Origin of the sequence: Burkholderia sp. WP42 (assembly GCF_000745665.1) — a bacterium.
In the GTDB taxonomy this organism is placed as follows: Bacteria; Pseudomonadota; Gammaproteobacteria; order Burkholderiales; family Burkholderiaceae; genus Burkholderia; species Burkholderia vietnamiensis.
On record NZ_JQJT01000020.1, the window covers coordinates 1 to 114,774 of the forward strand.

97 protein-coding genes and 8 pseudogenes (1 of these 105 only partly in view) are annotated in these 114,774 nt (G+C 67.3%); 57 read left to right on the top strand and 48 right to left on the bottom strand.

Annotated features, from left to right (window positions below; translation table 11 throughout):
• Both EX20_RS31915 and EX20_RS12865 read left to right on the top strand, forming a co-directional pair.
• Positions 1 to 159, top strand: a pseudogene (locus tag EX20_RS31915) (electron transfer flavoprotein subunit alpha/FixB family protein); the annotation flags it as partial.
• Positions 160 to 218: 59 nt separating this feature from the next.
• Complete coding sequence (locus EX20_RS12865; RefSeq protein WP_034193787.1) at positions 219 to 1,361, top strand: AraC family transcriptional regulator; 1,143 nt, start codon at positions 219 to 221, stop codon at positions 1,359 to 1,361.
• Positions 1,362 to 1,377: 16 nt separating this feature from the next.
• Here EX20_RS12865 and EX20_RS12870 read toward each other — a convergent pair whose 3' ends face one another.
• From EX20_RS12870 to EX20_RS12885, 4 genes are all read right to left on the bottom strand, one after another.
• Positions 1,378 to 2,316: a LysR family transcriptional regulator gene (locus EX20_RS12870; RefSeq protein WP_014725163.1), complete on the bottom strand. Its 939-nt coding sequence runs from the start codon at positions 2,314 to 2,316 to the stop codon at positions 1,378 to 1,380.
• A 162-nt stretch (positions 2,317 to 2,478) separates the two neighbouring features.
• Entirely contained in the window at positions 2,479 to 3,378 is a 900-nt protein-coding gene (locus tag EX20_RS12875) for a LysR family transcriptional regulator (RefSeq protein WP_014725162.1), read from the bottom strand.
• 137 nt (positions 3,379 to 3,515) lie between these two features.
• Positions 3,516 to 4,310, bottom strand: coding sequence for an acetoacetate decarboxylase (locus EX20_RS12880; RefSeq protein ID WP_011881878.1), 795 nt, complete (start codon positions 4,308 to 4,310; stop codon positions 3,516 to 3,518).
• A 333-nt stretch (positions 4,311 to 4,643) separates the two neighbouring features.
• Positions 4,644 to 5,528, bottom strand: a complete 885-nt coding sequence (locus tag EX20_RS12885) for a LysR substrate-binding domain-containing protein (protein ID WP_034193788.1) — start codon at positions 5,526 to 5,528, stop codon at positions 4,644 to 4,646.
• Between the two features lie 243 nt (positions 5,529 to 5,771).
• Between EX20_RS12885 and EX20_RS12890 the strand changes: the two genes are divergently transcribed.
• The 8 genes from EX20_RS12890 to EX20_RS12925 all read left to right on the top strand — a co-directional run bounded on the left by EX20_RS12890 (position 5,772) and on the right by EX20_RS12925 (position 15,505).
• Entirely contained in the window at positions 5,772 to 6,716 is a 945-nt protein-coding gene (locus tag EX20_RS12890; RefSeq protein WP_011881880.1) for a 3-hydroxyacyl-CoA dehydrogenase NAD-binding domain-containing protein, read from the top strand.
• A gap of 395 nt (positions 6,717 to 7,111) precedes the next feature.
• Positions 7,112 to 8,125, top strand: coding sequence for an MBL fold metallo-hydrolase (locus EX20_RS12895; protein ID WP_051974436.1), 1,014 nt, complete (start codon positions 7,112 to 7,114; stop codon positions 8,123 to 8,125).
• A 51-nt stretch (positions 8,126 to 8,176) separates the two neighbouring features.
• Entirely contained in the window at positions 8,177 to 9,058 is an 882-nt protein-coding gene (locus EX20_RS12900) for an alpha/beta fold hydrolase (RefSeq protein ID WP_011881882.1), read from the top strand.
• 103 nt (positions 9,059 to 9,161) lie between these two features.
• Entirely contained in the window at positions 9,162 to 9,983 is an 822-nt protein-coding gene (locus tag EX20_RS12905; RefSeq protein WP_011881883.1) for an alpha/beta fold hydrolase, read from the top strand.
• A 601-nt stretch (positions 9,984 to 10,584) separates the two neighbouring features.
• Positions 10,585 to 11,349, top strand: coding sequence for a Crp/Fnr family transcriptional regulator (locus EX20_RS12910; protein ID WP_011881884.1), 765 nt, complete (start codon positions 10,585 to 10,587; stop codon positions 11,347 to 11,349).
• Between the two features lie 166 nt (positions 11,350 to 11,515).
• Complete coding sequence (locus tag EX20_RS12915; protein WP_034193789.1) at positions 11,516 to 13,915, top strand: putative bifunctional diguanylate cyclase/phosphodiesterase; 2,400 nt, start codon at positions 11,516 to 11,518, stop codon at positions 13,913 to 13,915.
• A gap of 17 nt (positions 13,916 to 13,932) precedes the next feature.
• Positions 13,933 to 14,670, top strand: a complete 738-nt coding sequence (locus tag EX20_RS12920; RefSeq protein ID WP_034193790.1) for a TenA family transcriptional regulator — start codon at positions 13,933 to 13,935, stop codon at positions 14,668 to 14,670.
• 97 nt (positions 14,671 to 14,767) lie between these two features.
• Positions 14,768 to 15,505 (top strand): winged helix-turn-helix domain-containing protein, encoded by a 738-nt coding sequence (locus EX20_RS12925; RefSeq protein ID WP_034193791.1) that lies wholly within the window; start codon positions 14,768 to 14,770, stop codon positions 15,503 to 15,505.
• A gap of 67 nt (positions 15,506 to 15,572) precedes the next feature.
• Here the strand turns inward: EX20_RS12925 and EX20_RS12930 are convergent, their stop codons facing one another.
• The 3 genes from EX20_RS12930 to EX20_RS12935 form a co-directional block, all read right to left on the bottom strand.
• The gene (locus tag EX20_RS12930; protein ID WP_034193792.1) at positions 15,573 to 17,522 is read right to left on the bottom strand and encodes a hypothetical protein; all 1,950 of its coding nucleotides are present in this window, start codon (positions 17,520 to 17,522) and stop codon (positions 15,573 to 15,575) included.
• 571 nt (positions 17,523 to 18,093) lie between these two features.
• Positions 18,094 to 18,255: a hypothetical protein gene (locus EX20_RS31920; RefSeq protein ID WP_011881889.1), complete on the bottom strand. Its 162-nt coding sequence runs from the start codon at positions 18,253 to 18,255 to the stop codon at positions 18,094 to 18,096.
• A 59-nt stretch (positions 18,256 to 18,314) separates the two neighbouring features.
• Positions 18,315 to 19,481 (bottom strand): DUF4382 domain-containing protein, encoded by a 1,167-nt coding sequence (locus EX20_RS12935; protein WP_011881890.1) that lies wholly within the window; start codon positions 19,479 to 19,481, stop codon positions 18,315 to 18,317.
• Between the two features lie 361 nt (positions 19,482 to 19,842).
• Here EX20_RS12935 and EX20_RS12940 point away from each other — a divergent pair, with 361 nt between their 5' ends.
• Entirely contained in the window at positions 19,843 to 20,055 is a 213-nt protein-coding gene (locus tag EX20_RS12940) for a hypothetical protein (protein ID WP_014725152.1), read from the top strand.
• A gap of 10 nt (positions 20,056 to 20,065) precedes the next feature.
• On the opposite strand, the gene EX20_RS12945 is transcribed toward EX20_RS12940, so the two are convergent.
• From EX20_RS12945 to EX20_RS12960, 4 genes are all read right to left on the bottom strand, one after another.
• On the bottom strand, positions 20,066 to 20,368 hold the full coding sequence (locus EX20_RS12945; protein ID WP_011881892.1) for a hypothetical protein: 303 nt from the start codon (positions 20,366 to 20,368) through the stop codon (positions 20,066 to 20,068).
• An 86-nt stretch (positions 20,369 to 20,454) separates the two neighbouring features.
• On the bottom strand, positions 20,455 to 20,874 hold the full coding sequence (locus EX20_RS12950) for an NUDIX hydrolase (protein ID WP_011881893.1): 420 nt from the start codon (positions 20,872 to 20,874) through the stop codon (positions 20,455 to 20,457).
• 97 nt (positions 20,875 to 20,971) lie between these two features.
• Positions 20,972 to 22,360: a nucleobase:cation symporter-2 family protein gene (locus EX20_RS12955; RefSeq protein ID WP_014725150.1), complete on the bottom strand. Its 1,389-nt coding sequence runs from the start codon at positions 22,358 to 22,360 to the stop codon at positions 20,972 to 20,974.
• A 155-nt stretch (positions 22,361 to 22,515) separates the two neighbouring features.
• On the bottom strand, positions 22,516 to 23,466 hold the full coding sequence (locus EX20_RS12960; RefSeq protein ID WP_034193793.1) for a LysR family transcriptional regulator: 951 nt from the start codon (positions 23,464 to 23,466) through the stop codon (positions 22,516 to 22,518).
• A gap of 132 nt (positions 23,467 to 23,598) precedes the next feature.
• Here EX20_RS12960 and EX20_RS12965 point away from each other — a divergent pair, with 132 nt between their 5' ends.
• From EX20_RS12965 to EX20_RS12980, 4 genes are all read left to right on the top strand, one after another.
• Positions 23,599 to 24,315 (top strand): SDR family oxidoreductase, encoded by a 717-nt coding sequence (locus tag EX20_RS12965; RefSeq protein ID WP_011881896.1) that lies wholly within the window; start codon positions 23,599 to 23,601, stop codon positions 24,313 to 24,315.
• Between the two features lie 108 nt (positions 24,316 to 24,423).
• Positions 24,424 to 24,759 carry a putative quinol monooxygenase gene (locus tag EX20_RS12970; RefSeq protein ID WP_011881897.1) on the top strand — a complete coding sequence of 112 codons (336 nt, stop codon included), beginning with the start codon at positions 24,424 to 24,426 and terminating at the stop codon, positions 24,757 to 24,759.
• A complete protein-coding gene (locus EX20_RS12975) occupies positions 24,756 to 25,913 on the top strand; it encodes an iron-containing alcohol dehydrogenase (protein WP_034193794.1) in 1,158 nt (385 codons plus the stop codon). The genes EX20_RS12970 and EX20_RS12975 overlap by 4 nt, the downstream gene beginning before the upstream one ends.
• Positions 25,914 to 25,948: 35 nt before the next feature.
• Positions 25,949 to 26,536 (top strand): putative glycolipid-binding domain-containing protein, encoded by a 588-nt coding sequence (locus EX20_RS12980; protein WP_034193872.1) that lies wholly within the window; start codon positions 25,949 to 25,951, stop codon positions 26,534 to 26,536.
• Between the two features lie 18 nt (positions 26,537 to 26,554).
• Here the strand turns inward: EX20_RS12980 and EX20_RS12985 are convergent, their stop codons facing one another.
• Together EX20_RS12985 and EX20_RS12990 are read right to left on the bottom strand one after the other, a co-directional pair.
• Positions 26,555 to 27,556, bottom strand: a complete 1,002-nt coding sequence (locus EX20_RS12985) for a sulfonate ABC transporter substrate-binding protein (RefSeq protein WP_034193795.1) — start codon at positions 27,554 to 27,556, stop codon at positions 26,555 to 26,557.
• Between the two features lie 194 nt (positions 27,557 to 27,750).
• Positions 27,751 to 28,158 (bottom strand): DUF427 domain-containing protein, encoded by a 408-nt coding sequence (locus EX20_RS12990; protein WP_034193796.1) that lies wholly within the window; start codon positions 28,156 to 28,158, stop codon positions 27,751 to 27,753.
• Positions 28,159 to 28,639: 481 nt separating this feature from the next.
• On the opposite strand from EX20_RS12990, the gene EX20_RS12995 reads away from it, so the two are divergent.
• Entirely contained in the window at positions 28,640 to 28,819 is a 180-nt protein-coding gene (locus EX20_RS12995; protein ID WP_034193797.1) for a Flp family type IVb pilin, read from the top strand.
• A gap of 203 nt (positions 28,820 to 29,022) precedes the next feature.
• On the opposite strand, the gene EX20_RS32855 is transcribed toward EX20_RS12995, so the two are convergent.
• The 3 genes and pseudogenes from EX20_RS32855 to EX20_RS13005 form a co-directional block, all read right to left on the bottom strand.
• Complete coding sequence (locus tag EX20_RS32855; protein WP_231572257.1) at positions 29,023 to 29,403, bottom strand: glycosyltransferase 87 family protein; 381 nt, start codon at positions 29,401 to 29,403, stop codon at positions 29,023 to 29,025.
• A 247-nt stretch (positions 29,404 to 29,650) separates the two neighbouring features.
• A pseudogene (locus tag EX20_RS33250) lies at positions 29,651 to 30,010 on the bottom strand (hypothetical protein); the annotation flags it as partial.
• Between the two features lie 37 nt (positions 30,011 to 30,047).
• Positions 30,048 to 31,126: pseudogene (locus EX20_RS13005) on the bottom strand (glycosyltransferase family 2 protein).
• A gap of 261 nt (positions 31,127 to 31,387) precedes the next feature.
• Here EX20_RS13005 and EX20_RS13010 point away from each other — a divergent pair.
• Complete coding sequence (locus tag EX20_RS13010) at positions 31,388 to 31,762, top strand: phage protein NinX family protein (RefSeq protein ID WP_034193798.1); 375 nt, start codon at positions 31,388 to 31,390, stop codon at positions 31,760 to 31,762.
• Positions 31,763 to 31,778: 16 nt separating this feature from the next.
• Here the strand turns inward: EX20_RS13010 and EX20_RS13015 are convergent, their stop codons facing one another.
• Positions 31,779 to 32,768, bottom strand: a complete 990-nt coding sequence (locus EX20_RS13015) for an ABC transporter substrate-binding protein (protein ID WP_034193799.1) — start codon at positions 32,766 to 32,768, stop codon at positions 31,779 to 31,781.
• A 151-nt stretch (positions 32,769 to 32,919) separates the two neighbouring features.
• Positions 32,920 to 33,798: a LysR family transcriptional regulator gene (locus tag EX20_RS13020; protein ID WP_034193800.1), complete on the bottom strand. Its 879-nt coding sequence runs from the start codon at positions 33,796 to 33,798 to the stop codon at positions 32,920 to 32,922.
• 100 nt (positions 33,799 to 33,898) lie between these two features.
• Here EX20_RS13020 and EX20_RS13025 point away from each other — a divergent pair, with 100 nt between their 5' ends.
• Entirely contained in the window at positions 33,899 to 35,473 is a 1,575-nt protein-coding gene (locus EX20_RS13025; protein WP_011881906.1) for an MFS transporter, read from the top strand.
• A gap of 389 nt (positions 35,474 to 35,862) precedes the next feature.
• On the opposite strand, the pseudogene EX20_RS13030 reads toward EX20_RS13025, so the two are convergent.
• Positions 35,863 to 37,028 (bottom strand): annotated as a pseudogene (locus EX20_RS13030) (LysR family transcriptional regulator).
• Here EX20_RS13030 and EX20_RS32865 point away from each other — a divergent pair.
• The 3 genes from EX20_RS32865 (at position 37,027) to EX20_RS13040 (ending at position 38,687) form a co-directional block, all read left to right on the top strand.
• Positions 37,027 to 37,524 (top strand): hypothetical protein, encoded by a 498-nt coding sequence (locus EX20_RS32865; protein WP_226111601.1) that lies wholly within the window; start codon positions 37,027 to 37,029, stop codon positions 37,522 to 37,524. The pseudogene EX20_RS13030 and the gene EX20_RS32865 overlap by 2 nt on opposite strands.
• Before the next feature lie 60 nt (positions 37,525 to 37,584).
• On the top strand, positions 37,585 to 37,875 hold the full coding sequence (locus EX20_RS32510) for a hypothetical protein (protein WP_050781904.1): 291 nt from the start codon (positions 37,585 to 37,587) through the stop codon (positions 37,873 to 37,875).
• A gap of 251 nt (positions 37,876 to 38,126) precedes the next feature.
• Positions 38,127 to 38,687, top strand: coding sequence for a DUF3005 domain-containing protein (locus EX20_RS13040; protein ID WP_034193801.1), 561 nt, complete (start codon positions 38,127 to 38,129; stop codon positions 38,685 to 38,687).
• A gap of 51 nt (positions 38,688 to 38,738) precedes the next feature.
• On the opposite strand, the gene EX20_RS13045 is transcribed toward EX20_RS13040, so the two are convergent.
• Complete coding sequence (locus EX20_RS13045) at positions 38,739 to 39,503, bottom strand: DUF4397 domain-containing protein (protein ID WP_011881909.1); 765 nt, start codon at positions 39,501 to 39,503, stop codon at positions 38,739 to 38,741.
• A gap of 862 nt (positions 39,504 to 40,365) precedes the next feature.
• Between EX20_RS13045 and EX20_RS13050 the strand changes: the two genes are divergently transcribed.
• Complete coding sequence (locus EX20_RS13050) at positions 40,366 to 40,698, top strand: hypothetical protein (protein ID WP_034193802.1); 333 nt, start codon at positions 40,366 to 40,368, stop codon at positions 40,696 to 40,698.
• Positions 40,699 to 40,804: 106 nt separating this feature from the next.
• Here EX20_RS13050 and mmsB read toward each other — a convergent pair whose 3' ends face one another.
• From mmsB to EX20_RS13065, 3 genes are all read right to left on the bottom strand, one after another.
• A complete protein-coding gene (gene mmsB / locus EX20_RS13055) occupies positions 40,805 to 41,695 on the bottom strand; it encodes a 3-hydroxyisobutyrate dehydrogenase (RefSeq protein WP_034193803.1) in 891 nt (296 codons plus the stop codon).
• Between the two features lie 14 nt (positions 41,696 to 41,709).
• Entirely contained in the window at positions 41,710 to 43,236 is a 1,527-nt protein-coding gene (locus EX20_RS13060; protein ID WP_011881914.1) for a CoA-acylating methylmalonate-semialdehyde dehydrogenase, read from the bottom strand.
• A 127-nt stretch (positions 43,237 to 43,363) separates the two neighbouring features.
• Positions 43,364 to 44,683: an MFS transporter gene (locus EX20_RS13065; protein ID WP_034193804.1), complete on the bottom strand. Its 1,320-nt coding sequence runs from the start codon at positions 44,681 to 44,683 to the stop codon at positions 43,364 to 43,366.
• Between the two features lie 164 nt (positions 44,684 to 44,847).
• Between EX20_RS13065 and EX20_RS13070 the strand changes: the two genes are divergently transcribed.
• Both EX20_RS13070 and EX20_RS13075 read left to right on the top strand, forming a co-directional pair.
• On the top strand, positions 44,848 to 45,807 hold the full coding sequence (locus tag EX20_RS13070; RefSeq protein ID WP_034193805.1) for a LysR family transcriptional regulator: 960 nt from the start codon (positions 44,848 to 44,850) through the stop codon (positions 45,805 to 45,807).
• 334 nt (positions 45,808 to 46,141) lie between these two features.
• Positions 46,142 to 48,391, top strand: coding sequence for a putative bifunctional diguanylate cyclase/phosphodiesterase (locus EX20_RS13075; RefSeq protein ID WP_011881917.1), 2,250 nt, complete (start codon positions 46,142 to 46,144; stop codon positions 48,389 to 48,391).
• Here the strand turns inward: EX20_RS13075 and EX20_RS13080 are convergent.
• Together EX20_RS13080 and EX20_RS13085 are read right to left on the bottom strand one after the other, a co-directional pair.
• On the bottom strand, positions 48,381 to 49,496 hold the full coding sequence (locus tag EX20_RS13080) for a diguanylate cyclase domain-containing protein (protein ID WP_034193806.1): 1,116 nt from the start codon (positions 49,494 to 49,496) through the stop codon (positions 48,381 to 48,383). The two genes, EX20_RS13075 and EX20_RS13080, sit on opposite strands and share 11 nt — an antisense overlap.
• A gap of 262 nt (positions 49,497 to 49,758) precedes the next feature.
• Positions 49,759 to 49,983 (bottom strand): hypothetical protein, encoded by a 225-nt coding sequence (locus EX20_RS13085; RefSeq protein ID WP_006399758.1) that lies wholly within the window; start codon positions 49,981 to 49,983, stop codon positions 49,759 to 49,761.
• Positions 49,984 to 50,471: 488 nt separating this feature from the next.
• Between EX20_RS13085 and EX20_RS13090 the strand changes: the two genes are divergently transcribed.
• The 3 genes from EX20_RS13090 to EX20_RS13100 are packed head-to-tail and all read left to right on the top strand — an operon-like array spanning position 50,472 to position 53,140.
• Positions 50,472 to 51,161 carry a DUF969 domain-containing protein gene (locus EX20_RS13090; RefSeq protein ID WP_011881919.1) on the top strand — a complete coding sequence of 230 codons (690 nt, stop codon included), beginning with the start codon at positions 50,472 to 50,474 and terminating at the stop codon, positions 51,159 to 51,161.
• Complete coding sequence (locus EX20_RS13095; protein ID WP_011881920.1) at positions 51,158 to 52,108, top strand: DUF979 domain-containing protein; 951 nt, start codon at positions 51,158 to 51,160, stop codon at positions 52,106 to 52,108. Before EX20_RS13090 ends, EX20_RS13095 begins: the two co-directional genes overlap by 4 nt.
• A gap of 9 nt (positions 52,109 to 52,117) precedes the next feature.
• Complete coding sequence (locus tag EX20_RS13100; RefSeq protein ID WP_034193807.1) at positions 52,118 to 53,140, top strand: DUF2891 domain-containing protein; 1,023 nt, start codon at positions 52,118 to 52,120, stop codon at positions 53,138 to 53,140.
• Between the two features lie 81 nt (positions 53,141 to 53,221).
• On the opposite strand, the gene EX20_RS13105 is transcribed toward EX20_RS13100, so the two are convergent.
• Positions 53,222 to 55,474, bottom strand: a complete 2,253-nt coding sequence (locus tag EX20_RS13105) for a TonB-dependent receptor (protein ID WP_034193808.1) — start codon at positions 55,472 to 55,474, stop codon at positions 53,222 to 53,224.
• A gap of 326 nt (positions 55,475 to 55,800) precedes the next feature.
• Here EX20_RS13105 and EX20_RS13110 point away from each other — a divergent pair, with 326 nt between their 5' ends.
• A complete protein-coding gene (locus EX20_RS13110; RefSeq protein ID WP_034193809.1) occupies positions 55,801 to 56,865 on the top strand; it encodes an asparaginase in 1,065 nt (354 codons plus the stop codon).
• Between the two features lie 159 nt (positions 56,866 to 57,024).
• Here EX20_RS13110 and EX20_RS13115 read toward each other — a convergent pair whose 3' ends face one another.
• Positions 57,025 to 57,999: a LysR family transcriptional regulator gene (locus EX20_RS13115; protein ID WP_011881924.1), complete on the bottom strand. Its 975-nt coding sequence runs from the start codon at positions 57,997 to 57,999 to the stop codon at positions 57,025 to 57,027.
• 151 nt (positions 58,000 to 58,150) lie between these two features.
• On the opposite strand from EX20_RS13115, the gene aspA reads away from it, so the two are divergent.
• Both aspA and EX20_RS13125 read left to right on the top strand, forming a co-directional pair.
• Positions 58,151 to 59,557, top strand: a complete 1,407-nt coding sequence (gene aspA / locus EX20_RS13120; RefSeq protein WP_011881925.1) for an aspartate ammonia-lyase — start codon at positions 58,151 to 58,153, stop codon at positions 59,555 to 59,557.
• A 99-nt stretch (positions 59,558 to 59,656) separates the two neighbouring features.
• Positions 59,657 to 61,168 carry an amino acid permease gene (locus EX20_RS13125; protein ID WP_034193810.1) on the top strand — a complete coding sequence of 504 codons (1,512 nt, stop codon included), beginning with the start codon at positions 59,657 to 59,659 and terminating at the stop codon, positions 61,166 to 61,168.
• Between the two features lie 43 nt (positions 61,169 to 61,211).
• Here the strand turns inward: EX20_RS13125 and EX20_RS13130 are convergent, their stop codons facing one another.
• Complete coding sequence (locus tag EX20_RS13130; protein ID WP_011881927.1) at positions 61,212 to 61,901, bottom strand: alpha/beta hydrolase; 690 nt, start codon at positions 61,899 to 61,901, stop codon at positions 61,212 to 61,214.
• A 33-nt stretch (positions 61,902 to 61,934) separates the two neighbouring features.
• On the bottom strand, positions 61,935 to 62,132 hold the full coding sequence (locus tag EX20_RS13135; protein WP_034193811.1) for a hypothetical protein: 198 nt from the start codon (positions 62,130 to 62,132) through the stop codon (positions 61,935 to 61,937).
• Between the two features lie 274 nt (positions 62,133 to 62,406).
• Between EX20_RS13135 and EX20_RS13145 the strand changes: the two genes are divergently transcribed.
• The 6 genes from EX20_RS13145 to EX20_RS13170 all read left to right on the top strand — a co-directional run bounded on the left by EX20_RS13145 (position 62,407) and on the right by EX20_RS13170 (position 68,376).
• Positions 62,407 to 64,797, top strand: coding sequence for an MCP four helix bundle domain-containing protein (locus EX20_RS13145; RefSeq protein WP_034193813.1), 2,391 nt, complete (start codon positions 62,407 to 62,409; stop codon positions 64,795 to 64,797).
• Positions 64,798 to 64,799: 2 nt separating this feature from the next.
• Positions 64,800 to 65,540 (top strand): methyl-accepting chemotaxis protein, encoded by a 741-nt coding sequence (locus tag EX20_RS13150; RefSeq protein WP_081350623.1) that lies wholly within the window; start codon positions 64,800 to 64,802, stop codon positions 65,538 to 65,540.
• The gene (locus EX20_RS13155; protein ID WP_034193814.1) at positions 65,537 to 66,121 is read left to right on the top strand and encodes a hypothetical protein; all 585 of its coding nucleotides are present in this window, start codon (positions 65,537 to 65,539) and stop codon (positions 66,119 to 66,121) included. The genes EX20_RS13150 and EX20_RS13155 overlap by 4 nt, the downstream gene beginning before the upstream one ends.
• A gap of 22 nt (positions 66,122 to 66,143) precedes the next feature.
• Positions 66,144 to 67,103, top strand: coding sequence for a chemotaxis protein CheX (locus tag EX20_RS13160; RefSeq protein ID WP_034193815.1), 960 nt, complete (start codon positions 66,144 to 66,146; stop codon positions 67,101 to 67,103).
• A 38-nt stretch (positions 67,104 to 67,141) separates the two neighbouring features.
• Positions 67,142 to 67,507 carry a response regulator gene (locus EX20_RS13165; protein WP_006765703.1) on the top strand — a complete coding sequence of 122 codons (366 nt, stop codon included), beginning with the start codon at positions 67,142 to 67,144 and terminating at the stop codon, positions 67,505 to 67,507.
• Positions 67,508 to 67,581: 74 nt separating this feature from the next.
• Entirely contained in the window at positions 67,582 to 68,376 is a 795-nt protein-coding gene (locus EX20_RS13170; protein ID WP_131929021.1) for an enoyl-CoA hydratase, read from the top strand.
• 153 nt (positions 68,377 to 68,529) lie between these two features.
• Here EX20_RS13170 and alr read toward each other — a convergent pair whose 3' ends face one another.
• A complete protein-coding gene (gene alr, locus EX20_RS13175) occupies positions 68,530 to 69,651 on the bottom strand; it encodes an alanine racemase (protein ID WP_034193817.1) in 1,122 nt (373 codons plus the stop codon).
• A 304-nt stretch (positions 69,652 to 69,955) separates the two neighbouring features.
• On the opposite strand from alr, the gene EX20_RS13180 reads away from it, so the two are divergent.
• The 11 genes and pseudogenes from EX20_RS13180 to EX20_RS30665 all read left to right on the top strand — a co-directional run bounded on the left by EX20_RS13180 (position 69,956) and on the right by EX20_RS30665 (position 79,414).
• Positions 69,956 to 70,327: an MAPEG family protein gene (locus EX20_RS13180; protein WP_011881935.1), complete on the top strand. Its 372-nt coding sequence runs from the start codon at positions 69,956 to 69,958 to the stop codon at positions 70,325 to 70,327.
• Positions 70,328 to 70,939: 612 nt separating this feature from the next.
• A pseudogene (glnH, locus tag EX20_RS13185) lies at positions 70,940 to 71,676 on the top strand (glutamine ABC transporter substrate-binding protein GlnH).
• 9 nt (positions 71,677 to 71,685) lie between these two features.
• Positions 71,686 to 72,183 (top strand): ABC transporter permease subunit, encoded by a 498-nt coding sequence (locus tag EX20_RS13190; RefSeq protein WP_175464241.1) that lies wholly within the window; start codon positions 71,686 to 71,688, stop codon positions 72,181 to 72,183.
• Positions 72,180 to 72,722 (top strand): annotated as a pseudogene (locus tag EX20_RS13195) (ATP-binding cassette domain-containing protein); the annotation flags it as partial. The gene EX20_RS13190 and the pseudogene EX20_RS13195, both read left to right, overlap by 4 nt.
• Positions 72,715 to 72,993 (top strand): annotated as a pseudogene (locus EX20_RS13200) (peptidase C45); the annotation flags it as partial. The pseudogenes EX20_RS13195 and EX20_RS13200, both read left to right, overlap by 8 nt.
• 15 nt (positions 72,994 to 73,008) lie before the next feature.
• A complete protein-coding gene (locus tag EX20_RS13205) occupies positions 73,009 to 74,343 on the top strand; it encodes an aspartate aminotransferase family protein (RefSeq protein ID WP_034193821.1) in 1,335 nt (444 codons plus the stop codon).
• Positions 74,344 to 74,368: 25 nt separating this feature from the next.
• Entirely contained in the window at positions 74,369 to 74,923 is a 555-nt protein-coding gene (locus tag EX20_RS13210) for a carboxymuconolactone decarboxylase family protein (RefSeq protein ID WP_011881940.1), read from the top strand.
• Positions 74,924 to 75,132: 209 nt separating this feature from the next.
• Positions 75,133 to 76,032: a lipid A hydroxylase LpxO gene (gene lpxO / locus EX20_RS13215; protein WP_034193822.1), complete on the top strand. Its 900-nt coding sequence runs from the start codon at positions 75,133 to 75,135 to the stop codon at positions 76,030 to 76,032.
• Between the two features lie 167 nt (positions 76,033 to 76,199).
• Positions 76,200 to 76,973 (top strand): extensin, encoded by a 774-nt coding sequence (locus EX20_RS30650; RefSeq protein ID WP_072465335.1) that lies wholly within the window; start codon positions 76,200 to 76,202, stop codon positions 76,971 to 76,973.
• Positions 76,974 to 77,630: 657 nt separating this feature from the next.
• Positions 77,631 to 78,818, top strand: a complete 1,188-nt coding sequence (locus EX20_RS30660; RefSeq protein WP_072465337.1) for an AAA family ATPase — start codon at positions 77,631 to 77,633, stop codon at positions 78,816 to 78,818.
• A gap of 35 nt (positions 78,819 to 78,853) precedes the next feature.
• The gene (locus EX20_RS30665; RefSeq protein ID WP_196480891.1) at positions 78,854 to 79,414 is read left to right on the top strand and encodes a DUF4276 family protein; all 561 of its coding nucleotides are present in this window, start codon (positions 78,854 to 78,856) and stop codon (positions 79,412 to 79,414) included.
• Positions 79,415 to 79,512: 98 nt separating this feature from the next.
• Here the strand turns inward: EX20_RS30665 and ahpF are convergent, their stop codons facing one another.
• The 4 genes from ahpF to EX20_RS13245 form a co-directional block, all read right to left on the bottom strand.
• On the bottom strand, positions 79,513 to 81,111 hold the full coding sequence (ahpF, locus tag EX20_RS13230; protein ID WP_034193825.1) for an alkyl hydroperoxide reductase subunit F: 1,599 nt from the start codon (positions 81,109 to 81,111) through the stop codon (positions 79,513 to 79,515).
• 119 nt (positions 81,112 to 81,230) lie between these two features.
• A complete protein-coding gene (ahpC, locus tag EX20_RS13235) occupies positions 81,231 to 81,794 on the bottom strand; it encodes an alkyl hydroperoxide reductase subunit C (protein ID WP_011881944.1) in 564 nt (187 codons plus the stop codon).
• Between the two features lie 564 nt (positions 81,795 to 82,358).
• The gene (locus EX20_RS13240) at positions 82,359 to 82,724 is read right to left on the bottom strand and encodes a type II toxin-antitoxin system VapC family toxin (RefSeq protein ID WP_014725103.1); all 366 of its coding nucleotides are present in this window, start codon (positions 82,722 to 82,724) and stop codon (positions 82,359 to 82,361) included.
• Between the two features lie 163 nt (positions 82,725 to 82,887).
• Positions 82,888 to 83,106 (bottom strand): hypothetical protein, encoded by a 219-nt coding sequence (locus EX20_RS13245; protein ID WP_011881946.1) that lies wholly within the window; start codon positions 83,104 to 83,106, stop codon positions 82,888 to 82,890.
• Positions 83,107 to 83,217: 111 nt separating this feature from the next.
• Here EX20_RS13245 and EX20_RS32870 point away from each other — a divergent pair.
• Positions 83,218 to 83,440, top strand: a pseudogene (locus EX20_RS32870) (Zn-dependent hydrolase); the annotation flags it as partial.
• Positions 83,441 to 83,449: 9 nt separating this feature from the next.
• On the opposite strand, the gene EX20_RS13255 reads toward EX20_RS32870, so the two are convergent.
• Complete coding sequence (locus EX20_RS13255) at positions 83,450 to 84,286, bottom strand: c-type cytochrome (protein ID WP_034193827.1); 837 nt, start codon at positions 84,284 to 84,286, stop codon at positions 83,450 to 83,452.
• A gap of 325 nt (positions 84,287 to 84,611) precedes the next feature.
• Between EX20_RS13255 and EX20_RS31935 the strand changes: the two genes are divergently transcribed.
• Entirely contained in the window at positions 84,612 to 84,725 is a 114-nt protein-coding gene (locus tag EX20_RS31935; protein ID WP_131929019.1) for a DUF3626 domain-containing protein, read from the top strand.
• A gap of 46 nt (positions 84,726 to 84,771) precedes the next feature.
• Here EX20_RS31935 and EX20_RS13260 read toward each other — a convergent pair whose 3' ends face one another.
• The 9 genes from EX20_RS13260 to EX20_RS13300 all read right to left on the bottom strand — a co-directional run bounded on the left by EX20_RS13260 (position 84,772) and on the right by EX20_RS13300 (position 97,630).
• Complete coding sequence (locus EX20_RS13260) at positions 84,772 to 86,052, bottom strand: hypothetical protein (protein ID WP_374702167.1); 1,281 nt, start codon at positions 86,050 to 86,052, stop codon at positions 84,772 to 84,774.
• Positions 86,052 to 87,875, bottom strand: a complete 1,824-nt coding sequence (glmS, locus tag EX20_RS13265; protein WP_034193828.1) for a glutamine--fructose-6-phosphate transaminase (isomerizing) — start codon at positions 87,873 to 87,875, stop codon at positions 86,052 to 86,054. Before glmS ends, EX20_RS13260 begins: the two co-directional genes overlap by 1 nt.
• A gap of 91 nt (positions 87,876 to 87,966) precedes the next feature.
• Positions 87,967 to 88,455 (bottom strand): hypothetical protein, encoded by a 489-nt coding sequence (locus EX20_RS13270; protein WP_011881950.1) that lies wholly within the window; start codon positions 88,453 to 88,455, stop codon positions 87,967 to 87,969.
• The gene (gene pgaC / locus EX20_RS13275; RefSeq protein WP_011881951.1) at positions 88,433 to 89,704 is read right to left on the bottom strand and encodes a poly-beta-1,6-N-acetyl-D-glucosamine synthase; all 1,272 of its coding nucleotides are present in this window, start codon (positions 89,702 to 89,704) and stop codon (positions 88,433 to 88,435) included. The genes EX20_RS13270 and pgaC overlap by 23 nt, the downstream gene beginning before the upstream one ends.
• On the bottom strand, positions 89,701 to 91,794 hold the full coding sequence (gene pgaB / locus EX20_RS13280; protein ID WP_034193829.1) for a poly-beta-1,6-N-acetyl-D-glucosamine N-deacetylase PgaB: 2,094 nt from the start codon (positions 91,792 to 91,794) through the stop codon (positions 89,701 to 89,703). The genes pgaC and pgaB overlap by 4 nt, the downstream gene beginning before the upstream one ends.
• Before the next feature lie 15 nt (positions 91,795 to 91,809).
• A complete protein-coding gene (gene pgaA, locus EX20_RS13285; RefSeq protein ID WP_034193830.1) occupies positions 91,810 to 94,611 on the bottom strand; it encodes a poly-beta-1,6 N-acetyl-D-glucosamine export porin PgaA in 2,802 nt (933 codons plus the stop codon).
• A gap of 102 nt (positions 94,612 to 94,713) precedes the next feature.
• Positions 94,714 to 95,478 carry a hypothetical protein gene (locus EX20_RS13290; protein WP_034193831.1) on the bottom strand — a complete coding sequence of 255 codons (765 nt, stop codon included), beginning with the start codon at positions 95,476 to 95,478 and terminating at the stop codon, positions 94,714 to 94,716.
• A 62-nt stretch (positions 95,479 to 95,540) separates the two neighbouring features.
• Positions 95,541 to 95,972 (bottom strand): hypothetical protein, encoded by a 432-nt coding sequence (locus EX20_RS13295; protein ID WP_034193832.1) that lies wholly within the window; start codon positions 95,970 to 95,972, stop codon positions 95,541 to 95,543.
• A 665-nt stretch (positions 95,973 to 96,637) separates the two neighbouring features.
• Positions 96,638 to 97,630 (bottom strand): LysR substrate-binding domain-containing protein, encoded by a 993-nt coding sequence (locus tag EX20_RS13300; RefSeq protein WP_034193833.1) that lies wholly within the window; start codon positions 97,628 to 97,630, stop codon positions 96,638 to 96,640.
• A 574-nt stretch (positions 97,631 to 98,204) separates the two neighbouring features.
• Between EX20_RS13300 and EX20_RS13305 the strand changes: the two genes are divergently transcribed.
• From EX20_RS13305 to EX20_RS13335, 7 genes are all read left to right on the top strand, one after another.
• The gene (locus tag EX20_RS13305) at positions 98,205 to 99,620 is read left to right on the top strand and encodes a circularly permuted type 2 ATP-grasp protein (RefSeq protein ID WP_011881958.1); all 1,416 of its coding nucleotides are present in this window, start codon (positions 98,205 to 98,207) and stop codon (positions 99,618 to 99,620) included.
• 68 nt (positions 99,621 to 99,688) lie between these two features.
• Positions 99,689 to 100,630 (top strand): alpha-E domain-containing protein, encoded by a 942-nt coding sequence (locus EX20_RS13310; RefSeq protein ID WP_011881959.1) that lies wholly within the window; start codon positions 99,689 to 99,691, stop codon positions 100,628 to 100,630.
• An 8-nt stretch (positions 100,631 to 100,638) separates the two neighbouring features.
• Entirely contained in the window at positions 100,639 to 101,613 is a 975-nt protein-coding gene (locus tag EX20_RS13315; RefSeq protein WP_034193834.1) for a transglutaminase family protein, read from the top strand.
• A gap of 93 nt (positions 101,614 to 101,706) precedes the next feature.
• A complete protein-coding gene (locus EX20_RS13320; protein WP_034193835.1) occupies positions 101,707 to 105,144 on the top strand; it encodes a transglutaminase family protein in 3,438 nt (1,145 codons plus the stop codon).
• Between the two features lie 210 nt (positions 105,145 to 105,354).
• Positions 105,355 to 107,958: a circularly permuted type 2 ATP-grasp protein gene (locus tag EX20_RS13325; protein WP_051974438.1), complete on the top strand. Its 2,604-nt coding sequence runs from the start codon at positions 105,355 to 105,357 to the stop codon at positions 107,956 to 107,958.
• Complete coding sequence (locus tag EX20_RS13330) at positions 107,952 to 109,043, top strand: transglutaminase family protein (RefSeq protein ID WP_011881963.1); 1,092 nt, start codon at positions 107,952 to 107,954, stop codon at positions 109,041 to 109,043. Before EX20_RS13325 ends, EX20_RS13330 begins: the two co-directional genes overlap by 7 nt.
• Positions 109,044 to 109,228: 185 nt before the next feature.
• Positions 109,229 to 109,501 carry a hypothetical protein gene (locus EX20_RS13335; protein ID WP_011881964.1) on the top strand — a complete coding sequence of 91 codons (273 nt, stop codon included), beginning with the start codon at positions 109,229 to 109,231 and terminating at the stop codon, positions 109,499 to 109,501.
• Between the two features lie 40 nt (positions 109,502 to 109,541).
• Here the strand turns inward: EX20_RS13335 and pip are convergent, their stop codons facing one another.
• Positions 109,542 to 110,474, bottom strand: coding sequence for a prolyl aminopeptidase (gene pip / locus EX20_RS13340; protein WP_011881965.1), 933 nt, complete (start codon positions 110,472 to 110,474; stop codon positions 109,542 to 109,544).
• Positions 110,475 to 110,995: 521 nt separating this feature from the next.
• A complete protein-coding gene (locus tag EX20_RS13345; protein ID WP_011881966.1) occupies positions 110,996 to 111,571 on the bottom strand; it encodes a TetR/AcrR family transcriptional regulator in 576 nt (191 codons plus the stop codon).
• A 135-nt stretch (positions 111,572 to 111,706) separates the two neighbouring features.
• Between EX20_RS13345 and EX20_RS13350 the strand changes: the two genes are divergently transcribed.
• A complete protein-coding gene (locus EX20_RS13350; protein WP_014725086.1) occupies positions 111,707 to 112,390 on the top strand; it encodes a glutathione S-transferase in 684 nt (227 codons plus the stop codon).
• Positions 112,391 to 112,726: 336 nt separating this feature from the next.
• Here the strand turns inward: EX20_RS13350 and arsA are convergent, their stop codons facing one another.
• The gene (gene arsA / locus EX20_RS13355; RefSeq protein WP_014725085.1) at positions 112,727 to 114,490 is read right to left on the bottom strand and encodes an arsenical pump-driving ATPase; all 1,764 of its coding nucleotides are present in this window, start codon (positions 114,488 to 114,490) and stop codon (positions 112,727 to 112,729) included.
• 9 nt (positions 114,491 to 114,499) lie between these two features.
• A protein-coding gene (gene arsD / locus EX20_RS33255) for an arsenite efflux transporter metallochaperone ArsD (RefSeq protein WP_034193837.1) crosses the window boundary here: on the bottom strand, positions 114,500 to 114,774 show its final stretch. It continues 571 nt past the right edge of the window; only the last 275 of its 846 coding nucleotides appear in the window; its start codon lies beyond the right edge, outside the window — the gene reads right to left on this strand; its stop codon occupies positions 114,500 to 114,502.

The following is a 114,774-nucleotide window of genomic DNA, read 5'->3' on the forward strand; positions in this document are numbered from 1 at the left end:
ATCTCGGGTGCGATCCAGCACTTGGCCGGCATGAAGGATTCGAAGGTGATCGTCGCGATCAACAAGGATCCGGAAGCGCCGATCTTCAGCGTGGCCGACTACGGTCTCGTCGGCGATCTGTTCACGCTCGTGCCGGAGCTCGTGAGCGCGCTGGGCTGACGACGGCATTGCGTAGCCAGTGAGCGCAAGCTCCCCGGCTCCTCTGTCGCGGTAGCGCGATGGAGGAGCCGGCCGTCGACACGCCATCCGTCGGCTGTCGACCATGCCGCAGCACCTTGCACGCCATCGCCTTCGAACGTAGTGGCAAGAAAACATTCGATACCGTGCTAGACAGCTTTTCGACCTATCCGCTGGCCACAGTCCCGATCTCGGTGGTCAACGGCTTTCTGGCCGGGGCCGAACGCGAAGTCGTCGTGCGCCTTGCCGAACGCTCCGGCATCCCGGCCCACCTATTGGAGAAGCCGGCCGCGCGCGTGACGCAGCAGCAGTTCGCGACGCTGTATCGCCTGCTGGCGACGGAGCTGGACGATGAAATGCCCGGCATGTTCAGTCGTCCGTTGAGAAGCGGGCTGTTGAAATATCTTTGCCTCAGTCTGATCGATGCACCCCGGCTCGATGTCGCGTTGAACCGTATCGGTCAGTTCTTTCGCCTGATACTCGACGATTTTCGCCTCGCGTCGTGGCGAGAGGGCGCGCTCGCCTGCGTCGAATTCATTCCTGATCCGGATGGTCGGCCGGTCAGCGCGCTGGGCAGCGAGCTGATGCTGAAGCTCGTCCATGGCGTCGCGTCATGGCTGATCGGGCAGAAGATCGCGCTGCGCGAAGTTTCATTCAGATTCCTTCGGCCGACGCAGTCGGGGGACTTGCTGTACCTGTTTCCCGGACCGGTGCGGTTCGGCAGGGACAAGACCTGCCTCTTCTTCGATGCCGGTTACCTCGATCGTCCGATTTCCCGACGAAAGCCGGATCTGGAGGAGTTCCTGCGCCGCGCGCCGGAAGACTGGATCTTCACTTCATTTGCCGAGCAGATGGCTTGTCATCGCGTTCGCCGGTTGATCGAGAATGCGTTGCCGAGCATGCCGACGATCGAGACGGTCGCGCGGGAATTGCACGTGTCGGTGCGTACGCTGGCACGACGCCTGGCGGACGACGGCACGAGTTTTCAAGCGATCAAGGACGACGTGCGGCGGGACGTTGCGATCTATCGGCTGACGCGCTCGGACGATTCGATCGAGGCCGTTTCCAATAGTGTCGGCTTCGACGATCCGACGGCGTTCTATCGCGCCTTCCGGCACTGGACAGGCAGCACGCCGGCGACATACCGCCAGCAGCCGTGGAAGGCCCGTCGGCAGGCCGGCTGATTGCCGGCGCCTCTCGTTAGCGATTCGCCGCGACGAGCGTGTCGAGGGGTTCGAACGCGGGCAAGGCGATGCCGTGCAGATGCTGAACGAAGGTGCTGACCTTCGCATCCAGATAGCGCTTCGACGTATAGAGCGCATACACCGTCAGCGCATTGACGCGATATTCCGGCAGGACCCGAACCAGCGTGCCGCGGCGAAGATCGTCGATCGCCGAATGCAGCGTCAGCGGGCCGATGCCGGCGCCCGCGAGCAGCGCGAAGCGCATGGCATCCGGCATGTTGACCTGAAACGGCGAGGCCTGAACCAGATGGGCATGCTCGCCGTCCGGGCCGTGCAGACGCCATTTTTCGGGAGCCGAGTTCGGCGCGTTCAAGGTGAGGCAGCTATGTGCCGCGAGGTCCGTGACCGTCGACGGCATGCCGCTTCTCTGCACGTAGTCCGGCGACGCGACGAGTACGCTGTAGTTGCCGCCGAGCGCCTTCGAGACATAGCTCGAAGTCGGCAAGTCGGCCGTTGCCATCAGCGAGACGTCGATGCCGTCCTCGATCAGGTTCGGGAATCGTTCCGACAGCGTCAGTTCGATTTTGACGTCGGGATTCGACACCTGGTACTGAACCATCGCGGACGTCAGGTAACGTAACCCGAGACTCGGCATCGCGTGTACCCGCAGCTTTCCGTACGGCTTTGCGAGCCGGTTGCGCGCTTCGGCCGACGCATGCTCGATGTCCGCAAGAATCGATTTCGCGCGCTTGAAGTAGCGTTCGCCGCTTTCCGTCATGCCGATGTGACGCGTCGTGCGGTTGAGCAAGCGGACCCCGAGCTGTCTTTCAAGAAATGCGACGGCGCGCGAGATCTGGGCGGTCGAGCCGTTCACTTGCCGGGCGGCGGCGGTAAAGCTGCCCGACTCCACGACGCGTACGAATATGCCAATTGCAGCGAAAAAATCCATCTTCATGTGACTCTGGAAGGAAAGCGCGCGAGATATCGGTGACCATGATCGGCGCAGCGATTCGTGGACGCTGACGCAGCGGGCCGCAATGCCGGATGCGGGCGAGGGCGTGGCCCGGCAGGTGGGTCGTCGGCCGACGTGGCGCGCCGCGATTGTCGGCTTGCGTCGCTAGTCGAGGGGAACTCCGGCATCGTCCGGCTTGATGAGGTCGAGCCACGCACGTGCGGCCCAGGATAGCGTCGTGCCCTTGCGCCATACGATCGCGACACGCCATTCCAGTCCGGGTGCATCGAGGTCGATCAGGCGTACGCCGGCATTGCCATGTCGGCGCGCGACCAGCCGCGGCAGACACGTCACGCCCAAACCCGCCGCGACGAGCGCAAGTGCGAAATTCGGCTGGGCGCTATGCGCGACTTCGTTGATCGTGAAACCTTGGGCAATGCACGCTTCGCGCAGCCTGCGCGTCAATGCGAATCCTTCATTCAGCGCAATGAACGGCACGCCATTCAGCTCATGCAGGTGGACACGGACGTGCGTTTCGAGCGCATGGCCGCGAGGTACCGCGAGCACCATCGGCTCGCGCCGGATGAACATCGCTTGCAGATCGGTTCGCACCGGCAGCATCGTTGCCGCGAGCTCGAGTTCGCCGTCTCGCACGGCTTGCTCCAGTTCGGCGCTGCCATGTTCGTGCAGATGAATCGACACGCCTGGATATCGCTCGCGGAATTCCGCCAAAGGAGCGGCAAACAACTCTGCGCTACCGACCGGTGGCAGTCCCAGACGGAGTTCGCCGCGATCGAGGTCGCGCAGCGCGTCGAGATCGAATTGCATCCGCTCGCGCTCTGCCAGGATGGCTCTCGCATGTTGCAGAACGACTTCGCCGGCAGACGTGAGCTTGACGGCGACGCCGCGTCTGCCGCGTTCGAGCAGCGTGACACCCAGTTCGTCTTCCAGCAGTCGAATCGCTTTGCTCAGTGCCGGTTGAGACAGCGGAAGGCGCTTGGCTGCCTTGCCGAAATTCCCTTGCCTGACGATCTCGTCGAAATAGCGAAATGCCTTCAAGTCCATTGCACTTCTTGGCGATGATTGGACCGACGGATTATCGCCCGAAGTGCAAATGCGCGTCGGATTGCAGCGGTGCGCGATGGTTACGATGTCGCCGGCAGTGAGGCGCACGCCCGGGAGTGTGCGCCTCGCTCGCTCATTCACGCCAGGGCGTCGGCGGCCTCCTTGTGCGCGTGGTGCGCGGACGGATGGGCGAGGTAATCGTGAACGACGTGGCCGAGGCCGAGGGTAAGGTCGGCCAGGATGTGCGTGCCGGAGAGAATCTCGAGCACGGGCAGGTCTTTCAGCGGTGCGAGCGCGTGCGAAAACAGCTCGAGGCCGACCGGGCCGGTCCAGGCGCCCTTGATCGTGACGTCCTGGCAGCGGTATTCGACCAGCTCGAGGATGCGCGGCGAACCGTCGACGTGCGGGATGATCTTCAGCAGATAGCCGGGCGCCTCGATGGTCGCCTTGGCGGCTTGAGCGTCGAGCTCCTGAAATTTGTAGCCCATCGTCGCGCTCGCCACCAGCACCTTGCCGTAGCGCAGTTCGCCGACGATCGTGTCGGTGTCGACTTCGAGCGACGGCTTCGCCATTTTCTTCGGGAAACCCCACAGCTCGCGGCCGGCGGCAGTCGGTGCGTGGTCGTCGAGGAACATCGCGTGCGTGTAGGTGCCGCGGCGGCCCTTGTACGTCACGGGAATGACCTGCCCCGATTCCGTGTAGTCGCCGAATCCGCCGCTGGAATCCGGCATGCGAATGAACTCGAACTTGACGAGCGGATTGTCCATGTCGATTTCGAGCGGTTCGGGAACCAGCTCCCGAAGTTTCTTCGCATCGGTACGGTACGTCACGATCAGGAATTCGCGATTGACGAATTTGTACGGGCCTTGCGGATAGGTCGGGCTGGTGAGGGGAATCGAAACTGCGCGTTGCTTGACGTCGCTGATGTTCACAATGGGTCCTTGGTCGGCAAAACTTTCGAGAGGCGAGGGTGGTGCGCCGGATCTGCGGGCGCTGAGCCCGCGTCGCTCGCACCGGAAACAGGCATCAGGTAACCCCGGCTGTGAACAGTCTAGATTTCGATTTTTCTTAAATAAATTGAATTCTTTTTATGAATTGCATGCCTGGAGGAAATTGAATTCCGCGTTGCTCAACCCGACATGCAAATTCGGTCATCGCATGGCGCTGCGGCTGCGTGCGATGCAACGAGTGATCGGGGATGGGGCGCCGCGCGATCTTTCGCCGGCATGATGCGGGACGTTGCGTCCGGTCGGGGCAGGCTCGATTCAGTTGACCGTTGCGCCCATCTGCGCGGCGAGACGCGACACGATCGGCGAGGCGCGATTGCCCGCATAGGCCAGCACGAGATTGAGCCGGCTGCTATCAAATGCGGTCAGGCGTCGCGTAGCCATCCCCTTGGGCAGCATGCGCGCGAAATGGCTCGGCACGAGGCTGCAGAGTCCGGTCGCGGCGACCAGCGAGAAAATGCTCAACATTCCGTCGGCCTCGAGAGGCGGCTTTGCGGGCGCGGTGCCGTCCTGATGGAGGAATGCGTCGATGGTTGCGCGTAGCGCGGGCGCGGCGGCCGCGGCCACCGCGATGATGCGTTCTTTGGACAGATCGGCCGGCGACAGGCGGCGTTTGTTCAGCAACGCGTGCCCGCGAGGCAGGATGGCGATCAGGTCTTCGGCCTGGACCGTCCGGCTCGTCCATTCCGGACCGATATCGCCCTGGCGGACGAATGCCGCGTCGATGCGGCCGTTTTCCAGCGCGCGAATCAGATCGAGATGCAGCTTGCTGTGAACGTCGATCGCGATGTCCTGCAACTCGGGACCGAGGGCGGCCGAGATGCGCCCCATCAGTTCGTCTTCCGTGCCGGGAATCATGCCGAGAGCGAGTTTCCGCGGATGTTGTTTGCCTTCCCGCGTGCGCTTGAGCGCCAGGTCGAACTGGGCGACGGCGAGCCGGGCTTCCCTGAGCAGGATTTCGCCGCTATCCGTCAGTTGCACGCCATGCCAGGACCGCACGAACAACGGGCAACCAAGCTGGTCCTCCAACGCCCGAATTTGCCGCGTCAGCGACGGCTGGGCAATGCACAGTCGCTTGGCCCCTTCCGCAAAACTCCCCGCCTCGGCGATCGCCAGAAAATATCGAAAGTGTCGGATTTCCATCGCGAAAGTATAGCGCCGAGGCATAGGGTCGGTGCCACAAAGTATTGGAGCGTCGCGGTTCTGCTCGACTAGACTTTGAGGCGCGACGCAATCGACTCGTTTCGATGCAGGCTGCCGTCCGGCTCGCTGACCCACCCCGAATGCAGCATGCTGCGCGGTCCACGGTCCACGAGAGTAGGTGAGACCACGCCGGCGGTCTGCGGCGTCGCGCCAATTTCTCTATCAGTCATTGCGAGTCGCCATATGAGCAAGAATATTCGGAAGATCGGGGTAGTCGGTACCGGGGTCATCGGAGCCAGCTGGAGTGCGTTGTTTCTGGCTCAGGGGTTCGACGTCGTGGCGACCGATCCCGCGCCGGGCGCGGAAAAATCCTTGCGCGAGTACATCGCAAAGGCGTGGCCTGCGATGGAAACGCTGGGCGCCGTCGTGCCGGGCGGCTCGCAGGCGCGCCTGACGTTTACGACCGATATGAACGACCTTGCCGATGTCGACTTCGTCCAGGAAAACGGTCCGGAGCGTCTGCCGTTCAAGCACGAACTGTATCGTCAGCTCGATGCGATGCTGCGTCCGGACGTCATTATCGCGACCAGCTCGTCGGGTTTGACCATGACGGACATCCAGGAGGGTTGCGAACGGCATCCCGAGCGCTGCATCGTCGGCCACCCGTTCAACCCGCCGCATCTGATTCCGCTGGTCGAGCTCGTCGCGGGCAAGCGGACCGCTGCCGAGGCGATCGATCGCGCGGACGCGTTCTACACCGCGCTCGGCAAGAAGACGATCCGGCTCAACAAGGAAGTGCCGGGCCACGTCGCCAACCGACTGCAGGGTGTGCTGGTTCGCGAAATCATGTCGCTCGTCAGCGAAGGCGTGGTCAGCGTGGCCGATGCGGATGCGGCTTGCTCGTGGGGGCCGGGCTTGCGCTGGGGTGTCATGGGGCCGGTGATGCTGAATCATCTCGGCGGCGGCGCAGGCGGCATCGAACATTTCTACAATCAGTTTGCCGGCCCGCTCGTCACCTGGTGGACGCCGCTCGGCGACTTCGAATTCACCCAGGAAGTGCGCGAAAAGATGATCGCGGGCTTGCGTGAGGAAGTGGGTGGCCGTGACTTCCAGACGCTCGCTTCCGAGCGGGATCAGCTGCTGTTGACGCTGCTGAAGGCGCGTCTTGCTGGACAGTCGAAGCAGTAAGCCGTACGCCGCCCGGCGCCATCATTTGGCACCTGCCTGACCGAGCCGGTCGGGCAGGCGCCGGGCGGTTTCGTTGTACCGATCCCGGCGGGATCTTGGCAGTTCAGGCAGCCAGTGAACGTTTCGGCGGCTGTTTTGGATTTCAGCGGCCGATGATTGCGGTTCGCTGCCTTTCGCCACACACGCTTTCCCCACCTTTCGCGATCTCTCCCCGACGTCCCGTCGCGTGCCAGCAGCGCCTGCGCCGTTGAAGCGGCCACGGCGTCGTCCAGCGGTGTCGATCGACCCGCCCCCCGCGTCAAGCCCGACCGCACAGAACGATTCAGGAACTTTAGGGACGCCAGTGCCGCGCGGTCGCTATGCTCGTCCTATCTGAGCATGCACCGAGGACGGTAATGACGACTGATCGTGGGAACCGATCGAGAAGGATACGCAAGCACGTCGCGTCAGTATTGGCCGTCGTCGCGACAGCCTGGAGCGTCGCGGCGTTCGCCGCCGCCCCGTTTGCCGGCAAGCAGGCGCCGGGCTTCTACCGAACGATGGTGGGCCAGTTCGAAGTCACGGCGCTTTCCGACGGAACGCATGCGTTCCCGATCGACACGGTGGTCAAGGGCGTGTCGAACGCGACCATCGACGGCGATCTGCATCGCGCATTCCTCGAGCAGCCGGTGCAGGGCTCCATCAATGCCTTCCTCGTGAACACCGGCAAGAAGCTGATCCTCATCGATGCCGGAGCCGGGAGCCTGTACGGCGATTGCTGCGGGCGGCTCGTCGACAATCTTCGCGCGTCCGGCTATCGCCCCGAGCAGGTCGACGAAGTGCTGTTGACGCATATGCACGAAGACCATATCGGCGGAATCGCGTCGAAGGGCGCGGCCGTGTTTCCCAATGCGATCGTCAAGGCGAATCGCACCGAAGCCGACTATTGGCTCGATCCGGCCAACAAGCCGGGCGCATCGCCGCTTCTCGCGCCGTTCTTCGACGCAGCGGCCGCGGTGGTCGAGCCGTACCGCGCCACGGGGCGCTTCCAGACGTTCGATGGAGCGGGCGTGATCGAACCGGGCATTCGCGCCATCTCGCTGCCCGGCCATACGCCCGGTCAAATCGCCTATCTCGTCGAAAGCGGCACGGCGCATCTGCTCGTGTGGGGCGACGTCGTGCACGTCGCCGCGATTCAGCTTCGGCATCCGCAAGCCACCGTCGCGTACGACAGCGATCCGCCGCAGGCGCGCGAATCGCGTCGCGAGATCCTGCGCGAGGTGGCCGAGCGACGCTACCTCGTCGGCGCCGCGCATGTCTCCTTTCCGGGCCTCGGGCACGTCAGAGCGGATGGCGACGGCTTCGACTGGGTGCCCGTCAACTACGACGCATCGCCGGTGCCGGATGCCGGCGCTGCACCGGGCCGCTGACGCGGCAGCGCAGCGGCGCTCCTCCATGCGCCTTTTTCGAAGGAACGACCGATGGAAACGTCGAACGATGTCGAAGTCACGCATCACACGCTCACCGCGAACGGTATCCGCCAACACTATCTCGACGCCGGCAGCGGGCCGGTAGTCGTGTTGCTGCACGGCTTTCCCGAGACCAGTTTCGCGTGGCGTCATCAGATACCGGTGCTGGCCCGCACGTATCGCGTGATCGCACCGGACCTGCGCGGCTACGGTGAAACCGACAAACCCGCATCCGGATACGACAAGCGCAACATGGCGCGCGATATCGTCGGTCTGCTGGATCGGCTCGGCATCGACAAGGTTGCGCTGGTCGGCCACGATCGAGGCGCGCGTGTGGCGACGCGCCTGGTGAAGGATCACCCGGAGCGGGTGGACCGGCTGGTCGTGATGGACAACGTGCCGACGCGCATCGTGGCGGAGAACATGCGCCCCGAAACGGCGCGGGCGTACTGGTTCTTTCTGTTCCATCTGGTCGCGGACCTGCCCGAGACGCTGATCGCGGGCAACGAGGAGCCGTGGCTTCGCCACTTCTTTTCCGACTGGTGCTACAACCCGCACACGATCGAAGGCGCAGACTTCGACACCTACGTGAAGGCGTACAAGCGGCCGGGCGCCGTGCGCGGCGCGATGTCCGACTATCGGGCGAACGCCGAGGATGTCGCGCAGGACAAGGCGGACGCCGACGTCCGCATCGCATGTCCGACGATGGCGATCTGGGGCGAGGACTTCTACGCGGTCGGCGGCATGTTCGATATGAAGGCCGTGTGGGAGTCGATGGCGACCAATCTGCGCGCCGAGCCGATCGCGCGCTGCGGCCATCTCCCGCAGGAGGAGCAACCGGAGCGCGTCAATGCGCTGTTGCTCGAGTTCCTGAGCGGTTGGACCGGCGGTTGAGTGCGCTGCACCGCCATCGTCACGCCGCGAGCCTCACCGGGCAGCTGCCCGAATCCGTGGCGGCCAGTGGTAGCCACCAACTTTCGACCACCGAGGAATCGGCATGAGCACGTTCACGACACGCGACGGCGTTTCGCTTCACTACAAGGACTGGGGCGCCGGCCGTCCCGTCGTATTCATTCACGGCTGGCCATTGAATGCGGACATGTGGGACGTCCAGATGCATCATCTCGCGTCGAACGGCTTTCGCTGCATCGCGTATGACCGGCGCGGGTTCGGCCGCTCCGATCAGCCGTGGACGGGATACGACTACGACACGCTGTCCGACGACCTCGCGACGTTGATCGAGACGCTCGATCTGCGCGACGTGATACTCGTCGGCTTTTCGATGGGCGGCGGCGAAGTGGCTCGCTACATTGGCCGCCACGGCACGGGCCGCGTCGCGAAGGCCGTGCTGGTCGGTTCGGTGACGCCGCTGGTGGCGCGACGCGACGATCACCCCGACGGCGCGGATATCGCCATATTCGACGGCATTCGTGCCGGCATCCTGGCCGACCGCGCCGCATTCTTCGAGAGCTTCTGGCCGTTGTTTACCGGTTCGAACCGGCCCGACTCGACGATCTCGCGCGCCGCGCTCGACTGGACGTCGTTCATGGCGCTGCAGGGCGGGCTGAAGGGCACGCTCGATTGCGTCGCGGCCTTTTCCGAGACCGACTTCAGGCCCGACCTCGACAAGTTCGACGTTCCGACGCTCGTGATTCACGGCGACGACGACCAGACCGCCCCGCTGAGCCTGACCGGCGCGGTCACGGCGCAGCGCGTGCGTCACGCGACGCTGAGCGTGTACGAACGCGGGCCGCACGCGCTGTATCTGACGCATGCGCAGCGCTTGAACGACGAACTGCTTGCCTACGCGCGCGCTTGATGCCGCGGCCGGCCACATTGCGTTGACTTGAATCGCGCACGGTGTACCGCTCCGGGCGCCGTGCCCAATCGTTCCCATTCACCGGTTTCCCGTCCCGCTGTGGGCGTGCGGAAACCGGCTTGTCTCATGGCGCAGTTCGATGGGCGCCCCGACGGGCGCCGTGCGCCGTCACATTCATTCCGAGTACATCGCGTGCGCCGGCGTGCGGCTTGCCTTCCACAGATGCGACCGGCAAACCGCTCGATAACGCACACTTCCCGCATTAACTTCGGACCATGAAACGATATTTATTTCCGAGGCAAACGCATCGCGATGCATTTTCATTAATGAATTGACGTAAATCAATACTTCGCATTCCGTTTTTGATGCCTCGGCGAATCAGATTGGCCAATCTTCATTCGAATGAGAAGGCATTAGCCGTACGAACTGTCAAATTACTTCATGTAGTGGGGCGGCGCGTCCCCATTGGCCGGGCTGCGTGATACCTTTTTGCTCAACGTCGCCGCGACATAAAGCGTTGAATAAACCGTTAAGCCCGGCACGCTGAAACACCGAAAGGTGCGGTTGCCGTGGGGCAGGAATCCAACGTACGAGGCGTGCCGTGACACATCGGGAAAACAATGTCGTCGAGTTGCCGGATGCACTCGTCGCCAATCATTTCTTGGCCTCGCTCGACGGAAATAGCCGTTCGAAACTGGCGCCGCATCTGCGGCTGACGACGCTGCGGACCGGCGAGCTTTTATGTGATGCCGGCGAGAACCTGGACGCCGTCTATTTTCCGGTGACGGCCGGTGTGTCGCTGCAATTCACGGGGTCGGGCAGGGGCACGCTCGGCGTGACGGAAATCGGCCGAGAAGGCGTCGTCTGCGACGACATCGTCGGCAGTGCGATGCAGCGCCGGGTCGTCGTCTATGGCGGCGGCTTCGCGTATCGGCTGGGTACGCACCGTTTCGCCGACGCGTGTGCCGCCTCGGCGGCGATCCGCCGGCAGGTGTTCGTGCGGATGAGTCTGGTGCTGTCCCAGGCGTCGCAGGTGATGTTCTGCAGCCGCCATCACACGATCCGGCATCAACTGATGCGCTGGCTGCTGATCGGCTACGAGCGCTCGCGCAGCATCGAAATCCCGGTCACGCACGGCATGCTTGGTCAGATGCTCGGCGTGCGCCGCGAGACCGTCACCGAAACCACGCGACAGATCCACGCGCTCGACCTGATTCATCAGCGTCGCGGCGTCATCGTGCTGACGGATCTCGCGCGCCTCGAACGAGCGAGTTGCGGCTGTCATCGGGCGATCCGCGACGAAACGCGGCGCCTCCTCGCACTCGACGCCGGTGCGTTACCGGCGCTCGGCGCGCGAATGGTCTAGCCGTCGGTTGCAGGTGATGCTGCGCAGCCGATACCTGTGCGTCGCGCAGCAGCGGCATGAACGGCGGTGCGCAGTACACGGGGAAGCATGGATGCGTGAACGCGGGATTTCCGGCGACGCGCCGGGCAGGTTGGATCGAGAAGAACCAGAAAGCGGTCGTGAAGGTATGGAAAACAGTACGAAGTTTCAGAGTCAGCGCAGCTCGTTTCACGTGTGGCCGTGGAGCCCGGCGCTCGGCATCCTGCCGGTCGTCGTCGTGATCGTGACGCTGGCCGGGTTCGTGGCCGTCAGTCTGGTCGTGATCATGTCGCTGCGCGTATACGTCGGCGGCGAAAGCAGCTGGTCGAAGGCGCAGAAGGACGAGGTCATCCTGTTGAGCCGCTACGCCGACACCGGCGACGAAAAGCTGTTCGACGATTACCGGCTCGCGGACGCGACACTTGTGTCGTTCAGCGTTGCGCACCGCGCGATGATCGGCGTGCCGGCCGACTACGACGTGGCCCGCTACGCGATGATCGCGGCCGGCATCAACCCGGTCGATGCGACCGCGGTCGTGTGGTTCTATCCGGTCCTGAACTCCTTCGCGCACGTGAACACCGCGCTGCAGTACTGGGCCGAGGCGGACCGGCATCTGCTCGACCTGCGCCGGCTCGCCGGTGCGCTGCGCGAGTCGGTCCACGCGGGCGACGTCGCGCGCACGAGCCGCCTGAACCGCGACCTCTGGGACATCAACTCGCGCATCGAGCCGTTGCCGAAACGCTTCTCCGACGAACTCAGCGCCGAATTCCGTTCAGCGGTGATCCAGTTGCTCCTGTCGTACGTGGTGGCGTCGCTGTTGATCATCCTGCTGTCGGTGCGCTGGGCGAGCCGCGCGCAACGCCAGCAGTCGTCGATGCAGACCGAGCTCGACCGCAGCCTCGCATTTGCCGACGCCGCGCTTCGTTCGGTCGTCGATGCGATCGTCACGATCGGTCTCACGCGCAGCATCGAGACCGTGAACCCGGCCGCCGAGCAACTGCTCGGCAGGACGGCGCAGCGGTGCGTCGGCGAGCCGATCAACGACGTGCTCGACCTGATCGACACGTCGACCGGCATGTCGATCAAGCTGCTCGCAACGCTTTGCAACGGCGGCGACCACACGTTCACGCGCGATCTCAACCTGATCCGCGTATGCGGTACGGCGGTGCCCGTGCGCGCGTCGCTGTCGAAGATGACCAACGCCGCGGGCCGTTGCGTCGGCCACGTGCTGACCCTGCGCGACATGACGCGCGAGCACCAGCTGATCGAGCGGCTCACGTGGCAGGCGTCGCACGACGCGCTGACCGGCCTGATCAACCGCACCGGGTTCGAGCGGCGCCTCGGCGAGATGCTGGCCGACGGCGCGGGCGGCGCGCTGATGGTGCTCGACCTCGACGGCTTCAAGGAAGTGAACGACGTATGCGGCCACGCGGCCGGCGATGTGCTGCTGCGCGACGCGACGGCGGTGTTCAGCGGCTGTCTCGACGAAGGCGACGTGTTTGGCCGCCTCGGCGGCGACGAGTTCGGCATCCTGCTGCCGGCCTGCCGCAACGTCGCGCCCGACGACGGCAAGGCCGAGCGCATGCGCGCGCAGCTCGAGGCCTTCACGTTCACGTGGGACGGCGAACCGTTCAAGATCAGCGTCAGCATCGGGCTGCTGGATCTCGCGTGCCGTCCCGCGAGCATCGAGAAGGCGATGCAGATGGCCGACCTCGCGTGCTATGTCGCGAAGGACGGCGGCCGCAATCGCGTGCACGTCGCGCATCCGCGCGACCTGCATGCCGGCCGCCCGGCGTATCACACGCAATGGAGCCGCCGCGTGAAGACGGCGCTCGAAACGAATGCGTTCCAGTTGCACGCGCAACCGATCGTGCCGATCCAGTCGGGCGACGGCGCGCCGCAGCGCGTGGAGATCCTGCTGCGCGTCCCGGACGCCGACGGCAAGCTGATCGCACCGGTGTTCCTGCCGGCCGCCGAGCGCTACGGCCACATGACGATGATCGACCGCTGGGTGGTCAGCAACGTGATCCGGCGTCTCGCGCGGCTCGAACGGCGCGAGTACGTTGAATACAACGTGAACCTGTCGGCGCGCTCGATCACCGACGAGCGCTTCGTCGAGTTCGTGATGGCCGAGCTGTCGGCGTCGGGGCTCGAGCCGTCGCTGCTGTGCTTCGAGATCACCGAGACGAGCGCGGTCCGCAACCTGGAAGTCGCATCGCGCTTCATGTGTGAGCTGCGCGATCTCGGCTGCCGGTTCGCGCTCGACGATTTCGGCGCCGGCATGTCGTCGTTCTCGTATCTGCACCAGTTGCCGATCGACTACCTGAAGATCGACGGCGGGCTGGTCGCGACCATGACGTCCGACCACGTCAAGCGTGGCATCGCGTGCGCGATCAACGACATCGCGCACGTGATGCAGTACCGGACCGTCGCCGAGCACGTCGAGGACCCGGAGACGGCCGAGATGCTGCGCACGCTGGGCGTCGACTACTGCCAGGGCTATTACTTCGGCCGCCCCGTGCCCTGGCAGGAAGGGGGATTCCATTGAACCACGGAGGACAACAGATGAATGCTCCATTCGAGCTGAGCGGCGACATCATGGACCTGGCCAGCTATCCAGCGTGGCTGCGCGACGTGGTAGGCGCGACCGACGAGCTGAAGGCCCGCATCCGCGCGCATCCCGTGTTCGCGGCGATGATCGACGGGACGCTGACGGCGGCGCAACTGCGCACGTTCTTCGTGACCGGCTGGGCGGTGGTCAGTCAGTTTCCCGAGTACATGGCGATGAACCTCGTGAAGACCGCCGCGTACCGGTCGCCCGGCGACGAGAAGGCGCGGCGCTATCTGATCCGCAATATCCGCGTCGAGCAGAATCACGTCGATCACTGGGCCAACTGGGCCGCCGAGTCCGGCGTGACGCGCGACATGCTGCTCGGCGCCGACGCGCCGCTCGCCGGCTTCGCGCTGAGCCACTGGTGCTGGAAGAGCGGCAGCGCGGACGCGCTGGCGCCGAGCATCGCCGCGACGAACTACGCGATCGAAGGCGTCACGGGCGAGTGGAGCGCGCTGCTGTGCGCGTCGCCGTACGAGGAGAAGTTCGATGCGTCGGTGCGGCATCGCGCGATGCGCTGGCTGAGGCTGCATGCCGAGTACGACGACCGCCATCCGTGGGAGGCGCTCGATATCGTCGCGACGCTGCTCGGCCGCGCGCCGGACGCGCGCGACGTGCGCGAAGTCGAGACGTCGATCCGCAAGAGCTTCGAATACTTCCTGATGAGCCTCGATTGCTGTCTGCATGTTTAGGCGGTCGCGCCGTGCCGAAGCCGGTGCGCGCGTCGTCGTCGGCACGTCGACGTGATGGCGACGACGCGCACGCCGCAGTCCTGCCGGACGATTTCCGATGCTGACAAAAGTACTCGTCGCAGAGCCGGACCGGCGCATGCGCGGCATGATTCGTGCGTTGCTGCGCGGCTGTGACATCGGCATGTCGGTGCTCGACGACGTGTCGATGCTGCGCGCGCGCGTCGCCGCGGTGGCGCCCGCGTTGATCGTGCTGCGCGTCGAGCCGCCGGGCACGGCAGTCTGCGCGGCGCTCGACGCGCTGCGGTGCGCGGGTTGCGACCTGCCGGTGATCGTGCTCGGCAGCAGCGCGCAGCTGGCCGACAAGCTCGTCGCGTTCGAGGCCGGCGCCGACGACTATCTCGTCTTGCCGTTCGAGCCGATGGAGTTCGCGGTGCGCGTGCGCTGCGCCATCCGCAGGCATGCGGCGCGCACGCCGCGCCACGTCGATCGCTATGCGTTCGGCGACATCGACGTGGATTTCGTGACGCGCCGCGCGACGCGCGCGGGCGAAGATCTCGGGCTGCGCGCGAGCGAATTCGCATTGCTCGAAGTGTTCATCGCGCAGCCGATGCGGGTGCTGTCGCGCGCGGAGATCCTCGCGCGGCTCGGGCCGGCCGTCGCCGGGCGCGCGGAGCGCGGGCTCGACGTGCTGATCTTCAGGCTGCGCAATGGGGTCGAGGGCGCGCTCGGCGACTATCGCTATATCCGCACCGTACGCGGCCGCGGCTACATCTTCGTGCCGCTCGGCGTGCTGCCGGACGACGACCTGCAGGCGCCGCCGCCAGCGCGCGTTTAGGTCGTCGCCGTTGGCGACGGAGCCGACGAAGCCGACGAAGCCGACACGGTCGGCATCCGTCGTGCCGTCATTGCGCGGGGGTGTCGGCCGGCGTGCGGTAACACGTCGGCACGCCCTTCGCGCCGGACAGTTGATAGACGAGCTTGTGCGCATTCGTCGCCGCGCGCCCCGCGGGCGAACTCAGCACCACGTAGCGGCTGAACTGCCCCTGGCCCGTCGCTTCCTTCGTGATGATGAGCGGCGCGAGCACGGGGTCGGCGCTGGCCGATTCCGGGTCGATCACGCGGCGCACGTGCGACAGGCTCGTCACGTACCAGTCGGCGTTCAGCTTCGGCGTCTTCAGGATGAACGGACGGTACGCCGGCCCCGCATAGTGGCTGTCGATGATCATCCACGGGTCCATGTCGGTCGTGCCGATCTCGGACGGCTGCACCTTGGTCGTCCCGCCGTCCGCACGCGAGAAGAAGCCGCCGAAATCGCCGCCCAGACGCGAGCCGCTCGCGCCGGCCACCGCCGGATCGTAGCGTTGGCCTTCGGGGCCGTTGCGCAGGTCGCTGAAGCGCTTGCCCGTCCACGTGACCACGTGCGACACGACGAAGCCCGACATCATGCTCTGCGGCGCCGCTTGCGGATGCGCGGTTTCGGTGATGTACAGCAGATCGCCGGGGCGCAGATGATCGACGAATTGCGCGACGTTGTCCTGATTGATGTCGAGCAGCACGCCGGCCTGATCGGTCACGGCCGCGAGCGGGTCCGAACCGGTCGAGCATGCCTGCGTGCCGATGCCCGTCTGCAGGTTGCCGCTTGCGTGCGTGATGCCGGCAAAATCGTAGGCCCACGACGTGAAGTCCGAACAGTCGACGCCTTGCCACTTGATGTCGGCGTTCGCGAGCGTCGCGGTGGTCTGCACGCCGTTGCTGCGCCGATGCGGCGCGCAGGTCATCGACTTCGACGACGTATCCGAGTTGAAGAACGACGGGCGCGAAGCCGGCGGCAGCCAGCCCGGAATATGGTGATGGCAGTAGTTCAGCTCCTGGTCGACCCAGTAGTTCTCGGTCGCGAGCAACAGCTCGCGCTGGAACGTCGCGACGTCGCCGGCGCACGACGCCGTCGTGATCGCGCCGTAGACGGCCGCGCGCGGGCCCCACGAGCCGCCGTCGGCGAAGCTCGACCAGTTGTCGACGGTCACGTCGTGTCCGAGCCGCGCCTGCACGTCGTTCTTGCGGCTCGTGAAGAGCGGCAACTGCTCGTTGTAGAGCGCGACGCGATCGCGGCATGCGCCGTCGCTGACCGTGATCGTCGCCGGCTTGCCGGGGACCACCGGCTTGAGCATCGCCACCGACGCGATGCCCGAACGATTGCGCGGATTCACCGCGTAGCCGGCCGCGCCGGTCGTCACCGCGCAATTTCCGCCGGGCGGCGCAGCGAGCGTCCCGTCGGCCGCGGGATTGCCGGCGCCGGTATTGCACTCGGCCAGCGTGTCGCCGTTGGCCGATTGCGCGACGATGTTCTGCGTGCTGTCCTGAACCGATGCGCCGGTGTCGGTGCGGCTCTGCGATTCGGCGCCGAGCGCCAGCGCCATTTTTGCGCCGTCGGACAGAGCGGCGGCAGCGAGCGCCGTACCGGGCGCGACGAACGCCGGTGGGGTCTGCTGCACGTCGAAGCCGCCGGCGAACGCGTTGACCTGCGCCATCGCGGCCGCGAGGTTCGCGCCGGTCAAGCCGCCTGCGGCGCGTGCGGCCTGAACGATCGCGTTCGAATAGACCGACACGATCATCCGCGCCGGCGCAGCCGTGAAGACAGCTTCGAGGTCGCCTTGCAGCGTCGTGCGCGTACCGGTCGCTTCCTCGTCATACACGCCGCCGGTGGCGCGCACGAGCACGGGATAGTGCACGGCGCCGCCGAGCACGAACGTGCCGTCGTCGCGCGTCACCGCTTGCGCGATCGGCTGGTCCGACGCGGAGCCGTCGGCCGCGACCGCATAGACGCTGACCGACGCGTTGCGCAGCGGCCCCATATAAACGGCGCCGGTGGTCGATGACGATGCACCGCCTCCGCATGCAGAAAGAGAAAGTAGGAGTGCGGCGCCGAGCGCGGCATTGCGAAGATTGGGGTTCACGATCACCTGCCGTCAGGATGTGCGGGTATTTCCGGATGCGACGTCGCGTCGAACGCACGCAGGTCGCGGAAGCGATGCACGGAATGGGCAGAGTAGGGACGATCGGCGCCGGTTGATATGAGGATAAGCATGGCATGTCACGGCCATTTCATCGAATCGACGGCCTGCAAATCCGCATTTCGCGCTCAGAGGCCCGCTGGAAAAGGCGCATCGGACCGTTGAAATTATGGAATGCTGCGCAGGCTGCGTACGATGTGCGACGTTCGGTCGCGGCGTTGGGGCAGGGTGTCTGCGCGTGAGAAAGTCGGAACGTTGAATTGTTCCGGACTCCGTTTCGAAATGATGGCGCCGTGTGCGTGCCGAGCATCGGGATGTGGCCCGATTGCGCCACGTCCCGATGCCGCGCTGCCATCGTGCCGGCCTGGCTGCGGACGAAAAAAAGCCCGCTTGGGAAGCGGGCTTCGTTCCATCAGCAATTGCCTTTCTTCGCCTGGCCGGGCGGACAGAATCCGTTGCCCGGTCCGCCCTGCGGCGCGACGACGACCGGCGCGCCCGGCACGTAGGCGACACATCCGCTGAGTGCGCCCACCACGCTCGCTGCCGCGAGCAGCGCAATAACCCCTTTCTTCACATCGTTCTCCCGTTATCGAGGAAAGGGCCGTGCGGCCCTTTCGTGGTTGCTGCCGAGCGTCAGAACGTGAAATTGACGTTCGACTGGCTGGTGGTTGCGTTGACGTTCGTCGCTTGCGTCGCGCCCGACGCTGCGTCCGCCTCGATCGTGTATTGACCGGCGGCGCCCGGCGACGCGGCGAGCGCGACCGGCAACGTGCCCGAGTAGGTGCCGACGATCGGCGCGGCCACGGGCAGGTTCAGCGCATACGCGCCGGTGTCCATGTTCGCGTTGATCGACGCGATCTCGTACGGGTTCGCGTCGACGGTCTGCAATGCGCGCACCAGCGCGTCGGCGCTCGGCGTCACCGTGCCGCTGACCGTGCTCATCGTCGATGCCGGCAGCGCGATCGGCGCGCTCTGCGCCGATACGGAAGTGGTGGTGTTCACCACGACCGGTACGGACCGCACGATGCCCGACGCGAAGCTGTTCTGCACGATCACGACGTCGTAGTTGCCCTGCGTCGAGCTCTGGATCAGCGGCGACAGCACGAACTTGCCGGTGCTGTCGGCCACCGTGCCGCGCACGACCTTGCCGCCTTGCTCCGCATAGACGGTCGCGCCGGCTTCCGCCGCGGCGACGTAGCCCGCGATCGCGCCGCTCACCACGGTCGGCGTGGCGGTGACGACAGGCTTCAGCGCATAGGTACCGTTGCCGCGCTGGACGATCGACTTGCACGCGTTGAAGTCGAGCACGAGGTCGACGAGCGTGTTCGGCTGCACCGTAAACGGCTGGATGATCTTGTAGCCGCTTTGCGTCGCGCTCGGCGTGGCGAGCGCCTGCTCGGTGCCGCCGGTCGGGACGACCGAATTCGCGAGACTGTTGCCCTGGTTTTGCGCGAGCACGAGCCGCACTTGCTGATATTGGCCGGCGGGCAGCGCGGTCTGGCCGAGATCGGCGAGGACGCCGTTGGTCAGCGACAGCAGGTCGATTTTCTGCGGCGTCGTCAGCGCGACGGTGGACCACCCTGCATCGTTATCGGCAGCATTCGCATTCGCATTGACGCGGACCTGCGACACCGTCACATAGACATGATCGAAGCCGCATGACGGCGCATCGGTCATCGCGACGTGCAGCGTGCCGGTTTGCGTGCTGCCGCCGTCGCCGCCGCCGCCGCCGCCGCACGCAGCCAGCGCGAACGGCACCATCGCTGCGCACAACGCGGCCTTCCAGAATTGATTGTTCATTGTTTTGTCCCCTTCCATCATGATTGTGGATGGACCGAAGCATAGCCGCGCGCGGCGCCCACAGTGTGGACAGGTTTGCAACGAACGGTAAATTCTGCGTCCACGCGTAAAGGGGCTGGCTTGGCGGCGCACGTTCCGCCTCAGCGTCGCCGCAGTGCGGCGCGCCGCGAACGAACGAGCGCGCTCGGCCGAACGTGATAGCAGCGGACGGCGCGGCTTAGATCGGCCGCGCGAGGCAAAAACTTGATGGGGAAAAGCACCGAACCCGCGGTATTTTTTTCCTCGTTATAGTGCGGACGTGAGCGGTGAACGCGGCGCAATGCGCGCACACCGCCTGGCAACGACTGTAGACGGGTGCTGTATGAAAAACACGAAAGAAACGACCATCGGACCGGCATGGGGTGTCGCGGCAGGCGTGCTGCTGGCCGCGGCGGGATTGAGCCTCGACCTCTTTCCGAAATCGCTGAACGGCACGGGCGCCGCCCACGACTTCCTGGCATCCGGCATCGCGATGCTCGGCATCTTTCTCGCCGTCTACTCGACGCACGAATTCCGCAGGAAGCGGATGCACTGACGCCGGCGCGTTACGAGCGGGCGCGCCCGTTCGCGCAACCGGCGTCGGCCAGCAAATCGTCGACGATGATCTCGGCAGCGGCCTGGCCCGCGCACAGCGCGGTGCGCGTCGTGTCGAACAGGCGGCCGCCGTCGTCGGCGAGCCGGATCGGCGCGAGCAGCCGCGTGGCGCGCTCGCCCGCGCGCACCTGCACGATGGCGACGAACCCGAACCGGGGCGGATCGGCCAGCGACGCGCGCGCGTGCGGCAGGTCGAGCCGGAATTCGCAGCGGACATCGATCGTGTATCCGCGGTAGGTGTACGCACTGTTCATCTGCAGCTCGCTCGAGAGGGAACGCGACGACGGACCGTGGGCGCATGATATCGGCTCGTGCGAGCCGGCGGGGCTGGGGCGTCTACCTAGGCGAGGATCTCGTGCCGGTAGACCAGTTCGACGATGCGCTTGGTCGGGATGCTGGCGCGCAGCGCCGCGACGCGATCGATCGCGAACCACTTGCACTTGTCGATCTCGTTGCTGGCGGTCGGCTTGTGTTCGGGGCCGACTTCCGCGAAGAACACGTGGTGCACCTTCGCGAGCCCGCTGAACTGCATCGAATAGACGAGGCTTTGCCCGACGATGCCGGTTTCCTCGAGCAATTCGCGATGCGCGGCTTCGAGCGGCGTTTCGCCGCGTTTGATCGTGCCGCCCGGCAGCGCCCAGCGCGACGACATGCGGGCGACCAGCAGCACCTGCTCGGCGCGATAGCACACGATGGTTGCCCGTTCCTTGATCGGGACGGTGGCGATTTCGGGCGGGGCGATGGAGGTGGCTGGCGACATGGTGCGATTCTAGCGGCTGCCGGGCGGCGGGCCAAGCAGCGGCGGCCGGCGTCGCCGAGCGCGACGATCAGATCGCGCCGTGCCGGCGTCGGTGGCGTTACTGCCGTTCCGGCAGAAACCAGTTCATCACCAGCGCGCAGATGCCGCCCGTCGCGACACCCGAGGCCAGCACGTTCTTCAGCGCATGCGGCAGGCTGTTCAGGATGTCGGGCACCTGCGACACGCCGAGGCCGAGCGCGAGCGACACCGCGATGATCAGCAGCGCGCGGCGGTCGAGGTGGACGCCGGACAGGATGTTGATGCCCGATGCGGCCACCGCGCCGAACATCACCATCGCCGCGCCGCCGAGCACCGGCTCGGGCACCGCCTGCAGCGCGCCGGCCACCACCGGGAACAGCCCGAGCACGACCAGCATCGCCGCGATCCAGATGCCGACGTAGCGGCTCGCGACGCCCGTGATCTGGATCACGCCGTTGTTCTGCGCGAACACCGAGCTCGGAAACGTGTTGAACACGCCGGCCAGCAGCGAGTTCGCCCCGTTCACGAGCACGCCGCCCTTGATCCGGCGCATCCATACCGGCCCTTCGACCGGCTCGTTCGAGATCTTGCTCGTGGCGGTGACGTCGCCGATCGCTTCGAGCGACGTGACGAGATAGATGATCAGCATCGGCACGAACAGCGACCACGAGAAGCCGATGCCGAAGTGCAGCGGCGTCGGCACCTGAAACAGCGCGGCCTGGTGCATGCCGGTGAAGTCGAGGCGCCCGAGCGCCGCCGCGACTGCATAGCCGATCGCGAGCGCGATCACCAGCGCCGTGCTGCGCACCCAGACGATCGGCACGCGGTTCAGCACGATGATGGTGCCGAGCACGACGCACGACAGCGTCAGGTTCTGCGCGCTCGCGAACGTGCCGTTGGCCATCGCGCCGTAGCCGCCGCCCATGCTGACGAGGCCGACCTTGATCAGCGTGAGCCCGATCAGCAGCACGACGATGCCGGTCACGAGCGGCGTGATCAGCCGCTTCACGAACGGCAGGATGCGCGACACGGCCATCTCGACGAACGAGCCGGCGATCACGACGCCGAAGATCGCGGCCATCACCGTTTCGACCGGCGTGCCTTGCTTGACCATCACGCTGCCGCCCGCGATCAGCGGGCCGACGAAGTTGAAGCTCGTGCCCTGCACGATCAGCAGCCCCGCGCCGAGCGGGCCGAAGCGCTTGCACTGCACGAACGTGGCGATGCCTGAGATCACCAGCGACATCGACACGATCAGCGTCGTGTCGCGGCTCGAGACGCCGAGCGCCTGGCAGATCAGCAGCCCCGGCGTGACGATCGGCACGATGATCGCCAGCAGGTGCTGCAGGGCGGCGACGAACGCGATCGTCGGCGCCGGGCGGTCGTTGGGGCCGTAGACGAGGTCGCGCGCGGAAGATGCGTCGTCGGCGCCGTGAGCGGCGGATCGGGCAGAGGAGGCGGGTTGCATGGACGAGCGGGCCGGACAGGAGGGAAAGTGCGGCATTTTAGCCGAACGGTCGGGGGCGCCGCCCCTTGGTGTGGCGCGACGGCCGGCGCCTGGCGGCCACGGAACGGCGGCCGCGAACGGAGTCGAGAACGACGGTGCGGCAGTCCCGTGTACGGTCAGCGCGGGCGGCGCGGCGCGCGACGCTGCGGATACGCACGCTTGCAGACGTCGGTGACGACGTCGCGCAGCCGCCGATGCACCGGGTCGCCGTGCATGCGCGGGTGCCACAGCGCCGAGATCAGGATCTCGGGCAACTTGACCGGGATCGCGAAGCTGCGCAGCCCTAGCGCATCCGCGAGCCCCGGCGTGAGCGCGTTGCCGAGGCTCGAGCGCGGCACCAGCGCGATCAGGTCGGTGCCGGCCGCGACGCGCATCGCGTCCGGATAGCCGGGCACGACCACGTGGACGTTGTGCGCGGCCACCGCCGTGCGCTCGCCGTCGTCGGCCGGGCCGCCGAAGTCGCCGAGCTGCGCCGCGATCACGTGGCGGCAGGCCGCGTAGCGCGCCGGCGTGATTCTGGCCGCGGCGAACAGCGGGTGGCCGCTGCGCGCCACCGCGACGTGCGCGTCGAGAAACAGCTCGCGCGTGTGCAACTCCGGCGCGTCGTCGCCGCGCTTGCCGATGTCGAGATCGACCGAGCCGTCGCGCAGCGGCCCGGGGTCGCGCGCGAGCCGCGGCACGAAGCGCACGCGCACGCCGGGCGCGACGTCGCCGATCGCGGCGACGACCGGGCCGCCCAGCATCTCCATGAACGACGCCGCCGCGCGCAGCGTGAAGGTGGCCGACAGCGTCGCGAGGTCGAGGTCGGCCGCTGCCGGCCGCAGCACGGCCTGCGCTTCGCGTGCGACCGCGTGCACGCGCTCGCGCAACGCCGTCGCGTGCGGCGTCGGCACGAGCCGGCGTCCGGCGCGCACGAGCAGCTGGTCGCCGGTGGCCGCGCGCAAGCGCGCGAGCGTGCGGCTCATCGCGGACGCGCTCAAGCCCAGCCGGCGCGCGGCGCCGGTCACGCTGGCTTCGCCGAGCAGCGCGTCGAGCGCGGTGACGAGGTTCAGATCGAGGTCTTCCATCCCGACAGCATAAGGCATGGCGCGGCGTGACATGGCGTCCGGTGCAATCGTGGATTGCGTTCGGTGCGTCTGGTGCATCCGATGGCGAGCGCCTACAGTAGCCGGAGACGAACGATCTCCAAGGTGAATACGATGCAACCGACTCTCTCGCACGCCGGCACACCCTCGATCCTGCTGGTCGCCGCATCGCGCGGCCTCGGGCTCGCGATGGCCGAGCAGTTCCTGAATCACGGTTGGCATGTGACCGGCACGGTCCGCGCGGGCTCGGGCCGCTCGAAGCTGCACGACCTCGCCGAGCGCGTCGGCGCGCGGCTCGACATCGAGACGCTGGACATCTGCGAGCCCGCGCAGCTTGGCGCTCTGCGCGCGCGCCTGTCGGGGCGGCGCTTCGACATGCTGTTCGTCAACGCGGGCACGAGCAACGATCCGGCCGAGACGATCGGCGAAGTCACGACCGACGAGTTCGTGCGCGTGATGATCACGAATGCGCTCGCGCCGATGCGCACGATCGAGACGCTGCAGGATCTCGTGACGGCGGACGGCCTGATCGGCGCGATGTCGTCGGGGCAGGGCAGCGTGTCGAACAACGTCAACGGGATGCGCGAGGTGTACCGCGGCAGCAAGGCCGCGCTGAACCAGTTCATGCGCAGCTTCGCCGCGCGTCAGGCCGGTACGGCGCGCGCGATGGTGCTGATGGCGCCCGGCTGGGTCCGCACCGAACTCGGCGGCCCCGATGCGCGGCTGACGATCGACGAAAGCGTGCCGGGCCTCGTGAACGTCCTGCTCGACAAGCGCCGCCGCCCGGGGCTCGAATACCTCGATTACCAGGGCCGCACGGTGCCCTGGTAGCGCGCGACGGTCGCGCTCTGCGCGCGTCGCGCCGATTCAATACAATGCGACGTCGAGGTGCGCGCGCCGTGTCGGCGTGCCGACCAGCCGACGACTCCGGAGCGCAGCATGAACGAACCCTACCTGCAGGTCATCGCGCATTACTTCGCGAAACCCGGCAACGGCGAGCGCGTGATCGAGCTGCTCGCGCAGCTCGCGCCGCCCACGCGAGCGGAACCGGGCAACCTCGACTACGCGTACTTCCGGTCGCCGGTCGATCCCGACCACATCGTGATCCTCGAGCGCTACCGCGACGCCGGCGGCCTCGACGCACATCGGGAAACGCCGCATTTCCAGCGCATCGGCATCGGCGAGATCATTCCGCTGCTCGATCGCCGCGACGTGACGCGCTACATGGTGCAGCCGGACACCGGCACGGCGACGCAACCGGGAGCCGCTCGATGAACCCGTTTCAATTCCGTACCGTCGCGACGCAGATCGTCGAATTCGGCGCAGCACGCCGGCTCGGCCCGCTGTTGCGCGAACGCTTTCCGTCGCTCGTGCGGCTGTGCGTCGTCACCGACGCGTTCCTGCATCGCAGCGGCGTGCTCGCGCCCGCGCTCGAGAGCCTCGCCGCGCACGGCTGGCAGGTGAGCGTGATCGACGACGTCGTCGCCGATCCGCCCGAGCACGTGGTGCTCGAAGCGACCGCGCGCGCGGTGGCCGCCGACGCCGAGATCGTGCTCGGCCTCGGCGGCGGCTCGTCGATGGACGTCGCGAAGCTGATCGCCGTGCTCGCGCCGGGCCGCCAGGCGCTGGCCGACATGTACGGCGTCGACAAGGTCGCGACGCCGCGGCTGCCGCTCGTGCAGATGCCGACCACGGCCGGCACTGGTTCGGAAGTGACGGCCGTATCGATCGTCACGGTCGGCGAAGCGCGCAAGATGGGCGTGGTGTCGCCGCAGCTGTTCGCGGACGTCGCGATCCTCGATGCCGAGCTCACGCTCGGGCTGCCGCGCGCCGCGACGGCAGCGACCGGCATCGACGCGATGGTGCACGCGATCGAAGCCTATACGTCGGCGCGGTTGAAGAACCCGGTGTCGGACATGCTGGCCGTGCACGCGCTGACGTTGCTGTCGCGCAATGTGCTGAAGGCATGCGACGACGGCCACGATCGCGCGGCGCGCGAAGCGATGCTGGTCGGCGCGATGTTCGCGGGTCAGGCGTTCGCGAATGCGCCGGTGGCGGCCGTGCATGCGCTCGCTTACCCGATCGGCGGCATTTTCCACGTGCCGCATGGCTTGTCGAACGCGCTCGTGCTGCCGCACGTGTTGCGCTTCAACGCGGCGGCTGCCGCGCCGCTGTACGCGGAGCTCGCGGCGATCGTCGCGCCGTCGGCGACGGGCAGCGACGCAGCGAGGACGCAGGCGCTGATCGACGAGATCGACCGGCTGATCGTCGCGACCGGCATTCCGCGCACGCTGCGCGAAGTCGGCGTCGGCGAGGCCGACCTGCCGAGGATGGCGGCCGATGCGATGCTGCAGACGCGTCTGCTCGTCAACAATCCGCGCGAAGTGACCGAAGCCGATGCGCTCGCGATTTATCGGCAGGCATGGTGAAGGCGGCGCGGATGGTGACCGGTGAAGACGGCGGTATGAGGCAAGGGGCTGAAGCCGCCACGACCGTCCGATGCGTCGCGTGGCAGGTGCTGCACACCTGGCAAGCCGCCGAATGGTGCCGGCTCGCGCCCGCGCCCGCGGGCATCGACCTGTCGGGTACGATCGCCGGCGCGCTCGACGGCACGCCGTTCCGCATCGACTATGCGATCGAATGCGGCGCCGACTGGCTCACGCGTTCGGTGCGCGTCGTGCATCGCCACGGCGCGGCGCCGCCGCAGCGGCTCGAGATCCGCTGCGAAGCGGGGCGGTGGACGATCGAGGGCGCACACGCGGCGGCGCTCGACGGTGCGACCGACATCGATCTCGGCTTCAGCCCGTCGACCAATACGTTGCCGATCCGGCGGCTCGGACTGACGGTCGGCGCGTCGGCCGTCATCCATACCGCGTGGCTGCGTTTTCCGGAGTTCGAGCTCGTGCGCGGCGAGCAACGCTATACGCGTACGGCCGAGCGCGTGTACCGCTATGAGAGCGGCGCCTATGCGGCCGACATCGCGGTCGACGACGCAGGCCTCGTCATCGATTACGACGAGTGGCGGCGCATTGGTGCGAGCGCTCGCGCGTAGCGCGGCGGCAACCGCGGCTCAGCGAGCGTCGGCGACGCTCACGCGGCCGGGAATCAGCTTCAGCGCGCTGAACGCGTCGGCGATGTTCTGCTGATAGGCGAGCGTTGCGTCGCTGACCGGCTGCACGCCGTAGCCGGTGCGCTTCAATGCGACTTCGAGCGTGGCCGTGTCGAGCCCGACGAGCGGCGACAGTTGCGCGGCGACTTCGGCGACATGATCGCGGCCCCAACGATCGACTGCGTCGACTTCGTCGAGCAACGCGCGCAGGATCTGCGGCTGCGCGCGCGCGTACCGGCGTGCGGCGAGATAGTACTGCGTGTTGCGCACGAGCCCTTCGCCGTTCGCGACCACGCGCGCGCCGAGCTGACGCTCGGCGGCCGCGAGATACGGATCCCATATCACCCATGCGTCGACGTTGCGCTGCACGAATGCGGCGCGCGCGTCGGCGGGCGTCAGGAAAATCGGCTGGATGTCGGTGTATGGAATGCCCGCATGCTCGAGTGCCTTCACGAGCAGGTAGTGGACGTTCGAACCCTTGTTGAGCGCGACCTTCTTGCCGCGCAGCTGCGCGAGCGTCCGGATCGGCGAATCGGGCAGCACGACGATCGCTTCGCCGCGCGGCGCGGGCGGCTCGTTGCCGATGTAGACGAAGTCGACGCCGGCCGCCTGCGCGAAGATCGGCGGCGTCTCGCCGACCGTGCCGACGTCGATCGCGCCCGCGTTCAATCCTTCGAGCAGTTGCGGGCCGGCCGGAAACTCGAGCCACTCCACGGTCACGCCCTGGCTCACGAGCCGCTTCTCGAGCGTGCCGCGCGCTTTCAGCACGACGAAGTTGCCGTATTTCTGGAAGCCGATGCGCAGCCGCGTGCCGCCCGCTTGTGCGCGGGCGGGCAGGCCGGCGAGCGGCCCGAGCGCGACGCCGGCGAGCGCGGCGGCGGTGCCTTGCAGCCACCGGCGGCGGCGCGTGCTTTGCGGCGGCGTGTCGAGGGTGTCGAGGGTGTCGGGCGGAAGGTCGTTCATCGAGGCGTCCTGCGGGCTGCGGCGAGTTCATGGGCTGCGCGGGAACGTGGCCCGGTTCAGACCGGGCGGGAACTGCCCCGCGCGCGACTCAGCACGATACGGCGGCCTGTCCGCCCGGCCAACCAACGAATCCGCATATGCAAATCAGCGACGCGACGATGCGTGCACGACGGCGCGGTGGGCCGTCGTCGCGGTCAATCGCTGCCGGCCGCGCTTTCCTCGATCGCATCGACGCGATCCGGATAGAACGCGAGATGGCCGCGAATCGCTTCGACGGCCGGATTCGGATGCTCGTAGGTCCACACCGCATTCACGGCGCGCGCGCCGCCCGCCGGAATCGAGTAGTACGCGCAATCGCCCTTGTACGGGCAGTAGGTCGCATGGTCGGTGCGCTGCAGCAGCGACATGTCGGCATCGTCGCGCGGAATGTAGAGCACGGCCGGATAGCTCGCTTCGTGCAGCGCCAGCGCGCGGCGCGTATCGGCGACGACCTTGCCGCCCGCCTTGACGACGACGCGCGACGGATGCGGTTCGATCGTGATCGGATGGTCGGGGCCGGGCGACTTCACGGGGCGAGACGGGGTATCGGGGCTGATCGACATCGTGGTTCCTCCGGGAGACGGTGGGAGCGCCGCGTGGAAGCGAGCTGCGAGGATGTGCGCGGCGATGGCCGCGTCGGCCAACTGAGAGCATGCGCGCATTGCGCAAAAGCTGCAGCGGGATGCGGTTGGGGCAATGGACGTTCCCGAACTTTTTGGCGTAAATCCGTGCGCTGCACAATTACCGGCGCGAATTGCTTTTTTTTCCATAAATCCATTCCGACACCGAATGATTTGAAATCGCCGAAAAAATTGTCCATACCCTAGACGAAATAGCGTGATTTGCATCGTGCTGAATGCGCTCATGCAATCGACGCGCGCACGTCGCGCGTCGCAGCGATCGAAGGGATTCCGGGGGACGCCGACGGCCCGATACAGCGGCCGCAGCATGAGTCTTGAACGGGCGAATGTCGTGCGCCACCCGAAGCAGTGCAGCGCCAATATATCAACGGTCGATCAGCGGCCCGGTCATACGGAGGTTGTCATGCTGCAATACGTCAAGACCTTGTTGCGCGATGAACGGGGCATCAGCTCGCTCGAATACGCGGTTCTGGCCGGCATCGTCGTGGTCGCGCTCGCGGCCGTCGGCACGGTGCTCAGCGGCAGCTCGGGGCTGTCGTCGATCTTCACGACGCTGATCAACAAGGTCTCGTCGCTGATCTGATCTCCTGAACCCGCGCGTCGCCGACGAATACACGGCTCCGCGGCAGTAAGGCGGACCCGGACGCGGCGCGCCGACGGACGGTTCTCCGATGCGCTATCTCGTGCAAGCGGCGGCGACGCTCGTGCTGGCGTCGCTCGCGATGCAGGACGTGCGCGCGCGGCGCCTGTCGAACTGGCGGGTGTCGGCGTTCGCGGCGCTGTACTTCATCGCGGCTGCGCTCGAGCCGCACGCCTTCGCGCGACTGCCAGCACCGCCGCGCGCACGCGGACGTCGCGCGTGCCGGCCCAGGCGACGCACGCGGCGGCGATCGCGGCGACACCGGCGTGGGCCGCATAGGCCGCGTTCAACGGCACGCCGGCGAGCCGCAGCGCCGCGAACGGCGTCGGCGACACGAGCCAGAACACCACGCCGTGCTCGAGCACGATCGAGCGCGCGAGCCTCGCGCTCGCGACGAACAGGCGCAGCGATTCCGCGCCGCACACCAGCACGCTGAGCGCGACGAACGCGGCGCTGGCGAGCGCGGCCCACGCGAGGGTGCGCCACGCGCGGGCGGCGATCAGCACGAACGGGAACAGCAGCGCCATCTGCGGCTTCACCGACAGCAGCCCGATGCACAGGCCTGCCCACTATGGCCGGCGCTCGGCCCAATAGACGGCGAGCGCCGCGCACGACGCGGTGAGGAAGGCGTTCTGCCCGAGCGTCGCGGTGACGAACACGCACGGCGCGGCGACCAGCGCGAGTGCGCCCGCACGACGCGCCGGCCACGGCGCCGAGGCCTGCCACCCGCCGGGCGGCGCAGCCGAGCACGCCGACGCCGAGCGCGACGAACAGCGGATAGGCGAGCGCGAACGGCAACAGCGCGAGCGGCGTGACGAGCAGCAGATAGGTCGGCGGATACAGCCACGGCGCGAACGCGCCGTGGCGAAGCGTGTCGAACCGCGCGGCCGACAGGCGCGAGAACGCGGAGAAGTCGTACGCCTGCGCCGGCGAGCCGTGCAGCATCAGGTACGAGGCCGTCCAGAACACCGAGAAGTCGGCGCCGACGCGCGGCGGCACGCGCTCGGGGAACGCATGCGCGACCCACGCCCAGATCGTGACGAACAGCGCGGAGAACACCAGCATCACGATGCTGTACACGACCACGCGGCGCGGCGTGAGCCAGGCGACGACCGGCCGCCGCGCGCGGCGCATCGATTGCGGCGTGGCGTCCAAGCGGCGCGGCCCCGTTCTACTTGAACGACGCCTTGCGCGCCGCGACGTTGCCGCCCGCGGGCATCGGCGTGCGGCGGCGCGCCGCGTGCGTGCGCTTGAGCGGGAATTGCAGCAGCGTTGACGCGGGCGCTGCGGCCGCCTCGCGCTCGGCGCGATAGCGTCGCCGCACGAGATAGACGGGGCGCTGCTTCGATTCGTGATAGACGCGGCCGAGGTATTCGCCGATCACGCCGATGCCGATCAGCTGAATCCCGCCGACGAACAGCACGACCGAAATCAGCGACGGGTAGCCGTGCACCGGGTTGCCGTACAGCAGCGTTCGCACGACGATGAACGCGCCATACAGCAGCGACAGCAGCGCGAACGTGACGCCCACGTAGGTCCATACGCGCAGAGGCACCGTGCTGAAGCTGGTGATGCCTTCGAGCGCGAAATTACAGCGACGCCAGCCGGAAAACTTCGAGCGGCCGCCGCTGCGCGGCGCGCGCGTGTACTCGACGATCGCGGTGCGAAAGCCGACCCACGCGAACAGCCCCTTCATGAAGCGCCGCCGCTGCGGCAGCGCGCGCAGCGCAGCGACGACCTCGCGGTCCATCAGCCGGAAATCGCCGACGTTCTCCGGCATCTCGACCTCGGACAGCGCGTTGTGGACGCGATAGTAGAGCGCGGCCGCGGCGCGCTGCAGGTACGGATCGCACATGCGGTCGGTGCGCTTCGCGGCGACGACTTCGGCGCCGTCGCGCCAGCGTTCGATCATGGCGGGAATCAGCGCGGGCGGGTCCTGCAGGTCGGCGTCGATCAGGATCACCGCGGCGCCGCGGCCGCTTCGTCGAGGCCCGCGGTGAGCGCGGCTTCCTTGCCGAAGCGGCGGGTGAGATCGACGACCCGCACGCGCGAGTCGGCGGCGGCGATCGCGAGCAGCCGCTCGAGCGTGCGATCGCGGCTGCCGTCGTTGACGCAGATGATTTCGAACTGCACGCCGTCAACCGACGCGAGGATCGGCAGCGTTTCGGCAAAGCACGGGCCGATCGCTTCTTCTTCGTCATGAAACGGCACGACGAGCGAGAGCAGCGGTTTCCTGGCGTGCGTCGGCACGCTGCGGCTCCCCAGAGATCCGGCCGGTGCTGCACCGTGAGGTTCGAATCGATATCTGCCGAACGGGTCCGAGCGCGCGCATTCGGCTGCGGCGCGGCGGCCCCCGCGGACCGGACGACAGGTGTTGAGTTCATTGTAGGAAGGATTCGCTGATTCGTAACATGTATCGGCGCAGGCGCAGCGCAATGCGGCGCTTCGCGATGCCCGGCGGCGGAGCGATCGGCGCTACGATGGGCACTTTCGATGCCGAGGGAGGCTGCGATGCAGGTTCAGGAGCTGACCGGCGCCGCGCTCGATTTCTGGGTGGCGATGGCCCAGGCGCTCGACGCGCCGCGGGTCGATGCTGCGGGCTGTACGGTGATTCGCGAGCCGGGCGGGGCGCCGGCGCTGTATGCGCCGTCGTCCGCGTGGGCGGACGGCGGACCGCTGGTCGAGCGCCTGCCGTTCGGCGCGTTCGAGCGCGGCGGCGGCCGCGGCGCGTGGCGCGCGGTACTGCATCGGGCCGTGCCTGCGGCCGGCGAGCGCTGCACGTTCAACCAGTCGGGGCCGACGCTGCTGGTGGCCGCGATGCGCACGCTGGTCGCGTCGACGTTCGGCGACGACGTGCCGGATCTCGACATGTCGAGGCCGCGCTGAACGTACGAGAAGCCGGTTACGCCGCCGACAGGTTGCGCACCGCGATCGACGCGACGTCGATGCGCTTCGGCAGGATCGCATCGGCGGCCGCGCGATCGGCGACGCGCTGCAGCACGTCGATGTCCGTGCCGCTCACGTCGCGTTGCGCGAGCGGCGCCCGGCGCACGATGTCGATGGCCGCGTCGCGCGGCAGCCGCGTGACCGACGCATAGACGCTCGCGTAATCGGCCGGATGCGCGAGCGCCCACTGGCCGGCGCGCGCGAACCGCGCGAGCACGTCGGCCAGCGCCGCGCGCTTGAGCCGGTCGTCGAGCGTGTCGACCGGCGACGTAAGGAACGCCAGCCCGGAATTGATGCCGCTGCCGTCGCGCACGACGCGCGCGCCGCGCCGCACCACGTGCCCGTAATACGGATCGAAGGTCGCCCAGATGCCGATCTGCTTCGCTTCGAACGCGGCGAACGCGTCGACCGGCAGCACGAAGCGCACGTCGACGTCGCGCGCCGCGAGGCCGTGTTCGCGCAGCGCGCCGTACAGCTGGTATTGCGAAATGCTGCCGCGCGCCGACGATACGACCACGGTGCGCCCCTTCAGGTCGGCGACGCTTCGCACCGGCGAATCGGGCTGCACGACGATGCCGAGCGACGTCGGCGAGCCGGCGCGCGTCGCGACGATGCGCAGCGCCGGATCGCCGAGCGCGGCCGTCAGCACGGGCAGGTCGCCGGCCGGCGCGAGATCGAGCGCACCCGCGCGCTGTGCTTCGAACAGCGGCGCGGCGCCCTGGAAATTCGCCCAGCGAAACCGGTACGGCACGCCGTCGAGCACGCGCGCGGCTTCGGCCAGTGCGCGCAGCCCGCCGGCCTGATCGCCGAGCACCAGCGTCACGTTCGACAGGTCGGCGCCGGCCGCGCGCGCGGGGAATGCGGCGGCGCAGGCGAACGGTGCGGCGGCCAGCGCGCTCGCGCGCAGCAGCATGCGGCGACGGGCCGGGGAGGCGGGCGAAGTCATCGGTATGCAATCCTCGGTAATCCGCGCGGCATGCACGGCTGACCGGCAGATTACGGAATCGGTTTCGCCGCGGCAAACATCGAATCGCGCAATGCTTATTCGCGCGCGAGCGGTGGCGCGCGGTGACGAGCCCGACCGCCGCGGCGCGTGCTCAGCCGGCTGCGGCGACGGTGCGCAGGAACGCGCGGACCGCGGGCGCCTTCTCGAAGCGGCGATGCGCGAGCGCGAGCTCCGACGTGATCGGCTTGCCGGCGAGCGGCCGGTATACGACGCCGGGCAGCGCCACGCAGCCGGCCAGCGCGTCCGGGATCACCGCGACGCAGCCGTTCACCGACACGCACGCGAGCACCGCGAGCAAGCCGCCCGGCCGCGCGTCGATCACCGGAGCGAAGCGGCCGCGCCGTGCGACTTCGAGCGTGCCGCCCTCCTGTTCGGGCACCGCGAAGCGCGCATCGGCAAGGTCGGCCGCGCGCAACGTCGGCATCGACGCATAGCGCGAGTCGGCCGGCACGGCGGCGACGAACACGTCGCGTTGCAGCGTCACGGTCCGCACGCCGCCCGGCAGCGGCAACGGCGGGCGTACGTATGCGAGGTCGAGCCGGCCGGCGTCGAGCTGCTTCGCGACGTCGTCCATCGGCACCTCGCGCAGGTTCAGGTCGATGCGCGGATGCGACGCGCGGAATGCGCCGACCGTGCGCTGCAGCGTGCCCGAATAGACGGCCGACGACACATAGCCGATCTCGATCCGGCCGACTTCGCCGCGCTCGGCCCGCAGCGCGAGCTCATGGCCGCGCTGCAGATGCTCGAACGCGGCGCGCGCGTCGGCGCCGAACGCCTCGCCGGCCGCCGTCAGCGTGACCGCGCGCCGCGAGCGGTCGAACAGCCGCACGCCGAGCAGCCGCTCGGCTTCCTGGATCTGTCGCGTGAGCGCGGGCGGGGCCATGTCGAGCGCGTCGGCCGCGCGTGCGAAATGCAGGTGCTCCGCGACGGCGAGGAACGCGCGGACATGGCGGAATTCGAGCGGATTCATGATTGCAATTTTCGTCAATCAAATGGCTCCGGTGTGTCAATGACGGGCAATGTGGGGCAAGCCTAGCATACGCGTCGTTGATCCCGTTCCGGAGCGCTCGATGCCGCAGCCGTCCCCCGTTTCCCCCATGTCCTCCGTTTCCCGCTCGGGCGGCGGCGCTGGCGCGCCTGCCGCCGCGACGCTCGCGGTTGCGTCCGCGACGTGCTCGCTGATCGTGCTCGACACGAACGTCGTGGCCGTATCGCTGCCGAGCATCGCGCGCGGCTTTCATGCGAGCTTCGCCGAGATCGAGTGGGTCGTCAGCGCCTACATGACCGCGTTCGCCGCGTGCCTGTTGCCGGCCGGCGGCCTCGCCGATCGCTTCGGGCGCAAGCGCATGCTGGCAGCCGGCCTCGCGTTGTTCGCGCTCGCATCGCTCGGGTGCGGCCTCGCGCCGTCGGCGGCGTGGCTGATCGCCGCGCGCGCGGTGAAGGGCGGTGGGGCCGCGATGCTGCTGACTGCAGCACTGGCGGTAATCGCGAACCGTTTCCCGGACGGACGCGAACGCGCGCGAGCGTGGGCGATCTGGGGGATGTGCATGGGCATCGCGACGGCGCTCGCGCCGCTCATCGGCGGGGCGATCACGCAATGGATCGGCTGGCGCTGGGTGTTCCTGCTGAACCTGCCCGCGTGCGCATTGCTCGCGGCAGGCGTGCGCGCGGCGATCGCGGAGTCGCGCGATCCGCATGCGACGCGCGTGGACGCGCCGGGCAGCCTGCTGTTCGGTGCGGCGCTCGCGTGCGCGATCGCGGCGCTGATCGGCGCGCCGTCGCACGGCTGGCTGACCGGCGCGACGCTCGGCCGCCTCGGGCTCGCCGCCGCGCTGTCGACCGCGTTCGTCGCCGTCGAGCGCCGCCACGCGCGGCCGATGGTCGACCTCGCGCTGTTCGGGCAGCCGCGCTTCGTCGGCGCGGTCGTCGCGATGTTCGGCTATGCGGCGTGCGCGCAAGTGATGATGACGTTCCTGCCGCTGTATCTGCAGAACGCGTTCGGGATGTCGGCGATCGACGCGGGGCTCGGCATGCTGCCGTTCGCGCTGGCGATGATCGTCGGGCCGTCGCTCGGCGCGAAGCTGGCTGCGCGCATGTCGTCCGGCGGCGTGCTGGCGGGCGGCCTCGCGCTGATCGGCGTCGGCAATCTCGCGACTGCGCTGCTGACGGCCGGCGCCGACTACCGGCTCGTTGCGCTCGGCATCTGCGTGACGGGCTGCGGCGCGGGCATCATGAACGGCGACACGCAGAAGGCGATCATCGCGTGCGTGCCGCGGAACCGCACGGGCATGGCATCGGGCATCAGCACGACCACGCGCTTCTCGGCGATCGTGACGGCGGTGGGCGTGCTCGGGGCGGTGCTGGCCGGCAGTACGCACGCGCAGCTCGTGCGACGGCTGTCCGCGATGCCGGACGTACGCGCGTTCGTCGATGCGCGGTTCATGTCGAGCCTGCTGGCAGGCGATCTCACGCAGGCGCTCGCACGCCTGCCGCCGACGGCCGCGCGCGTGCTGCACGACGTCGCGCCGGCGGCGTTCGCGGCCGGGTTTTCGACGGCACTGACGGTGAGCGGTGTGCTCGCGCTGGCTGGCGCTGCGGTCGCCTATTGGTTGCTCGTGCAACCGATGCGCGATGTGGGTGTGTGATGGGGCGGTTCTGGCTGGGTGATGTGGCGGGGTGACGTGGCGGTACGGTGCGTGCGGCAGCCGCGGTTGCGTTTCATGTTCGAGCGGGCTGCTCGTGAAGTCGTTCGATGGGGCGATGCGCAGGTGGTCAAATCGCGCGTCCGCGCGTGGCTATGTGGCATCGCGGTGCGTGCAGCGGCCCCGGCTGCGGCGCGTTGGACCAAGCTGCTCGCGAAGTCGTTCGATGCGCCGATGCACGACGCCTCCGTCATCGTACGGCGCAGCATTTGCATCGGTGATGGCGCCGCGCCGCGCGGACATCGCAGTCGCGTTCGTGGCGATGTCAGTCTTTACCGAGCGTTCGACGGCTGCCGCACGCGACGCGACGCGCGCGCGTCGGCACACCGGCCTCAGCGCGCCTTCATCGCGATCCGATGGGCGCGCGTCGCCGTGCGGCGCTCGGCTGCGGTGTCGCATCGCACTGCGTCGGTTGCCGGCGTCGACCGCGCCGCGCGGATTCGGCCGCCGCGCCGGCGAGCGGTGCGGCGGTGGACGTCGGCACACGCGCGGCGACGGCCGTGACGGCCGGCAGCGCGGCTTCTGCGTCGAGCCATGCGCGCGTCGCTTCGACGATCAGCCCGCGCAGCCATCGCACCGCGTCCGCGCAGGCGCCGGTTTCGTCCCAGGCCAGCCGGTACGTGATGTCGGGCGGTTGAGCCGGCAGCGCAACGGTGCCGAGCGGCAGCAGCTTCGCGTAGTGGCTCGCGAGCCGGTAGGTCGTGGTCAGGACCAGATCGGAGCGCACCAGCGCATGGGCGGCGAGTTCGAAATGCGGCAGCGTGACGACGATCCGCCGTCGCAGCCCGACGCGTTCCAGCTGACGATCGATCGCGCCGGACGCCTCCAGCCACGACGGCGTCGGACACAACTGCGGCGCTTGCGCGAATTCTTCCGCGGTCATCGCGCCGCGGCGCGCGAGCGGATGCGTCGCGCGCATCACGCAGACGATGCGGTCGTCGAACAACGCGTCGTGCCGGAGCCGCGACGGGTGCGCCGGGCGGTTGTCGATCACGACGTCCAGCGCGCCGTCGGCGAGTGCGCGCTGCGCATCGAAGCCGTCGCCGAGCGGATGGAACACGAGCTGCGCGTCGGGCGCGCGTTCGCGGAACAGCGCGACGAGCTTCGGCACGAACAGCACGTTCAGGTAGTCCGGGCAACCGATCCGATAGGTTCGCACCGACGTGCGTGCGGCGAAGCGCGGCTGCTGGTTCCGAATGAAGTCGATCACCCGCAGCGCGTTGCGCAGCGGATCGATCAGCTGCGCGCCGAACTCCGTCGGCACCATCCCGTAGCGACTGCGCACCAGCAGCGGATCGCCGAGCAGCGTGCGCAGGCGCTTGAGCGCGGCGCTCGTCGCGGGCTGCGACATGTTCAGCCGCACCGCCGCACGCGACACGGTGCGCTCGGTGAGCAGCACGAGCAGGATGCGCATCAGCCGCGCGTCGAGCAGGTCGAGCGCGCCGCCTGCGTCGCGGGTGTCGGCGATAGCGCCGTGCTTTGCCGGTGGGTTGCGCATGTCGCTATCCATGTCGCTATCCGTTCACGCGGTGCGTCGGCGTTCGAAGGTGCGCCAGCCGTCGAAGATGCACCGGCAGCCGACAGGCCGTCCGCGCGACATCGATGCGTGGCTGCGGCACGCCGCGATTCACGGCCGCTCGCGCAGTGGTAGTAGCGATCCGCCCCGCATCTGCGTTCGGCCATTCGGCGGCCGGTTCGCTGTCGGCGTCGGTTTTTCTGCGCATGCACGAGGCGGGTCCGCCGCGGCAAACCGCATGCGCATGTTCGCGCGTCGCCGCAAGCCTGGCGCGGCGTTCGATCGCTTCGACGCGGGTTTGCGGTCGCACGCGTTGTCTCCTTCCATGGCCGCGGCGTGCGCCGTGCATGCAGCGCGGGCGGACCGCCGTGGACGTCATATGTCCCATTCGTCCGCGAGTATGGGCGGCCGTCGCCGCGATGGGAAATTAAATATTCGGCAGGCCGCCATTCAAAAAACGAATGGCGCGCAGCGGTGACGGCACGCGAATTGCGAACGGGTGAGTTCCATCCATTCATCGACATCAAGCGGAGGTGTCATGCAGCGATATTCCATTCGTCACGTATCGCGGGCCGTCTTCGCCGGCATCCTGATCGCCGGCCTGGCGGCGGGGGCAGGCTGTCAGAAGAAGAGCGAAACCGACACGGGCGCCGGCGCCACTTCGGACGCGAGCGCCGTGGGCGGCATGTCGCCCGCGCCATCGACCGCACCGTCGGGCACGCCGAGCAGCGGCGCGGCGGGCGCCGACAGCGGCACGGCCGGCACCACCGGCGGCGCGGCCAGCATGCCGGGCGCGGCGTCGGGGACGACGGGCGCGAGCGGCGGCTGATCGCGCCTCGCGGGGCGGCGCCGGGCGGCACGTGCAGCACCGCCCGCGCTGCGCCGCCGCAATGGCGGAGCCAGGCGGCACGCGCGCTCTCGGGCGCGCGGCCGCGCTACGCGTGTGTGAAAGATTTGCAAGGACCGTTGTAGCGATTCCCGGCGCCGATGGCGCTCGTCACGCGGCCGATCGCAGCCGCCGGCTGACGACGGCGGCGGCCCGTCCGGACCGCGCTGCAAGGTCCCGAACAAGGAGGTGCGATGCAGAACGCGGAATCGAACCCAACCCCGCAACAGCAGCGGGAACAGATCAAGCAGAGCCCGGTGAAGACGCCCGCGGCCGGTGGCGACATGCCGGATGCGGCGACCCAGGCTGCCGAAGTGGCCAAACGGCCGCAAACGCCCGAATCGGTCGCGGGCAAAACGCCGACCGGCCTGCCGGACATCGACGTCGACGCGCATGCGGTCGACAGCGGCGACCCGGTGCGCCGCGCGGCCAGCCGGATCGTGACGATCGACAACGCGAACATGGCGGCCACCGACAACACGGTCGACGTCGACGGCAAGGGCATGGAGGCGCGCACCGGCGCCGATGAATGGCACGACAACGTGATCTATTCGAACGCGTCGCTCGACAACGCGGTGAACACGCCGGCCGACGGCCTCGGCGGCTTCGAAAGCCGTCCGGGCGGCAACATGCCGCTGATCGCCGCGCGGCCCGGCTGGCAGGTCACGTACGTCGGCGACGTCGACGTCGTGACCGAGCATGGCGCCGGCGCACGCGTCGAGCATGTGATTCGTTTCGAGCGCACCAGCAACTGACGGCGCGCCCGTCACGCGGCGGATCGCCGAACGGCGATCCGCCGCCATCATTTACTGCGGGCCGAGTTCCTGCGCCGACGTGTCCGCATCGTTGCCCTGGGCGACGAGCACGTGGATGTCGTTCGGCGTTACGTCACCGATACCGCCCGACGGGATCGTCACGAGCAGCCAGTCGGCGTTGTTGTTGATCGTCACCGGCGGAGTCGTCAGGATCGGCGATTTGCTGCCGGCAGTCGTGACGATCACCTGATAGCTGCCGCCGTTCAGATAGATCGAGTCCTGGCCCGTGGCAGGCGCCGCGTTCTGGTACGCCGCGCCGGAGAGCGTCGGGCTCTGCGTGTTGATGTCCGTCCCCGGCGGCACGACGTAGACGTCGACGTTCTGCGCGTTCGGCGACGCATTGAAGGCGCGTACGCGCGCCTTGTCCGACAGCAGGCCCTTGTCATACGGATCGTCGATCACCGAGATCGGCGACGACGTGCTGGGCAGCGCGACGGTCGTGTAGTGGTGGCCGTTGGCCGCGCTGAACGATTGCGACGCGACGGTGGCGTTGGTGCCCGAAATGTCGTAACTGGCGTTCTGCGTGCCCGAGTCGATGTCGTGATAACGGGTCACGCCCTTGTACGCGACGCCGGACGCATCGACTTTCGCGTTCAGGTAGTAGTCGAGGTTCGGGCCGGCCGGCACCGCGTTGATGAAGCGTGCCTGCGGCTTCGAGATGCCGAGCACGGTGCCGACGTCGTTGCCGTCTCCACCGCATGCCGTGAGCATGGTGATGACCGAGCACAGCGCCACTATCGTTCGAATGGATTTCATGTCGTCCTCTCGTTCAGGAGTTACCTGCTGGCGATGCGGTGTCGCCGCGCGGAGCATCGCGCGGGACGCAGCGCCTGGATTGAAGAATGATTGCTGTCCGCCAGAGCGGCGGCGCATGGATGCCGCAACGCGCGTGCCCGCACGGCGAGATGCGCGCGATCGCGCCGACGGTGGGAGCGTTGCGCACGACGCGCGATGCGCGTGATGCGCGAGCGCGCGATTCGCGGCACACGTTTGTAAAAAGAGCGATTCGGCGCCCTACGAGATGACGCTCTCATCGCGGCCGAATCCGCACATGCAGGAAAAGCGTTTAAAACGCAACGCGATTCATGAGAGCAATGCGCGTGGACGTAGTCGATGGCTACTTCTTGTTGGTTGCGTACGCATCGATCTGATTGGAGCAAACCATTGATGATGAGCGGTCCGCTGGACACGGGAGTTCGATGCGCATCCGCCGACGCACACGCGACATGCGGGCGACCTCAGCGGCGCTCGACATGCTGAACACGCTCGGGGCGCTGCACCTCCGACCGAATACCCGCGCATCGGAGCATCGTGCTCCATGCATGAACCTATGCATGTCCTGCCGAGCGATCGGCAGTGCATCGAGCAGCGCGCACAGTTTCAGGTCGCCATGCGCCGCGCGCCGACGACTCCGCAAGCAACCGTCGACTCGCACAAACACCACGCGCCACGGCAACGACACAGCGCGTCCCGGGCGGCGCCACCCGCCGAGCGCCCAGCGATCGTTTAACCAGCCGAAACAATCTGTTCACTGAAAAGGGCATGATCTTCGGCGATCATGCAGGCATACTGTCGCCCATGTTGTCCGATGCCGTCGAATCGACGCGCGCTTGCCCTCATGTCCATCCCAGTACTTTTTCCATCCCTGCGATGGTTGACCATCGCGGCGGCTGCATGCTTGCTCGCCGCGTGCTCGACCGCCTCCGACGTGACCACGACGTCGAACCCGAACGTCTTCACCGTGACGACGCGCACGCTCGGCGTGTCGACGACGTGGGCCGACGCCCATGAAAAAGCCGTCAGCGAAGCGACCAGCTACTGCACGCAGCGCGGTATGCGCGCGAGCCTGAAGCAGGAATCGCTGACCGGCGGCCGCCGCGTCGACGCGCGCTCGGAGCTGGCGTTCGAGTGCCATCCGACCTTCGAGACGGCGTCGAACCCGCGCAGCTGAGCATCGCGTCACCCGCACGACTGCGGCGATCCGCCGTGCAATCCGCGCTACCGGCCCGCGCCGCCGTCTACCGGCGGCGCGGGCCGTGCCGCGCGCATCTGGCGCGTCACGCCGGCTGCGCGTCGTACAGCTTCACGCAAGCGGAGAAATCGAGCGCGCCGAGCCCGTGCTGGCTCATCGACTGATACAGCTGCTGCGCGAGCGCGCCCATCCACACCGGCTGGCGCGCATGGCGCGCGGCTTCGGTCGCGAGGCCGAGGTCCTTGAGCATCAGGTTCGCGGCAAAGCCGCCCGCATAGCCGCGCGCGGCGGGCGCCGCATCGTTCACGCCGGGGTAGGGGTTGCAGGTTTCCGAACTCCAGCAGCGGCCGGTCGACGTGTTGATGATGCCGGCCAGCACGACCGGATCGATGCCGAGCGCCGCGCCGAGCGCCATCGCTTCCGACACGCCCATCATCGAGATTCCGAGCAGCAGGTTGTTGCAGATCTTCGCGATCTGGCCGGTGCCCGTGCCGCCGCAATGCACGACGTTCTTGCCCATGTCGAGCAGCAACGGACGAATACGCGCGAACAGCGCCGCCTCCGCGCCGACCATGAAGGTCAGCGTGCCGGCCTGCGCGCCGCCGGTGCCGCCCGATACCGGCGCATCGGCGAACGCGAAGTCGCGCTGCGCGGCCGCGTCGGCGATGGCGCGCACCGTGTCCGGGTCGATCGTGCTGCAGTCGACCAAGGTCGCGCCGGCGCGAGCGCCGGCCAGCACGCCGTCATCGCCGAGATAGACGGCGCGCACATGCTGCGCGGCCGGCAGCATCGTGACGACCAGCGACGCGCGCGCGGCCGCGTCGCGCGGCGACCCGGCCACCGTCGCGCCGGCGCGCACTGCCGCGTCGAGCGCGTGCGCGTCCAGGTCGAACACCGTCAGCGCATGGCCGGCGGCGAGCAGGTTGGCGGCCATCGGGCCGCCCATGTTGCCGAGCCCGATGAATGCGATATCCATGGTCATGCTCCCGTTCAGCGCAATGCGATCGTGGTGTTCACGCCGCCGGCCGTCGCGTCGTCGTCGAACCAGCGCGCGGTGACCGTCTTGGTCTGCGTGTAGAACTGCACGACCTGCTTGCCGTACGGGCCGAGATCGCCGAGCTTCGAGCCGCGCGAGCCGGTGAAGCTGAAGTAGGGCACCGGCACCGGGATCGGGATGTTGATGCCGACCTGGCCGACGTCGATCTCGCTCTGGAACTTGCGCGCGGCCGCGCCGCTTTGCGTGAAGAGGCCCACGCCGTTGCCCATCGGGTTCGCGTTGACGAGCGCGATGGCTTCGTCGAGCGTGTCGACTTCCATCACGACCACCACCGGGCCGAAGATTTCTTCGCGGTAGATCGTCATGTCGGTCGTTACGCCCGAGAACAACGTCGGGCCGACGAAGTTGCCCTGCTCGTAGCCGCGCACCGTCACGTCGCGGCCGTCGAGCTCGAGCTTCGCGCCTTCCTTGACGCCCGCGTCGATCAGCGACAGGATGCGCGCCTTCGCGCTGCGCGACACCACCGGTCCGACGTCGGTGCCTGCCTCCGAGCCCGCGTTGACCTTCAGCGTCTTCGCCTTTTCCACCAGCTCGGGCAGCCAGTCGCGCGCGCTGCCGACCAGCACGACCACCGACGTCGCCATGCAGCGCTGGCCGGCCGCGCCGAAGCCTGCGCCGACCAGCGCGTTTATCGTTTGCTCGCGATGCGCATCGGGCAGCACGACCGCGTGATTCTTCGCGCCCATCATCGACTGCACACGTTTGCCGTGCTGGCTGCCGAGGTTGTACACGTGCGTGCCGACGCGCGTCGAGCCGACGAACGAGATCGCCTTGATGTCGGGATGCGTGCAGAGCCGGTCGACCACGTCCTTGCCGCCGTGCACGACGTTGAGCACGCCCTTCGGCACGCCGGCCTCGATCGCCAGCTCGACCAGTTCCATCGTCGACAGCGGGTCCTGTTCGGACGGCTTCAGCACGAACGTGTTGCCGCACACGATCGCCATCGGGAACATCCACAGCGGGATCATCGCCGGGAAGTTGAACGGCGTGATGCCGGCGCAGACGCCGATCGGCTGGCGCAGCGTGTAGGTGTCGACGCCGCCCGCGACGTTCTCGGCGAATTCGCCGAGCTGCAGCGTGCCGATCGAGCAGGCATGCTCGACCACTTCGAGCCCGCGGAAGATGTCGCCTTGCGCGTCGGGCAGCGTCTTGCCCTGCTCGGCGGTCAGCGTGTGCGCGATCCGCTCGAGATTGCGGCGCACGAGCTCCTGGAACTTCAGCATGATGCGCAGGCGCGTGCCGATCGACGTCGTCTTCCACGTCTGAAACGCGCGCTGCGCGGCGGCGATCGCGGCATCGACCTCGTGGGGCGTCGCGTACGGCACGCGGCCGATCGTTTGCTGCGTGGCAGGGTTCACGATGTCGCCCCATTCGGCGCTGCGCGATTCGACGAAGGCGCCGTCGATCAGCAGCTTGGCGGTGGGCAGCGCGAGGGTGGTCTGGGGAACTGCTGCGTTCATGTCACTCTCCGGAGAAACGGTGTGGGTGCGGGAAAAATGGTCGCCCCGCGTCCGCCGCGCATGCAGCGGCGGCGAACGTGAGGTCGAACGGAAAAAGGGATTGCGGTGCAGCGTTGTGCGGCGCGGCTTACGCCCGGGCCGGACGCATGAGCGCGGTGCACAGCAGCGCGAACGCGCCGAAGCCGACGAGATACGCGATCACGTAGTGCGGCTGGCCGCCGCCGGCCTTGAGCAGCGACGTCGCGATCATCGGCGCGAAGCCGCCGCCGATCACGCCGGCCAGCTGCACCGACAGCGAAATGCCGCTGTAGCGGATTTCCGCGGGAAACTGCTGCGCGAACAGCAGCGACTCGGGCGCATACAGAATCGGGAACACGACGCCGAGGCCGAGCACGATGGCCCACCACGCAGACGAGGTCTGCTGCGTGCCGAGCAGCATGAAGAACGGCGCGGCGAACGCGCACATCAGCACGAGGCCGAGCGCGAACATCCGGCGCTGGCCGATGCGGTCGCCGAGATGGCCGCACAACGGCATCGTGACGAGCGACAGCGCGGCGCCCGCCGTGATCGCGTGCAGCATCTCGGCCTTCGGCAGGTGCAGCTGCTGCGTCGCATAAGCGAGCGAGAACGTGACGACCATGTAGAACCACGTGTTTTCGGCGGCACGCGCGCCGACGATCGTCAGCACCTCGCGCGGATGGCGGCGCAGCGCGGCCGTCACCGGCGACTTCTCGGCCTTGCCCTGACGCCGCACGTTCTCGAAGTCGGGCGACTCCGGCACCTTCGCACGGATGAACCAGCCGAGGCCGACCAGCGCGATGCTCGCGAGGAACGGCACGCGCCAGCCCCATGACAGCATGTCGGCTTCGGGCAGCGCGGCTACCGCGGCCATCGCGACCGACGACAGAATCAGTCCGAGCCCGACGCCGGTCTGCGGCAGGCTGCCGAACAGCCCCTTGCGGCCCTTCGGTGCGTGCTCGACGGCCATCAGTACCGCGCCACCCCATTCGCCGCCGACGGCCATCCCTTGCAGGAAGCGCATGGCGATCAGCAGCGCGGCGGCCCAGTAGCCGATGTGCTCGTACGACGGGATCAGCCCGATGATCATGCTCGGCACGCCCATCAGCAGCAGCGTGATCATCAGCATCGACTTGCGGCCGATGCGATCGCCGAAGTGGCCGAACACGATGCCGCCCATCGGCCGGCCGATGAAGCCGACCGCGAACGTGCCGAATGCGGCGAGCGTGCCGACGACCGGATCGAGCGACGGAAAGAAGATGCGGTTGAACACGAGCGCGGCGGCGGTGCCGTACAGGAAGAAGTCGTACCACTCGATCGTGGTGCCGGCCATGCTGGCCCAACCGGCCAGCAGATAGTGCTTCGCGGTGCGGGCGGGCGCCGGCGCCGCGACGGCCGCGTGCTCATCGAGGGTGGATCGGGTCTGCATGGTGTCTCCTGATTTTGTCGCCCGCGGCTCATGGTCCGCAGGTCACGGTCGAGTATAGTTATGCGCAGATCCATGATCTACCGACAAGAAATCCGGTTGGTTATGCATTTCTGCATATCGACGGCCGGCCCGGAGACACCCGCCTTTCCCTGCCTTTCGCACCGATGCGACCATCCACCGAGCCGGCTTCCGGCAGCCTGAACTGGGACGACCTGCGCTTTTTCCTCGAAGTCGCGCGCACGCAGCGCGCGAGCGGGGCGGCCAAGCGGCTGGGCGTCGACTACACGACCGTGGCGCGCCGCATTCGCGCGCTCGAAACCGCGATGGGCACGCTGCTGTTCGACAAGTCGCGCTCGGGCGGCTTCACGCTGACGGCCGAGGGGCAGCGGCTCGTCGCGTATGCGGACGCGATGGAGACGACTGTGCAATCCGCCTGCGATCAGCTCGCCAATACCGGCCACGCGCTGTCGGGCCATGTGCGGATCGGCTCGACCGAAGGCTTCGGCTGCTTTTTCCTCGCGCCGCAGCTTGCGCAGTTCCGCGTCGCGCATCCGCACGTGACGGTCGATCTGCTGCCCGTCCCGCACTTCGTCAATCTGCCCAAGCGCGAAGCCGATCTGGCGATCACACTCGAGCGGCCGGAGCGCGGCCCTTACGTCGTCACGAAGCTATGTGACTATCAGCTGCGGCTCTATGCGACGCGCGACTATCTCGCGAACCATCCGCCGATCGCGAGCACCGACGACCTCGCGCAGCATGCGTTCATCAGCTACGTCGACGATCTCGCGTTCAGCAGCGAATTGCTGTACCTGGAGCGCGCGGTGCCGGGCGCGACGGCCGGGCTGCGCACCACGAGCGTGATCGCACAGGTGTTCGCGGCGCTGCAGGGCGGCGCGCTCGCGATCCTGCCGTGCTTCATGGCCGCCACGCAGCCGGCGCTGGTGCCGGTGTTGCCGCACGACGTGGTGGTCACGCGCTGTTTCTGGCTGACCTGTCGCGAAGATCTGCGCAAGCTGCGGCGCGTAACCGCCTTGTGGGATTACCTGCGCGCGGCCGCCGAGCTCAATCGCGCGTTGCTGATGGGGGAGTCGGCGCAGTTGCGCTTCGTCGGCGATCCGCCGTGACGCGGTGCCGGGCGGCCGGCGCGGCGCATGCCCGCGCGCGACGGCGCAGCGTCGGGAAACGGTTCCACAGGCAGGCGCCATGGGCGTGCGCGCGCGTGAATCGTCGGATAAATCGGGGCGCCGTTGGGGCCGCGTGGATTGACTGAGCGTAAGCCCCGATGCGAGCGAGAGTACTGTTTTGTATGGATTGGTGTTAAATGTAAGGGCGTGCGCGCTCGGGGCGGGCACGAAAGGGGACGCACCGCGGGGCCTGTCGACGCGGGGCGATAAAGAGTGCACATAAAACCAACGAATCGGGCGCAATAGCCCGGTCGAACTGACGGCAGCATTCATATTGAATACCGAACCGCAAAGTTCTCGCTACAGCGCCGGGCTCGCAGCGGAAGTACTCGCGTCCGAGCAGAGTGTGCTGCGGCTGATCACGCGCAACACGCCGCTGCCCGAGTTGCTCCTCGAGGTATGCCGGCGTGCCGAGGCGTTGCTCGGCGACGGGGCGGCCTGCTCGATCCTGCTGCTCGATGCGGATCGCATCCACATGCACGTCGGCGCGGCGCCGTCGCTGCCTGAACAGTACAGCGCCGCGATCGAAGGCCTGCCGATCGGGCCGGCCGTCGGTTCGTGCGGCACGGCGATGCACGAACGCCGGATGGTCGCCGTCGAGGACATCGAAACCGATCCGCTCTGGGCCGACTATCGTGCGCTCGCGCTGTCGTTCGGCCTGCGCGCGTGCTGGTCGGTGCCGTTTCTCGACGACGCGGGCACCGTGCTCGGCGCGTTCGCCGTCTACCATCACGAGCCGCGGTGTCCGACCGACACCGAAACCGACCTGCTGCGCGATATCGGCAATAGCGTCGGCCTCGCGGTGCACCAGGATTCGATCGCTCGGCAACTGGTGCGCAGCGAGGAACATCATCGGCTGGTGGTCAACAGCTTGAACGAAGGCATCCTGGTCGTGTCGCGCGACGGCGTGGTGACCGCGTGCAATCCGAGCGCGCACCGGATGATGCGCGTGAAGGGCGATCTGGTCGGGCGCCGGCTGTCGACGGTGATTCTCTACAAGGTGCACGAGGACGGCACGTCGATCGCGCCGGACGACTGGCCGAGCCGACGCGCGCTCGTCACGGGCGCCTCGCAGCTCGACTATGCGGCGGGCTTCGGGCTCGCGGACGGCGACATCATCTGGGTGCGCGGCAACGCGGTGCCGATCGTCAAGCCGGGCGCCACGCAGCCGGAATCGGTGCTGTTGTCGTTCCACGACATCGGACCCGTGCGCGAGGCGCAGCAGCAGCTGCGCTATCTGGCGACGCGCGATGCGCTGACCGGTCTGTACAACCGGCGCTGGCTGTCCGAGCGGATGCGCGAGCTGTTCGGCAAGCGCGACCCGGTTGCCGGACCCGCGCGCGTCGCGGTCCTGTTCATCGATCTGGACGGCTTCAAGAAGGTCAACGATACGGCCGGCCACGACGCCGGCGACGCGCTGCTGCGCAGCGTCGCGGCGCGGCTCGTCGTATGCGGCAGCGGCCGCCATGCGCTCACGCGCGTCGGCGGCGACGAGTTCGTGATCCTCGTCGAGGACTGCGACGATCCCGACGCGCTGGCCGCGCTCGCGCGCGAGGTGATCGACGCGATCGCGAAGCCGTTCGAGATCGCGAACAACGAGTACTGGCTCGGCGTGTCGATCGGCATCAGCGTCGCGCCGCGCGACGGCGACGACGCGGCCACGCTGATGCGCAACGCCGATTCCGCGATGTACGACGCGAAGCAGCGCGGTCGCAACCACTTCACGTTCTTCACCGCGCAGCTGAACCTGCGGCTGCAGCGCCGCTTCGCGATCGAGCAGTCGCTGCGCCGCGCGATCTCGTCGGATGCGCTGCGGCTCGCGTACCAGCCGGTCGTCGACGCGCGCAGCGGCCGCACGGTCGGCGCGGAGGCGCTGTTGCGCTGGACCAGTCCGGAGCTCGGCCCGCTGTCGCCGGCGGAGTTCATCCCGGTCGCGGAAGACACGGGCCTGATCGTCGCGATCGGCCAATGGGTGCTCGAAACGGCCTGCCGGCAGGCCGCCGAATGGCGCCGCACGATCGCGCCCGACATGATGCTGTCCGTCAACCTGTCGCCGCGGCAGTTCCACGAGGGCCTCGTCGAATCGGTCTACCGCTGTCTCGCGCTGACGAAGCTCGATCCGCGCGCGCTCCAGCTCGAAATCACCGAGGGCGTGCTGATGAACGACACGGAAACCGTGCTGCCGATGCTCGAAGCGCTCGCGGACCTGAACGTGCGGATCTCCGTCGACGACTTCGGCACCGGCTATTCGTCGCTCGCTTACCTGAAGCGCTTCCCGCTGCACAACCTGAAGGTCGACCGTTCGTTCGTGTCGGGCGTGCCCGATCACCGCGACTCGGTGGCGATCACGCAGGCCGTCGTCGCGATGGCGCACTCGCTCGGCATGAAGGTGACCGCGGAAGGCGTCGAGACGCAAGCGCAGTCGCGGTTCCTGCAGCAGATCGGTTGCGACATGCAACAGGGCTACCTGTTCGACCGGCCGCTCGAAGCGGCCGACTACGCCCGCCGCCTCGTCACCGCGTAGGCGAGCGGTCGGGATCGCTGCCGGGCGCCGACGGCGCCCGCGGCGCCGGCGTGGGTTGCGCATCCACGTCGACGCGATTCTTGCCGCCGTGCTTCGCGCGATACAGCGCGCGATCGGCCGCTTCGATCAGCAAGGTGGCCGGCACGCCCGGCGCGGGCACGATGCTCGCGCCGCCGATGCTGATCGTCACGTAGCGTCCCGTCGACGAATGCGTGTGCTCCAGCCGCAACGCCTCCACCGCGAGGCGGATCTTCTCGCCGAGCAGCCGCGCGGCGCCCGGCGTCGTGGCCGGCATCACGACCGCGAACTCCTCGCCGCCGAAACGCGCGGCGAAATCGCCCGACTGCGCGAGACAGCGCTCGATCGTCGCGGCTACCTGCCTGAGCACGCCGTCGCCCGACACGTGCCCGTACGTGTCGTTGTACAGCTTGAAGTTGTCGACGTCGATCATCAGCAGCGACAGCTCGCTGCGCTCGCGCGCGCCGCGGCGCCATTCGGCGGCCAGATATTCGTCGAGGTAGCGGCGGTTCGACAGCCCGGTGAGGCCGTCCGAGTGCGTGAGGCGCCGCAGTTCCAGATTGGCCTCGAGCAGTTGCTGCTGCGACTGCCGCAACGCGCGATAGGCCTCGTCGCGCTGCAGCAGGTTCATGTACGAGCGCGAGTGATAGCGGATCCGCGCGACCAGCTCGATGCGGTCCGGCAGTTTGACGAGGTAGTCGTTCGCGCCGCACGCGAACGCGGTGCTCTTGATCGCCGGGTCTTCCTGGGTCGACAGCACGATGATCGGCACGTCGCGCGTCGCCGGGTTCGCGCGGTACGCGCTCACGAGGCTCAGCCCGTCCGCGCCGGGCATCACGAGATCCTGCAGGATCACCGTCGGGCGCGTGTCGATCGCGACGGCCAGTGCGTCGTCCGAGCGCGGGCAGTAGTGGAAGTCGATCCCTTCCTCGTCGACGAGTGCGCGCCGGATCGCCTCGGCGACGATCGTCTGGTCGTCGACCAGCAGAACCATCGCCGGGGTGTCGGCGGTCGGCGTGCGCGGCCCGCGCGCGCTGTCGAGCGCCGCATGCGAGCCGCCGGGCGGGCGGGTGAAGTCACTGGTCATGATCGATGCCGGATTGCGCGATGGCTGAGGGAGTGTGGCGGCGTTTCATCGGGATCGGATCCGCGCGAACGCGGCCGGTTGGCCGGCGCGGCGCGCCAACCGTTGCGCGCGAGACCGCCGAACGCTGCGGCAGGCGGGCCGCGCAGCGCGCCATTATCGCGCCGGATGCGGGAACGTGCCGGATGCCCGCGCAGGCACGACGCGATGTCGCACGCGGGTCGGGGTTGCCGGCCGACGCGCCGCCTCGGCGGCGCGGCTCAGGTCAATGGCTGCGCGCGTACCCCTGGATCAGCGCGCGCATCATCCCTTCGACCGTCGCGTCGCGCAGATCGGCCTCCTGCTCGGATGCCTCGACGAGCGCGGCGTACGCGGTGGCGAGCGTCACGCGGTCGACCTCGTGGCGCTGCTCCATCAACGTCACCATCCCGTCCTTCGCCAGATGAGCGGAGAACGCGCGGCTGCCGATGGTCTGAAATACGTCGATCATGGCGGCTCTCCCATACGTTGCGATGCTTTCCAGTCTAGGGCATGTTCGCGCTAATAACGGGCCAGCCCCACCAACGAACTTTTCCAAACAGGGAACGAGCCTTTGCGCGCGCAGGGCGTCGTCGTTCGTCGTTGCAATAGCTACTACGGCTATCGCGCCCTCTCTTTTTGCCCGGCGGGCGCAAAGGCTCGTTCGCAAGCCCGTTATCAGCGTGAACATGCCCTGGTCGCCGCACCGGTGCCGCGCCACGCGGCCCGGCGTGCGCCCGTGCCGGCGCGACGCGCCGCGCACCGGCGCCATGCGGCCGCCGCAGCCTGCCGACGGCGCGCCGCCGCCGCGTGCCGGCACGCTTCAACGTTTACCCGAAGCCGCAAATCATCGACTTTTTATCGATAAATTCTCGTGTTAGATTTTGCCGCCTGAACCCGGTCGAAACCGGGCCTGCGGCGTGCCGGGACGGCGCCGCGCATCCAACGGAAGGAGCGGCAATGCTGGTGCTGATTGGGGTGCCGATCGTCGTGATCGGTTTCGCGCTGCGCTTCAACGCGCTGCTGGTCGTGACGATCGCCGGGCTCGCGACGGGGCTGGCGGGCGGGATGGACATCGTCGGCATCGTGAGCGCGTTCGGCAAGGCGTTCGCCGAGAACCGCTACATGGGCCTCATCTGGCTGACGCTGCCGGTGATCGCGCTGCTCGAGCGCAACGGACTGAAGGAGCAGGCGAAGCGGATGATCTCGCGCGTGCACGCGGCGACGACCGGGCGCGTGCTGATGCTGTACTTCGTGCTGCGCCAGGTGAGCGCCGCGCTCGGCCTCACGTCGCTCGGCGGCCACGCGCAGATGGTGCGGCCGCTGATCGCGCCGATGGCCGAGGCCGCGGCGGTCGGCCGCCACGGCGAGCTGCCGGAGTCGGTGCGCCAGCAGATCCGCGCGCACGCCTCGGCGGCCGACAACGTCGCCGTGTTCTTCGGCGAGGACATCTTCATCGCGATCCAGTCGATCCTGCTGATCAAGGGCTTTCTCGAACAGAACGGCATCTCGATCGAGCCGCTGCAGCTGTCGGTGTGGGCGATTCCGACCGCGCTCGCCGCGCTGCTGATCCATTGCGCGCGGCTCGCGCTGCTCGACCGGCGGCTGTCGCGCGGCTTCGGCGCGTTCGCGCGGGAGGGCGCGCGATGATCGGTCTCGAACCGCTGTACTCGGTGGCCGGCGCGATGTTCGCCGCGTTCGCGTGCTTCAACCTGATGGATCGCACGAACCCGCGCCGCGTCGTCAATTTCGCGTTCTGGGCCATCTATGCGCTGACGTTCCTGTTCGGCGCGCTGCTGCCGCACTTCGTGACGGGCTGTCTCGCGATCGCGCTGGCGCTGATCGCCGGCTCGGGCAAGCTCGGCCGCGGCAAGTCCGACGAAGCCGGCGAGGCGGCGGCCGCGCGGCGCGCGGCGAACGCGCTGCGCTTCGGCAACAGGCTGTTCCTGCCCGCGCTGCTGATTCCCGTCGTCACGCTGATCGGCACGTTCGTGCTCAAGCTCGTGCCGTTCGTCGAACCGAAGAGCGTGACGCTGATCTCGCTCGTGCTCGGCACGCTCGTCGCGTTCGCCGTCGCGCTCGCGATGCTGCGCGATTCGCCCGTTCATGCGCTGAAAGAGGCGCGTCACACGATGGACGCCGTCGGCTGGGCCGCGATCCTGCCGCAGATGCTCGCGGCGCTCGGCGCGCTGTTCGCGCTCGCGGGCGTCGGCGGCGTGGTGTCGGGGCTCGTGCGCGACTGGGTGCCGGTCGATTCGCCGTTCGCGGTCGTTGCCGCATACACGGTCGGGATGGCGCTGTTCACGATGATCATGGGCAACGGGTTCGCGGCGTTCCCGGTGATGACGGCCGGCATCGGCCTGCCGCTGATCGTCCATCAGTTTCACGGCAACCCGGCGATCCTCGGGGCGATCGGGATGCTGAGCGGCTTCTGCGGTACGCTGATGACGCCGATGGCCGCGAACTTCAACATCGTGCCGGCCGCGCTGCTGGAACTGAAGGACAAGAACGGCGTGATCAAGGCGCAGTGGCCGACCGCCGTGCTGCTGCTGGCCGTCAATACGCTGCTGATGTACGCGTTCGTATTCCGCTACTGACGAGACCCCATGACCGACCGACTGACTGCCGAGCTGGCCGCGAAATTCGCGTCGCTCGCGCTCGCGCACCTGACCCGCGAATATCCGAACAAGCTCACGCACGAACTCGCCGGCCCGCACGACGTGCAGGGGCCGCGTGCGCTGCACCCGATCTTCTACGGCAGCTACGACTGGCATTCCTGCGTGCACGGCTACTGGCTCGTGCTGCGCGTGCTCGAGCGCTATCCGGCGCTGCCGCAGGCCGCGCAGATCGTCGCCGTCGTCGATGCGCATTTCACCGACGCGAACGTCGCCGGCGAACGCGCGTATCTCGCGCTGCCGCACAACAGAGGTTTCGAGCGGCCCTATGGTTGGGCGTGGCTGCTCGCGCTTTCCGGACAACTGGAGCGGCTCGCGCTGAGCGGCGCGGTGCCGCAGGCGGCGCGCTGGGCGAAGACGATGGCGCCGCTCGCCGACTTGTTCGTCTCGCGCTTCGAGACGTTCCTGCCGAAAGCGACCTATCCGCTGCGCGTCGGCACGCACTTCAACACCGCGTTCGCGCTCGCGCTCGCGCATGATTTCGCGCGCGCCACGCGGCGCGACGGGCTCGCCGCGCTGATCGCCGATACCGCGAAGCGCTGGCATCTGAACGACGTCGCGTGCCAGGCGTGGGAACCCTCGGGCGACGAGTTCCTGTCGCCCGCGCTGATGGAGGCGGAGCTGATGCGGCGCGTGCTGCCGGCCGCCGACTTCGACGGCTGGTTCGCACGCTTCCTGCCGGATCTCGCGCGCGGCGAACCGGCGACGCTGTTCACGCCGGCGACGGTCAGCGATCGCAGCGACGGCAAGATCGCGCATCTGGACGGCTTGAACCTGAGCCGCGCGTGGTGCCAGCGTTCACTGGCGCACGCGCTGCCGGAACATGACGTGCGGCGCGCGAAACTGCTGGATGCGGCCGAGCGCCATCTGTCGAGCGCGCTCGCGCACGTGGCCGGTGACTACATGGGCGAACATTGGCTCGCGACGTTCGCGTTGCTCGCGGTCGAAGCGTAATCTCGATGGCGATGAGCGGCGGGCGCGGCGGGACGCAAATCGGCCCGCAAGCCGCCCCGCGCCATCGCCCGCCGCTCGCGCTTACTGATAGAAGTTGAGCGTGACCATCGCCGAGCGGCCCGGCGCCCACGTCGCGTAGATCGGATACGCGCTCGCGTAATACTGCTTGTCGAACAGGTTCTGCACGTTCAGCTGCACATCCATCGTCTTGTTCACGCGCCACGTTGCCGCGGCGTCGAAGCGCGCGTAGCCGGGCGTCCACTTCTTCACGGTCGACGATACCGAGGCGTAGGTCTTGCTCATCACCGTCGCGCCGGCGCCGAGCGTCAGCTGCGGCAGCACGTCGTAGCTCGTCCACAGCGTGAAGTTGTGCTTCGGCACCATCACCATCGGCAGGCCCGACGCGCCGGGGCTGCCGGGGCCCGCATCGGTCGTGATCGCATTCAGGTACGAGTAGCCGCCGAACACGCGCCACTTGCGCGTCAGGTTGCCCGCGAAGCCGAGCTCGACGCCGCGCACGCGCTGACTGCCCGCGTTGACGGTATGGCCGAGCCCGTCGCTCACGCGCGCATTGGTCTTGTCGGTCTGAAACAGCGCCGACGTCAGCGACAGCTGATCCTGCAGCACGTCCCACTTCGCGCCGACCTCGATGTTGCGCGAGCGCTCGGGCGCGAGATCCTGGTTCGTCGCGGTGATCTGGTCCGAGCCGCCGCCGAGGCCCGCGTTCGAGCCCGGCGGGTTCGACGACGTGCCGTACGACGCGTACAGGCTCACGTTCGTCACCGGCTTGAACACGAGGCCGAACTGGTAGCTGAACAGGTTCGACGTATTCGACAGGTCGGCGACGCCGGCCTGCTTGCCGGTCGTGTCGTAGCGGTCGAAGCGCAGCCCGGTGTTGAACTGCCAGCGCTCGGACAGCCTGACCGTATCGAAGATGTACGCCGACACGGTGTCGGTGCGCGTGTTGGTCGTCGCGCCGGGGAAGCCCTTGTCGCCGTTCAGCACGATGCTGCCGGTCCACGGCATGTTCGGGTTCCAGCCGCCCGCGAGCGGCGTGCAGTTGCCGGCCACCGAGCACGGGCCGCCGGTGCGGATGTTGTGGCCGGCGGCATCGGACACCAGATAGCCCTCGTAGCGCGACTGCTCATGGCTGAACTCGACGCCGGCCGTCATCGTGTGCTTCATCCCGAACAGTTGCGCGCTGCCGGTCACTTCGGTCTGGTTCGCGATGCTGTTCAGCGCGTACTTGCCGCTCTTCGCCTGCAACGCGATCAGGTTCGGATTCGACGCGAGGATCTGCGGGTTCGTCGCGACGTAGTCGAGCGTCGAGCGCCCGAACATCGTCGTGTTCTTCAGCTTCCACGCGTCGTTGAGGCGGTGCTCGACGCGCACTTCGCCGGTGTCGGTCTGGCCGTAGCGGTAGTCGCGCGTGTTCAGCCCGAAGAACCGGCCGCGATCGGTCGGCACCGGCGTGCCGCCCGACGCGCGGAACGGCACGCTGAAGTCGGGCATGTCGTACGAGTTCATGTGGTAGTAGCTGACCGTGACGGTGGTCGGCGTGTTCAGCCCGAACACGACCGACGGCGCGACGCCCCAGCGCTTGTTGTACACGTCGTTGCGGCCGGGCTGGTTCGCGTCGTGGCCCATCACGTTCAGCCGCACGGCCGTCGTGTCGCCGATCTTGCGGTTCGCGTCGAGCGTCGCCCGCTTGTAGCCGTCGGTGCCGAAGCCGATGCTGCCGTTGACGAAGTTGTCGTTCTGCGGCGTCTTCGTGACGATGTCGATGCTGCCGCCCACCGAGCCGCGGCCCGCGTACACGGAGTCCGGGCCCTTGATCACGCTGATCTGCTCGACCGCGAACGTCTCGCGGTTCTGCACGCCCGAATCACGCATCCCGTCGACGAAGATCGAGTTGCGCGATTCGAAGCCGCGGATCACCGGACGGTCGGCCGACGGGTTCGCGGCCGCGTCGCCGCCGAGGAACGTGATGCCCGGCACCGAGCGCAGCGCGTCCGCGAACGAGGTGACGTTCTTCTCCTTGATCAGCTGCTCGGGAATCACCGTGACCGAGCGCGGCGTGTCGAGCAGCGGCGCGGTGAACTTGTACGACGGCGAACGCTTCACCTGCATGTCCGACAGCGCGGACGACTGCACCGCGATGGCCGGCAGCGTCGCCGACGGCGCGGGCGCTGCGGAACCGGAGGAATCGGTCGAAGCAGTGGACGGAGCCGAAGCGGCGGCGGTTTCCGCGCGCGCGAGTAGCGGCGTCAGGAACACGGAGCAGGCGAGTGCGGACACGACGGCACGAGGCCGCGTCTTGAACGGGACGGACATGGCGAGAGGCAGCGAAAGTAGCGTGAATCGGACGCGTCGTCGCGACACGGCCGGCCGCGGCCGTCGTGTCGGAAAACGTCAATACAAATGCGTATGATTCGCATTAGCGATTGCGATTGTACGGAGCGGTAGGAAATATGTAAACAATCGTATTGTTTCGCAACGAAATCGTCATACTCACGGCGCGGAGCGCGGCGACGGCTTTGCGCATCGCGCAAAGCCGCTTTCCATCGGTGGGCGCTGCGCTCGAACGGCGAGTCGATACACTGCCGTACCGGTTGCACGGGCCCCGGCGAATCAGGCCCCGACGAAGGAGACAGTAGAAGATGGACACCCAACGCGCAGCGGTCGTCACGTACCGCGGCAATGCGATCGAGAATACGCACGTCGCCGATATCGCGGTGGTGGATGCGCACGGCAAGTTGTTGTTCCGGTTCGGCGATCCGTTCCGGGTGACGCTCGCGCGTTCGGCGGCGAAGCCGGCGCAGGCGTTGTCCGTGATCGAGACGGGCGCGCCCGAGCGCTTCGGTTTCGACGACGCCGACATCGCGCTGATGTGCGCATCGCACAGCAGCGAGGAGCGGCACATCGCGCGCACGCGCGCGATGCTGGCGAAGGTCGATGCGCACGAGTCGGACCTGCGCTGCGGCGGCCATGCGCCGCTGTCGGATGAGGTGTACCGCTCGTGGATCAAGCGCGACTACACGCCCACCGGCGTGTGCAGCAACTGTTCGGGCAAGCACGTCGGCATGCTGGCCGGCGCGCGCGTGCTCGGCGCCGCGATCGCCGACTACCATCTGCCCGAGCACCCGATGCAGCTGCGCGTCAAGGAGGTGCTCGCCGACGCGTGCGGGCTGCGCGAAGACGAGGTCGACTGGGCGATCGACGGCTGCAATCTGCCGACCCCGGCATTCCCGCTCGACCGGCTCGCGCGTCTCTACGCGTCGCTCGCCGGCAGCGCGGATGCGGTCGAAGCCGGCAGCGTCGCGACCACCGATCGCGTGCGCGCGCTCGCGCGCATCCATCGGGCGATGACGGCGCATCCGGAGCTGGTCGCCGGAGATGGCCGCTACTGCACGGTGCTGATGAACGCGTTCGAAGGGCAGGTGGTCGGCAAGCTCGGCGCCGATGCATGCTACGGGATCGGCGTGCGCGCCTGCGCACGCACGCGCGAACTCGGTGCGCAGGGCGCGCTCGGCATCTCGGTCAAGATCGGCGACGGCAACATCGACGTGCTGTACATGGTCGTCAGCGAGTTGCTCGAGCGGCTGGGGATCGGCACCGACGCGCAGCGCGCGCAGCTCGCCGCGTTCCATCGGCCGCGCATGCTGAACACGCAGGGTGTCGAAGTCGGGCACGCGCGCTTCCCGTTCGAGCTGCAGCCGGCCTGACGCGAGCCGCCGCGCCGGGCGCGGGAAGCGCTCGGCCGCTGCACGCGCCGTGGAGCCCGGTATCCGAACGGACCATGGCGATGTCGCTGCCGCTGACCCTGACGCGCGCATGCCCGGCGCGACGCCGGCCATGCGATTGCACGGCCGCCGCCGCGCCGGTTACGCGAGCGCGTCGCGAATCTTCATCAGCTCGACCTCCGACAGCTCGCCGATGTGCGCGAGATGTTCGGCCAGAAAGTCCTTCAGCACGCGCAGCTTCGCCGAGCTGCGCCGGTTCGCCAGATACGCGATGTAGATGTAGTCGCCGGTCAGCTTGTTGTGCAGCCGGTAGCGCGGCAGCACGGCCTCGAGCCGGCCGCTCGCGAGCAGGTCGCGCACCAGCCAGATCTCGAACTCGGCGATGCCGAGCCCCGCGCAGGTCGCGTCGAGCAGCAGCTCCGAGTGATCGGTGACGAGGTTGCCGGCCGGAAGCACGCTGTGCCGCTCGTCGCCGCGCACCAGTTCCCAGCGCGGATCGCCGTCCGGATGCACGTAGCGCAGGCAATTGTGCTGCTGCAGATCCTGCGGCGTCGCCGGCCGCCCGCAACGGTCGAGATAGCCGGGCGTCGCGCACAGCACGCTGTCGTTGCGCGACAGCCGGTGGACGACGAGGTTGTCCAGATAGTTCTCGCCCTCGTGGATGTCGAGATCGAAGCCGCCGGCGACCAGATCGTTGTGGTTGTCGGTGAGCCGCACGTCGAGCTGGATCGTCGGGTAGCGCGCGAGAAACGGCGCGATCAGCGGCGCGAGATGGCGGCGGCCGAACGCGACCGGCGCGGTGAGCTTCAGCGGCCCGCTCGGCTGCGCGTTCAGCTCGGCGACGACGCGCAGCGTGTCGTCGAGATCGGCGATCAGCGTGACCGCGCGCTCCAGGTAGATGTGGCCGGCCTCGGTCAGCGTCACGCTGTGCGTCGAACGATGCAGCAGCGCGACGCCGAGCGCGTCCTCGATCGCGGTGATCTTGCGCGCGACCGTCGACGTCGACACGCGCATCTCCTTTGCCACCGCGGAAAAGCTCCCCATTTCGACGACCCGCACGAACGCGCGCATCGCGCCGAGGTGATCGATGCCGGTGTCTCTCGCCATGGTGTTCATCCGTCTCCTGCTGTTGCGTTCCACGCAAAACCGCTTTCGATAATACAGAAACGAGCATCACTCTGCAAAGGCATAGAATGCGATCCCGCGCGTCGGACAGCGGTGCACGCCGCCGTTTTCGGCAGCGCAACGAGACAACAGGAGGGACACCATGACGGAACGCGGCTTTCGCGTCGAAGCGGATCTATTAGGGCAGCGAAACGTGCCCGACTCGGCGTACTACGGCGTCCATACGCTGCGCGCGCAGGAGAACTTCGACATCTCCGGGCGCACGATCGCGTCGCTGCCGTACCTCGTCGTCGCGCTGGCGGCGGTCAAGGAAGCGGCCGCCGACGCGAACTGCGAGCTCGGGCTGCTGCCGCGTGCGTATCGCGACGCGATCGCCGCCGCCTGCGCCGAAATCCGCGACGGCCGCCTGCACGACCAGTTCGTGGTCGACGTCATCCAGGGCGGGGCGGGCACGTCGACCAACATGAACGCGAACGAGGTGATCTGCAACCGCGCGCTCGAAATCATGGGGCATGCACGCGGCCAGTACGAACATCTGCATCCGAACGAGCACGTCAACCTCGCACAGAGCACCAACGACGTCTACCCGACCGCGATCCGCATCGCGACCTGCTTCGCGGTCGAGCAACTGCTCGAGGCGATGGCGCACCTGCGCGACGCGTTCGCGCAGAAGGCCGACGCATTCGCCGATCTGCTCAAGCTCGGCCGCACGCAGTTGCAGGACGCGGTGCCGATGACGCTCGGCCAGGAGTTCTCGACCTATGCGGTGATGGTGAGCGAAGACATCGCGCGCCTGCAGGAGGCCGGCTGGCTGATGCGCGAGATCAACCTCGGCGCGACCGCGATCGGCACCGGCATCACCGCGCATCCCGACTATGCGGCGAAGGCGCTGGCCGCACTGCGGCGCATCACCGGCCTCGACCTGAGCACCGCGCCGAACCTGATCGAGGCGACGCAGGATTGCGGCGCGTTCGTGCAGATGTCGGGCGTGCTGAAGCGGATCGCCGTCAAGCTGTCGAAGATCTGCAACGACCTGCGGCTGCTGTCGAGCGGCCCGCGCGCCGGCTTCGGCGAGATCAATCTGCCGCCGGTGCAGGCCGGCTCGTCGATCATGCCGGGCAAGGTGAACCCGGTGATTCCGGAGGTCGTGAACCAGGTCGCGTTCGAGGTGTTCGGCAACGACCTGACCGTGACGTTCGCCGCCGAGGCCGGCCAGCTGCAGCTCAACGCGTTCGAGCCGGTGATCGCCAGCGCGCTGTTCCGCAGCTTCGGCCATCTGAGCGCGGCCTGCACGACGCTCGCCGATCGCTGCGTGAGCGGCATCACCGCGAACCCCGAGCGGCTGCGCGACACGATGGAGCGCTCGGTCGCGCTCGCCACCGCGCTGAACCCGTACATCGGCTACAAGCGCGCCACTGCCGTCGCCAAGGAGGCGCACGAGAGCGGCAAGTCGATTCGCGAGGTCGTGCTGGAACACCGGCTGATGACCGATGCGCAACTCGACGACGCGCTGCAACCCGAAGCGCTGATCCGCCCGCGCGCTTACTGATTTCGGCCACGCGGCGCCGGCGCCTGCCGCCGGCCGCCCGCGCGCCGTTCCCGCGGCGCCGCGTCGGCGGCGCGACACATCAAGAAACGGAGACACACCATGAAGCACGTCAGCGAGCGCGCGCCGGCCAAGACCGGCGGCGCGCAACCCCGCGATGCCGAGCGCGACGCGATGTTCGCGTCGCACGAGGCCGGCTATGAACAGAAGCTCAAGCCGCGCCACGTGCAGATGATCGCGATGGGCGGTGCGATCGGCACCGGCCTCTTTCTCGGCGCGGGCGGGCGCCTGCAGAGCGCGGGGCCCGCGCTTGCGCTCGTCTACCTGGTGTGCGGCGCGTTCGCGTTCCTGATCATGCGCGCGCTCGGCGAGCTTGTGATGCACCGGCCGACCAGCGGCTCGTTCGTGTCGTACGCGCGCGAGTTCATGGGCGAGCGCGCGTCGTTCGTCGCGGGCTGGATGTACTACCTGAACTGGGCGACCACCGGCATCGTCGACATCACCGCCGTCGCGATCTACATGAAGTACTGGGCGGTGTTCACCGACGTGCCGCAATGGGTGTTCGCGCTCGGCGCGCTGGGCATCGTGTCGGTGATGAACATGATCGGCGTGAAGGTGTTCGGCGAAATGGAATTCTGGTTCTCGATCGTCAAGGTCGGGACGCTCGCGCTGTTCCTCGCGGTCGGCGCGGTGTTTCTCGCGAGCGGCCATCCGGTCGCCGGGCAGATGCCGGGCCTGCATCTGGTCGCCGATCACGGCGGGATCTTTCCGCACGGCATCCTGCCGGCCGTGCTGATCGTGCAGGGCGTCGTGTTCGCGTATGCGAGCATCGAGCTCGTCGGCGTCGCCGCGGGCGAGACCGCCGACGCGCGCAAGGTGCTGCCGAAGGCGATCAACAGCGTGATGTGGCGCATCGCGCTGTTCTACGTCGGCTCCGTCGTGCTGCTGACGATGCTGCTGCCGTGGACCGCGTACAGCGCCCACGAAAGCCCGTTCGTGACGTTCTTCAGCAAGCTCGGCGTGCCGTACGTCGGCACGGTGATGAACGTGGTCGTGCTCACCGCCGCGCTGTCGAGCCTGAACTCGGGCCTGTATTCGACCGGGCGCGTGCTGCGCTCGCTCGCGATGGGCGGCTCGGCGCCGCGTTTCGTGTCGCGGATGAATGCGCGCGGCGTGCCGTACGGCGGCATCCTCGTCACGGTCGCGGTCAACGCGCTCGGCGTGCCGCTGAACTACATCGTGCCGGCGCAGGCGTTCGAGATCGTGCTGAACATGGCGTCGCTCGGCATCATCACGACCTGGGGCTTCATCGTGATGTGCCAGATCCTGTTCCGCCGCGCGGTCGATCGCGGCGAGCTGAGCCCGGTGTCGTTCCGGATGCCCGGCGCGCCGTTCACGTCGTGGCTCACGCTCGGATTCCTGGTCAGCGTGCTGGTGCTGATGGCGTTCGACTATCCCGGCGGCACGTGGACCGTCGCGATGATTCCGGTCGTCGTACTCGCGCTGGTGGTCGGCTGGAAGCTCGCGAAGCGCGGCGCGGCGCGCGATGCCGCTGCTGCGGCCGCGGCCCAGGCTGCCTCGCCGATCGCCGCCGATCCCGCGGGCAGCGTCTGACGATGCCGGCCGCGCGCGCCGGCGCCCGGCCGGCCCACCGCGCTCAGTTCAAGCCGAACCGCGCACCGATCCATTGGCTGAAATCGGCCGCCATCTGCGCGGTGAGTTCGTGGCCGGCGTCGTAGCGCCACGTGTCGTGCGCGACGCCGAGCGCCGTCAGCTTCGCGTCGGCCGTGTCGGCCCATGCGAGCGGCAGCTTGTCGTCGAAGCGGCCGTGCATCACCAGCGCGTGCAGCGGCTTCAACGCGTCGCGCGGTGCGATCAGCGGATCGATTTCCGGCAGGATGCGCCCGCACAGCACCGCGAACGCGGCGACGTCGGACGGCGACGTGAGCGCGACGCTCGCGCTCATGATGCCGCCCTGGCTGAAGCCGGCGATCGCGACCGGCAACGCGGCGGCTTGCTGCGCGGCGTCGCGCGCGCGTAGCGCGCGCAGCAGCGCGATCAGCTTCAGGCGGCTCGCATCGGCGCGGGCCGCGTCGATTTCCGGGCCGTTCGGGCCGAAGCGCACCGGAAACCATGCATGCTGGCCTGGCCCGAACGCCAGCGGCGCGCGCAGGAACGCGATTTCGATGCGCGGGTCGATCGTATCGGCCAGGTTCAGCAGATTGGTTTCGTTGCCGCCGACGCCGTGCAGCAGCAACAGGCGGCCCGCCGGGCGGCCGACGGCCGCGCGCAGCCGGTAGTGGAGGCCCGATTCGGGGTCGGTGGTCAGCTGGGCAACGTCGGTCATCGCGTGGGTCCGGTAGCGAAACGATCCGACAGTCTATGCCGCGCAGCCGGCAGCGTGAACCGCCGGATGGTGATTGATCCTTTCCCGACAGGAATGAATGCCGTCCGGCATCGCGGCCGGCGCTGCGTCGCGCGTATTGCGAATCAGCCACCGGAAAACTGCCGCCAAATGTCCGGCCGGCAGCCAGCCGACCTCGACGATTTGCAGGCGTTCTGCCGGAATCGACACCATTTGAATTGCCGAATTACGAATGGAAAGCGAATATCCGAATTCGCCCGTCGCCGCGCTGAAAGGAGATGGCGAACCCTTGCCGGATAACGATTAACGGCCGATTCCGTCGGAACTTTAGGAATTCGGCTGCGCAATTAATCATTGCAATTTCATCAACGATCCATTGATTTCCGGTCATCGGACCGTCATACACCATCCCCGATAATTCGCCGCTCATATTCTTTCAATAGACCAGAGGGCGATTGAAGCCGGATCGCTGCGGGGAGCTGTACTCATGACCATTCGTCATCGCATTACGCTGCTAGTCGTCCTGACGTTCATCGCGCTGTCCTCGATCGGCGCGTACGCCGTGTACCAGACGCGCAAGAGCGCCGCCGAGGTCCGTCAGGTTACCCAGGGAATCGTGCCGAGCGCGCTCGCGTCGGCGGATCTCGTCGCCGACGTGAAGAACATCCAGATCGCGACGATGACGCTGGTGTACGCACCGGACCCGCAAACCGCCTCGCAGGCGCGCGACGAGCTGAAGGCGAAGCAGGCGGCGCTGCGCGCCGCGCTCGACGCACAGGCGAAGTCGGCGGTCGGCCAGGCGCAGCAAGGGCTCGTCGCGCAGGCGCGCGACAGCGCCGCGAACTACTTCGCCGCGATCGACGACACCGTCAAGATGAAGGCCGACGGCAAGGCGGAGATGGCGCAGGCTTACCTGTTCGCGAACGTCGCGCAGTATCGCGACGAACTCGAAGGGATCGTCGACACGCTGCGCATCGAGAAGAACCGCCAGAAGGACGACGCGATCAGCGCGCTGAACGGCATGCTGGCGACCACGGCGACCGCGATCGCGGGCGTCGCGGGCACGGTCGTCGTGCTGCTGACGGCGCTCGGCTTCGTGCTGTACCGCCAGATCACGCGCCCGCTGAGCCGGATGCAGACGATGATGAGCGAGATCGCGACGAGCCAGGACTTCACGCGGCGCGTGCCGGTCGGCCGGATGGACGAGATCGGTCACTCGATCGTCGCGTTCAACGGGATGATCGAGAAGATCCAGCAGAACGCCGCGCAGCTGAAGCAGAAGACGGCCGACATCCAGGCGATGCTGCAGAACATGCAGCAGGGGATCCTGACCGTCGTCGAAGGCGCGCGCGTGCACGGCGAGTATTCGGCGTATCTGGAAACCATCTTCGAGACCGACGACATCGCGGGCCGCGACCTGATGGCGCTCGTGTTCGACGATTCGAGCATCGGCGCCGACGCGCGCTCGCAGGTCGAAGCGGCCGTGCACGCGTGTCTCGGCGAGGACAGCATGAACTTCGCGTTCAACGAGCACCTGCTCGTCAACGAAGTCGCGAAGCGGATGCCGGACGGCCGCGAGAAATGGCTCGACCTGAGCTGGTCGGCGATCACCGACGACACCGACACGGTCGTGCGGCTGATGCTGTGCGTGCGCGACGTGACCGAGATTCGCGAGCTGACCGCGCAAGCGGGCGAACAACAGCGCCGGCTCGAGATGATCGGCGAGATCCTGTCGATCAGCCAGGACAAGTTCCACGACTTCGTGCACAGCGCGAAGGGCTTCCTCAGCGAAAACGAGCGGATGATCCGCCAGCACGAGCGCGCCGATCATTCGATCGTCGCCGCGCTGTTCCGCAACATGCACACGATCAAGGGCAATGCGCGCACGTACAGCCTGCAGCACCTGACCAACATCGTGCACGAGGCGGAGCAGGCGTACGAATCGCTGCGCCGCGCGGACGGCGGCCCCGAATGGAACCGCGATGCGTTGATGGAAGACCTGGCCCGCGTGCGCGACGCGGTCGACCATTACGCGACGATCAACGCGGTGACGCTCGGCCGCGACGGCGAGCCGGTGCCGCGTGACGGCGCCGACTACCTGATGGTTGAGCGCGCGCATATCAGCGAGAGCCTGCGCATGCTCGACGGCGCCGATCCCGCGAACGCGAGCGACTGGCTCGCCGCGCGCGATTCGGTGCGCCGCCTGCTGAGCCAGTTCGGCACGCAGCGGATCGGCGATGCGCTGGGCGGCGTGATCGAATCGCTGCCGTCGCTCGCGGCCGAGCTCGGCAAGCCCGCGCCGGTCGTGCATATCGACAGCAACGGGCAGCGCGTGCGCAGCGAGATCGGCGCGACGCTGAAGAACGTGTTCATGCATCTGCTGCGCAACGCGCTCGACCACGGCATCGAAACGTCCGACGAGCGGCGCGCGGCCGGCAAGCCGGTGGCCGGCACCATCGACATCGCGGTTGCCGCCGACGGCGACGCGCTGCGCTTCGTGCTGCGCGACGACGGCCGCGGTCTTGCGCTCGCCCGCATCCGCGCGATCGCGCGCGAGCGCGGCTGGATCGACGCCGGCAACGACGCGGCGATGACCGATGAAGCCGTGGCCGAGCTGATCTTCCGGCCGGGCTTCTCGACCGCGCGCGCGGTGACCGAAGTGTCGGGGCGCGGCGTCGGGATGGACGCGGTGCGCAATTTCCTGAAACGCGACGGCGGCGACATCGCGCTGCGCTTCACCGACGATCGCGCCGGCGCGTCGTATCGCGCGTTCGAGACGATCGTGTCGCTGCCGGCGCGTTTCGCGGCCGAGGGCGACGGCCGGGACGTCGAGGCGCACGCGCGCGCCGGCATCGCGAACGTCGACGCAGCGGAGTGAACGTGCAGGCGTGGATGATTCCGGTCGGCGCCGCTCTGAGCGGCGGCGTGGCGGCCGCGTTGATCGCCTTCATCGTCGCGCGGGTGTTGCGCGCGCGTTCCGCCGCCGCGATCGCGAGCGAAACGCACGCATTGCGCGACGCGCTGAACGCCGCCGACGCGCGTGCCGACGCGGCCGTCGCCGCGCATGCGCAGGCGGCGCAGGCCTGGACGCAGCGGGAAGCGGAGCTCGAACAGGCGCTGGCGCGCGAGACGGCCGGCGCCGACGAGCGGCGCGACGCGCTGCAGGCGCTCGCGGCCGAGCGCGCGGCGCTGTCGCAGCACGCGACGAAGCTCGCCGACGAAGCCGCGCGGCTGCGCGGGCTGGCCGGCACGTTCGAGCGCTGGCACGAGCAGATGATCTCGCTCACCACGCAGAACCAGGACATGCGCGCGAAGAACCAGGAGCTGTCGGCGATCGTCGCGCACGTGTCGATCGTGTCGTTGAACGCGTCGATCGAAGCGGCGCGCGCCGGCGCGGCCGGGCGCGGCTTCTCGATCGTCGCGAGCGAGGTGCGCGGGCTGGCGGCGCGCTCGCAGCAATTGTCGAACAGCTATCGCGACAGCCTGAACCGCAACGACCTCGTGACGGCCGCGACGTTCCAGGACATCCAGGCCGGCGGCAAGATGATCACCGCCGCGCTGGCAACCGTCGAGACGCTCGCGACGCAGCTGCACGCGCGGCTCGAAGGAGCGGCGGCGTGATCAGTGCGCAGGCGCGTGCCGGCCTCGAGCGGATCTTCTTCGATGCGGCGCGCACGCGGCTCGCGGGCGGCGGCCCATGCGAGATCCGGCCGGTCGCGCACGATGCCGGGCGCGCACCGGACGATCCGTCGCGCACCCAGCGGCGCGCCAAGCCCGATGCGCGCGAGCAGGTCGTCGTGCTGACGATCTCGGCCTTGCATTTCCGTCTGCTGCTCGCGCTGCGCTTTCGCGACGATGCGCCGACGCAACGTCATTTCGCCGCGACGACGCCCGGAGCGAGCACGCAGCGGCCGCTGGCCGAAGCGTTCATGGAAGTCGCGAACCTGTGCTGCGGCGCGATCAACCAGGCGCTCACCGCGCCATTTCCCGATCTCGGGATGTCGACGCCTTATCTGCTGAGCGGCGAGAGCGTCGATTACCTGGCCGCGCTGCATCCCGCTCACACGGCTGCGTACGACGTGACGCTCGACGGCGACGTGCGGATCGGCGCGACGCTCTGCGTGTGCGCGAACGCGCCGGTGGATTTCCACGTGCCGGAAGCGGCTGCGGTGGACACGGGCGGCGAGCTCGAACTGTTTTGACCGAATCCGAGGATTATCCGAGATGACCGTGGACCAACCCGTCAGCAAGGTGCTCGTGCTGGACGACAGCCGCGCGCATGCCGCGACGATCAAGCGCTTTTGCGACGAGCACAACCTCGTGGGCCTGACCGTGCGCCGCAACCGCCTGTTGCAGGTGCTGCGCTCGAACATCGATCTCGGCGCGATCCTGCTCGCCGAAGACTACGGCGGCTCGCCGGCCGAGAGCGCGATCGTCGCGACGCAGATCGACGCGCTGCGCCCCGAGTTGCCGATCATCCTGCGCCGCGCGGCGAATGCGTCGCGCGACGGGCTGCCCGATGCGCTCGCGCGCGTCGCGTGCGCGGCCTACGTCGCCGACGACCTGACGCCGCTCAAGCGCGCCGTCGACGAATACCTGTTCGGCCGCGATTACCCGAACGCGCTCGTGCGCGGCATCGCGGAGATCACCGAGGCGCGCCTCGACGGCCTGTTTCCGGGGATGGCGATCGAATGCGACACGCCGTGCATCGTGCGCGACCAGATCATCTTCGGCGAAGTGTTCAGCCTGATCGCGCTCGAAAGCGCGTGGTGCCGCGGCTACATGCTGCTGCAGACGAGCGAGCAGCCGCTGCTCGACATGATCGGCGGCACGCGCGACGACGGCCGCGCACCCGATTTTCGCGACGTCAACAGCGTGCTCGGCGAATTGACGAATCTCGTGTGGGGCGCGTTCAAGGACCGCTATCTCGGCGACGCCGACGCGCTCGCGCGCCATCCGGTGCAGGTGCCGCTCGTCGTCAATCACAAGCAGAAGTTCATCTCGTTCGGCGGCGACTGCCCGCAGCTCTGCTTCAAGTATCGCGTGACCGATCGCGCGTCGGGCCGCGCGGTGCAGCTCGATCAGCGCTTCGTGTTCAGCTTGAGCTGGTCGCCGGAGGATTTCCGCGAAGCGGTGCACGACGTCGGGCCGATGGTCGAGTCGGGCGAGCTCGAACTGTTTTGAACATTGAAGTCGGCAACGACGCAAAAGGGGAAGAAAGCATGGCAAAGATTCTGGTGGTCGACGATTCGGGCACGGTGCGCGACGAAGTCGCGGGCTTCCTGCGCAATCACGGGCTCGACGTCGCGACGGCGGTGGACGGCAAGGACGGGCTCGCGAAGCTCAAGGCGACGCCCGGCGTGCGCCTCGTGATCAGCGACGTCAACATGCCGAACATGGACGGCCTGACGATGGTCGAGAAAATCCGCGGCGAACTGGCGAACACGTCGGTCAACGTCGTGATGCTGACGACCGAAAGCAGCCCGGCGATGAAGGAGCGCGGCAAGGCGGCCGGCGTGAAGGGCTGGATCGTCAAGCCGTTCAAGGGCGACGCGGTGCTCGACGCGCTGAAGAAACTCGCGGGCTGACCGCGCGGCGTGGGCTTCCCCGTTGGACTATATTGATGCGTGATCGCATCGACATCATTTCAACCGGGGACGTCATGGATACGAATTGCGCTTCGGCAGCACCCATCCTGTTGCACGACGTGCGTGACGGCGTCGTCACGCTGCGGCTGAACCGTCCGCAGCAGTTCAACGCGTTGTCCGAGGAACTGCTCGCGCGCCTGCAGGCGGCATTCGATTCGATCGCCGCCGACCCGCAGGCGCGCTGCGTGGTGCTGGCCGCCGAGGGCCGCGCGTTCTGCGCGGGCCACGACCTGCGGCAGATGCGCGGTAAGCCCGAACTCGATTACTACCGTGCGCTGTTCGCGCAATGCAGCCGAGTGATGCTCGCGATGCGCGCGTTGCCGGTGCCGGTGATCGCGCGCGTGCAGGGGATCGCGACGGCGGCCGGCTGCCAGCTGGTTGCCGCATGCGATCTCGCGATCGCGGCCGATACCGCGCGTTTCGCGGTGTCGGGGATCAACGTCGGGCTGTTCTGTTCGACGCCGGCCGTCGCGCTGAGCCGCAACGTGAGCGCCAAGCGCGCGTTCGACATGCTGGTCACCGGCCGCTTCGTCGACGCGGCGACGGCCGCCGCGTGGGGGCTCGTCAACGAGGCCGTGCCGGAGGATGCGCTCGACGCGGCCGTCGCGCGCAAGGTCGCGGAGATCGTCGCGAAGAGCCCGGCGGCGGTACGCTACGGCAAGCAGATGTTCTACCGGCAGCGCGAGCTGCCGCTCGACGATGCATACGCGTATGCGGGCGACGTGATGGCCCGCAACATGATGGAAGAAGATGCGGGCGAGGGAATCGACGCGTTCCTGGAGAAGCGCGAGCCGATCTGGCGTTCGTAGCGGGCAGGGGAGCGGCGCGGTGCGGGGCCAGCGTTGCCTTCGCCGATGCGCGGCGCCTCTACGCGGCGGCTGCGCGCACGCGCCGCGTGCAATGCGGCCCGCAACCGTATGCGGCGCGCTGACGGCACCTGCAACGCGCCGCCGCCGCGCTCGTCAACGTCCGTAGCTGCCGGTGCGCAGCGCCGGCTCCGCTGCCGACGCGCCGGGCGGCACGACCACCACCGGCACCCGGCGTGCGAGTGCGCACATCAGCTCGTAGCCGATCGTGCCGCTCGCTTCCGCGACGTCGTCCACCTTCACCTGATCGCCCCACAGCTCGACGCTCGAGCCGATGCCGGCGTTCGGGCACGGCGTCAGATCGACGGTCAGCATGTCCATCGATACGCGGCCGATCACGCGCGTCATCACGCCGTCGACGGCGATCGGCGTGCCGGTCGGGGCGTGGCGCGGATAGCCGTCCGCATAGCCGCATGCGACGACGCCGATCCGCATCGGCTGCTCGGCCGTGAAGCGGCGGCCGTAGCCGACCGTTTCCTGCGGCGCGAGCGTCTGTACGCCGATGATCTTGCTGGTGAGCGTCATCGCCGCCATCAGCGGCGTATCGGCGATGTGCCGCGACGCGCCGGTCGGCGATGCGCCGTACAGGATCGTGCCGGGCCGCACCCAGTCGCGGTGCGCCTGCGGATGCCACAGCACGGCGGCCGAATTCGACGTCGAACGCTCGCCCGGGATCCCGGCCGTGGCTGCATCGAACTGGTCGAGCTGCCAGGCGACTTCGCCTTCGTCGGCGTTCGCGAAGTGCATCATCAGCGTGATGTTGCCGATCGACGGTGCGGCCGCCGCGCGTTCCCACGCGGCGCGGAACAGGTGCGGACGGTAGCCGAGCCGGTTCATCCCCGAGTTCATCTTCAGCTGGATGTCGATCGGTCGTTGCGGCTGCGCGGCGATCAGCAGATCGAGCTGCTCGTCGCAGTGCACGGCCACCGTGAGCCGGTGGCGGTCGGCGAGTTCGACGTCGACCGGCTCGAAGATCCCTTCGAGCAGCAGCACCGGCTTGTCCCAGCCGAGCTCGCGCACGCGCACGGCTTCGTCGAGATCGAGCAGCGCGATGCCGTCGGCGGCCGCGAGGCCCGGATAGATCCGCTCGATCCCGTGACCATATGCATTGGCCTTGATCACGGCCCACACGCGTGAGTGCGCGGCGGTGCGGCGGATGAAGTCGAGGTTGTGGCGGACGGCGTCGGGACGGATATGGGCGACGATGGGACGGGGCATGGTCGGTTCGGATCGAAGGTCGTTCGGCGCGCGCACGACGGTGCAGCGCGGGTCGGCATGGTGGCGTGGCGACGTGCCAAGCCAGTTTCGATCGCTATCTTATTTATGTTGGACCAGTTTTAATTAACGTATTTAGCGTCGATTTGGTGGAATATTCGATCTCGCAAGCGGGTCGTCGCGAGTTCGCGCAGCCGGCCTTGCCGAGTCCGCCGTCTAGAAAACCGGTGCGCGAACGGCATGTCGCGATGCTAAGCTCTGCGAAACCGTGTCATTGATCGATGTAATCATAAAGGAGGAGACTTTGATGACGACGTCCCAGCTGTGCCTGTTCATCGTGGCGCTGTTGCCGTTCCCCATGACGTTTCTCGCGAAGGCCCGCAAGGGCTACGACAACCATGCGCCGCGCGCGTATCTCGCGCGGCTCGAAGGCTGGCGCGCGCGGGCGCAGGCCGCGCACCAGAACGCGTGGGAAGCGCTCGCGCTGTTTACGGCCGGGCTCGTCGTCGCGTGGCACAACGGCGCGAATGCGCATCACGTCGACCAGCTCGCGATCGCGTTCGTCGCGATCCGCATCGTGTATGCGCTGATGTACGTGCTGGACTGGGCGGCGCTGCGCTCGCTCGTGTGGTTCGCCGGGATGGCCTGCGTCGTCGCGCTGTTCTTCGCCGCGCCGTGACGACGATGAGGTAACGAGCCGGCGATGCCCGCGCCGCGCGCGTGAGCGTCATGGGATGCGTTGTGGATGCGGGCGCTACGGCCTTCGCGCGCTTGAGCGGCGGCGCGCCGGCTTCGCTGGGCACGAACGCGGTCGACGGCGACCGGCGCGCGCCGGCCCAGCGTGAGAGGGGATGCTTCGCACCAAGCGTCCGGCCCCGCTGCCCGCGGCAGCGTCCCTCGCTCGCTCCTTCCGCGGGATGCGCAGTCGTCCACTCCATTCCCGGATCGCCACGGCAACACACGAGTTCGCCGCAACGGCGCTCGCCCACATCGCCTCGTCGGCACTTTCGCACTTCCACGCTCCGCAACGGCGCGCCATTGCCACCGACCGACCGGTCGCTCCCGCCCCGCACCCCTGACGCCCCTTTCCTCAGATCAAACCCGCTTGCCCCGGCTCGGGTTTGTCTCGATACATTTTTCCGTTGCGCGTTTTTTTGTTGTCGTAGTATCCACACTGACAACACATGTTGCTCTAATGTATAATTCAACATCGCATGTTGCGGTGCGGCTTGATGTCGTCGTTCCCCGGCCAGCCGGCCGGTTACCTCGCTCAACCATGCGAAGAAAAGTCATGAGTCGCCGTTCCTTCCTGAAAGCCGTGCGGTCGCTGCCGCGCTCGGCGCCAGCATCGCCCGCGCGGACACCAAGACGCTCGTCGTCGGTACCGATACGTCGTTCATGCCGTTCGAGTTCAAGCAGGGCGACAAGTACGTCGGCTTCGATCTCGACCTGTGGGCCGAGATCGCGAAGGACCCGGGCTGGAAGTACACGATCCAGCCGATGGATTTCGCGGGCCTGACTCCGGCGCTGCAGACGCAGAACATCGACGTCGCGCTGTCGGGGATGACCATCAAGGAGGAGCGCAAGAAGGCGATCGACTTCTCCGCGCCGTACTACGACAGCGGGCTCGCGGCGATGGTGCAGACCGGCAATACGTCGATCAAGTCGATCGACGACCTGAACGGCAAGGTGATCGCCGCGAAAAGGGGCACTGCGACGATCGACTGGATCGAGGCACACCTGAAGCCGAAGGAAATCCGCCAGTTCCCGAACATCGACCAGGCGTACCTCGCGCTCGAGGCAGGCCGCGTCGACGCGGCGATGCGCGACACGCCGAACGTGCTGTTCTTCGTGAACAACGAAGGCAAGGGCAAGGTGAAGGTCGCGGGCCAGCCCGTCAGCGGCGACCAGTACGGGATCGGCTTCCCGAAGGTCAACGCGTCGCTCGTGAAGATCAAGGCCGACGGCCGCTACGCGCTGATCTACAAGAGGTGGTTCGGCGCCGAGCCGCCGAAGATGTGGGCGTGACGCCACACGATGGCGCGGCCGGGCGGCCGCGCCGGTCTTGAATCGAACGGGGAGCGACACGTGAATTTCGATTGGTCGGCGATCTGGGCAGCGCTGCCGGACCTGATGGACGGGGTCCGGTTGACGGTGTTCATCGCACTGGTGGGGCTGGTGGGCGGTTTCGTCGTCGGGATGATCGCGGGCATGTTCCGCGCATACGGACCGAAGGCGATGAACATGCTCGCCCAGATTGATATTGAACTGATCCGCGGCACGCCGATCGTCGTACAGGTGATGTTCCTGTACTTCGCGTTGCCGCTGCTCGCGCATATCCGCATCGACGGCCTGATGGCCGCGATCACGGTGAATTCGGGCGCGTATCTCGCGGAAGTGGTGCGAGGCGCGCTGCTGTCGATCCCGAAGGGGTTGACCGAAGCGGGGCTCGCGGTGGCCGTCATCTATCTGATACTGACCGGCGTGATGACGCTGACGCTTCGGCTCGTCGAAAAGCGGATGAAAATCTTATGAGCATGATCGAATTCCAGAACGTGTCGAAGAGCTTCGGCCACGTGCCGGTGCTGAAGAACATCGACCTGAAGATCGACGCGGGCGAGGTGGTCGTCGTGGTCGGCCCGTCGGGCTCCGGCAAGTCGACGGTGCTGCGCTGTATCAACGCGCTCGAGAAGATCACCGGCGGCGAGCTGCTGCTCGACGGCCAGAGCGTGCGCGGCAACGCGACGACGATCCGCGACATCCGGCTCGAAGGTGGCATGGTGTTCCAGCAGTTCAACCTGTTTCCGCAAATGACCGCGCTCGAGAACGTGATGTTCGGGCCGATCCAGGTGCGCGGCGCATCGCGCGCGAATCACTATCCGTCGGAGCTGTCGGGCGGCCAGCAGCAGCGCGTCGCGATCGCGCGGGCGCTGGCGATCCGGCCGCGGCAGCGGCTGATGCTGTTCGACGAGCCGACGTCCGTGCTCGATCCGGAATTGCGCCATGAAGTGCTGAAGGCGATGCAGGATCTCGCGACCGAAGGGATGACGATGATCGTCGTCACGCACGAGATCGTCCGGCGACCGTCGGCGGCGCGTCGATGCGCTGCTGCCGGGCATCGACGTGCCTGACGAAGCCGCGCTGCTGCGTGTGCTCGGCGACCGCGCGCCGGAAGGGCTGCCGATCTATCGCGACGATCCGGCCGACCCGGACGACGAAAACACGCTGGCGACCGCGGTGTTCGAGATCCGCGACACCGCGATCGACTTCACGATCCATCAACACGGCACGCAGTGCTTCGCGACGCGCATCGTGCCGTCCGGGCACGCGCCCCGCGCGTCCTGATCCATGAGGCAACGCATGACGACCGTTTTTCATCGCGCTCCGCGCGCCACCTTGCCCGTCGCCGTCGCAGGCGACGGCATCGAGATCATCGATTCGACCGGCAAACGCTATATCGACGCGTGCGGCGGCGCGGCCGTGTCGTGTCTCGGCCACAGCAACCAGCGCGTGATCGACGCGATCAAGCGAAAGGTGCAGCAGCTGCCGTACGCGCATACGTCGTTCTTCACGACCGACGTGGCCGAGGAGCTGGCCGACCGGCTCGTCGAGGCCGCACCGGCAGGGCTCGAGCACGTGTATTTCGTGTCGGGCGGCTCCGAGGCGATCGAGGCCGCGCTGAAGCTCGCGCGCCAGTATTTCGTCGAGAAGGGCGAGCCGCAGCGCCGCCACTTCATCGCGCGCCGCCAGAGCTATCACGGCAACACGCTCGGCGCGCTCGCGATCGGCGGCAACGCATGGCGGCGCGAGCCGTTCCTGCCGCTGTTGATCGAGGCGCATCACGTGAGCCCGTGCTATGCGTATCGCGACCAGGCGGCGGGCGAGACCGACGAAGCGTATGCGCAGCGCCTCGCCGACGAGCTCGAGCAGAAGATCGTCGCACTCGGCGCGGAGAACGTCGCGGCGTTCGTTGCCGAAACGGTGGTCGGCGCGACCGCCGGCGCGGTGCCGCCGGTACGCACTTACCTGAAGAAGATTCGCGCGGTCTGCGACAAGTACGGCGTGCTGCTGATCCTCGACGAAATCATGTCGGGGATGGGCCGCACCGGCTACCTGTTCGCGTGCGACGAAGACGATGTCGCGCCCGACCTGCTGACGATCGCGAAAGGGCTCGGCGCCGGCTACCAGCCGATCGGCGCGACGCTGGTGAGCGATCGCATCTATCGGACGATCGTCGACGGCTCCGGCTTCTTCCAGCACGGTCACACGTATCTCGGCCATGCCACCGCGTGCGCGGCCGCGCTCGAAGTGCAGCGCGTGATTGCCGACGAGAAGCTGCTCGACAACGTGAAGGCGCGCGGCGAGCAGCTGCGCGCGTCGCTGCGCGAGCACTACGCTGCGCATCCGCACGTCGGCGACGTGCGCGGGCGCGGGCTGTTCGTCGGCGTCGAGCTGGTGCGCGATCGAGACAGCAAGGCACCGTTCGATCCCAAGCTGAAGCTGCATGCGGCGGTCAAGCGCGAGGCGATGCAGCGCGGGCTGATGGTGTATCCGATGGGCGGTACGATCGATGGCGTGCACGGCGATCACATTCTCGTCGCGCCGCCGTTCATCTGCACCGCGCAGCAGATCGACACGATCGTCGAACGGCTGTCCGGCGCGATCGGTGCGGCGCTGGCATCGGCCGGCGCGTGAATCCCGAACCCCTGGAGAGGTTGCGATGACAGACAGATTGCCTCCGTTCGATCCGGCATCGGCGAGCGACGAGCAGAAGGCCGTGCTGGCCGAAATCCTCGGCGGCCCGCGCGGCAACCTGAACGGCCCGTTCGTCGGCTGGATCGCGAGCCCCGAGCTGGCGCAGCATGCGCAGCGGCTCGGCGCGTTCTGCCGCTATCGCACCGGCTTGCCGCTGCGGCTGTCGGAGCTGGCGATCCTTGTGACCGCCGCGCGCTGGCGCTCGCAAGCCGAGTGGCACATCCATCATCCGATCGCGCTCGAAGCCGGCGTGCCGGCCGCAACGGCCGACGCGATCCGGCGCGGCGTGAAGCCGGCGTTCGAATCGGACGACGATGCGCTGATCCATGCGTTCGCGACCGAGCTCTACGACACGCAGCGCGTGAGCGACGCGACGTTCGCGCGCGCACGCGCGCGCTTCGGCCACGAGACGGTCGTCAATCTGGTCGCGCTGCTCGGCTATTACGCCCTGGTCGCGATGACGCTCAACACGTTCGGTATGCGCGCAGACGGACAAACTGATTTGCCGTTTTCGGAATAATCGCCGCGTGCGCCGGTGCGGCCGGCATCGCGTGCATGCGTTGCGATGGCGCCGAAAAGCCCGTCGGCACGGGCTTTTCGGCGATGTGAGAGCGGGCGGCCGGCATCGTGGTCGCGCGTGGATTGCGCGCGTCGTTTCGCGTGCGCTTCAGTGCATGAATTTTTCCCCTTCCCTAAAATTTCTGCAAAGAACTTACGGGGGAAATATCGATGCGCTGGGTCCTGTTGATCGTGTTCATTGCGTGTGTGGTCCACACGCATCGGCGCGGCAAGGTTCGGCATCGGTTGTTCAGGCAACTATCCGATCACTCGACCTTCACCGCGCCGCTGAACTGCTTTTCGTATGCGTTCTCGTCGGTGCCGACCACGCCGTTCATCGAGATCGGCCACTTTCCTGAACTCGCGGTGCTGCAGCGCGAATGGCACACCTTCCGCGACGAAGCGCTCGCGCTGCGCGATTCGAGCCGGATCAAGGCGTCGGCCGAGTACAACGACATCGGCTTCAATTCGTTCTTTCGCAACGGCTGGAAACGCTTCTACCTGAAGTGGTACGACGCGCCGCATCCGTCCGCGCAGGCGTTGTGTCCGCGCACGGTCGAGATCCTGTCGCGGATTCCGTCGATCAAGGCCGCGATGTTCGCGCAGTTGCCGCCGGGCGGGAAGCTCGGCCTGCATCGCGATCCGTATGCGGGGTCGCTGCGCTACCACCTCGGGCTCGACACGCCGAACGACGCGGCGTGCCGGATCGTCGTCGACGGCGAGTCGTATGCATGGCGCGACGGCGAGGCCGTGATGTTCGACGAAACTTATCTGCATTGGGCCGAGAACCGCACCGAGCACGATCGCGTGATCCTGTTCTGCGACATCGACCGGCCGATGAAATACCGCTGGGCGCAGCGCGTCAACGACGCGTTCGGGCAGCTGCTGATGCGCGCGGCGGCGTCGCCGAACGAAACCGGCGACCGCACGGGCGGCCTCAATCACGCGTTCAAGTATCTGTATGCGATTCGGCGCGTGGGCAAGCGGTTGAAGGCGTGGAACCGGACCGTGTACTACATCGTGAAGTGGGCGCTGTTCGGCGGGATCGCGGTCGCGATATTCTGGGTCTGATCGCATGACGGGCGGCAGCGGGGCGGTTCGGGCGGGCTGACGATCGCGAGGCTGCGCTGCATGGTGGGCCGGCTGCGCGTCAATGCAACCAAATGTATTCGCACGGGATCGCGCGTCGACGCGCGGGTATCATGGCTTGTTCACGTCGACACGATCGGTGAGCAAGCATGACGAGTACCCGAAAGACATTGTGGATCGCCGGTGGGCTGCTGGTCGCGGCCGCGGGCGCCGGCTACGTAATGCTGCTGCGTGCGGACCACCGCGCGATCGCAGAGGCCGGCATTGCCGAGTCGGTCGCACCTGCTGCAGCCGCGCCCGCGGGCAACGATCACGCCGTGCGGGGCACGATCGCGCCTCCCGTGCCGGCTGCCGTAACAGCACCGAAACAGGCGGCCGCCGCGCTGCCTCCCCCCGCACTCACACCCGCGCCGGCCACAACTGCGCCCCTCGCTGCCGCGCCTGCGCTGGCCCCCGCTGCCGCGGTTCCGGTCGTCAGCGATAAGCCGCAACTGGTGACGAAGCCGGCTGCGGCGCCGCCGAAGGTCAACGTCGTGACGGTGGATGCGCAGGATGCAACCCCATCGGCACCGGCCCCGGCCGCGAAACCCGCTCAGTTGGCTCCGCCTGCACAGGTCACGCAACGCGCACCGCGCAAGCGCGCCGGCCTCGAACGCCGCGCCGCCGCCGCGCCGCCGGCCGCGACGAAATCCGAAACGCCGGAGACGGCCGCGCTCGTCAGGGAGTCGGCAAAGCTCGATCCGTCGTTGCCGGCTCCTTCGATGTCGTCGATCTCCTCGATGCCGGCGAGCACCGGCTCGTACCGGCAGGGAGGTGCCTCGTCCGGCGCGAATCCGGTGGCGGCCGCACTGACCGAGCAACTGGTCAGGCAGTCCAGCAGTTTCAGTTCGACGCCCATTCCAACGAGAAAAGCCGGCGAATAGTGAATTTGTGGAATGCGATCGTCAGCTAGCGATTAGCTTCACATGTCCTTCGAATGCACGGGCCGAACGATGCACCGCGCTGGATCTGGCGAAGTCTGCTAGCTGGCTGACAAAGCATCCTTGGGCGAGTAAGGTACACGTACGATCTCGAAACTGTATATGGATGGTAAAGGCAGTACCGGTTCAGATCGATGCTATTCCCTGAGAAGCGGGTGTTCGTGGTGACGATGCTGCATCGACTGGTACACCAAAAAAATTAAGATAGTAGCCCGTCACGTTATCCAAATAATATTCGCTGTCGCGCCGCGCACAGAGAATGTGTATGCTATTCTTGGTGCACATGTGCCCCACCTACTTGCTGCACCATGAATGATGTATCAGATAACAACGCCGAGTTGCGAACACTGATCGAGCGAACAGGGTTGACGCAAGTCGAAGCCTTGAGGATTGTCAACTATGGCCAAGCATTTCCGATAGCGTTGTCGACTTGGAAAGCATATTTGGCATCGCCAAAAAGTACAAGGCGCCGTCAGTGTCCCGAGAGAGTGATTGAACACGCGAGAAGAACACTTGGCCAGATGGAGTCTAGGCTTCCCGGTGTGGAAAGTGATCATTTTCCGATAGAAAATGCTTAGATGAAGGCATAAGAGGTAAGAAATGCAAATCGAATCGATTGAGATAAAGAATTTCAGGCTATTTAAAGATACAAAAATTTCTCGCATCCCTCGTCTGTGTGTGCTTGTGGGAGCAAATGGAACAGGGAAATCTACATTATTTGATGTTTTTTCCTTCCTTAAAGATGCACTTGCGATGAACGTCGCAAAAGCAGTGACGAAGCGTGGCGGTTATCGTGAATTGGCGAGTCGGGGAGGCGAAAAGGAACCGATCGAACTAACATTGCAATTTCGATTGGAGATCACTGGCCACGAACGACTGGTTACTTATGTCTTGAAGATTGAGCCCGACAAAACAGGGCGTGCTGTCGTGGCACGTGAGATTTTGCGTTATAAGCGAGGAAGCTACGGGGCTCCATTTAGATTTCTTGACTTTTCGTATGGTCGAGGTTATGCGATTACAAACGAAGAGGACTTCTCTAAAGCGGATGAGGCGCTAAATCGAGAGGAGCAAGAGCTTGATGCACCCGATATTCTGGCAATCAAAGGATTGGGACAGTTTGAGAGATTTAAGGCCGCTAGTGCGTTTAGATTAATGATTGAGAATTGGCATATTTCCGATTTTCATGTCTCTGATGCACGTCCGAGTCAAGAGGAAGGGTATGCCGAACATCTCTCAACGCGAGGAGACAATCTGCCGCTCGTTGCAAATTATCTTTTCGAGCATCATCGAGAGTGCTTTGATAAGGTCTTGGCTGCGATGAAACATAGAGTGCCCGGAGTCGCCGTGGTTGAAGCAAAGCCCACGGAGGATGGGCGGCTTGTGCTTCGCTTTCAGGACGGAAGCTTCAAGGATCCATTCATCGCACGTTATGTGTCGGACGGAACAATCAAAATGTTTGCATATTTGATTCTTCTGAACGATCCTAAACCCTATCCATTGCTGGCGGTGGAGGAACCGGAAAATCAATTGTATCCGGAGTTGTTGCCGGAACTGGCTGAGGAGTTCCGAGACTATGCTCAGCGCGGTGGGCAGGTCTTCATATCAACGCATTCCCCTGATTTTTTGAATGCTCTGTCACTTGATGAAATATATTGTTTGCGCAAAGTTGATGGTTTTACATCAATTTCTAGAGCAGATGATTCTGAGAATTTGCGTTCTCTGTTTGAAGCGGGCGATCTTCCCGGGTATCTCTGGAAGCAAGGTCTTTTTGAGGGCGTAAACCGGTGAAAGGATGTATTGTCTTTCTGCTAGAAGAGCCGTCAATGAAGATTCTGTTGGACGATTTGATGCCTCGTATATTCCCAGGTTTGAGGGTGCAAGAGCATTTTCAATGTATTCCTCATGAAGGGAAGACGGATCTTGATAGAAGCATTCCGAGAAAGCTCAAAGCGTGGCGGGAGCCGAACGTTCGCTTTGTTGTTGTGAGGGATAATGATTCTGCTAATTGCATAACTTTAAAAAAGAGAATTAAAAAATTATGCCAAGAAGCTGGGCGCCCGGATACTCTGATTCGCCTGGTATGTCAAGAGCTTGAGGGGTGGTATGTTGGGGACTTGCATGCTTTGGAGGCTGCATTTCCTGAATATCGAATAAATACTCCTGCATTGAGGAAGAAATTCTCGGATCCGGATTCCTGGCAAAAACCTTCGGTTGAGTTGAGGCGCTTACTTCCATCATTTCAAAAACTGTCTGGTGCGCGCTCGATGGCGCTTACTTTGCGAAGAGATGGAAATAATTCAAAAAGCTTCTGCGTATTTCTTGATGGAATTCATGAAATTGTGCGTGAAATGGGTTATGTGTATAAAGCGGAGCGCGATATTTAATTTGTTTGTATGTGGCTCAGAATAAAAGCGCCCCGCACGCCGACCAAAGCATGCGGGGCCAAGAGAGACAAACGTTGGTGTCGTCGGGCTGACCTCGGTCAGGCGGCGAGCGCTTCTTTGGCCTGGGGCTGAGCGGTTGCCCCAGACGTCGCGTCCTGCCGGATCAGGTGATCGAACGCGCCGAGCGATGCCTTCGCACCTTCGCCGACTGCGATCACGATCTGCTTGAACGGAACCGTCGTCACGTCGCCGGCGGCGAACACGCCGGGCACCGACGTCCCCCCGCGGGCGTCGACGACGATCTCGCCGTGCTTCGACAGCTCGACCGTCCCTTTCAGCCATTCGGTGTTCGGCACGAGGCCGATCTGCACGAACACGCCTTCGAGCGCGATACGTTTCGTTTCGCCCGACTGCAGATCCTTGTAGACGAGCGTGTTCAGCTTGTTGCCGTCGCCGGTCAGCTCGGTCGTCTGCGCTTGCGTGACGATCGTGACGTTCGGCAGGCTGCGCAGCTTGCGCTGCAGCACCTCGTCGGCGCGCAGTTGTGCGCCGTATTCGAGCAGCGTGACTTCCTTCACGATGCCGGCGAGGTCGATCGCCGCCTCGACGCCGGAGTTGCCGCCGCCGACCACCGCGACACGCTTGCCCTTGAACAGCGGGCCGTCGCAGTGCGGGCAGTAGGCGACGCCGCGGTTGCGGTACTCGCGCTCGCCCGGCACGTTGATTTCGCGCCAGCGCGCACCGGTCGCGAGAACGATCGTCTTCGCCTTCAGCACGGCGCCGTTCGCGAGGCGGATCTGATGCACGTCGCCGGGGATCAGCGCCTCGGCGCGCTGCACGTCCATGATGTCGACGTCGTACTGCTTCACGTGCTGCTCGAGTGCGGCCGCGAACTTCGGCCCTTCGGTTTCCTGCACCGACACGAAGTTTTCGATTGCCATCGTGTCGAGCACCTGGCCGCCGAAGCGCTCGGCGACGACGCCCGTCGCGATGCCCTTGCGCGCCGAGTAGATCGCCGCGGCCGCGCCGGCCGGGCCGCCGCCGACGATCAGCGTATCGAACACCGGCTTGTTTTCGAGCGACTTGGCGGCGCGTGCGCTCGCGCCGGTGTCGAGCTTCGCGAGGATTTCCTTCACGCTGCTGCGGCCCTGGCCGAACGTTGCGCCGTTCAGGAACATCGTCGGGACGGCCATGATCTGGCGTGCGTCGACTTCATCCTGGAACAGCGCGCCGTCGATCGCGACGTGGCGGATGCGCGGGTTGATCAGTGCCATCACGTTCAGCGCCTGCACGACTTCCGGGCAGTTCTGGCATGACAGCGAGAAATACGTTTCGAACGCGAAGTCGCCGTCGAGCGCGCGAATCTGTTCGATCACGTCGTCGTCGAGCTTGATCGGATGGCCGCCGGTCTGCAGCAGCGCGAGGACGAGCGACGTGAATTCGTGGCCCATCGGAATGCCGGCGAAGCGGATGCCGGCCGGCTTGCCGGGTTCGCCGATCGAGAACGACGGCTTGCGCTCGGCATCGTCGCGGCGCTCGATGACGGTCACGCGCGACGTCAGCGACGCAATCTCGTTCAGCAGCGCAAGCAGTTCCTGAGATTTCGCACCGTCGTCGAGCGAGGCGACGAGTTCGATCGGGCGGGTGATCTTTTCGAGGTACGCTTTCAGTTGATTCTTGAGATTGGCGTCGAGCATGGCGTTCTGAATTCCGTATTGATGTGGCTGCTCGGGCACGGGGTGCCGGAGGAGGGCGGGCGGCGAGGGCCGGCCCGCGGTGGCGTGGCGCGCGCCGTGCGGCGCGCGCGGGGCGATCGTCAGATCTTGCCGATCAGGTCCAGCGACGGGGTCAGCGTTTCCGCGCCCGGCGTCCACTTTGCCGGGCACACTTCGCCCGGATGTGCGGCGATGTATTGTGCGGCCTGCACCTTGCGCAGCAGTTCGCCGGCGTCGCGGCCGATGCCGTTGTCATGGATTTCGCACAGCTTGATCTCGCCTTCCGGGTTGATCACGAACGTGCCGCGCAGCGCCATCCCTTCTTCCTCGATCAGCACGTCGAAGTTGCGCGACAGCGTGAGCGTCGGGTCGCCGATCATCGGGTACTTGATCTTGCCGATCGTCTCCGACGTGTCGTGCCATGCTTTGTGCGTGAAGTGCGTATCGGTCGACACGCCGTAGATTTCGACACCCAGTTTCTGGAATTCGGCGTAGCGGTCGGCCAGATCGCCCAGTTCGGTCGGGCACACGAACGTGAAGTCGGCCGGGTAGAACACGACGACGGACCACTTGCCCTTGAAGTTCTCTTCGGTCACGGGCACGAAATCGCCGTTGTGGTATGCGGTTGCCTTGAACGGTTTGATTTGGGTGTTGATGATCGGCATCTTGAGCGTTCCTTTGCGGTGGTGTTGATGAAGTGTGCTCAGTATCCGGGTTCACCCTTGCCTTGTGAAATTGCTTGTTTTAATCCGCTGCATCGGGAATTTCTATCTGGTTGCGGCGCGGCTCTGAACGAGTATGGGCGGGGCTTTGGATCCGTGAGGCGGAGCGAGGCTGGGCGGAGCGGCATTGCGTGCGGCGCGTGCGCCGTGGCCGAACGCGAGGAAGCTCGATGCATCGCCTGGGGCGCTGCGATCGGTCGATGGTCGCTGGGCACGAGGCCGTTGCGATATCGGCACCGCGGCCACGTGATGTACGGAAATGCCGAGTGCTTCGCATGTGCCGTTGCTCGGTGGCGCGGTTGCGCGATGCGGCGGTCAGTTCGTGCGTGTTGTGAGTGTCGTGCGTGTCGGGGCGTCGTCGAGCGCATGAAGCGTATCGAGTACGTCGAACGTCGGCACGCATGGACCGGCGTGCGACGCTTGGCCTATACGGTCGCGCGGCTGCCGTCAGGCGGCAGCGACTGGCAGGGCAGGACGGGGCAGACATTCGCCCCGCGGCCGCCTGCGCTACAACTGATAGGGCGCCCGGATGCCCGGCTCGGTGACGGGAAAATCCTTCGTGTTGCGCGATACGAGCAGCAGGCCGTTCACTTGCGCGGAAGCCCACACGATCGCATCGGGCAACCGAATGCGGCGCGCCTGGCGAATCGCGACCGCGCGATTCGCCACCGCGCCGTCGAGCGGAATGATGTCGAACGACGACAGCCACGTGCGGATCGCAGCGTCGTCGCTTGCCGTTGCGCCGACCAGGACTTCCATCCAGGTCACCACGCTGATCGCGCGCGACTCGTAGCGGGCGAGTTCCTCGCGCGCGGCTTCCACGCCGCCGAGATAGTCGATCAGGATGTTGGTGTCGAAGAGGGCATTCACCATTCCGCGCGCAACGCCTGTTGATACGCGAGCCCGTCGAGCGCGCGCGTTTTCCAGAGACCGAACACGGTGCCGGCATGCGGCGGCCGAAGCCGTGCGGGACGAGCGTCGGCCGCAAGCCGGCGGCTCCGGCATGCGGTGACGTAACGGGTGTCGATGATCGCTTTTACCATTCTGAACGCAGTGCCTCCTGATAGGTGAGCCCGTCGACGGCGCGGTCCTTCCACAGGCCGAACACGATATCGGCATGCGATCGCTTGTGTTGTGCGATATACGCATCGATTGCATCGCGAATGATCGCGGCGCGAGGGCGTTGCTCAGTGTCGACGATGGCGGCCAGCTCGTCGAGCTGGCCATTCGACAGATCGATCAGGATGCGGCTCATGGCATTCTCCGATATATGATATGCGTATCATATATACATCGAGTGACGTCCGCAAGCTGGGGCATCGCCGACGCGCGGCCGCTACGACAACATCTGCGTGTGCTGAAGGCCCCGATGTCGTATGCGCGCCACATCGGCGCGGTGCGCGACGCGGCGCAGGCGTTCGGCTTGTCGCACCTGGACATCGTGTCGGGCGCGGGCCACGACGCGTGCCATGCCGCGCGTGCCGTGCGTCGACGGTCTCGGCCACAACGAGGCCGACGCGATCACGCCGGAATGGTCGACGGCCGGCGCCAACGTGCTGCTGCAAGCGGTGCCGCGAAGCGCCCGTGAGCGCCGCGACTTACTTGCCGGCCTTGCGCCGCGCGACGTACGTCAGGTAAGCGACGATCTGGTCGAGCTCCCGGTCGCTCAGCTGCTCGGGCGGGAACGCCGGCATCACGCGGCCCGGCCAGTCGCGCACCGAGGCCGGATCGCGGATGTAGCGGCGCAGCGCGGCCGGCTGGAAGTAGTCGACCGGATTCATCGGCGTGTTCAGATCGGGGCCGGCCTGGCTGCTGCCGGCGCCGTCGATGCGGTGGCAGGCGAGGCACAGCGTGACGAACAGCCGCTGCCCGGCGCGGGCCGGCGCGTTCGCCGGCAATGCGGGATCGACCGCGAGCGACGGCCAGCGCGCGAGCGGCGACGACTGGATCGTGATGCGCACGATCTGATACGGCCACTGCTCGCCGCGCACCGACGCCGCGTCCGGCCCCGACCACACCAGATAGAACGGGCCGGCGCTGACCGGCTTGCCGGGCAGCTTCGGCCACGGCCGCGCCGGGTCCTCGATCGCGAGCCATGCAACGGCGCCGGCCGGCGCACGACGGCGCACCAGATCGAGCGGCAGCTGAGCGGCGAAACCGTCCGCCGCGCGCGTTTCGAGCACGCCGTCCGCCGGCAGCGGCGCATCGCCGAGCAGCGCTGCGAACGGCACCGCACGGAACGTCATCGGCCGCCCGTACGCGATGTCGTGCGGCACGTGCAGCTCGGTCGCATCGGCGCGCGCGAGCAAGGCGTCGCGCGTCAGCACGCGCGGCGCGCCGCCGGTGTCGAGTTCGAGCGTGGACTGTGCGGATGCGTGCGTGGCGAACGCGCACGCGAGCAGCAACAACAGCGAAAACCACCGGCGCTTCAGCATTCGTTCTCCGTACGAGGGTGTTCCGGCCGCGAGAAAACCGCAGGGGCGCTGGCCGGTGAATGGGATCGGGCGACAGTCTAGCCGGTGCGCGCGGCGTTGGCGACTTCGGAACGCACGGCGTGCGGCGTGCGCACGATATAGCATCGGGCACCGAAACATGCGCGGTGCGGTGCGCTGCCTCCTTCACGGCATCGCGGACATCGCGATACAGTCGGCCGCGCCGACGCTACCGGACCATCGGCATGGACACTGTCGCAGACCGTACGCTTTGCCCATATCCGACGATCGTGGCCAGCCAACTGGCGTCGGCCCGGAATTTCCCGTCATGCCGAATTTCCATCCGGACACGCTGCTGGGCGGCGTCTCAACGCTCGAGCGCATCGTTCGCGAAGGCGTCTATCGCTCGCAATTCGAAACCGTGACGAGCAACGAGCGCTGAACGCGCAGCCACGATGTGCGCGCGGGCGCTCGCCGCACCTTGATGGTCAGCGGCGCGCACACTGCGCGTCCGCGTTCGGCAATGGCGTCTCGCGCGCCGTGTCGAAGTCGGCTTCGCGTACGCCGGTCGGTGTCAGCGACACGAAATGCATCGCGGCGGCGCGCGCCGGGAATCCGACGATGCCGGTCGCCCCCCACGGCACCGGCGAGCGCTGCACGCCGCTTACGGTCATGCCGGTCGGCGACAGCGCCAATGTCAGCAGCCGGCCGTCGCGGGTCGGCACGTACGCGTGTGCGCCGTCGATGCCGATCCCCGACTCCCGCACCGACGCCGGCAGACAGTCGAGCGTCGCGACGCGGCGCCCGTCCGGATCGATCAGCATCGCGACGCCGCGCTCGTCGGCCGTCGTCGTCACGACGACGAAGCGGTCGATCGCCGGCACGTAGGCCGACGAGTACACGTAGTACTGGATCGCGTCGCTCAGCGTGCCGAGCTTGTCGAGCTTCGCGGTGACCGGATCGAACATCGCGTATTCGAGCGTCGCGTCGGTGCTGCCGGCGATGTACTTCTGCCAGACCAGCAGCGCGCGGCGCGGCGAGCCCGCGACCAGCGGCCACCATTCGCGGCGATGCGGCGCGACCGGCACGTGGTTCAGCACGCGTCCTTGGGCATCGTAGGTTTTCACATAGACGCCGTTGCCGGTGCCGAGGTTGTCGACGCCGCCGCCGTCGATCCAATCGGTGGAATAGAACACGACGAAGCGTTCGCCGACCGCGGCGACATGGCCCGAATGTCCGCCCGACTCGACGTCGTTCGGATAGGGCTTGACCGGTTTCAGGTCGCGCCGATAGATGCCGTATCGCTGGCTGACCACCTGCGGCGTATTCCAGCCGTCCTCGAACGTGACGAAGATGTCGCCGCGCGGGTTCTGCGCGATCGACACGGGCTCCTGCGCCTCCGGCCGGCTGATGAACGTATGGACGCGCAGCATGCGCGGCTTGCCGGGAAGCCATTCGCCGACGTACACGTCGTGCGGCCAGTTGCCGCTGCGCAGTGCGCCGCGCGGCGCGATGCCCGAGCTGCTGAAGAACACCCAGCGTCGCCCGCCGCCGGCGTCGGCTACGCCGATCCCGTGCATGAAGCGCCGCGGGTCGCCGTCGTCCTGCGGCGCGGCGCGTTCCTGCACGGTGACGGTATGCATGGCCGAGGTACCAGCGCACGCGAGCGACGGGACCACGGCAGCCCAGCAGACGCCGCACAGCGCCGCCCCGAGCCGCGCGCGAGCGCCGCGCCGGCCCGCATGCGCGACGACGGCCAGCCGCCCCATCATTCGACGGTCACCGATTTCGCGAGATTGCGCGGCTTGTCGACGTCGGCGCCGCGCGCGCAGCCGACGTGGTACGCGAGCAGCTGCAGCGCGATCACGTTGACGATCGGCGACAGCGCATCGCCCGATTCGCGCACGCGGATCACGTGCGTGTCGCGGTCGGCGTCGATCCCCAGATGCTGGCCGGCGAGCACGTACAACCGGCCGCCGCGTGCGCGCACCTCCGCCATGTTCGATTTCAGCTTCTGGAACAGGCGGTCGTCCGGCGCGATCGTGACGACCGGCATCGCACTCGTCACCAGGGCGAGCGGCCCGTGCTTCAGCTCGCCGGCCGGATAGCCTTCAGCGTGGACGTACGACACCTCCTTCAGCTTCAGCGCGCCTTCGAGCGCGATCGGATAGTGCATGCCGCGCCCGAGGAACAGCGCGTGGTCGGCGCGCGCGAACTTCGCGGCCCAGCCCATGATCTGCGTTTCGAGCGCGAGCGCGTGGCCGATGCGCGCCGGCAGCGCGCGCAGCCCGTTCAGGTGCAGCACGACCTGCGCGTCGTCGAGCCGGCCGCGTTGCCGCGCGAGCGTCAGCGTCAGCAGGAACAGCGCGACGAGTTGCGTCGTGAACGCCTTGGTCGACGCGACGCCGAGCTCGATGCCCGCGCGCGTCAGGAAGCAGAGCGGGGCGGTGCGCGCGATCGAGCTGGTCGCGACGTTGCAGATCGCCATCGACAGATGCTGGCCCATCGCGCGTGCATACTCGATCGCGCCGATCGTGTCTGCCGTTTCGCCCGACTGCGAAATGCCCACGACCAGCGTGTGCGGATCGGGCACGGTCTCGCGATAACGGTACTCGCTGGCGATCTCGACCTGCGCGCGGATGCCCGCGATGCCCTCCAGCCAGTACTTCGCGGTGAGGCCCGCGTAGTAGCTCGTGCCGCAGCCGAGCAGCAGCACGCTGCGCGTTTTCGACAGCAGCGCGCGCGCGGTTTCGTCGTCGCCGAACAGCGCGGGCGACACGGTGTCGACGCCGTCGAGCGTGGCGGCGATCGCCTTCGGCTGCTCGAAGATCTCCTTCTGCATGAAGTGACGATACGGTCCGAGCGCCGCGTCGTGGTCGCGCGCCCGGACCACGCACAGCGGACGCTGCGCGTCGCTGCCGATCGAATCGACCACGGCGATGCGCTCGGGCGTGATCAGCGCGACGTCGCCGTCTTCGAGGTAGACGAAGCGGTCGGTCAGCTCGCCGAGCGCCGCGCAGTCGGACGCCAGATAGTTCTGGTCCGCGCCGATGCCGATCACGAGCGGCGAGCCGGCGCGCGCGGCCACCAGCCGCTGCGGCTCGCAGGCGCTCAGCACCGCGATCGCATAGGCGCCGTGCAGCCGCTTGACCGCGCGCCTCACCGCGTCGAGCAGATCGTCGCGATACACGCTGTGGATCAGATGCGCGATCACCTCGGTGTCGGTCTCGCCGCGGAACATGTAGCCGCGCTGCCGAAGCTCGGCGCGCAGCGTGTCGTGGTTCTCGATGATGCCGTTGTGTACGACCGCGATCGTGTCGCCCGACATGATCGGGTGCGCGTTCATTTCCGACGGCGCGCCATGCGTCGCCCAGCGCGTGTGCGCGATGCCGGTCTGCCCTTCGAGGCCGAGCGTCAGCACGCGGTCCTGCAGGTCGGCCACGCGCCGCAGCGTGCGTTCGCTGCGCAGGCGGCCGTCGCGCAGCACGGCGATGCCGCACGAATCGTAGCCGCGATACTCGAGCCGGCTCAGCGCCTTGACCAGTTGCGGCACCTGATTGTTCAGGCCGCTTGCTCCGACGATTCCGCACATGATTCACCTCGTCTACAGAACGGGAAGTTGCCGCCCGGCGCGCGGCGCAAAGCGAACGATGCGCCGCGCGCGGACGGACGCGCACGCCGACCTACTCGCGGGGCTGCGGCCCCGCGTGCGCGATCCATTCGATGCCGGCGATCGAGCCGTTCGCGTCGTGGGACGCGACCAGAATGCGCGTCGTGCGCCGCGCGCCGTGGCGGCGTGCGCCGGCCAGCGCGTGCGCGGGCACCGCGCGCGCCTGCGCGCTGGCCGAGCGCCGCAGCATCTTCGATACGCGCAGCCGGTACGCGAGCGGATGCACGACGCGCCCTGCGATCAGCCACGTGACGATGGTGCCGGCGATCAGCGCGATGCTCGTCACATAGAACACGATCTGCTCGATCGGCATCTCGGCCTCGTTGAACGGCAGCAGATAGCGGTACGTATAGATGCAGATCGATGCCCAGACCCCGCCCACCAGCGCGGGCCGCACGAGGCGGAACCATGCGACCAGCACGGGGCCGACGAGCGTGCCGCGCTCCGCGATCATCTCGTGCGGCGCACGCAGGGAAAGGTCAATAATCGGCGCGTTCTTCATGTTGAATGCCTCGGTCGGGACTGACCCACACGGCGCGCTTGCCGCGGCCCCGCAGTACGACGGCGGGCAACGCGACGACGGTGGTGATCATGCTGATCAGCCAGAACGCCACGGGGTACCAGATGGTGTCAAGGAAGTACATCAGGAGTTTTTCGTCGTAACGACGATCGATCATGCTGCCGATGATCAGCTGCAGGATGCAGGTTGCGACCAGCAGCATCCCGTGCCAGTGCGGCACCACGGACACATGCCAGTTCGCCGGGAGCGGGTACACCACGTCGATCAGCGCGAGCAGCAGGATGAACGACATCGCGTATGCCCATGCGATGCCGATCAGATACTCCGCGAACAGCGGCCACATCATCATCTGGGTCGGCCGCGCGAGCGTGCCCGCGTACTTGAGCAGTACCTGAATGCCGCCCTTCGCCCAGCGCAGCCGCTGTCGGTACAGTCCTTTCAGCGTCTCGGGCATCAGGATCCAGCTGAGCGCATGCGGCTCGTAGACCACGCGCCAGTCGCGGCACTGCAGCTTCCAGCTGATGTCGATGTCCTCGGTCAGCATGTCCGAGCTCCAGTAGCCGACGTCGGCGAGCGCGGTCTTGCGGAACATCGTGATCACGCCCGACACTGTGAAGATGCGGCCGTACACCTGCTGCGTGCGCTTGATCAGCCCGACGATCGACGAGAATTCGCCGACCTGCATGCGGCCGAGCAGCGACGTGCGCGTGCGGATGCGCGGGTTGCCGGTGACCGCGCCGACGCCCGGATCGGTCACGAAATGCTCGAGCATCCAGCCGATCGCGTCGTGCGCGAGCAGCGCGTCGCCGTCGATGCACAGCAGATACTCGGCGTTCGATACCGCTGCGGCGGTGGTGAGTCCGACCGCCTTGCCTTCGTTGCGCGCGTGGTGAATCACGAGCAGGCGCGGAATCTCGACGGCCAGTTCGTTGAGGATCTCGCCGGTGCGGTCCTTGCTGCCGTCGTTGACCGCGATGACGTCGTAGTTCGGATAATCCATCGCATCGAGGTGGCGGATCACGCTGCGCGCGTTCGCGGCCTCGTTGAAGCAGGGCACGACGATCGAGACCTTCGGAATGCCGCTCGCCGCGATCGCGCGCGTGCCGAGCGTGCGGCCTTCCTCGAGCAGGAAGTAGTGAACGACGCCGCCGATCATCCACAGATACGACATGAAGAAAGGGTAGTAGAACACGAAGTCCTGCACGCGCTGGATGAGGCTGTGGCTGGTCATGGCGTCCGGGTCCCCTGCGCGTTCTGCATCTGCATCAGCGCGTTGATCGATGTCGGGTCGAGGCGCGACTTCAGCGACATCACGTCGCGCATCGCGTCGAGCTCGGGCTGGCCGTTGAGGAAGTTGTCGGGGTAGTAGCCGAAGTTCACCGCGCCCTCGCTGCGCAAGCGCCGCATCTGCGCGAGCAGCGTGCCGGCCGACACCTCCTTGCGCGCATGCCAGTCGTACGACTGCAGTTCGAATACGGTGCGCTGCAGCCCGCGCTGCTTCGCGCGCACCGTGCGCACGAGCTGGTCCAGCCAGCGCTCCGGGTCGCTCGCCTGCTCCATGTACGGCATCGCCATCAACGCGACGTAGTCGTAGGTCGCGAGGAAGTCGTCGTAGTTCTGCGCGTACCACGCCTCGGACTCGGGCTTGATCACCGGCAGCGCGAACAGGTTGCGCGCGGTCAGCACGTCGCCGACGTTCTGATAGGCGAGCACGATCTGTTCGAGCTGCCGCGTCAGGTCGATCAGGTAGCGCGACTTCTGGCGGGTCCAGCGCTTCATCAGGTCGGGGCTCTCGCGGATCTTGCCGACATCGGCCGGCAGTCCCCACAGCGAATAGGTGTGCAGCGCATGCCGGCCTGCGTCCTCGTAATCGTCGAGCACGGCGTCGTCGCTGAACAGGATGCCGCTGAACGACGCGTGCTTGCTGAGATCCTCGTAGATCTGCTCGATCATCAGTCGCGCATCCGGATCGAACGGGCTCAGCCGGAACACGTGCGTGCCGTTCTCGCGCGCCGGCGCGCCGCCGTATGCGGTGACGGCCGCGAGCCCGCGCAGCTTGTCGGACGGCGGCCGGAACGCGAGCACCGGCATCCACGCGTACACCTGCACGTTCGAGCGCGTGTTGAGCTGCCACGCGGCGCGCGAGAACAGGTCGGCGCGCATCGGCAGATGGCGGTTCGGGAAATACACGGCTTCGGCGACGCCCGTGCCCTTCGGGTCCGCATAGGCCTGCAGGTAGACCGACTTCGGCTGCATCCGGTAGATGCGCTCGATCAGCTTGCCGAGATTGGCTTCCTGGCGCGCCGGGTCCGGATCGTAGACCTGATCGAGATCGACCTGCACGATGCGCTCGGGCACGTCGACGTCGCCGCGGTTCGACGCCGGCTCGCGCATCGAGCGCTCGAACCCGCCGATGTCGACGTCGTACATCATCAGGATCCGCCTCAGCCGGTCCAACGGCACGTCGGGCGTGTTCGGGCCGGCATCGAGGCTGAACTGGATGTCCATGCCGAGCGATGTCGATATCCTGCGCACGGGCTGGTTTTCCGCACCGTACGGCCACACCATCGCGCGCGCGACGATGCCGGTGCGCTCGCGGATCTGCCGCACGCAGGTTTGCAGGTCGTCGTGCACGCGTGCTTCGAACTCGGCGTCGGTTTCATAGCGCTTCTCGTCTTTGAGATACAGATGCGACGTGGTCGCCGGCAGCTCGTTGCCTTGCGGGTTCGCGACCGCGCCATGATGAAGGTTGTGGGTGTGGCAGCCCAGCTCGACGAGGTGCGACTGGCCGATCTGCTTCACCTCGTCCCACGACATGAAGTAGTCGCGCGGCACCTGGACCTTGTCGCTGATGCGGATCGGCAGATCGGGCGGCGCGTCGATCCACGCGGTGACGATGCCCATCACGGCCGGATATTGGAAGCGCTCGAGCAGCGGCAGCACCTTGGTGTAGTGGCTGCGGTAGCCGTCGTCGAACGTGAGCAGCACCGCACGCGGCGGCAGCGGCTTGCCGCCGCGCCGCGACTCCTCGATCTGGCGGACCGTGATGGTGTGATAGTTGTTGGTCTGCAGCCACGAGAAGATCGCCGTCAGCGTGCCGGTGTCGACCGCGAACGGGTCGACCATCGCCGACGCGGACGAGAACGACGCCATCAGGTTGTCGCGCACGTCATGCAGGCAGATCACGCGAAACGTCTTGCCGTCGGCCGGATCGGACGGCGGCAGCAGGTCGATCATCTTGGCCCCCGTCACGCCCGGGAACAACGAACAGGCAGCAAACGTGCCGACGCATCCGCACATGAAGGTCCGTCTCGATTGCATTGTCCGATCTCCTTGCTAGAACGGCAGGTTGACCGACAGGAAGCCGGTTTCGGAGCGCTCGCGCTGGCCGTCGTACGCGTGGCTGCTCACCTCGATGCCGTAGCTGAGCGTGATGTCGCGCTTGAAGGTCCACGCGTGTTCGATGCGCGCACTCCACAGCGCGCTCGTGCCGAAACCGCGCTCGTTGTACATGCCGCCCGACACCGACACGCGCTGCTGCAATCCCATGTCGCCCTTCTTCCACAGCATCAGCTGGTGCATCACGGTGGCGGCCGCCGCATAGTCGCGGCCGGGGCTGAAGTACGGCGCGTCCTGCCGCGTGTTGCTGTCGGTGCCGAGATCGAGCGACACGTTGACGAGCTGGTTGGCCGACGTGTACACGCGCTGCGTCGCGCTCGCCGCGATCTCCTGATGCAGGTTCGAGTCGCTGTAGCGGTTCACGCCGTAGCTGAGCCGAACCTCGCGGCGATCGTTCTGGCGATACACAACCGCGACGTTCGCGGAGCGGCCCCAGATGTGCGCCGCATAGGCCTTCCACGGGAGCGAGTTGTCGTTGCTGTCGAGCGCGCCGCTCACGGTCCAGTAGTCGTTCAGCGCGTAGGCGATCGTGCCGCGGCCGCCGGTTCGGCCATCGGTGCCGAGCGAGCGCGTGGCTTCCGCCTGCACGGTCAGCGGCCCGTGCCGGTAGTCGCCGCCGACGCCGGTGCGCGTGCGGCTGATCCTGCCGGCATCGGTCTGCGCGTAGCCGAAGAACGTGTGCGAGAACACGCGCCAGTTGTCGCCGAACGGCTGGGAGTACAGAAAGCTGTCCGACGTGAAGCTGTTGTCGGCCAGTGCGCTGTTGCCGTGTTCGTAGCTCAGTTCCGTCGTGAACACGGGGCTGCGATAGGCGTTGTAGTCGCGCTTGAAGCCGCGCACGGCGCCGCTGTCGGGGAACGTGTTGCCGAGCGTCCGATCGGCGTATTTCGCGCTCGCGTAGTCGTCGGCCGCGAGCGCCGCGCGGCCGAGACCGGCGAGCATCTCGACGCTGTCCGGATGATCGGTCAGCGAGGCGCGGTACATCGAGATCGCCTGGCGCGGATGCGACTGGCCCGACACCGCGTCGGCGTGCGCCGCGCGGATTTCCGCATTGAACGGCACCTCCTTCTCGAGCTGTTCGAGCGCGGCGATCCCTTCGTCGACGTGCCCCGTGACGATCAGGTATTGCGCGCGCAGCCGGTAGTAGCGCAAATAATCGCTTTCTTCCGGGCCGTAGTTGCGTACCTCCTTCGCGGGCGGCAGCGACGTGCGCATGTCGTCGAGCACTTTTCCGGCGTCGGCCGCGCGGCCCTGGTCGACGTACGACCAGAACAGCCCTTCGCGCAGTTCGATCGCGCGCGTGCGGGCGCCGTACTGGAAGCCGCGGGTCGCGCGGTCCGTCGGCGATGCGGTGGCCTGTTTCAGCGCACGCTCGTATACGGCGTGCGCTTTGGCCGGTTCGCTCAGGTACAGGTAGGCATCGCCGACGGCCGCGAGCGCGTCGATCGAGATCTCCGCGTTGGATGGGATCGTCTCGAACGTCGCGACGGCCGTTTTCATGTCGCCGCGTGCCGCATGCGCGATCGTGCGGTCGCCGGCGAGCGCGGTGCGGACCGGCGAATACTCGGGGGTCGGCGGCATCCGCTGGTCGAGATCGTCGGCGGCGCGCAGCGCGTCGTCGATCCCGTCGAAGCGGTCGGCGCTCGTCATCGAGCGCGACTTGTCGCGGCCGCCGCGTACCTGCTGGCGTATCGACAGTTCATCCAGTTGCGCGACGTCGACCGCCGAGAATGCGTCGGGCCGTGCCTTCGCTTCCTCGAGCGCCTTGACCGCGCCGCCGCTCGCCGCGAGGCCGAATACGTCGTTGCGCACGGTGGCGACGTCGGCGGTTCGCAGGTTCGGCGCCTGCGCGTTCGGCGCCTCGACGTCGGGGCCTTGCGAGCGCTGCGGCGTATCGCCGGGGAGCTGGGCGCCGGGCGACAGCGAGTTCGGCGCGTCGAGCGTGGACGGTTGCGCGCCGGGCGGCCGCAGGGTGGGCGCGTCCGGCAGCGGCGGGGCGGATGCCGGGGCGGTTCGGGTCGGTGCAGCGGGGGGCGCGGCCTGGGCTAGCAGTTGCGGCGTGGCCGGTGTGGGCTGTGCTGGCGTGGGCGGTTGGGGCAGGGCGAACGCGGATGTAGGCGGCGCAGTAGGCGTGCGCGTCGGCGGTGTAGCGGGTGGTGAAGGTGGCGACGACATCGAGGACACCGACGACATCGACTCAGCCGCACCCGGCGAACTGTGCAGCGATCCATCCGGCGTATGCTCAGCGGCCGGCGTCGTGTCCGGCATCGTGTCCGCGGAGGCGGCGTCCGACGTGCCGACCGCGTCCATCGACCGAATCGGAGCGGCCAGCGCCGGCTCGACCGCACGCGGTTCGCTTGGCGGCGACGTATCCGGCTCGACGACGACCGTGGTCGGCCTCGCCGACGCTTGCAGGCGCGACGCCTGCGGCGCCTGCGCGACCTGCATCGATGCATCGGAGGCCCGGGCGATCGGGGTCGGCGCCGTGGGCGGCTCGGCGTCGGCCACCTGCACGACTTGCACCGTCGTACCGGCCGGCTGCATATCGGGCGGCAGCGCATCGCGCCCGCCGCCGGCGTCGGCCTCGGCGATTTCGCGAGCGCCGAGAGCTGACGCATCGCCTTCGCCGGCCAGACACGAGCCCGACGCGACGAGCAGCAACAGCAGGGGCGCATGCAGCAGGATCCGCCGGTTGGGCGGCGCGACGGACGTGCATTGTTGCTGGCGATTGCTGGCCACGATGTCTCCTCTGTCCGAATCGGTCACGACCGTTGCGCGCCCGGCGACGCACGTCGCCGCGATCGCGCGGGCGGGCGGCCATGCCCGCCGGCCGTGGACCGTCTACAGACGATTGCGTATCGCTTGCCCAAGCAGCGCACGCGATTCGCTATTCGTCGGATCGATGGCGAGCGCACGGCTCGCGTTTTGCTCGACGCATTGCCACTGGTCGAGCTGCGCGCACCGGCGCGCTCTTGCCAGCGCACGAGCGCTTGCGAGCTCGTCGTGCGTGACGCTGGTGGTCTCCATCCGGGCCGCGTCGGTCAGATACGACTGCGCCGGCGCGGGCGGCTGCGCAGGAAGCTGCTGTTGCGGTGGGGGCCGCAGTTGCGACGCAGCCGCGCGGTGCCTGCGCGTGTGCCCCGGCGCTGGCGAACGCGACGTCCGGTGCGTGTCGCCCGTGTCCGTTACGCGCGCGCCGCCCGATGTGTCGTGCGGGCTCGTCGCGAGCGCCGCGTGCCGCGGGTCCGCACCGCGCGGCGGTTTCGCGGCGGAACCGGCGTCCGCTTGCGGTGCGGCGGCCGCTTCCGCGTCCGCGGCCGATGCAGGCGGGATGAGCGACGCCGACAGCGCGGCCGTCGATGCGGCGCCGACCGGTGCCGACGCGGCGACGAATGCGTTGCGATACCTGCCGACGGCCGTGCCGATCTCGCCCGCCACGTCGCGGGCGATGCTTGCGTGGCCGCGGCCCGGGTTGCGCTCGACGAGCGCAAACGCGCCGAAGATCGCGGCAAACGCCACGACGCTGAGCGCCGCATTCCTGCCGGGGCCCCACGAGGGTTTCGGTGGCCCGGCGGGGGAGTCGCCCGGTCGTTCTCCACGAGTCATTCGATGCTCCTCGGTGCGCGCGGATCCGATGGATGGCGCAACCGCGCGCGATCGGCCGGCGCCTACCACTTCAGTTGCGTGGTGAGCGCCCCCGTTTCGACGACCGCGAACTGTGTCGCGCCCGCATAGGTTCCTTCGATCCGGTAACTCGCGTCAGGCACGCTGAACAGGCAGCGCGGCCCGCTCGACTTGAACTCGACGAGTACGCGGCCATGTCGTCTGAGCCGCACCTGAACGTTCGACAGCGGCTGCCCGGTGCCGCCCGACACGAACGACACGCCGAGGTTGTACGGGCGACCGTCAGGCGGTAGCGGCGCGGTTCCGTCGATGCGTGCGTCGCCGCAGATGTACGAAATCATGTAGCGACCGGGCGCGATGCCCGACGCAGGTGCACCGCCGCCTGGCTGCGTCTGGGCGCCGGCATGCGCGAGACATGCGAATGCGACGACGCCGACGAGCACGCGCGCATGCTCCTTGAGCGACGAGGAAGACATTGTCACCTCCATCCGGAATTCATCGCACTGATTTATTCCGGGTCGAAATTAACGGCGTTCTTTTGCGACACGCTATTGATACACGATGGATTTTGAACAAACAACCACGGGTGGCGGATATCGGACGCGCTTTAAAGGTATTATTTAAACGGAATATGGATTAATTGGACGAAATGAATCAGCTCTGAACAAAGTCGCTATTTCCGGTCGTCGAAATTGGGCCGCGGTAGGAATGGCAGGAAGCAGGTCTCTGTGTGATAGTCGTACCGAACTTCGTGCTGAAGAATAACGACTGATAAAAGAAAAATTTGCGTCTGTATTCGAGACGCTGCAGTGACGGCGAATGTACAGATTCAATCGGTAGTAAATGAGGGTGCGACGTTTTTGGTGATTATCACCATTGCGCGCAAGTCGAGATTTTTATTTTGTTTTGTAACGAGGTATTTCCGGCATACGAATCGCGCAGCGGCGGCGATCGATTTTGCATTCGGCAATAACGGCGGTCCGGATTCGCAAACGTTTGGTGTGACGGCCGATTTGATCGCGCGTGCGGCGGCCTGCATATTTACCGGCACAGGCTCGAAAAATGTGCAGCCGCGCCCGCCTGGGCGATCGGCCGGCGCGTGCAGGATCGCCGCCGACGTACCCCGCGAACCGCGACGCCGCTACCGCCCGCGCGCGCTGCCGCGCGCGACGCGCACCGCTGCCGTGGCAGGCGACTGGCCGCCCACGGCGGCGTCGTTCGCTGCGCGTGGCCGGTTCATGATGTAGGTCCACAGCTGCTCGGCCGCGAGCCCGCGCTGGCGCGCCGAGCGGTACAGCCGGATCTCCAGCTCGGTGACCCACTCGGCGGACCCCGCGCGCACCAGCGAGCCGTCGGCGAGCTCCTTCGCCACGCAGCTCTCCGGCAGCCAGCCGATTCCGTGGCCGGCCACCACCATGCCTTTCAGCGCCTCGGACATATGCGTCTCGAAGCACCGGTGCAGCGCATACGGCCCCGCCGCATTCAGCAGCAGCATTTCGACGACGTTGCCGAGAAACGCGCCGGAGGAGTAGGCGAGCAGCGGCAGCGGCGCATCGGCGGCGCCCGGCAGCTCGAATACGGGCTTGCCGTGCGCATCGGGCGTCGACACCGGCAGAATCCGCTCGACGCCGAGCGTGACGAACGGGAAATGGTTGGGATCGAGCACGATCGGCAGTTGCGGATGGTGATAGCCGAGCAGCAGATCGCATTCACCTTCGACGAGCTGCTGCACGCCTTCCGGCACGTTCACCGCATTCACGCGGGCGGTCACATTGCCGACTTCGCCGTTCAACTGCTTCAGCCATTCGGGAAACAGCGTGAACACCAGCGTATGCGCGACCGCGAAGCGCACGACCTGATCGCTGGCGGCGAACTGGTCGTAGCCGTTCACGAGGTTGCGTGCCGCGTACATGCTGCGCAGGATGTCCGCCGCCAGCGCGCGGAACATCTGTCCGGCCGGCGTCAGCGCGACCGGGTTGATGCTGCGGTCGACCAGCTTGGCGTCCATCCAAGTTTCGAGCGCGGCGATTCGTCTGCTGAATGCCGACTGCGTCAGGTGCCGATGACGCGCGGCCCGGGAAAAACTCTTGGTATCCGCGAGGCTCAGGAAATCTTCCAGCCACTTTGCTTCCATTTCTTTCTTCGCTTTTTATAGTCGGGCGCCCACGGCGCGGCGCCACGGATTCGCTGCACGAACTTTCTAGCGTACCGCGCCTCGCCGCGAGCAGACCGATGTTTTTTTTCGATCGGTGTCAGTCGAAATATGCATGGGCATTGTCGGCGGCATTACGGCTGCATAAGTTTGAGACGCCGGAACCGGCTAACCGGTTAGTTCATCGCGTCGAACCGGGCGCCGCAGACGGTACTTCCCCAAGGGCCGGCCGCGGCAACCGTGGCCGGCCCGCTTCAGCCGCGATTCGGGGCCGCGGCGTGCCGGCGAATCGTCGCGGTGCAGATTGCATACGCGTGACACGCACGCGCACTAAGTTCGACGTCTGGCGCGGTGATCGCGCAATTGCACGCTGTCGATGCGACGCGCCGGGCCGCCGTTGCACCGACATGGTGCGGCATGGCGCGCAAGCGTGCGCGGGGCGGTGCAAAACGGGGGAAACGCACGGGTACGGCAAGGCACGGTCCTTGCAAAGCAGTATTTACGCCGGTCCGGCATGCGCAATGCCGGGAAGAATGATCGATGGAGAAAAAGATCGATGAAGCCATTCGATGAAATGCTGCAATCCGGCGACATGGTGAGGGCGCCTTATGCGCGCCTCAAGCAGTGGCTCGACACGCAGGACCCTGCCAGCCTCGCCCAGAAGGCCCACGATGCGGAGGCCGTGTTCCGCAGGACGGGCATCACGTTCGCCGTCTACGGCGACGCCCAGGCGGCCGAGCGCCTGATCCCGTTCGACATCGTGCCGCGCATCATCTCGGGCGCCGAATGGAGCCGCCTGTCGCTCGGCATCGAGCAGCGCGTGATGGCGCTCAACGCCTTCCTCGACGACATCTACCATCGCCAGGAGATCGTGCGCGCGGGCATCGTGCCCAAGCATCTGATCGCGCACAACGAGGCGTTCATCCCCGAGATGATCGATTTCCGGCCGCCCGGCAACGTCTATACGCACATCATCGGCGTCGACATCGTGCGCACCGGCGAAGATCAGTTCTACGTGCTGGAGGACAACGCGCGCACGCCGTCCGGCGTGTCCTACATGCTGGAGAACCGCGAGACGATGATGCAGCTCTTTCCGGAGCTGTTCCAGCAGGTCAAGGTACGCCCGGTCGAGACCTATCCGCAGATGCTGCGCCAGTCGCTCGCGGCCGTGTGCCCGCCCGGCGGCAACGCCGACAATCCGACCATCGCCGTGCTCACGCCGGGCATCCACAACTCCGCGTACTACGAACATTCGTTCCTCGCCGACCAGATGGGCGTGCATCTCGTCGAAGGCAGCGATCTGCAGGTGATCGATGGCCGCGTCGCGATGCGCACGACCGAAGGCTTTCGCGCGATCGACGTGCTGTACCGCCGCGTCGACGACGCGTTCCTCGATCCGCTCACGTTCCGGCCCGACTCGGTGCTCGGCGTGGCCGGGATCATGGACGTCTACCGCGCCGGCAACATCACGATCGCGAACGCGCCCGGCACCGGCATCGCCGACGACAAGGCGATCTACTCGTACATGCCGGAGATCGTCGAGTTCTACACCGGCCGCAAGGCGCTGCTGGAGAACGTGCCGACGTGGCGCTGCGGCGACGCCGACAGCCTCGAATACGTGCTCGCCCATCTCGACGAGCTGGTCGTGAAGGAAGTGCACGGCTCGGGCGGCTACGGGATGCTGGTCGGCCCGTGCGCGTCGAAGGCCGAGCTCGCCGCGTTCGCCGCGAAGCTGCGCGCGCGGCCGGCGAACTACATCGCGCAACCGACGCTGGCGCTGTCCACGACGCCGATCCTGACCGACGCCGGCCTCGCGCCGCGCCACGTCGACCTGCGGCCCTTCGTGCTGGTGTCGGACCGCATCCGCATCACGCCCGGCGGCCTCACGCGCGTCGCGCTGCAGGAAGGCTCGCTCGTCGTCAACTCGAGCCAGGGCGGCGGCACCAAGGACACCTGGGTGCTGGCCGACTGAGCCGGGAACGCACGCACGCGCGCGCCACAGCCGGCGCGCGAACCGAACGAAGACGGAGTGGACACGAGATGCTTCTGGGACGAACTGCGAGCGGTCTGTACTGGATGTACCGCTATATCGAGCGCGCGGAGAACATCGCGCGCATCGTCGACGCCGGGTTGCGGATGGCGCTCACGCGCACGTCCGACGCGCCGGCCGAATGGTCGTCGGTGCTGGTCAGCTCGGGCGCCGACGACGGCTATCGGCGCAAATACGACGCGTATGCCGCCGACACCGTGACCGACTATCTGCTGCGCGACCGCGACAATCCGTCGAGCGTGCTGTCGTGCATCGAAGCCGCGCGCTCGAACGCGCGGATGGTGCGCACGGCGCTGACGCGCGAGGCGTGGGAGAGCGTGAACGGCGCGTGGCTCGCGCTGCGCCAGGCGCTCGCGCGGCCGGTGCCGGAGAGCGCGCTGCCCGCGGTGCTCGACGAAGTGAAGCGCGAGACCGCGCTGATCCTCGGCAGCTTCTACAGCACGATGCTGCGCAACGAGATCTTCGATTTCGCGCAGATCGGCGCGTTCGTCGAGCGCGCCGACAACACCGCGCGGATCATCGACGTGAAGTACCACCTGCTGCTGCCGTCGGTGTCGCACGTCGGCACGATTCTCGACAACTACCAGTGGGAGACGATCCTGCGCTGCGTGGCCGCGCACCGTTCGTACCGCTGGGTGTACGACGTCCAGTACAAGCCGATGAACATCGCCGACTACCTGATCCTGAACGGCCGCATGCCGCGTTCGCTGCGCTATTGCTACGGGCGCGTGGTGTCGAGCCTGAACCTGCTCGCGAAGGATTACGGCGTGACACATCCGTGTCACGACACGGCCACCAAGATCCTGCAGATGCTGTCCGACACGTCGGTCGAGCGGATCTTCAAGAGCGGCCTGCACGAGTTCCTGACCGACTTCATCGGCCGCAACAACAGCCTCGGCGTCGACATCGCCCAGGCCTACAACTTCGACTGAGACTTGCCATGCGACTCGCTATCCGACACATCTCGCGTTATCAGTTCGACGAGCAGGCGTCCCACGCGCTGCAGCGGCTGCGGCTGCGGCCGCAATCCGGGCCGGGGCAGACGGTGCGTGCGTGGCAGGTGACGATCGACGGCGTCGAGCCGACGTTGTCCTATGCGGACGGGCTCGGCAACCGCGTCGATCTCGTGCGTCACGAGCGCGGCGCGAAGCCGGAGATCGTCGTGGTCGCCGCCGGCGTCGTCGAGACGCAGGACCGCGCGGGCATTCTCGGCAATCAGGACGGTTATGCGCCGCCGTGGATCTTCGAGCGGGAGACCGCGCTCACGAAGGTCGGCGACACCGTGCGCGAGTTGACGCAGGCGTTGCCGATCGAGCCGCACAGCCTCGATGCGCTGCACTGGCTGATGACGGAAGTGCACGGCCGCATCGCGTATGCACCGAATCTGACCGACGCGCCCGTCGATGCCGAAACGGCGCTGCAAAACGGCGAGGGCACGAGCCGCGATCATGCGCATGCGTTCATCGCGGCCGCGCGCGCGCTGAAGGTGCCGGCGCGCTACATCTCGGGCTACGTGCTCGCCGACGGCGCGATGCAGCGCATGGCAGACTCGAAGCAGAGTGCAGCGGACGGCGAACAGGAGGAAATGCTCGCGCTGCAAAGCGCCGACGGCATGCAGCAGGTGCTCGGCGCGTCGCACGCCGCGCAGTCGCAGCGCGTGCCGCTGGCGGCGCTCGGCGCACAGCCGCAACCGGCCGCGCTGATGCAGCAGCCGGCCGGACACGCGTGGGCCGAGGCTCATGTCGAAGGGCTCGGCTGGGTCGGCTTCGATCCGTTCATGAACCGCTGCCCGGACGAGCGCTACGTGCGCATCGCCGTCGGCCTCGACTATCGCGACGCGCAGCCCGTGACGGGGCTCGGCGCGAGCACCGTCGGCGTCGAGATCAGCGTCGTGCAGTCGCCCGAACTCGTCTGACCCGCAACTCTGCCCAGGCCGCCGCGCCGTCCCGCCGTATCGGCGGCGACGCGCGATGCGCGGCCGGCTCAACCCGAACCGAGCGGCTCTCCCATGCCCATCCACGTCGCGCTGCATCACACCACCCGCTACCGTTACGACCGGCCGATCAACCTCGGGCCGCAGATCGTGCGGCTGCGGCCCGCGCCGCACTGCCGGACGCCGATCCTCTCGTATTCGATGACGGTCGAGCCCGCGCAGCATTTCATCAACTGGCAGCAGGATCCGTTCTCGAACTATCTCGCGCGGCTGGTGTTTCCGGAGCGCACCGAACACTTCGAAGTCACGATCGACCTCGTGGCCGAGATGTCGGTGTACAACCCGTTCGACTTCTTCCTCGAAGCGAGCGCGGAGCAATATCCGTTCAGCTATGACGACGCGTTGAAGACCGAGCTCGCGCCATATCTCGCGTGCGACGCGCAGACGAGCGCGGCGCCGCTGTTCCGCGCCTATCTCGACGGCGTCGACCGCACGCCGGCCGGCACCGTGAACTTCCTCGTCGCGCTGAACCAGCAGCTGCAGGGCGACATCGGCTATCTGGTGCGGATGGAGCCGGGCGTGCAGACGCCCGAGCAGACGCTCGAGCTCGCATCGGGCTCGTGTCGCGACAGCGCATGGCTGCTCGTGCAGCTGTGCCGCCATCTCGGCATCGCCGCGCGGTTCGTGTCCGGCTATCTGATCCAGCTGACCCCCGACGTGAAGGCGCTCGACGGCCCGAGCGGCACGTCGGTCGATTTCACCGACCTGCATGCATGGTGCGAGGTGTATCTGCCGGGAGCGGGCTGGATCGGTTTCGATCCGACCTCAGGGCTGCTCGCCGGCGAAGGGCATATTCCGCTCGCCTGCACGCCGCAGCCGACGAGCGCGGCGCCGGTCGAGGGGCTGATCGACGAATGCGAAGTCGCGTTCGAGCACGAGATGGTGGTGACGCGCGTGTACGAATCGCCGCGCGTGACCAAGCCGTATACCGACACGCAGTGGGACGCCGTGCGCACGCTCGGCGCGCAGGTCGACCGCGCGCTGACGGCAGGCGACGTCCGGCTGACGCAAGGCGGCGAGCCGACCTTCGTGTCGATCGACGATCGCGACGGCGCCGAATGGAACACCGATGCGCTCGGCCCGACCAAGCGCGGCTACGCGACCGAGCTGGTGCAGCGGCTGCGCGCCGAATACGGCGACGGCGGCTTCCTGCATTTCGGGCAGGGCAAGTGGTATCCGGGCGAGCAGCTGCCGCGCTGGGCGCTGTCGATCTACTGGCGCGCCGACGGCCAGCCGGTGTGGCACGACCCGTCGCTGTTCGCCGACGAGCGCGAACCGTCCGCATGCACGACCGACGACGCGAAGCGCTTCATCGACGCACTGGCCGCGCGCCTCGGCCTGACCGACGAATTCGTCGTACCCGGCTACGAGGACGTGTGGTACTACCTGTGGCGCGAGCGCCGGCTGCCCGTCAACGTCGATCCGTTCGACTCGCGGCTCGACGACGAGCTCGAACGCGCGCGACTGCGCAAGGTGTTCGACCGGCAACTCGACAGCGTGGTCGGTTACGTGCTGCCGATCAAGCGCGTCGACGAAGGGGCGGCACTCGACGGTCCGCGCTGGCAGACCGGCCCGTGGTTCTTCCGCGACGAGCGGATGTACCTCGTGCCGGGCGATTCGCCGATGGGCTATCGGTTGCCGCTCGATTCGCTGCCGTGGGTCGCCGATGCCGACTATCCGTATCTCGTCGAGCGCGATCCGTTCGCGCCGCGCGACGTGCTGCCCGACGCGGCCGCGTTCCGCGCGCGTCATGCGGGCGCCGCCGACGCGCCGCGCTACCTGGCCGGCGTGCAGCGCGAAGCGTCGGCACATACGGTGATGCAGTGGCGCAGCGACGGCAGCGTCGAACGCGGCCGGCCGGCCGACGGTGGGCGCGGGGAGCATGGGGAGCACGACGCACAGCGCCGCCCCGAGCGCTTCGAATCGGCCGCGTGGATCACGCGCACCGCACTGTGCGCGGAGGTGCGCAACGGCATCCTGTATCTGTTCATGCCGCCGCTCGCCGCGCTCGAGGACTATCTCGAACTGCTCGCGGCGATCGAGCTGACCGCGCACGCGCTCGACGTGAAGCTCGTGCTCGAAGGCTACCCGCCGCCGCGCGATGCCCGGCTCAAGCTGCTGCAGGTCACGCCCGATCCCGGCGTGATCGAGGTGAACATCCATCCGGCGAAGAGCTTCGACGAGCTGGTTAACCAGACCGAATTCCTCTACGACGCCGCGTGGCAGTCGCGCCTGTCGACCGAGAAGTTCATGGTCGACGGCCGGCACGTCGGCACCGGCGGCGGTAACCATTTCGTGCTCGGCGGCGCGACGCCGGCCGACAGCCCGTTCCTGCGCCGCCCCGACCTGCTCGCGAGCCTGATCGCGTACTGGCACAACCATCCGTCGCTGTCGTATCTGTTCTCGGGGTTGTTCATCGGGCCTACGAGCCAGGCGCCGCGCGTCGACGAAGCGCGCAACGACCAGCTGTACGAGCTGGACATCGCGTTCGCGGAGATCCAGCGCAACAAGCTGCTGTATGGCCAGGACATGCCGCCGTGGCTCGTCGACCGCGTGCTGCGCAACCTGCTGATCGACGTGACGGGCAACACGCACCGCAGCGAGTTCTGCATCGACAAGTTGTATTCGCCCGACTCGTCGACCGGGCGGCTCGGGCTGCTCGAGCTGCGCGCGTTCGAGATGCCGCCACATGCGCGGATGAGCATCGTGCAGCAACTGCTGCTGCGCGCGCTCGTCGCGCGCTTCTGGGCCGCGCCGTACACGACGCCGCTCACGCGCTGGGGCACCGCGCTGCACGATCGCTTCATGCTGCCCGCGTTCCTGAAGATGGACTTCGACGACGTGCTCGCCGAGTTGCGCGATGCCGGCTTCGCATTCGATGCGGCGTGGTTCGCGCCGCATTTCGAATTCCGCTTCCCGCTGTTCGGGCAGATCGCGGTGAACGGGATGCAGCTGTCGCTGCGCGGCGCGCTGGAGCCGTGGCACGTGATGGGCGAGGAGGGGGCGACCGGCGGCACCGTGCGCTACGTCGATTCGTCGCTCGAACGGCTCGAAGTGCGCGTGACGGGGCTCAACGACAACCGGCACGTCGTGACCGTCAACGGTCGCGCGCTGCCGCTGCAGCCGACCGGCACCGCCGGCGAATACGTCGCGGGCGTGCGCTACAAGGCATGGGCGCCGCCGTCCGCGCTGCATCCGACCATCGGCGTGCATGCGCCGCTCACGTTCGACATCGTCGATACGTGGCTCGAGCGCTCGCTCGGCGGCTGCCGGTATCACGTCGCGCATCCGGGCGGCCGCAACTATGCGACGTTCCCGGTGAACGCGTACGAGGCCGAGAGCCGGCGGCTCGCGCGCTTCGTCGCGATGGGGCATACGCCGGGGCGGATGGCCGTATCGCCGGTCGCGCCGAGCCGTGAATTTCCGTTCACGCTCGACCTGCGACGGCCCTGAATCGCCGATGAAAGGACGGACCACGATGCGTGTTTCGCGCGCCCCCGGCACGCCGCGTCAGGTGCTAGGATGCCGACAGGCCGCGGCCGGCCGACGCGCCGGCCGTGACCGCATGCCGGGCGGCAGCGCGCAGCTGCCATCCCATCCTGACGACGCAACGCCCTGACCGTGCCGCCCTTATACCCCGACGATCTCGCCGACGCCGACGCGATGCCCACGCTTTTCGATACCGGCGCTCAGCCGGACGCCGCGGAACTCGCCGCCGCGCTCGCGGCGCCGGCTGCGGCCGGCCGCTACGACGAGCTGCGCGGCAGCGCCGCCGGCCTGAACGCACCCATGCTCGCGCCCGCGTGGCGCAGTTTCTTCACGTCGCTCGGCAGCGACGGCGTCGCCGACCTCGATCGCCGCGCCGACGCGCTGCAACGGCGCATGCGCGAGAACGGCCTGTTCTACCAGCTCCATGAACAGCGCGTGGGCGACGGCGCCGCCGGCCCGTGGTCGCTCGATCTGCTGCCGCTGATGGTCACGCCGGACGACTGGGCCGCGATCGAGCGCGGCGTGCTGCAGCGCGTGCGGCTGCTGAACGCGACGATGGCCGACCTGTACGGCCCGCAGACGCTCCTGGAGCGCGGGCTGCTGCCGCCCGCGCTCGTCACCGGCCATCCCGGCTATCTGCGCGCGATGCGCGGCGCGCGCGTGCCGGGCGATACGTGGCTGCACGTCGTTGCGTTCGATCTCGCGCGTGGCCCCGACGGGCAGTGGCGCATCGTCGCGCAGCATACGCAGGGCGCGGCCGGGCTCGGCTATCTGCTGGAGAACCGGCTGATCGTGTCGCGGCTCTTTCCGCGCGCGTTTCGCGGGCTGCGCGTGCAGCGGCTCGCATCCGCGTACCGGTCGCTGCTGCAAAGCATGCAGGCGTTGAGTCCGACGGCGAAGAACTCGCGGATCGTGCTGCTGACGCCGGGGCCGCACAGCGCGACGTATTTCGAGCATGCGTATCTCGCGCGCTACCTGGGGCTGACACTCGTCGAGGGCGGCGATCTGACCGCGCGCGACAACCACGTGTTCCTGAAGACGCTCGGCGGGCTCGAGCCCGTGCACGGCATCCTGCGGCGCGTCGACGACGCCTGGCTCGATCCACTCGAGCTGCGGCCCGATTCGCTGCTCGGCGTGCCGGGGCTGCTGCAGGCGGTGCGCGCGGGCAACGTGCTGCTCGCGAACGCGCCGGGCTCCGGCTTTCTCGAATCGCCCGGCGTGCTCGGGTTCCTGCCGCGGCTCGCCGAGGCGCTGCTCGGCGAAACGCTGACGCTGCCCGCCGTGCATTCGTGGTGGTGCGGCGAGGCGGCTGCGTGCGACGACGCGCTGCCGCAACTGGCGCGCTGCATCGTGAAGCCGTCGTATCCGCCCGACGTGCAGGCCGGCGGCGCATTCGACCCGGTGATCGGCGCGCGGCTCACGTCGGCGCAACTGTCCGAGTGGCGCGCGCGGATTCTGGCGCAGCCCGAGCACTACACGATACAGGCCGATCTGCCGCTGTCGCAGGCGCCGACCTGGCCGGGGAACGGCACGTCCGACGGTCACGGCGGCGCGCGCATCGTGCCGAAGCCGCTGCTGCTGCGCGTGTTCGCACTGGCCGACGGTGCGCAGCGCTGGCGGATGCTGCCGGGCGGGCTGTCGCGGGTCGGCACGCGCGACACGCTGTTCAACGCGCCGATGCCGCGCGGCGGCAGCACCGTCGATACCTGGGTGATGACCGACGGCATCGTCGATTCGACGACGCTGCTGCAGGCGCGCCTCGGCCCCGACGATCTGGTCGGGCGGCCGCGCGCGATCGCGAGCCGGGCGGCCGAGAACCTGTTCTGGCTCGGCCGCTACACCGAGCGCGCGACCAATTTGATGCGCCTCGCGCGTGCGGCGCTGGAGCGCCTGCGCGGCGAGGACGACGTCGACAGCCCCGCGCATCTCGAGCTGATCGACACGTTGTGCCGCGACACCGGGCTGGTCGCCGCCGATGCGCCGAATGCCGTCGAGGCGCCGCGCGCGTTCCAGCACGCGCTCGCGACGTCGCTGACGCGCGGCGCGGATCGCACCTCGGGCATCGCGTCCTGCCTGTTCGGGATGCGCGGCGCGGCGGCCGCGATCCGCGAGCGGCTGTCGAGCGACCAGTGGCGGCTGATCGACGACGCGACGCAGTTGTTCGCCGACAGCGCCGACCATCCCGAAGCCGAGGAGCAGATCGGCAACGAGGCGTTGCAGCTGCTGGAGCGCGTCGGCCTGCTGCTCGGCGCGATCACCGGCGCGCAGACCGACCACATGACGCGCGACGACGGCTGGCGCCTGCTGTCGATCGGCCGGCAGATCGATCGGCTCGACTTTCTCTGCAGCGTGCTGAAGTTCGCGTTCGACGAAGGCGCGGTGCATCGGCAGGACGGCTTCGAGCTCGTGCTGGAGCTGTTCGACAGCACGATCACGTTCCGCTCGCGGTTCCAGCGCCGCTTCGACATCGCGCCGCTGCTGTCGCTGCTGGTGCTCGACACCGACAACCCGCGCTCGCTGGGCTGGGTCGTGCAGGCGCTGCGCGGCCGGCTCACGAAGGTCGAGCGCAGCGAAGGCTATGCGTTGTCCGAGCTGGCCGAGACGATCCCGGACGTGCCGGCGTGGTCGCTGCACGAACTGTGCGAGACCGAAGGCGGCCGGCACGAGCGGCTGCTCGCCGCGCTCGACGAGACCGTGAAGGCCGTGTGGGATCTGTCGAACCGGATCGGCGAGCGCTATTTCAGTCACGTGCGCGAGGCGGGCAGGACGCTATGGTGACGAGCAAACATGCGGCGAAGACGAAGGCGAAGGCACAGGCGAACGGCGAGGCTGGCGATGCCGTCGGCGCGAAGCAGACGGAGGGCGCGATCGCCGCATCGGCAGCATCGACCGCATCGACGCCATCGGCCGGCGCGCGCGGGCGCTTGTTGCGCGTCACGCACGACACCGAATACCGCTACGCGGCGCGCGTCGAATCGGCGCAGCACCAGGCGCGGCTGCAGCCGCTCGCGACGCCGCGCCAGCAGGTGCTGTCGTTCGCGCTCGACATCGAGCCGGTGCCGGAGACGGTCGGCACCGACGTCGACGCGTTCGGCAACGCGCGTGCCTCGTTCGCGCTGAACCAGCCGCACGATGCGCTGCTCGTGCGCAGCTGCAGCACCGTGCGCGTGACGCCGCCCGTGTGGTCGCGGGGCGCGCGCGGCGCGCCGCCGCCGGCGATCGCGAACCCCGATGCCGATCATGCGACCGCATGGGAGGCCGTGCGCGAGCGCCTGCGGTTCCGCGCCGGTGCGCCGTACGATGCGGCGAGCGAATTCGTGTTCGCGTCGCCGCATGTCGCGTGCGATCCGGAGCTGGCCGCGTATGCGGCCGTGAGCTTCACGCCGCAGCGTCCGCTGGTGCAGGCCGCGTGGGACCTGATGCGGCGGATTCACGCGGACTTCGCGTACACGCCGAACAGCACCGACATCACGACTACCGCGCTCGATGCGCTGCGCTTGCGCAAGGGTGTGTGCCAGGATTTCGCGCACGTGATGATCGGCGCGCTGCGCTCGCTCGGGCTGGCCGCGCGCTATGTGAGCGGTTATCTGCTGACGCAGCCGCCGCCCGGCCAGCCGCGGCTGATCGGCGCCGATGCATCGCATGCGTGGGTCGACGTGTACGATCCGGCGTGGCCCGAAGATGGCGGATGGCTGCAGCTCGATCCGACCAACGACCGCGCGCCGGGCGACGACTACGTGATGCTGTCGATCGGCCGCGACTACGCGGACGTGACGCCGCTGCGCGGCGTGATCCGCGGCGGCGGCGCGGATCAGGAGCTGAAGGTCGGCGTGACGGTCGAGCCGCTCGACGAGGGAGCGTGACGCGGCATGATCGGCCGCCCGCGCCGCGCGTCCTGCGTTTAAGTCTTCGTTAATACTGCCGGCTTAGCATGGTGATGCTGGCGAACGGATCGCACGCTGGTCCGGCGCCGGTGGCACGTGCGGGTGCGCCGCCGCGATGACGGCGCGCCGACGCGCGTCGCCGGCCGAATGCAGGGGCGGCATCCATGATCAAGCACTTCGACTACACGCTCGACGATCAGACGATCGCGCTTTGCGCGAGCTTCGGCGCGGGCCCGGCATTTCGGCGCGTGCTCGTGAGCCGCGCGGATTCGATGGAGACGCTGGTGGTGCTCGACGCGCGCGGCTTGTCGGGGCTGCTGAAGGTCGCGACCGAGGCGCCGGAAGGGCTGCTCGACGATGCGATCCGCAAGGTCGGCGACGAACGGCTCGTCGAGCGGGCGATCAGCGGCCGGACCATCGTCGAAGCCGCGTTGTGAGCGCAGTCGCGCGTGCACGCGCGATGTCGCCTCGTGCCGCTTACGCGGCGAAGCGGTCCGTCGCGGCGAGCAGCGCTTTCAGGATGCCCGGTTCGTTGTACGCATGGCCGGCGTCCGGCACGATCTCGAAGGTTGCGTCCGGCCATGCTTTCGCGAGTTCCCACGCGGTGCGGGCCGGCGTCGCCACATCGTAGCGGCCTTGCACGATCACGCCCGGAATGCCGGCGAGGCGATGTGCGTCGCGCAGCAACTGGCCTTCGTCGACGAAGCCGCGATTGACGAAGTAGTGATTTTCGATCCGCGCGAAGGCGAGCGCGTAGTGGCCGTCCGCGAAGTGTGCGGCCAGCGCCGGGTTCGGCAGCAGCGTGATCGTGCGGCCTTCCCAGATGCTCCATGCGCGCGCGGCTTCGAGCTTCGCGGCTTCGTCGTCGCCCGTCAGCCGGCGATGGTAGGCGGCCATCAGGTCGCCGCGCTCCGCTTCCGGTATCGGCGCGAGAAACTCTTCCCACAGGTCCGGGAACAGCCACGACGCGCCTTCCTGGTAGTACCAAAGCAGCTCGGCACGACGCATCGTGAAGATCCCGCGCACGACGAGCGCGCTCACGCGCTGCGGGTGCGTCTGCGCATAGGCGAGCGCGAGCGCGCTGCCCCATGAGCCGCCGAAGACGAGCCACTGCTCGGCGCCGACCATTTCGCGCAACCGTTCGATGTCGGCGACCAGATCCCAGGTCGTGTTGTTGTCGAGACTCGCATGCGGCGTCGAGCGCCCGCAGCCGCGCTGGTCGAACAGCAGGATGTCGTAGCGCGCGGGATCGAACAGACGCCGATGGTCGGGGCTGCAGCCCGCGCCGGGGCCGCCGTGCAGGAATACCGCGGGCTTGCCGGACGGGTTGCCGCAGCGCTCCCAGTAGATGCGATGGCCGTCGCCGGTGTCGAGGTGGCCGTGGGCGTAGGGTTCGATCGGTGGGTACACAGGCAGGCTCCGGGTGAGGATCGGCGAAAGTGCGTGATATTGCGGTGCCGCAACGGATCGTTGTGCGTGCATCGAAGCGGCCGCCGGCGAGTACGGGTTGTCATTATGCCCGTGCAATTTGGGGTGGTGTGGGGCGGTGTTTTGTGGGCGTGGGGCGGCCGCGGCGGTGTGAATCGATCGCGAATTCGGCATTGCCGGGCGCGGCTTGCGTCCTTGCCCGGTTTCGTTTGTCCGCTGTCGACCGTGACGGGCAGCTACTGCTGGTCGAGAAACCGTTTCGGGGAGGGTTTGCTATATCGCGCGCGACACGCAGGTCGTCGGCGCGTTACTTGACGCGCTCCATCGCGGCGGGCGAATACCAGAAGGTCCGGTACGTGTCGATTCCGTACGACTTGCCGTCGTATTTGACGACGGTGCGCACGGTGTGCTCTCCCGTGTAGGAGGATTTGGCGCTGTCGCTCTCTGCCTTCGTGACGTGTGCGGTGATCGATAGGGCCGCAAAGCCGGTTTGCTCGATGCGGCTATGCCGGCAGAAGACCAGCGATGCGATAACTTTCAATCAATCCGTCATAGAGAGAAATGTCCGAGCGACTCCTGGCAACGAGCTGAGCGCCGACGACGGCCGCGTAGATGGCGCGAGCACGCCGCTCGATATCCTCGGGGCTGACCACGGCCGCGGCGGACAGCACCTTGCTCAGCCACGCAACATTGACATCCGCAAAAGTCTGAATCTCTTTCACCACCGTTTCCGGTAGGTCATCAGATTCGGCAGCCAGGAAGCTACACAGGCATATGCGATTGCCGCGCTCAAGCGCCTTGCGAAACGTATCGGGATAGTGGCGCAGGCAATCGAGCGGATCTGCGGATTCGGCCAAAAGCGCATCCAGAGTCGCTGCTGATTCCTCCCAATACCGCCTTGCCACTGCTGCGCCGAGATCGGCCTTGCTTGCGAAGTGGTGGTAGATGCTCGCAGCCTTGATGCCGACAGCTTCGGCGAGATCACGGAAATTCAAGCCGCTGTAGCCATGGGCCTGCGCAATCTTTGTGGCTGCCACCAGGATTCGCTCCCTGGAGCTCAGGCCTGAATCATTCTTCACTGCTACCGCCTCCGCGACCGTTGACACGAGCAATTATACGCTCTAACGTAAACCTAACTAACGTTAGGTTGGATGTAGGTGACAGGCCGGATATCGTCCGCCCCCCGTGTGACAGACCGCTTAAGAGAGGCACGCATGGCTTCCAGCAGCATGAACTTCGACGTAACCAAACTTCCGATCATGACGATCTACGATTTCCCCAAAGGACCCTATCCGACACGCGTCCGTATCGCCCTGGCCGAGAAGGGGCTGCGATCGCGCGTCGAGTTCGTGATGGTCGACCTTTACAAAGGGGAGCACAAAAGGCCCGAGTTCATCTCCGAGAAAAACTACTCGGGAACGCTGCCGGTCCTCGAGCTCGAAGACGGAACGTGCATTGCCGAATGCACCGCCATTACCGAATACCTCGATACGCTCGATGGTGCGCCCACGCTGACCGGCCGGACACCACTCGAAAAGGGTGTGATCCACATGATGAGCAAGCGCGCCGAGCTGGAGTTGCTCGACGCGATCAGCGTCTATTTCCACCATGCCACGCCGGGGTTGGGACCCAACGTCGAGCTCTATCAGAACGCCGAATGGGGGCTTCGTCAGCGCGACAAAGCCCTGAGAGGCATGCACTACTTCAATGACGTTCTGAAAAGGCAGCCATTTGTCGCTGGGGATGCGTTCTCTATGGCCGACATCACCGTCATCGGCGGACTGGTCTTTGCGTCAATCGTGAAGTTGCCCGTGCCTACGGAGTGCGAGGCCCTTGTAGATTGGTACATGAGAATGCAGGAGCGCCCAAGCGTGAGGAACCAGCCGGCGTTCGCGTGAAATAGCAGCCGCGCCCGACCGTCATCGATGATCGGCCAATCTTTGGTTGCAATCGGGGACGGCCTGCCTACGCGACATCGGCGACTCGTCTATTCAATCGATACCGGATCAGACGACGCCAGTGTTGCGCAATAAATCTGTCGATCGTAACGGTTCCGAGGCCTGCGCGCGGTGGTCGCGTTGCAAAAGCGGGGTGGCAGGACGCGGTGGCGGCACGTGCGTCTACAGATTGCTTGCTCACCCAACCGGAAAACCCGCTTTAGCCACCCGTTCACCAACCGGCCCTCAGCGTCCACATCGCATTCGCCGGTTGGCAAATCAACCAGACGCGTCGCGCTACGCACCAGCCCCCGCCCTGATCACATGCTCGAGCCCCACTGGCCCGACCGGCGCCTCCGCGAGCCACGGAATCAGCGCGGTGCGCTGCGCCAGATCGTCCGCCACGCGGCGCACGAACGGGACCTCGTACGTGCCGCGCTGACACAGCATCGGATCGGTCGTGCCGCTCGCCAACAGCGACTGGTTGATGACCCAGGCATATGGCGTGATCCCGGCACGGGCGAGGTCGGCGCTCAGGCGTTCGGCTTCGTGAACCGGCGTCGCTTCAGGCAGCGTGACGATGAGGATGCGGCTGTAATCCGGATCGCGCAAACGCGGCAGCAACTGGCGGACCGACTCCGGCATGTCGCCCTGCGTGCGCATCACTTCGCGGTGATAAGCCTCGGCAGCGTCGAGCAGCAGAATGGTATGCCCGGTCGGCGCCGTATCGAGCACCACGAAGCCGGACTTGCCTTGATCCACCGTCCGTGCGAACGCGCGAAAGACCGCAATTTCTTCGGTGCACGGCGAGCGCAAGTCTTCCTCGAGCATGGCCCGGCCGCCCGCATCGAGGTGCGATCCCGCTTTCGCCAGCACCTCTTCGGTGTACTGCTGTACTTCGCGCGCCGGGTCGATGCGGGTGACGCTCAGCCGCGGCACCACGCCGTCGACCGTGGCAGCCACGTGCGAAGCGGGGTCGGTGGTCGACAGGATCACGTCGTGTCCGCGCCCCGCGAGCGCGACGGCGATGGCGGCCGCAACTGTGGTCTTGCCCACGCCGCCTTTGCCCATCGTCATGATTACGCCGTGGCCCGTAGCCGACAGCGCGTCGACGAGCCCGCCGAGGCCGGGCGGCAATGCGGTGTCGGGCATGCGGCGCTCGGTCGGCATGCGCACGCGTTCGGGGTGCGCCATGTCGCGCAGCGCGTCCAGTCCGACTGTGCCGCGCGGCAGAAACGGAATGCGCGTCTGCGGCAGCACCGACAGCTCGCGCGGCATGTCGGCCAGTGCCTGTCGCGCGCGCTCGGCCATCGCGGTTGCAATCGCGTCGTCATGCCGCTCGGTGGCAAAGAGGCCATTGATCGCCAGCACCTGGTTGCGAATGCCGAGCTCGGCCAGTTCGTGCCGCGTGCGATTCGCTTCGCGCAACGCGGCGACTTCCGGCCGGCTCACCAGGACGACGGTGGTGTCCACCGCGCTCGACAGTCGTTCGACGGTCGCCGCGTACAGCGCCTTCTGCTTCTCCAGTCCGGCTAACGGCCCGAGGCAGGAGGCGCCCCCGGTCGACGACGAAATGAACTCGTTCCACGCGGAAGGCAACGTCAACAGGCGCAGCGTATGGCCGGTCGGTGCCGTATCGAAGATGACGTGATCGAAATCGGCCGTCGCGGCGGGATCGCCGAGCAGTTTGGAGAATTCGTCGAAAGCCGCGATCTCGACCGTGCAGGCACCGGAGAACTGCTCCTCCATGTTGCGGATCGCCGCGGCAGGCAGGACGCCGCGATACGGTCCGACCATGCGCTCGCGGTACGCCTGCGCGGCCGCTTCGGGATCGATGTTCAAGGCGAACAGACTGGACGCGCCGGGCACGGCCGTCGGCGATTGGCTCAGGCCGACGCCGAGTACCTCGTCGAGATTGGACGCCGGGTCGGTGCTGACGATGAGCACCTTCTTGCCGGCATCCGCCATCGCCAGCCCGGTCGCACAGGAAAGCGAGGTCTTGCCGACGCCGCCTTTGCCGGTGAAGAACAGATAGCGGGTCTGCGTGTCAGGGAGGGACATGTGCGCTCCCTAGCAGCAGCCGGAGCCGGGCGAGCAGCAACTGCCGGCCTTGACATGAGGCTTGTCCGCCGTCGTCAGCGCGATGCCCAGCTTCTGCGCAAGCTGCTGGCGGGACGGATACATGCCGGTCGATACGATGTGGCCGTCGATCGCGAGGATCGGCAGCCGCTCCATACCCGCTTCCATTTCCTTGACCACCGCCGCGTTGGCGGCGAATGCCTGCGGCTGCTGACCCAGGTTGTAGCGGGCCACGGTCACGCCGTGCGCCTCGACCCACTTCAGAT

Bases quoted from the DNA above. Each gene is read 5' to 3' on its own strand.
- EX20_RS12865 (WP_034193787.1), top strand. From the start codon at position 219: ATGGAGGAGCCGGCCGTCGACACGCCATCCGTCGGCTGTCGACCATGC.
- EX20_RS12870 (WP_014725163.1), bottom strand. From the start codon at position 2,316: ATGAAGATGGATTTTTTCGCTGCAATTGGCATATTCGTACGCGTCGTG.
- EX20_RS12875 (WP_014725162.1), bottom strand. From the start codon at position 3,378: ATGGACTTGAAGGCATTTCGCTATTTCGACGAGATCGTCAGGCAAGGG.
- EX20_RS12885 (WP_034193788.1), bottom strand. From the start codon at position 5,528: ATGGAAATCCGACACTTTCGATATTTTCTGGCGATCGCCGAGGCGGGG.
- EX20_RS12890 (WP_011881880.1), top strand. From the start codon at position 5,772: ATGAGCAAGAATATTCGGAAGATCGGGGTAGTCGGTACCGGGGTCATC.
- EX20_RS12895 (WP_051974436.1), top strand. From the start codon at position 7,112: ATGACGACTGATCGTGGGAACCGATCGAGAAGGATACGCAAGCACGTC.
- EX20_RS12900 (WP_011881882.1), top strand. From the start codon at position 8,177: ATGGAAACGTCGAACGATGTCGAAGTCACGCATCACACGCTCACCGCG.
- EX20_RS12905 (WP_011881883.1), top strand. From the start codon at position 9,162: ATGAGCACGTTCACGACACGCGACGGCGTTTCGCTTCACTACAAGGAC.
- EX20_RS12915 (WP_034193789.1), top strand. From the start codon at position 11,516: ATGGAAAACAGTACGAAGTTTCAGAGTCAGCGCAGCTCGTTTCACGTG.
- EX20_RS12920 (WP_034193790.1), top strand. From the start codon at position 13,933: ATGAATGCTCCATTCGAGCTGAGCGGCGACATCATGGACCTGGCCAGC.
- EX20_RS12925 (WP_034193791.1), top strand. From the start codon at position 14,768: ATGCTGACAAAAGTACTCGTCGCAGAGCCGGACCGGCGCATGCGCGGC.
- EX20_RS12930 (WP_034193792.1), bottom strand. From the start codon at position 17,522: ATGGGGCCGCTGCGCAACGCGTCGGTCAGCGTCTATGCGGTCGCGGCC.
- EX20_RS12935 (WP_011881890.1), bottom strand. From the start codon at position 19,481: ATGAACAATCAATTCTGGAAGGCCGCGTTGTGCGCAGCGATGGTGCCG.
- EX20_RS12940 (WP_014725152.1), top strand. From the start codon at position 19,843: ATGAAAAACACGAAAGAAACGACCATCGGACCGGCATGGGGTGTCGCG.
- EX20_RS12945 (WP_011881892.1), bottom strand. From the start codon at position 20,368: ATGAACAGTGCGTACACCTACCGCGGATACACGATCGATGTCCGCTGC.
- EX20_RS12950 (WP_011881893.1), bottom strand. From the start codon at position 20,874: ATGTCGCCAGCCACCTCCATCGCCCCGCCCGAAATCGCCACCGTCCCG.
- EX20_RS12955 (WP_014725150.1), bottom strand. From the start codon at position 22,360: ATGCAACCCGCCTCCTCTGCCCGATCCGCCGCTCACGGCGCCGACGAC.
- EX20_RS12960 (WP_034193793.1), bottom strand. From the start codon at position 23,466: ATGGAAGACCTCGATCTGAACCTCGTCACCGCGCTCGACGCGCTGCTC.
- EX20_RS12965 (WP_011881896.1), top strand. From the start codon at position 23,599: ATGCAACCGACTCTCTCGCACGCCGGCACACCCTCGATCCTGCTGGTC.
- EX20_RS12970 (WP_011881897.1), top strand. From the start codon at position 24,424: ATGAACGAACCCTACCTGCAGGTCATCGCGCATTACTTCGCGAAACCC.
- EX20_RS12975 (WP_034193794.1), top strand. From the start codon at position 24,756: ATGAACCCGTTTCAATTCCGTACCGTCGCGACGCAGATCGTCGAATTC.
- EX20_RS12980 (WP_034193872.1), top strand. From the start codon at position 25,949: ATGAGGCAAGGGGCTGAAGCCGCCACGACCGTCCGATGCGTCGCGTGG.
- EX20_RS12985 (WP_034193795.1), bottom strand. From the start codon at position 27,556: ATGAACGACCTTCCGCCCGACACCCTCGACACCCTCGACACGCCGCCG.
- EX20_RS12990 (WP_034193796.1), bottom strand. From the start codon at position 28,158: ATGTCGATCAGCCCCGATACCCCGTCTCGCCCCGTGAAGTCGCCCGGC.
- EX20_RS12995 (WP_034193797.1), top strand. From the start codon at position 28,640: ATGCTGCAATACGTCAAGACCTTGTTGCGCGATGAACGGGGCATCAGC.
- EX20_RS32855 (WP_231572257.1), bottom strand. From the start codon at position 29,403: ATGGCGCTGCTGTTCCCGTTCGTGCTGATCGCCGCCCGCGCGTGGCGC.
- EX20_RS13010 (WP_034193798.1), top strand. From the start codon at position 31,388: ATGCAGGTTCAGGAGCTGACCGGCGCCGCGCTCGATTTCTGGGTGGCG.
- EX20_RS13015 (WP_034193799.1), bottom strand. From the start codon at position 32,768: ATGACTTCGCCCGCCTCCCCGGCCCGTCGCCGCATGCTGCTGCGCGCG.
- EX20_RS13020 (WP_034193800.1), bottom strand. From the start codon at position 33,798: ATGAATCCGCTCGAATTCCGCCATGTCCGCGCGTTCCTCGCCGTCGCG.
- EX20_RS13025 (WP_011881906.1), top strand. From the start codon at position 33,899: ATGCCGCAGCCGTCCCCCGTTTCCCCCATGTCCTCCGTTTCCCGCTCG.
- EX20_RS32865 (WP_226111601.1), top strand. From the start codon at position 37,027: ATGTCGCTATCCATGTCGCTATCCGTTCACGCGGTGCGTCGGCGTTCG.
- EX20_RS32510 (WP_050781904.1), top strand. From the start codon at position 37,585: ATGCAGCGATATTCCATTCGTCACGTATCGCGGGCCGTCTTCGCCGGC.
- EX20_RS13040 (WP_034193801.1), top strand. From the start codon at position 38,127: ATGCAGAACGCGGAATCGAACCCAACCCCGCAACAGCAGCGGGAACAG.
- EX20_RS13045 (WP_011881909.1), bottom strand. From the start codon at position 39,503: ATGAAATCCATTCGAACGATAGTGGCGCTGTGCTCGGTCATCACCATG.
- EX20_RS13050 (WP_034193802.1), top strand. From the start codon at position 40,366: ATGTCCATCCCAGTACTTTTTCCATCCCTGCGATGGTTGACCATCGCG.
- mmsB (WP_034193803.1), bottom strand. From the start codon at position 41,695: ATGGATATCGCATTCATCGGGCTCGGCAACATGGGCGGCCCGATGGCC.
- EX20_RS13060 (WP_011881914.1), bottom strand. From the start codon at position 43,236: ATGAACGCAGCAGTTCCCCAGACCACCCTCGCGCTGCCCACCGCCAAG.
- EX20_RS13065 (WP_034193804.1), bottom strand. From the start codon at position 44,683: ATGCAGACCCGATCCACCCTCGATGAGCACGCGGCCGTCGCGGCGCCG.
- EX20_RS13070 (WP_034193805.1), top strand. From the start codon at position 44,848: ATGCGACCATCCACCGAGCCGGCTTCCGGCAGCCTGAACTGGGACGAC.
- EX20_RS13080 (WP_034193806.1), bottom strand. From the start codon at position 49,496: ATGACCAGTGACTTCACCCGCCCGCCCGGCGGCTCGCATGCGGCGCTC.
- EX20_RS13085 (WP_006399758.1), bottom strand. From the start codon at position 49,983: ATGATCGACGTATTTCAGACCATCGGCAGCCGCGCGTTCTCCGCTCAT.
- EX20_RS13090 (WP_011881919.1), top strand. From the start codon at position 50,472: ATGCTGGTGCTGATTGGGGTGCCGATCGTCGTGATCGGTTTCGCGCTG.
- EX20_RS13095 (WP_011881920.1), top strand. From the start codon at position 51,158: ATGATCGGTCTCGAACCGCTGTACTCGGTGGCCGGCGCGATGTTCGCC.
- EX20_RS13100 (WP_034193807.1), top strand. From the start codon at position 52,118: ATGACCGACCGACTGACTGCCGAGCTGGCCGCGAAATTCGCGTCGCTC.
- EX20_RS13105 (WP_034193808.1), bottom strand. From the start codon at position 55,474: ATGTCCGTCCCGTTCAAGACGCGGCCTCGTGCCGTCGTGTCCGCACTC.
- EX20_RS13110 (WP_034193809.1), top strand. From the start codon at position 55,801: ATGGACACCCAACGCGCAGCGGTCGTCACGTACCGCGGCAATGCGATC.
- EX20_RS13115 (WP_011881924.1), bottom strand. From the start codon at position 57,999: ATGAACACCATGGCGAGAGACACCGGCATCGATCACCTCGGCGCGATG.
- aspA (WP_011881925.1), top strand. From the start codon at position 58,151: ATGACGGAACGCGGCTTTCGCGTCGAAGCGGATCTATTAGGGCAGCGA.
- EX20_RS13125 (WP_034193810.1), top strand. From the start codon at position 59,657: ATGAAGCACGTCAGCGAGCGCGCGCCGGCCAAGACCGGCGGCGCGCAA.
- EX20_RS13130 (WP_011881927.1), bottom strand. From the start codon at position 61,901: ATGACCGACGTTGCCCAGCTGACCACCGACCCCGAATCGGGCCTCCAC.
- EX20_RS13135 (WP_034193811.1), bottom strand. From the start codon at position 62,132: ATGGTGTCGATTCCGGCAGAACGCCTGCAAATCGTCGAGGTCGGCTGG.
- EX20_RS13145 (WP_034193813.1), top strand. From the start codon at position 62,407: ATGACCATTCGTCATCGCATTACGCTGCTAGTCGTCCTGACGTTCATC.
- EX20_RS13160 (WP_034193815.1), top strand. From the start codon at position 66,144: ATGACCGTGGACCAACCCGTCAGCAAGGTGCTCGTGCTGGACGACAGC.
- EX20_RS13165 (WP_006765703.1), top strand. From the start codon at position 67,142: ATGGCAAAGATTCTGGTGGTCGACGATTCGGGCACGGTGCGCGACGAA.
- EX20_RS13170 (WP_131929021.1), top strand. From the start codon at position 67,582: ATGGATACGAATTGCGCTTCGGCAGCACCCATCCTGTTGCACGACGTG.
- alr (WP_034193817.1), bottom strand. From the start codon at position 69,651: ATGCCCCGTCCCATCGTCGCCCATATCCGTCCCGACGCCGTCCGCCAC.
- EX20_RS13180 (WP_011881935.1), top strand. From the start codon at position 69,956: ATGACGACGTCCCAGCTGTGCCTGTTCATCGTGGCGCTGTTGCCGTTC.
- EX20_RS13190 (WP_175464241.1), top strand. From the start codon at position 71,686: ATGGCGCGGCCGGGCGGCCGCGCCGGTCTTGAATCGAACGGGGAGCGA.
- EX20_RS13205 (WP_034193821.1), top strand. From the start codon at position 73,009: ATGACGACCGTTTTTCATCGCGCTCCGCGCGCCACCTTGCCCGTCGCC.
- EX20_RS13210 (WP_011881940.1), top strand. From the start codon at position 74,369: ATGACAGACAGATTGCCTCCGTTCGATCCGGCATCGGCGAGCGACGAG.
- lpxO (WP_034193822.1), top strand. From the start codon at position 75,133: ATGCGCTGGGTCCTGTTGATCGTGTTCATTGCGTGTGTGGTCCACACG.
- EX20_RS30650 (WP_072465335.1), top strand. From the start codon at position 76,200: ATGACGAGTACCCGAAAGACATTGTGGATCGCCGGTGGGCTGCTGGTC.
- EX20_RS30660 (WP_072465337.1), top strand. From the start codon at position 77,631: ATGCAAATCGAATCGATTGAGATAAAGAATTTCAGGCTATTTAAAGAT.
- EX20_RS30665 (WP_196480891.1), top strand. From the start codon at position 78,854: ATGAAGATTCTGTTGGACGATTTGATGCCTCGTATATTCCCAGGTTTG.
- ahpF (WP_034193825.1), bottom strand. From the start codon at position 81,111: ATGCTCGACGCCAATCTCAAGAATCAACTGAAAGCGTACCTCGAAAAG.
- ahpC (WP_011881944.1), bottom strand. From the start codon at position 81,794: ATGCCGATCATCAACACCCAAATCAAACCGTTCAAGGCAACCGCATAC.
- EX20_RS13240 (WP_014725103.1), bottom strand. From the start codon at position 82,724: ATGGTGAATGCCCTCTTCGACACCAACATCCTGATCGACTATCTCGGC.
- EX20_RS13245 (WP_011881946.1), bottom strand. From the start codon at position 83,106: ATGAGCCGCATCCTGATCGATCTGTCGAATGGCCAGCTCGACGAGCTG.
- EX20_RS13255 (WP_034193827.1), bottom strand. From the start codon at position 84,286: ATGCTGAAGCGCCGGTGGTTTTCGCTGTTGTTGCTGCTCGCGTGCGCG.
- EX20_RS31935 (WP_131929019.1), top strand. From the start codon at position 84,612: ATGCCGAATTTCCATCCGGACACGCTGCTGGGCGGCGTCTCAACGCTC.
- EX20_RS13260 (WP_374702167.1), bottom strand. From the start codon at position 86,052: ATGGGGCGGCTGGCCGTCGTCGCGCATGCGGGCCGGCGCGGCGCTCGC.
- glmS (WP_034193828.1), bottom strand. From the start codon at position 87,875: ATGTGCGGAATCGTCGGAGCAAGCGGCCTGAACAATCAGGTGCCGCAA.
- EX20_RS13270 (WP_011881950.1), bottom strand. From the start codon at position 88,455: ATGAAGAACGCGCCGATTATTGACCTTTCCCTGCGTGCGCCGCACGAG.
- pgaC (WP_011881951.1), bottom strand. From the start codon at position 89,704: ATGACCAGCCACAGCCTCATCCAGCGCGTGCAGGACTTCGTGTTCTAC.
- pgaB (WP_034193829.1), bottom strand. From the start codon at position 91,794: ATGCAATCGAGACGGACCTTCATGTGCGGATGCGTCGGCACGTTTGCT.
- EX20_RS13290 (WP_034193831.1), bottom strand. From the start codon at position 95,478: ATGACTCGTGGAGAACGACCGGGCGACTCCCCCGCCGGGCCACCGAAA.
- EX20_RS13295 (WP_034193832.1), bottom strand. From the start codon at position 95,972: ATGTCTTCCTCGTCGCTCAAGGAGCATGCGCGCGTGCTCGTCGGCGTC.
- EX20_RS13300 (WP_034193833.1), bottom strand. From the start codon at position 97,630: ATGGAAGCAAAGTGGCTGGAAGATTTCCTGAGCCTCGCGGATACCAAG.
- EX20_RS13305 (WP_011881958.1), top strand. From the start codon at position 98,205: ATGAAGCCATTCGATGAAATGCTGCAATCCGGCGACATGGTGAGGGCG.
- EX20_RS13310 (WP_011881959.1), top strand. From the start codon at position 99,689: ATGCTTCTGGGACGAACTGCGAGCGGTCTGTACTGGATGTACCGCTAT.
- EX20_RS13315 (WP_034193834.1), top strand. From the start codon at position 100,639: ATGCGACTCGCTATCCGACACATCTCGCGTTATCAGTTCGACGAGCAG.
- EX20_RS13320 (WP_034193835.1), top strand. From the start codon at position 101,707: ATGCCCATCCACGTCGCGCTGCATCACACCACCCGCTACCGTTACGAC.
- EX20_RS13325 (WP_051974438.1), top strand. From the start codon at position 105,355: ATGCCCACGCTTTTCGATACCGGCGCTCAGCCGGACGCCGCGGAACTC.
- EX20_RS13330 (WP_011881963.1), top strand. From the start codon at position 107,952: ATGGTGACGAGCAAACATGCGGCGAAGACGAAGGCGAAGGCACAGGCG.
- EX20_RS13335 (WP_011881964.1), top strand. From the start codon at position 109,229: ATGATCAAGCACTTCGACTACACGCTCGACGATCAGACGATCGCGCTT.
- EX20_RS13350 (WP_014725086.1), top strand. From the start codon at position 111,707: ATGGCTTCCAGCAGCATGAACTTCGACGTAACCAAACTTCCGATCATG.
- arsA (WP_014725085.1), bottom strand. From the start codon at position 114,490: ATGTCCCTCCCTGACACGCAGACCCGCTATCTGTTCTTCACCGGCAAA.